General features: G+C 45.2%; 109 protein-coding genes, 3 tRNA genes, 1 pseudogene and 2 riboswitches (2 of these 115 cut by a window edge). Of the genes and pseudogenes, 89 read left to right on the top strand and 24 right to left on the bottom strand.

The genetic code is table 11. The annotated features are described in order from the left end of the window. Positions 1–124, bottom strand: partial view of a YagU family protein gene (locus tag HF966_RS04815; protein WP_168676717.1) — the beginning only. Its footprint begins 416 nt before the window's first position; only the first 124 of its 540 coding nucleotides appear in the window; it begins with the start codon at positions 122–124; the stop codon falls past the left edge of the window. Between the two features lie 48 nt (positions 125–172). Continuing rightward, positions 173–688: a DoxX family membrane protein gene (locus HF966_RS04810; protein ID WP_168676715.1), complete on the bottom strand. Its 516-nt coding sequence runs from the start codon at positions 686–688 to the stop codon at positions 173–175. A 323-nt stretch (positions 689–1,011) separates the two neighbouring features. On the opposite strand from HF966_RS04810, the gene HF966_RS04805 reads away from it, so the two are divergent. Next, positions 1,012–2,073, top strand: coding sequence for a BMP family lipoprotein (locus HF966_RS04805; RefSeq protein WP_168676713.1), 1,062 nt, complete (start codon positions 1,012–1,014; stop codon positions 2,071–2,073). 257 nt (positions 2,074–2,330) lie between these two features. Here HF966_RS04805 and HF966_RS04800 read toward each other — a convergent pair whose 3' ends face one another. Next, positions 2,331–2,891, bottom strand: coding sequence for an ECF transporter S component (locus HF966_RS04800; protein WP_168676711.1), 561 nt, complete (start codon positions 2,889–2,891; stop codon positions 2,331–2,333). A 261-nt stretch (positions 2,892–3,152) separates the two neighbouring features. On the opposite strand from HF966_RS04800, the gene HF966_RS04795 reads away from it, so the two are divergent. The 5 genes from HF966_RS04795 to HF966_RS04775 are packed head-to-tail and all read left to right on the top strand — an operon-like array spanning position 3,153 to position 6,961. Further along, complete coding sequence (locus tag HF966_RS04795; RefSeq protein WP_168676709.1) at positions 3,153–3,554, top strand: GntR family transcriptional regulator; 402 nt, start codon at positions 3,153–3,155, stop codon at positions 3,552–3,554. After that, positions 3,538–4,443, top strand: coding sequence for an ATP-binding cassette domain-containing protein (locus HF966_RS04790; protein ID WP_168676707.1), 906 nt, complete (start codon positions 3,538–3,540; stop codon positions 4,441–4,443). The genes HF966_RS04795 and HF966_RS04790 overlap by 17 nt, the downstream gene beginning before the upstream one ends. Then, positions 4,440–5,261: a hypothetical protein gene (locus HF966_RS04785; RefSeq protein ID WP_168676705.1), complete on the top strand. Its 822-nt coding sequence runs from the start codon at positions 4,440–4,442 to the stop codon at positions 5,259–5,261. The genes HF966_RS04790 and HF966_RS04785 overlap by 4 nt, the downstream gene beginning before the upstream one ends. Positions 5,262–5,287: 26 nt before the next feature. After that, positions 5,288–6,193: an ABC transporter ATP-binding protein gene (locus HF966_RS04780; RefSeq protein ID WP_168676703.1), complete on the top strand. Its 906-nt coding sequence runs from the start codon at positions 5,288–5,290 to the stop codon at positions 6,191–6,193. Between the two features lie 3 nt (positions 6,194–6,196). Continuing rightward, positions 6,197–6,961 carry an ABC transporter permease gene (locus HF966_RS04775; RefSeq protein WP_168676702.1) on the top strand — a complete coding sequence of 255 codons (765 nt, stop codon included), beginning with the start codon at positions 6,197–6,199 and terminating at the stop codon, positions 6,959–6,961. Positions 6,962–7,040: 79 nt separating this feature from the next. Here the strand turns inward: HF966_RS04775 and HF966_RS04770 are convergent, their stop codons facing one another. The 4 genes from HF966_RS04770 to zwf form a co-directional block, all read right to left on the bottom strand. Beyond that, entirely contained in the window at positions 7,041–7,901 is an 861-nt protein-coding gene (locus HF966_RS04770) for an aldo/keto reductase (protein WP_168676796.1), read from the bottom strand. Between the two features lie 137 nt (positions 7,902–8,038). Further along, a complete protein-coding gene (locus HF966_RS04765; RefSeq protein WP_168676700.1) occupies positions 8,039–8,923 on the bottom strand; it encodes a metal ABC transporter solute-binding protein, Zn/Mn family in 885 nt (294 codons plus the stop codon). Beyond that, positions 8,920–9,360, bottom strand: a complete 441-nt coding sequence (locus HF966_RS04760) for a MarR family winged helix-turn-helix transcriptional regulator (RefSeq protein WP_168676698.1) — start codon at positions 9,358–9,360, stop codon at positions 8,920–8,922. The genes HF966_RS04765 and HF966_RS04760 overlap by 4 nt, the downstream gene beginning before the upstream one ends. Before the next feature lie 185 nt (positions 9,361–9,545). Then, the gene (gene zwf / locus HF966_RS04755) at positions 9,546–11,006 is read right to left on the bottom strand and encodes a glucose-6-phosphate dehydrogenase (protein ID WP_168676696.1); all 1,461 of its coding nucleotides are present in this window, start codon (positions 11,004–11,006) and stop codon (positions 9,546–9,548) included. 107 nt (positions 11,007–11,113) lie between these two features. Here zwf and HF966_RS04750 point away from each other — a divergent pair, with 107 nt between their 5' ends. Then, the gene (locus tag HF966_RS04750; RefSeq protein WP_168676694.1) at positions 11,114–11,422 is read left to right on the top strand and encodes a hypothetical protein; all 309 of its coding nucleotides are present in this window, start codon (positions 11,114–11,116) and stop codon (positions 11,420–11,422) included. Between the two features lie 69 nt (positions 11,423–11,491). Here the strand turns inward: HF966_RS04750 and HF966_RS04745 are convergent, their stop codons facing one another. From HF966_RS04745 to HF966_RS04735, 3 genes are read right to left on the bottom strand one after another with little or no spacing between them, the layout of a single operon-like run. After that, a complete protein-coding gene (locus tag HF966_RS04745) occupies positions 11,492–12,370 on the bottom strand; it encodes an alpha/beta hydrolase (protein ID WP_168676692.1) in 879 nt (292 codons plus the stop codon). 4 nt (positions 12,371–12,374) lie between these two features. Beyond that, positions 12,375–13,160 (bottom strand): alpha/beta hydrolase, encoded by a 786-nt coding sequence (locus HF966_RS04740; RefSeq protein ID WP_168676690.1) that lies wholly within the window; start codon positions 13,158–13,160, stop codon positions 12,375–12,377. A gap of 21 nt (positions 13,161–13,181) precedes the next feature. Further along, on the bottom strand, positions 13,182–14,141 hold the full coding sequence (locus HF966_RS04735) for an alpha/beta hydrolase (RefSeq protein WP_168676688.1): 960 nt from the start codon (positions 14,139–14,141) through the stop codon (positions 13,182–13,184). Between the two features lie 247 nt (positions 14,142–14,388). On the opposite strand from HF966_RS04735, the gene HF966_RS04730 reads away from it, so the two are divergent. The 13 genes from HF966_RS04730 to HF966_RS04675 all read left to right on the top strand — a co-directional run bounded on the left by HF966_RS04730 (position 14,389) and on the right by HF966_RS04675 (position 28,153). Then, positions 14,389–15,756 (top strand): glycoside-pentoside-hexuronide (GPH):cation symporter, encoded by a 1,368-nt coding sequence (locus tag HF966_RS04730; protein ID WP_168676686.1) that lies wholly within the window; start codon positions 14,389–14,391, stop codon positions 15,754–15,756. Continuing rightward, positions 15,753–15,923 carry a hypothetical protein gene (locus tag HF966_RS08885; RefSeq protein WP_246586658.1) on the top strand — a complete coding sequence of 57 codons (171 nt, stop codon included), beginning with the start codon at positions 15,753–15,755 and terminating at the stop codon, positions 15,921–15,923. Before HF966_RS04730 ends, HF966_RS08885 begins: the two co-directional genes overlap by 4 nt. A gap of 6 nt (positions 15,924–15,929) precedes the next feature. Beyond that, positions 15,930–16,529: an alpha/beta hydrolase family protein gene (locus HF966_RS04725; RefSeq protein ID WP_308442848.1), complete on the top strand. Its 600-nt coding sequence runs from the start codon at positions 15,930–15,932 to the stop codon at positions 16,527–16,529. Positions 16,530–16,581: 52 nt separating this feature from the next. Continuing rightward, positions 16,582–17,544 carry a LacI family DNA-binding transcriptional regulator gene (locus tag HF966_RS04720; RefSeq protein WP_345719090.1) on the top strand — a complete coding sequence of 321 codons (963 nt, stop codon included), beginning with the start codon at positions 16,582–16,584 and terminating at the stop codon, positions 17,542–17,544. 693 nt (positions 17,545–18,237) lie between these two features. After that, positions 18,238–19,473 (top strand): arginine deiminase, encoded by a 1,236-nt coding sequence (gene arcA / locus HF966_RS04715; RefSeq protein ID WP_168676684.1) that lies wholly within the window; start codon positions 18,238–18,240, stop codon positions 19,471–19,473. Positions 19,474–19,492: 19 nt separating this feature from the next. Beyond that, complete coding sequence (gene argF, locus HF966_RS04710; protein WP_168676682.1) at positions 19,493–20,569, top strand: ornithine carbamoyltransferase; 1,077 nt, start codon at positions 19,493–19,495, stop codon at positions 20,567–20,569. 87 nt (positions 20,570–20,656) lie between these two features. Further along, positions 20,657–22,114 carry an amino acid permease gene (locus tag HF966_RS04705; protein ID WP_168676680.1) on the top strand — a complete coding sequence of 486 codons (1,458 nt, stop codon included), beginning with the start codon at positions 20,657–20,659 and terminating at the stop codon, positions 22,112–22,114. Between the two features lie 21 nt (positions 22,115–22,135). Beyond that, entirely contained in the window at positions 22,136–23,071 is a 936-nt protein-coding gene (gene arcC / locus HF966_RS04700; protein WP_168676679.1) for a carbamate kinase, read from the top strand. A 369-nt stretch (positions 23,072–23,440) separates the two neighbouring features. Next, entirely contained in the window at positions 23,441–24,811 is a 1,371-nt protein-coding gene (locus tag HF966_RS04695; RefSeq protein ID WP_168676677.1) for a Na+/H+ antiporter NhaC family protein, read from the top strand. Positions 24,812–24,944: 133 nt separating this feature from the next. Then, positions 24,945–25,403: a Tellurite resistance protein gene (locus HF966_RS04690; protein WP_168676676.1), complete on the top strand. Its 459-nt coding sequence runs from the start codon at positions 24,945–24,947 to the stop codon at positions 25,401–25,403. Positions 25,404–25,506: 103 nt separating this feature from the next. Then, positions 25,507–26,163: a histidine phosphatase family protein gene (locus HF966_RS04685; RefSeq protein ID WP_168676674.1), complete on the top strand. Its 657-nt coding sequence runs from the start codon at positions 25,507–25,509 to the stop codon at positions 26,161–26,163. Positions 26,164–26,200: 37 nt separating this feature from the next. Further along, entirely contained in the window at positions 26,201–28,003 is a 1,803-nt protein-coding gene (recQ, locus tag HF966_RS04680) for a DNA helicase RecQ (RefSeq protein WP_210729353.1), read from the top strand. Between the two features lie 62 nt (positions 28,004–28,065). Next, positions 28,066–28,153: transfer RNA gene (locus tag HF966_RS04675), tRNA-Ser, on the top strand. Between the two features lie 130 nt (positions 28,154–28,283). On the opposite strand, the gene HF966_RS04670 is transcribed toward HF966_RS04675, so the two are convergent. Beyond that, positions 28,284–29,165: a serine hydrolase gene (locus HF966_RS04670; protein ID WP_168676672.1), complete on the bottom strand. Its 882-nt coding sequence runs from the start codon at positions 29,163–29,165 to the stop codon at positions 28,284–28,286. A 384-nt stretch (positions 29,166–29,549) separates the two neighbouring features. On the opposite strand from HF966_RS04670, the gene HF966_RS04665 reads away from it, so the two are divergent. The 10 genes from HF966_RS04665 (at position 29,550) to HF966_RS04625 (ending at position 38,299) form a co-directional block, all read left to right on the top strand. Next, entirely contained in the window at positions 29,550–30,605 is a 1,056-nt protein-coding gene (locus tag HF966_RS04665; protein ID WP_246586660.1) for an extracellular solute-binding protein, read from the top strand. Between the two features lie 9 nt (positions 30,606–30,614). Next, complete coding sequence (locus HF966_RS04660) at positions 30,615–31,622, top strand: ABC transporter ATP-binding protein (RefSeq protein ID WP_168676671.1); 1,008 nt, start codon at positions 30,615–30,617, stop codon at positions 31,620–31,622. Beyond that, positions 31,609–33,327 (top strand): ABC transporter permease, encoded by a 1,719-nt coding sequence (locus tag HF966_RS04655; RefSeq protein WP_168676669.1) that lies wholly within the window; start codon positions 31,609–31,611, stop codon positions 33,325–33,327. Before HF966_RS04660 ends, HF966_RS04655 begins: the two co-directional genes overlap by 14 nt. 53 nt (positions 33,328–33,380) lie before the next feature. Next, positions 33,381–33,481, top strand: a riboswitch (TPP riboswitch). A gap of 87 nt (positions 33,482–33,568) precedes the next feature. After that, positions 33,569–34,204, top strand: a complete 636-nt coding sequence (gene thiE / locus HF966_RS04650) for a thiamine phosphate synthase (protein WP_168676668.1) — start codon at positions 33,569–33,571, stop codon at positions 34,202–34,204. A 50-nt stretch (positions 34,205–34,254) separates the two neighbouring features. After that, positions 34,255–34,452 (top strand): sulfur carrier protein ThiS, encoded by a 198-nt coding sequence (thiS, locus tag HF966_RS04645; protein ID WP_168676667.1) that lies wholly within the window; start codon positions 34,255–34,257, stop codon positions 34,450–34,452. Between the two features lie 12 nt (positions 34,453–34,464). Continuing rightward, positions 34,465–35,109: a sulfur carrier protein ThiS adenylyltransferase ThiF gene (gene thiF / locus HF966_RS04640; RefSeq protein ID WP_168676665.1), complete on the top strand. Its 645-nt coding sequence runs from the start codon at positions 34,465–34,467 to the stop codon at positions 35,107–35,109. Between the two features lie 14 nt (positions 35,110–35,123). Beyond that, positions 35,124–35,900, top strand: coding sequence for a thiazole synthase (locus tag HF966_RS04635; RefSeq protein WP_168676664.1), 777 nt, complete (start codon positions 35,124–35,126; stop codon positions 35,898–35,900). Beyond that, a complete protein-coding gene (locus HF966_RS08880) occupies positions 35,897–36,070 on the top strand; it encodes a hypothetical protein (RefSeq protein ID WP_246586661.1) in 174 nt (57 codons plus the stop codon). The genes HF966_RS04635 and HF966_RS08880 overlap by 4 nt, the downstream gene beginning before the upstream one ends. Beyond that, complete coding sequence (locus HF966_RS04630) at positions 36,019–37,095, top strand: MFS transporter (RefSeq protein ID WP_345719091.1); 1,077 nt, start codon at positions 36,019–36,021, stop codon at positions 37,093–37,095. The genes HF966_RS08880 and HF966_RS04630 overlap by 52 nt, the downstream gene beginning before the upstream one ends. Further along, entirely contained in the window at positions 37,076–38,299 is a 1,224-nt protein-coding gene (locus HF966_RS04625; protein WP_168676663.1) for a Zn-dependent hydrolase, read from the top strand. The genes HF966_RS04630 and HF966_RS04625 overlap by 20 nt, the downstream gene beginning before the upstream one ends. 58 nt (positions 38,300–38,357) lie before the next feature. Here HF966_RS04625 and HF966_RS04620 read toward each other — a convergent pair whose 3' ends face one another. The 6 genes from HF966_RS04620 to HF966_RS04595 all read right to left on the bottom strand — a co-directional run bounded on the left by HF966_RS04620 (position 38,358) and on the right by HF966_RS04595 (position 44,456). Next, complete coding sequence (locus HF966_RS04620; protein ID WP_168676662.1) at positions 38,358–39,236, bottom strand: PfkB family carbohydrate kinase; 879 nt, start codon at positions 39,234–39,236, stop codon at positions 38,358–38,360. A gap of 1 nt (position 39,237) precedes the next feature. Then, positions 39,238–40,596, bottom strand: a complete 1,359-nt coding sequence (locus HF966_RS04615; RefSeq protein ID WP_168676660.1) for a purine-cytosine permease family protein — start codon at positions 40,594–40,596, stop codon at positions 39,238–39,240. Then, on the bottom strand, positions 40,593–41,627 hold the full coding sequence (locus HF966_RS04610; protein ID WP_168676659.1) for an ADP-ribosylglycohydrolase family protein: 1,035 nt from the start codon (positions 41,625–41,627) through the stop codon (positions 40,593–40,595). The genes HF966_RS04615 and HF966_RS04610 overlap by 4 nt, the downstream gene beginning before the upstream one ends. Positions 41,628–41,637: 10 nt before the next feature. Continuing rightward, complete coding sequence (gene nadC, locus HF966_RS04605; RefSeq protein ID WP_168676657.1) at positions 41,638–42,486, bottom strand: carboxylating nicotinate-nucleotide diphosphorylase; 849 nt, start codon at positions 42,484–42,486, stop codon at positions 41,638–41,640. Next, positions 42,470–43,651 (bottom strand): MFS transporter, encoded by a 1,182-nt coding sequence (locus HF966_RS04600; RefSeq protein ID WP_168676656.1) that lies wholly within the window; start codon positions 43,649–43,651, stop codon positions 42,470–42,472. The genes nadC and HF966_RS04600 overlap by 17 nt, the downstream gene beginning before the upstream one ends. 70 nt (positions 43,652–43,721) lie before the next feature. Beyond that, a complete protein-coding gene (locus HF966_RS04595) occupies positions 43,722–44,456 on the bottom strand; it encodes an NrtR DNA-binding winged helix domain-containing protein (RefSeq protein WP_168676655.1) in 735 nt (244 codons plus the stop codon). A gap of 197 nt (positions 44,457–44,653) precedes the next feature. Between HF966_RS04595 and HF966_RS04590 the strand changes: the two genes are divergently transcribed. Next, positions 44,654–45,139: a DUF805 domain-containing protein gene (locus tag HF966_RS04590; protein ID WP_168676653.1), complete on the top strand. Its 486-nt coding sequence runs from the start codon at positions 44,654–44,656 to the stop codon at positions 45,137–45,139. 33 nt (positions 45,140–45,172) lie between these two features. Here the strand turns inward: HF966_RS04590 and HF966_RS04585 are convergent, their stop codons facing one another. Further along, a complete protein-coding gene (locus HF966_RS04585; RefSeq protein WP_168676652.1) occupies positions 45,173–45,856 on the bottom strand; it encodes a DUF6198 family protein in 684 nt (227 codons plus the stop codon). Between the two features lie 155 nt (positions 45,857–46,011). On the opposite strand from HF966_RS04585, the gene HF966_RS04580 reads away from it, so the two are divergent. Next, positions 46,012–46,782 carry a (S)-acetoin forming diacetyl reductase gene (locus tag HF966_RS04580; protein WP_168676789.1) on the top strand — a complete coding sequence of 257 codons (771 nt, stop codon included), beginning with the start codon at positions 46,012–46,014 and terminating at the stop codon, positions 46,780–46,782. A gap of 43 nt (positions 46,783–46,825) precedes the next feature. On the opposite strand, the gene HF966_RS04575 is transcribed toward HF966_RS04580, so the two are convergent. After that, the gene (locus HF966_RS04575; RefSeq protein WP_168676650.1) at positions 46,826–47,767 is read right to left on the bottom strand and encodes a sugar-binding transcriptional regulator; all 942 of its coding nucleotides are present in this window, start codon (positions 47,765–47,767) and stop codon (positions 46,826–46,828) included. Between the two features lie 258 nt (positions 47,768–48,025). Between HF966_RS04575 and HF966_RS04570 the strand changes: the two genes are divergently transcribed. From HF966_RS04570 to HF966_RS04490, 17 genes are all read left to right on the top strand, one after another. Further along, on the top strand, positions 48,026–49,183 hold the full coding sequence (locus HF966_RS04570) for an NAD(P)-dependent malic enzyme (protein WP_168676649.1): 1,158 nt from the start codon (positions 48,026–48,028) through the stop codon (positions 49,181–49,183). After that, positions 49,176–50,237: a [citrate (pro-3S)-lyase] ligase gene (gene citC / locus HF966_RS04565; RefSeq protein WP_168676647.1), complete on the top strand. Its 1,062-nt coding sequence runs from the start codon at positions 49,176–49,178 to the stop codon at positions 50,235–50,237. Before HF966_RS04570 ends, citC begins: the two co-directional genes overlap by 8 nt. Continuing rightward, entirely contained in the window at positions 50,227–50,520 is a 294-nt protein-coding gene (gene citD, locus HF966_RS04560; protein WP_168676645.1) for a citrate lyase acyl carrier protein, read from the top strand. The genes citC and citD overlap by 11 nt, the downstream gene beginning before the upstream one ends. Continuing rightward, positions 50,520–51,431, top strand: coding sequence for a citrate (pro-3S)-lyase subunit beta (gene citE / locus HF966_RS04555; RefSeq protein WP_168676644.1), 912 nt, complete (start codon positions 50,520–50,522; stop codon positions 51,429–51,431). Before citD ends, citE begins: the two co-directional genes overlap by 1 nt. Next, the gene (citF, locus tag HF966_RS04550) at positions 51,421–52,959 is read left to right on the top strand and encodes a citrate lyase subunit alpha (RefSeq protein WP_168676642.1); all 1,539 of its coding nucleotides are present in this window, start codon (positions 51,421–51,423) and stop codon (positions 52,957–52,959) included. Before citE ends, citF begins: the two co-directional genes overlap by 11 nt. 55 nt (positions 52,960–53,014) lie before the next feature. After that, complete coding sequence (gene citG / locus HF966_RS04545) at positions 53,015–54,418, top strand: triphosphoribosyl-dephospho-CoA synthase CitG (RefSeq protein WP_168676640.1); 1,404 nt, start codon at positions 53,015–53,017, stop codon at positions 54,416–54,418. Next, positions 54,415–55,191: an alpha/beta fold hydrolase gene (locus HF966_RS04540; protein WP_168676638.1), complete on the top strand. Its 777-nt coding sequence runs from the start codon at positions 54,415–54,417 to the stop codon at positions 55,189–55,191. The genes citG and HF966_RS04540 overlap by 4 nt, the downstream gene beginning before the upstream one ends. A gap of 109 nt (positions 55,192–55,300) precedes the next feature. Further along, positions 55,301–56,629 carry a 2-hydroxycarboxylate transporter family protein gene (locus HF966_RS04535; RefSeq protein WP_168676636.1) on the top strand — a complete coding sequence of 443 codons (1,329 nt, stop codon included), beginning with the start codon at positions 55,301–55,303 and terminating at the stop codon, positions 56,627–56,629. A 265-nt stretch (positions 56,630–56,894) separates the two neighbouring features. Further along, positions 56,895–59,597 (top strand): bifunctional acetaldehyde-CoA/alcohol dehydrogenase, encoded by a 2,703-nt coding sequence (gene adhE, locus HF966_RS04530; protein ID WP_168676633.1) that lies wholly within the window; start codon positions 56,895–56,897, stop codon positions 59,595–59,597. Between the two features lie 126 nt (positions 59,598–59,723). Beyond that, positions 59,724–62,093: a YhgE/Pip family protein gene (locus tag HF966_RS04525; protein ID WP_168676631.1), complete on the top strand. Its 2,370-nt coding sequence runs from the start codon at positions 59,724–59,726 to the stop codon at positions 62,091–62,093. Between the two features lie 47 nt (positions 62,094–62,140). Then, positions 62,141–62,635 carry an RrF2 family transcriptional regulator gene (locus HF966_RS04520; protein WP_168676629.1) on the top strand — a complete coding sequence of 165 codons (495 nt, stop codon included), beginning with the start codon at positions 62,141–62,143 and terminating at the stop codon, positions 62,633–62,635. Between the two features lie 140 nt (positions 62,636–62,775). After that, positions 62,776–63,231, top strand: coding sequence for a MarR family transcriptional regulator (locus HF966_RS04515; RefSeq protein ID WP_168676627.1), 456 nt, complete (start codon positions 62,776–62,778; stop codon positions 63,229–63,231). Beyond that, entirely contained in the window at positions 63,231–64,571 is a 1,341-nt protein-coding gene (locus HF966_RS04510) for a dihydrolipoyl dehydrogenase family protein (RefSeq protein ID WP_220729026.1), read from the top strand. Before HF966_RS04515 ends, HF966_RS04510 begins: the two co-directional genes overlap by 1 nt. A 13-nt stretch (positions 64,572–64,584) precedes the next feature. After that, entirely contained in the window at positions 64,585–65,541 is a 957-nt protein-coding gene (locus HF966_RS04505) for an NADP-dependent oxidoreductase (RefSeq protein WP_168676623.1), read from the top strand. Then, entirely contained in the window at positions 65,542–65,901 is a 360-nt protein-coding gene (locus HF966_RS04500) for a DUF1304 domain-containing protein (protein ID WP_168676621.1), read from the top strand. A gap of 129 nt (positions 65,902–66,030) precedes the next feature. Then, a complete protein-coding gene (locus HF966_RS04495; RefSeq protein WP_168676619.1) occupies positions 66,031–67,122 on the top strand; it encodes a GGDEF domain-containing protein in 1,092 nt (363 codons plus the stop codon). 292 nt (positions 67,123–67,414) lie between these two features. Beyond that, positions 67,415–68,092, top strand: a complete 678-nt coding sequence (locus tag HF966_RS04490; RefSeq protein WP_168676617.1) for an EAL domain-containing protein — start codon at positions 67,415–67,417, stop codon at positions 68,090–68,092. Between the two features lie 48 nt (positions 68,093–68,140). Here HF966_RS04490 and HF966_RS04485 read toward each other — a convergent pair whose 3' ends face one another. Then, positions 68,141–72,589 (bottom strand): glycoside hydrolase family 70 protein, encoded by a 4,449-nt coding sequence (locus tag HF966_RS04485; RefSeq protein ID WP_210729352.1) that lies wholly within the window; start codon positions 72,587–72,589, stop codon positions 68,141–68,143. A gap of 349 nt (positions 72,590–72,938) precedes the next feature. Between HF966_RS04485 and HF966_RS04480 the strand changes: the two genes are divergently transcribed. Next, positions 72,939–74,225, top strand: coding sequence for a chloride channel protein (locus HF966_RS04480; protein WP_373306377.1), 1,287 nt, complete (start codon positions 72,939–72,941; stop codon positions 74,223–74,225). Between the two features lie 18 nt (positions 74,226–74,243). Here HF966_RS04480 and HF966_RS04475 read toward each other — a convergent pair whose 3' ends face one another. Further along, positions 74,244–74,576: a VOC family protein gene (locus HF966_RS04475; RefSeq protein ID WP_168676613.1), complete on the bottom strand. Its 333-nt coding sequence runs from the start codon at positions 74,574–74,576 to the stop codon at positions 74,244–74,246. A 97-nt stretch (positions 74,577–74,673) separates the two neighbouring features. On the opposite strand from HF966_RS04475, the gene HF966_RS04470 reads away from it, so the two are divergent. The 21 genes from HF966_RS04470 (at position 74,674) to HF966_RS04370 (ending at position 97,319) form a co-directional block, all read left to right on the top strand. After that, positions 74,674–76,230, top strand: coding sequence for an ABC-F family ATP-binding cassette domain-containing protein (locus HF966_RS04470; RefSeq protein ID WP_168676611.1), 1,557 nt, complete (start codon positions 74,674–74,676; stop codon positions 76,228–76,230). Between the two features lies 1 nt (position 76,231). Continuing rightward, positions 76,232–76,975 (top strand): biotin--[acetyl-CoA-carboxylase] ligase, encoded by a 744-nt coding sequence (locus tag HF966_RS04465; protein ID WP_168676609.1) that lies wholly within the window; start codon positions 76,232–76,234, stop codon positions 76,973–76,975. 25 nt (positions 76,976–77,000) lie between these two features. Continuing rightward, positions 77,001–77,513, top strand: coding sequence for a 2'-5' RNA ligase family protein (locus HF966_RS04460; protein WP_168676607.1), 513 nt, complete (start codon positions 77,001–77,003; stop codon positions 77,511–77,513). Between the two features lie 334 nt (positions 77,514–77,847). Beyond that, positions 77,848–78,015, top strand: a riboswitch (Lysine riboswitch). 77 nt (positions 78,016–78,092) lie between these two features. Further along, positions 78,093–79,205: an alanine racemase gene (alr, locus tag HF966_RS04455; RefSeq protein WP_168676606.1), complete on the top strand. Its 1,113-nt coding sequence runs from the start codon at positions 78,093–78,095 to the stop codon at positions 79,203–79,205. A gap of 38 nt (positions 79,206–79,243) precedes the next feature. Then, positions 79,244–80,341 (top strand): aspartate-semialdehyde dehydrogenase, encoded by a 1,098-nt coding sequence (locus HF966_RS04450; RefSeq protein ID WP_168676605.1) that lies wholly within the window; start codon positions 79,244–79,246, stop codon positions 80,339–80,341. A gap of 17 nt (positions 80,342–80,358) precedes the next feature. After that, positions 80,359–81,309: a YdcF family protein gene (locus tag HF966_RS04445; RefSeq protein WP_168676603.1), complete on the top strand. Its 951-nt coding sequence runs from the start codon at positions 80,359–80,361 to the stop codon at positions 81,307–81,309. 86 nt (positions 81,310–81,395) lie between these two features. Beyond that, the gene (locus tag HF966_RS04440; protein WP_168676601.1) at positions 81,396–83,174 is read left to right on the top strand and encodes an ABC transporter ATP-binding protein; all 1,779 of its coding nucleotides are present in this window, start codon (positions 81,396–81,398) and stop codon (positions 83,172–83,174) included. After that, positions 83,167–84,972 carry an ABC transporter ATP-binding protein gene (locus HF966_RS04435; protein ID WP_168676600.1) on the top strand — a complete coding sequence of 602 codons (1,806 nt, stop codon included), beginning with the start codon at positions 83,167–83,169 and terminating at the stop codon, positions 84,970–84,972. Before HF966_RS04440 ends, HF966_RS04435 begins: the two co-directional genes overlap by 8 nt. A gap of 211 nt (positions 84,973–85,183) precedes the next feature. Beyond that, a complete protein-coding gene (locus HF966_RS04430; RefSeq protein ID WP_168676598.1) occupies positions 85,184–85,921 on the top strand; it encodes an amino acid ABC transporter ATP-binding protein in 738 nt (245 codons plus the stop codon). Positions 85,922–85,968: 47 nt separating this feature from the next. Beyond that, positions 85,969–86,835: a transporter substrate-binding domain-containing protein gene (locus HF966_RS04425; RefSeq protein ID WP_168676597.1), complete on the top strand. Its 867-nt coding sequence runs from the start codon at positions 85,969–85,971 to the stop codon at positions 86,833–86,835. Further along, positions 86,835–87,473 (top strand): amino acid ABC transporter permease, encoded by a 639-nt coding sequence (locus HF966_RS04420; protein WP_168676595.1) that lies wholly within the window; start codon positions 86,835–86,837, stop codon positions 87,471–87,473. The genes HF966_RS04425 and HF966_RS04420 overlap by 1 nt, the downstream gene beginning before the upstream one ends. A 9-nt stretch (positions 87,474–87,482) precedes the next feature. Then, positions 87,483–88,142 carry an amino acid ABC transporter permease gene (locus HF966_RS04415; protein WP_168676594.1) on the top strand — a complete coding sequence of 220 codons (660 nt, stop codon included), beginning with the start codon at positions 87,483–87,485 and terminating at the stop codon, positions 88,140–88,142. A gap of 181 nt (positions 88,143–88,323) precedes the next feature. After that, on the top strand, positions 88,324–89,958 hold the full coding sequence (locus HF966_RS04410; RefSeq protein WP_168676593.1) for a peptide ABC transporter substrate-binding protein: 1,635 nt from the start codon (positions 88,324–88,326) through the stop codon (positions 89,956–89,958). A gap of 87 nt (positions 89,959–90,045) precedes the next feature. Continuing rightward, positions 90,046–90,963, top strand: coding sequence for an ABC transporter permease (locus HF966_RS04405; RefSeq protein ID WP_168676591.1), 918 nt, complete (start codon positions 90,046–90,048; stop codon positions 90,961–90,963). 11 nt (positions 90,964–90,974) lie between these two features. Further along, positions 90,975–92,006, top strand: a complete 1,032-nt coding sequence (locus tag HF966_RS04400; RefSeq protein WP_168676786.1) for an ABC transporter permease — start codon at positions 90,975–90,977, stop codon at positions 92,004–92,006. Between the two features lie 15 nt (positions 92,007–92,021). Beyond that, complete coding sequence (locus HF966_RS04395; RefSeq protein WP_168676589.1) at positions 92,022–93,071, top strand: ABC transporter ATP-binding protein; 1,050 nt, start codon at positions 92,022–92,024, stop codon at positions 93,069–93,071. A gap of 2 nt (positions 93,072–93,073) precedes the next feature. Beyond that, positions 93,074–94,009 carry an ABC transporter ATP-binding protein gene (locus HF966_RS04390; protein WP_168676588.1) on the top strand — a complete coding sequence of 312 codons (936 nt, stop codon included), beginning with the start codon at positions 93,074–93,076 and terminating at the stop codon, positions 94,007–94,009. A 132-nt stretch (positions 94,010–94,141) separates the two neighbouring features. Continuing rightward, positions 94,142–96,034: a M13-type metalloendopeptidase gene (locus HF966_RS04385; RefSeq protein ID WP_168676586.1), complete on the top strand. Its 1,893-nt coding sequence runs from the start codon at positions 94,142–94,144 to the stop codon at positions 96,032–96,034. Positions 96,035–96,178: 144 nt separating this feature from the next. Next, entirely contained in the window at positions 96,179–97,072 is an 894-nt protein-coding gene (locus HF966_RS04380) for a sulfite exporter TauE/SafE family protein (protein ID WP_168676584.1), read from the top strand. 54 nt (positions 97,073–97,126) lie between these two features. After that, a tRNA-Tyr gene (locus HF966_RS04375) sits at positions 97,127–97,209 on the top strand. Positions 97,210–97,247: 38 nt separating this feature from the next. Then, a tRNA-Gln gene (locus HF966_RS04370) sits at positions 97,248–97,319 on the top strand. A 47-nt stretch (positions 97,320–97,366) separates the two neighbouring features. Here HF966_RS04370 and HF966_RS04365 read toward each other — a convergent pair. From HF966_RS04365 to HF966_RS04355, 3 genes are all read right to left on the bottom strand, one after another. Next, the gene (locus HF966_RS04365) at positions 97,367–98,791 is read right to left on the bottom strand and encodes an aspartate ammonia-lyase (RefSeq protein WP_168676583.1); all 1,425 of its coding nucleotides are present in this window, start codon (positions 98,789–98,791) and stop codon (positions 97,367–97,369) included. A 163-nt stretch (positions 98,792–98,954) separates the two neighbouring features. After that, positions 98,955–99,644, bottom strand: coding sequence for a ribose-5-phosphate isomerase RpiA (rpiA, locus tag HF966_RS04360; protein WP_168676582.1), 690 nt, complete (start codon positions 99,642–99,644; stop codon positions 98,955–98,957). Beyond that, complete coding sequence (locus HF966_RS04355; protein ID WP_168676580.1) at positions 99,641–99,922, bottom strand: GNAT family N-acetyltransferase; 282 nt, start codon at positions 99,920–99,922, stop codon at positions 99,641–99,643. The genes rpiA and HF966_RS04355 overlap by 4 nt, the downstream gene beginning before the upstream one ends. A gap of 224 nt (positions 99,923–100,146) precedes the next feature. Between HF966_RS04355 and HF966_RS04350 the strand changes: the two genes are divergently transcribed. From HF966_RS04350 to HF966_RS04265, 18 genes and pseudogenes are all read left to right on the top strand, one after another. After that, positions 100,147–100,686, top strand: a complete 540-nt coding sequence (locus HF966_RS04350; RefSeq protein ID WP_168676579.1) for a dCTP deaminase/dUTPase family protein — start codon at positions 100,147–100,149, stop codon at positions 100,684–100,686. An 8-nt stretch (positions 100,687–100,694) separates the two neighbouring features. Further along, positions 100,695–101,159 (top strand): NUDIX hydrolase, encoded by a 465-nt coding sequence (locus HF966_RS04345; RefSeq protein WP_168676577.1) that lies wholly within the window; start codon positions 100,695–100,697, stop codon positions 101,157–101,159. Positions 101,160–101,176: 17 nt separating this feature from the next. Beyond that, positions 101,177–102,052, top strand: coding sequence for a metallophosphoesterase family protein (locus HF966_RS04340; RefSeq protein WP_168676576.1), 876 nt, complete (start codon positions 101,177–101,179; stop codon positions 102,050–102,052). Then, on the top strand, positions 102,045–103,412 hold the full coding sequence (gene radA / locus HF966_RS04335) for a DNA repair protein RadA (protein ID WP_168676784.1): 1,368 nt from the start codon (positions 102,045–102,047) through the stop codon (positions 103,410–103,412). The genes HF966_RS04340 and radA overlap by 8 nt, the downstream gene beginning before the upstream one ends. Positions 103,413–103,523: 111 nt before the next feature. After that, a complete protein-coding gene (locus HF966_RS04330; RefSeq protein ID WP_168676575.1) occupies positions 103,524–103,745 on the top strand; it encodes a hypothetical protein in 222 nt (73 codons plus the stop codon). 181 nt (positions 103,746–103,926) lie between these two features. Then, the gene (gltX, locus tag HF966_RS04325; RefSeq protein WP_168676573.1) at positions 103,927–105,423 is read left to right on the top strand and encodes a glutamate--tRNA ligase; all 1,497 of its coding nucleotides are present in this window, start codon (positions 103,927–103,929) and stop codon (positions 105,421–105,423) included. 137 nt (positions 105,424–105,560) lie between these two features. Further along, entirely contained in the window at positions 105,561–106,463 is a 903-nt protein-coding gene (locus tag HF966_RS04320) for an NADP-dependent oxidoreductase (RefSeq protein WP_168676572.1), read from the top strand. A 172-nt stretch (positions 106,464–106,635) separates the two neighbouring features. Then, positions 106,636–107,691: an alcohol dehydrogenase AdhP gene (gene adhP / locus HF966_RS04315; RefSeq protein ID WP_168676571.1), complete on the top strand. Its 1,056-nt coding sequence runs from the start codon at positions 106,636–106,638 to the stop codon at positions 107,689–107,691. 164 nt (positions 107,692–107,855) lie between these two features. Continuing rightward, positions 107,856–108,395, top strand: coding sequence for a hypothetical protein (locus tag HF966_RS04310; RefSeq protein ID WP_168676569.1), 540 nt, complete (start codon positions 107,856–107,858; stop codon positions 108,393–108,395). A 215-nt stretch (positions 108,396–108,610) separates the two neighbouring features. Next, on the top strand, positions 108,611–109,471 hold the full coding sequence (locus tag HF966_RS04305; RefSeq protein WP_168676568.1) for an SAM hydrolase/SAM-dependent halogenase family protein: 861 nt from the start codon (positions 108,611–108,613) through the stop codon (positions 109,469–109,471). A gap of 27 nt (positions 109,472–109,498) precedes the next feature. Next, positions 109,499–110,065: an ECF-type riboflavin transporter substrate-binding protein gene (locus HF966_RS04300; protein ID WP_168676567.1), complete on the top strand. Its 567-nt coding sequence runs from the start codon at positions 109,499–109,501 to the stop codon at positions 110,063–110,065. A gap of 46 nt (positions 110,066–110,111) precedes the next feature. Then, on the top strand, positions 110,112–111,812 hold the full coding sequence (locus tag HF966_RS04295; RefSeq protein ID WP_168676566.1) for an ABC transporter ATP-binding protein: 1,701 nt from the start codon (positions 110,112–110,114) through the stop codon (positions 111,810–111,812). A gap of 9 nt (positions 111,813–111,821) precedes the next feature. Then, positions 111,822–112,655, top strand: a complete 834-nt coding sequence (locus HF966_RS04290) for an energy-coupling factor transporter transmembrane component T family protein (protein WP_168676564.1) — start codon at positions 111,822–111,824, stop codon at positions 112,653–112,655. An 87-nt stretch (positions 112,656–112,742) separates the two neighbouring features. Continuing rightward, positions 112,743–113,048 (top strand): hypothetical protein, encoded by a 306-nt coding sequence (locus HF966_RS04285; RefSeq protein ID WP_168676563.1) that lies wholly within the window; start codon positions 112,743–112,745, stop codon positions 113,046–113,048. Positions 113,049–113,214: 166 nt separating this feature from the next. Continuing rightward, on the top strand, positions 113,215–113,511 hold the full coding sequence (gene rpsF / locus HF966_RS04280) for a 30S ribosomal protein S6 (protein WP_168676562.1): 297 nt from the start codon (positions 113,215–113,217) through the stop codon (positions 113,509–113,511). Positions 113,512–113,544: 33 nt separating this feature from the next. Then, positions 113,545–114,090, top strand: a complete 546-nt coding sequence (gene ssb / locus HF966_RS04275; protein WP_168676560.1) for a single-stranded DNA-binding protein — start codon at positions 113,545–113,547, stop codon at positions 114,088–114,090. A 36-nt stretch (positions 114,091–114,126) separates the two neighbouring features. Further along, positions 114,127–114,411 carry a 30S ribosomal protein S18 gene (gene rpsR, locus HF966_RS04270; RefSeq protein ID WP_004904499.1) on the top strand — a complete coding sequence of 95 codons (285 nt, stop codon included), beginning with the start codon at positions 114,127–114,129 and terminating at the stop codon, positions 114,409–114,411. A gap of 150 nt (positions 114,412–114,561) precedes the next feature. Further along, positions 114,562–115,343: pseudogene (locus tag HF966_RS04265) on the top strand (DHH family phosphoesterase); it runs 1,246 nt beyond the window's last position.

Here is a 115,343-nt window from a genome sequence, read left to right as displayed (position 1 = left end):
GTGGTAAAATGGCTTCCCAGCCAATTTTGACCATCCCGGAAATCATGCCGGCGATCAACCCAAACCAGATGCTTTTACCAATAATTTCAGCCAAACTTGCTTGTGGTTTTTGAAGTGTTAGCATACATCGACTCCTCTTAGCTTAACCTATGCTGTTTGTCGTGTCACGGTGTTAATCAACTTGAATATCATTATTTAAGAAAGGGAACTTTGAGCGGAGGAATGGGGTAACCCATCGATCCAAGCCAATCTTACCGGAATTGAAGCCAGAAATCAACAAGATACCGCCGATTATAATGTAAGTTGGATTCACTGAAACAACACCAGCACCCAGATATGAGAAGTTCATCACGAGAGCAAAGAAGCTTGCGGCAAGGGTTAAAGTACCAAAAATTAAGCCCAAACCAACGAGCAATTCACCCCAAGATACGAGGAAGGAAAAGGCTGCCGTGGCATGCCCATGATTGGTGAAAGTATTCAAAAACCAATCATACCAAGGAAAAGCTTTCGCCCCTGTTGGATCGGTCACGGGGTGCTTGATAGCCCACATAATCAAGCCTGAAGCATCAAAAGGCTTTGGGCCGGTCAGTTTGGCAAAGCCATCTGAAGCCCATTGAAATCCTAAATAAACGCGTAACACTGTCAAAAGCCACATTGCAACCTTTGAATGACGTAACCATGTAATCATAACCGTAATCTCCTTTTTTGTGCCACGAAAAATTCGTGATGTTTATTACAAATAGTAAGTATAAACAGTTTATTGTGAAAAGTCAAACAATTAGGTATCACATTTATCATGTTGATGTGGCGCGGTTTTAAGTCAATGTCAAGATGTGATAAAGAAATGATGCCAATTGTGTCAAACCCATGATTTGTCTCGGTAATTGTTAAAAAAACAAATCCAGAGTTGCTTTGGTAAACATTTGCTGGTATGATAGTTGACAGTGTGTTTAAGCAAAACACGAATAATTTCTATATATACAGAGAGATATATAGTCGGAGGAAAATTAAATGAAGCGTTCAACATTGATTGGTGGCCTTGTCGCCGCTGTGGCAGTTATTGGTATTGGGACTTCGGTCGCAATGAATTCTGGGGCACAGAAGAAGTCGGCTTATTCAGTCGCTTTGGTGACAAGTACCGGTGGTGTCGATGATAAGTCATTCAACCAATCAGCCTGGGCTGGGATTAAGCGTTTCGGCCAAAAAAATGGCTTGAAACAAGGTGAAAATGGGTATTCATATTTCGTGTCAAACGATAATTCGGAAATTAAGTCTAACTTGCAACAAGCGGTTAAAGCGCATTATCAGTTAGTCGTTGGGATTTCGTTTATGGGTGGCCCAGCCATGAACCAAGTGGCTAAAGCGAATCCCAAGACGCATTTTGCCATGGTCGAAGCGACCGTACCTTACAAAAATGCCGTATCAATTATGTTCCACTCAGAGCAATCTTCTTATTTGGCTGGTGTCGCAGCAGCTAAGGCCTCAAAGACTGGCAAAATCGGTTTTGTTGGTGGTGTAAAGGGTGAAGTGATTGAACAATTCGAAGCTGGCTTTAAGGCTGGAGTTTTGGCAACAAATCCAAAAGCAACGTTTGTGTCACAATATGCCAATACCTTTACGGATGCAGCAAAGGGTAAGACCATTGCTGCAGCGATGTATGCAAGCGGTGTCGATGTCATCTTCCAAGCTGCGGGCGCAACAGGTAATGGGGTCTTTTCTGAAGCGAAGGCGGAAAATGAAAACACAACGGCAGACAAGAAGGTTTGGGTTGTTGGCGTTGACATGGACCAAAAGCAAGATGGGGACTATACGACAAAGGATGGTCAGAAGGCGAACTTCACATTAGCATCAGCGATCAAGCGGGTCGATAACGCCATCGAATTGGTCGCTGAACAAGGTCAAAAGGACAAGTTCCCTGGTGGCCAAACAGTGACGTATGGCTTGAAGGAAAAGGGTGTTGATATTGCCCGTGATTCTATGCCTGCGGATGCTTGGGCTGCAACACAAGCGGCAAAGCAACAAATTTTAGATGGGAAAATTACAGTCCCAACAAAGTTAAGCGAAGTTAAATAATGACAAACAGTGCTCAGGCACTGTTTTTTTGTCTGTTTAAACTGTATTTAATCTGTGGTCGTTATAATCAAGTTATTGATAAGCACAACTTAAACTTATTAATTCATAACGCCCCGTATTGGTAGTTGCGACTTTTATTCTCTCTCTCCCAATCTTCTCTTCTCACTCTCAAATATAGTTTAATTCGCATATCACAACCATGCGGGACGTTTATATCAAAGCAGCCAAACGACGGACACGTCGCTTGGCTGCTTTTTTTATGATTTTGCTGGTGAGAGCTTTGTACGTAATTGTTGCCCCAAAATTGGGTAAACCACTAAAACAACGAGCATCGTTGTGATGCAATTAATCAGTGTTGGGAAAAGTGCGGATAAAGTGGCAATCACGGCGGGTTGGAAGGTCATGCCTTTGATCAAGGCCATCACAAAGTTGTGCCCAGTTGTCGTGACCAATTTGGTAGCAATTGCGCTTAAAACAATTAATACTAATTTTGTCGTCGTTGGCTTTAAACGGTAATTTAAAGCCTGAAAAGTCAACATCGCTATACCGCCCACGACAAAAACTTCAAAGAAGTAATATGGGGCATCGAGGACATAATTATGCGTTAGGTCAAATAAGGCCAGCCCCATCCCACCAGCCAATGCCCCACGCTGATAGCCTAATAGTAAGACTGATAATAAGGCAGCGGCGTTACCAAGGTGAACAAATGGTTTACCAATTAAAGCCGGCATCGGGACCTGAATACTCGTGGCGACATAGGTAACCGCCGCAAAGAAAGCGACTAAAACAATAGTTTGTGTGATGAAATCTCTCTTCATAATTTGCCCCCAATAGCAATAACGTGAATATTAAACTCGTAACTCATAGTTTATCACATATAAAGGCGAACATTGTAGCGATATGGGGTGATATTTCGTAAGATTAGTCAATGTTGTTGCAAAAAATGCATTTGACTTCCATATCTGTACTACGTATAATAGTACACGTGGTACAGCGATAAGCTTGTATCAGGGGAAATGAAACACGAATGTCACGTCGCGTTATGGTATACGGCCAAATAAATTAAAGGGAGTACGTGAATGGTACAAATTCAGAGAAGTCAACCATTGTACGAGCAGCTCATGTGGCGAATTAAATCACAAGTTGCATCTGGCGTGCTAAACATTGGTGATAAATTACCATCAGTCAGAGAAATGGCTTTAATTGAGGGATTAAATCCAAATACTGTGGCAAAGGCTTACAAAGCATTAGAGCAGCAACAAGTGATCGCAACTGTGGCAGGCAAAGGGACCTTTATTCGGGGGAATGATGGGTTTGTGACGGATGAACGGCTATTGGCAAGCATTCGCCAGCAATTAGCCGAAGCGGTGATTGATGCGAAGCGGGCGGCTATTTCACGCGCGCAGCTTCATCAATGGCTGGATGCCAGTTACGGCGAAGATCGTGGGGAGGAGAGACACGGACATGACCTTAGTCATTGAAAATATTTCTAAAAAGATTCAACAGCAAGACGTCTTAAAAAATGTCAGTTTTGAACTCAATACAGGTGAAATTGTGGGGCTAGTCGGTCGGAATGGGTCAGGTAAGACGACGCTATTTGATACGATTGCCGGTGAATTATTGCCGGACTTTGGCCGTATTGGCTTAGATGGCCTAGATTACATCAAAACGATTCGGTTACATGAGCAATTGTTTTATGTTGACATGCCGGAAAACTGGTTGCGTTATTATTCGCCAAGAAAAATCAAAGCCATCTTAAAACTGGCGTATCCAAATTTTGATGAACAGTGGTATGACGCAGAAATCAAGCGTTTTGGTTTAAATAATAGTAAGCGGATTCGGACTTACTCCAAAGGCATGCGCGCATTATTTATGATTATTGTGAGTTTTGCGAGTCGTGCGCAGTATGTGTTCTTAGATGAGCCGCTCGATGGGTTAGACGTTTTGATTCGCGATCAAGTCAAACAGTTAATTGTGAATCAAGTGACATCACATCAAACAACCGTATTAATCGCATCGCACAATTTAGTTGATTTGGATACGTTAGTTGATCGCGTGTTGCTTTTGAAAAATCACACGATTGATCGCACATTTGCGATTGAAGAAAATAAAAATATTCGGAAATATCAATTAGCCTATTCTGGTGAAGTATTACCGACATTTTTGCGCGATAGTGGGACGATTATCGCCCAAACAGGGCATGTTGTGACAATTGTTTTCAATGATTTTACGGAAGCACTCGGCATTAAATTGGCTGGTCAAGACTTCAAATTCATCGAAGAGCTCCCCATTGGTAGCGAGGATGTTTTTCGCGCCAGCTTTGCTGAAGAAGCCCATGTTTGGCAGCAAGAATTGGAGGGAACAAAATGAAGCAAGCCATGAAACTTTATGCGCTGATAAAAAAGGATCAACTCATTTTGGCGTTTATCTTGGGTGTCGTACTCATGGGTCTTGAAGTCGGAACGTCTCTTTGGCAAAATAAGGTGTCATATATTGTCAATAGCGGGCTATTACTCATTGGTGGGTGGTTGCTTGTGGGCTTTATATCACTTCTCATGGATCAGTCACGGCGATTGGATATTTGGCTTTACACTCAAAAAATATCACGTGGCCAGTTGTTTATCATCCGTGTCCTCTTAATGGTCGTGGTCCCCATTGTGACAGGTTTTGCCGTAAATACCTTGATATTACTCGCCATTCAACCAGCAGACTTAAGAAATCTGATGCTTACGAGTGCTAATCTTGCCTTGGGTTACTTTTTTATCGCGAGTTTAACAGCAGTGATTTACACCATTATTGGGCCAAATTGGATGAAAGTTGCCGGTTTGTTTTTCACGTTAGCAGTCCTTGTGCAGCCGCTGGAAACGATTGCGTCACTTTGGCACAATGACTTGTTGCCGGATATGGTTGTCACATTGTTGACGAGTATGGTTTTGTTGAGTATTGGTTATTCATTGTCAAAGAAAATTAGTGCAGAAACAACTGATGAGGCAGTACGGGTGCGTTACCTGCGCTGGCCGGTGGTCATTTTTGTTTTTGTGGCAACGAATTTAACCTCGCTGGCCAATCATGTGGGTCAGGTAGATATTAAAGTTGTTGTGAGCACGATGATTGTCCCGATCATTTTGTCGGGATTGACGTTTTTCTTTGTCTTCAGGCCAAAGATAAAATTGACCTGGGATAAGTAGTTGTAGTGATTGGATAGGGGGAAAAGATGGCATTATTAGAAGTTAAAGATGTGAGTAAACAATATGGCCGAAAAAAAGCGATGGATCACGTCAGTTTTGAAGTCGCAGCAGGGCACATTGTGGGGCTGATCGGGCCAAACGGCGCAGGGAAGTCCACAACAATGCGTGCCATTACCGGGCTGATGAGTTACAGTTCAGGGCAAATTACATTTGATGGGCAACCCATTACGTTTAGCAACCATCAGGCCCTGGATAAGATTGGTAATTTAATTGAGTATCCGGCCATTTATCCGAATTTAACGGCGTTGGAACATTTGAAGTTGTATGCGATGGATACCAAAACACCGGCAGACTTTCAAACGCTGATGAAAAAAACACAAATTGATGGTGACAACTTCGGCAAGCGGAAAGCAAAGCAATTCTCTTTGGGGATGAAACAGCGCTTAGGCATTGCCATTGCGTTGATTCGTAATCCTAAATTAGTCATTTTAGATGAGCCGATGAATGGTTTAGATCCGCAATCAGTTCATGATTTACGGGCTTTAATTCGAGAATTGGCGGATGATGGGGTGGCATTTTTGATTTCAAGTCACCTGTTAGATGAATTACAGAAGTTGGTCGATGATGTGGTGATTATTAATCACGGTAAAATCATTGAGACGGCCACGATGACGGCGTTTTTCAGTCATGATAAGACGCGCTGGTTATTTGATACATCAGATAACCGTGCTGCGCTTGATTTAGCCAAGTCACGCGCGTGGGCTGCAACCCTAACGGATGGACACGTTGAAATTGATGGTGCAGATAATCTACAGCAAGTGATCACTGCTTTCAATGATGCAGGGCTAATCATTACAGCGATCCAGACTGTGACGGGCAACTTGGAGAAGTCGTTACTGGATATGTTAGCCAATGATGATAAGGGGGAATAAGTGATGTTAACATTGATGAAACAAGAATATTATAAAGCGGTCAAACAGAGCCGGTTATACATTTGGCTAGCCTTGAGTTTCATTTTCCCGTTGGCCATCATGGCCGTGTTTAAAACCCAACGTTCAGGGGAGAGTGTGGTGGCTTTTGGGCAAGGCACCCTCTACGTCTTTCTTGCCGGAATTATTGTGACGGCTTTAAGCATTTCACAAGAATTTGGTTTTGGGACGATTCGACCACTGCTATCACGGCGTTTTAGCCGGGGTATGATTTTTGCCAGTAAATTATTATTGAATTTGAGTGTTTACTTGGCCTTGTTTGTGGCAGCTTTTCTGGGGACCATGTTGGGTAAGTTGCTGTTTGTCTCACATTTTGATTTAAATCAATCATTTAACGCAATTGGGACGGGCTGGCAAGTGATGGGACTGACATTTATAGCAACCTTATTGCAAATGTTCTTCATTGCAGGCTTAGTTTTGCTCATTACAAATCTGGTGAAAAGTTCTGGGGCAGCCATTGGTCTTGGGGTTGTTATGATTGTGGGGACACCCATTTTGAGTAGTATTTCTGCGATGCTCATCCATGCTGCGCCAATTTTGAAATGGAACCCATTTAACATTTACTTGGGATTGGCCATGCTTGGTATGCCCGGCAGCGCGTATAAAGCTGTCGTGCATTTTTCACAAAATACGGTGCTTAGCGCTTATGTGGTGTATTTGCTGATGATGTACGGTGCAGCGTATCTTATCTTTAAAAAACGGTCAGTTTAAGGCAGATTAATAGAAAAAGGCAACCGACGTATTGGTCGGTTGCCTTTTTATTGGCTTGTTTCACGTGAAACAAATGGGATTAGAAATCGGCGGTATCGGCGTTCAAATGTGTCCCGTTGATCCCCTGTAAGGTATCTAATGTCGCAACTTCTTCGGGCGTCAAGCTGAAATCAAAGACATCAAGATTAGCTTGAATGTAGGCTTCGTGGGTTGATTTTGGTAGCGGCACAAAGCCTTTGTCCAAAGACCAACGAATCAAAATTTGTGGAACTGACTTGTGATACTTCGCGGCTAAATCGGCCACTTGGGGCAAGTCGATGAGCTTACCGGTACCTAATGGCGAATAAGCTTCATCTAGAATGTGATGTGCCTTATCATAGGCCACAAGATCAGCTTGGGCATCCGATGGATTAAGAAAATTTTGGTTCACCATTGGGGCCACTTTTTGTGTTTTAGCCAAGGCTTCCAAATGATGTATTTGGAAATTAGACACACCAATGGCTCTCACTTGACCAGCCGCATAAGCGTCTTCCATGGCACGCCATGTTGCAGCGTTCGCTTGTTCCCATGCTTCTGGCGCTTCCTGTCGCAGAGCTGCGGGATTCGGCCAATGGATGAGGTACAAATCCACGTAATCTAAACCAAGCGTTGTTAAAGATTTTGCTAAGGCGGCTTGGGCTGCTTCATAACTATGCGCATCGTTCCAAAGTTTAGTTGTGATGAATAGCTCATCACGCGCAATACCAGCATCTTTAATCGCACGTCCCACAGAGGCCTCGTTGCCATAAATTGCTGCGGTATCAATGTGACGATAGCCAGCTGCAAGTGCCCATTTAACTGCGTCGTAAGCCACATCACCATCTGCTGATTGCCAAGTGCCAAAGCCAATCACGGGTATTTGAACACCATTGGCTAAAGTGTAAGTGTCTGTTAGTACCATCATCGTTACCTCCATGTTTAACGAGCAGTAACGCACGACCAGTTTTTTGGTTGGTGGGGCGTTACTTTTTGCAAAAGATTTGTATTCACAGGTAGTATAACACTTTTTGAACAGTTGTTCGCATCACGGTTGTGATGTTATTGATCGATGGCTTGAATTTGCTTGAGTTCTGCAAGTTTCCAGCTGACGTAATGTTCACCATTTGGAATGGTTTCTGTGACGTTGATGACGGGCACATGATTGTCTTTAGCTAAGTTAATGATATTTGTGACTGTTGAACTGGTGGTCTGCTTATTATTAACAATGAAGGCAATTTTATGTGACGTGATCGCGTCCTTTAAGGCTGATAGCACAGCTGGGGAAGGATCATTTCCTTCTTCGATGGCCTCAGAAAAGTCTTGATCCATGACTTGATAACCCATTGCCGTCAACATATATTCAAATACTGGCTCGGTTTGTGCGACCACTTGGTGATTCGCCTTTGCCTTAAGTTGGGCGACTAAAGTGGTAATGGGTTGGAGGCTAGCGATATATTTTTTAGCATTGGCCTTGTAATCGGCTTGATGAGCGGGATCTTTTTTGGCCAACAAGTCTGCTAAGTAATTGGCTGTTTTGATCATTGTTTCGGGGTCATTCCACAGATGTGGATTTTGTCCCATCTTATCGTGTAAGACGTTTTCACCGACTTCAACGAGCTGTGAATTGTGGGACGACTTAGCCAATTTTGTGAGCCAAGCATCGTAGCCCAAGCCATTGGCAATCACAATATCTGTGCCATTGACTTTCTTGGCTACAGTCGTTGTCGGTTCATAGTCTTCGGGTGAAATATTGGCACTTTTAATAATTGCACTGGCTGTCCCGTGGCTACCAACCACCGTTTGCGCGAGTTCGGCATAAAAGTCAGTTGAGGTTATAATGCTAATTTTGTCCGTGTGTTTCTTGGTGGTATCGTTGCCTTTGAAGGCAGCAAAACCAACCACAGCAATGATAATAATCGCCATTAAGGCAATAAGTTTTTTCATGATGGTGTATCCTCTAATTGATTAATTTGTTTTAGAAAGTGAATAATTGTGACCTGCTGTTCGTCTGTGAACGTTGCAATAGTCGCATCAATTGCCTGATGAAGTGCTTGGTGAGACTGTTCATGCTGACGTGCCAATTTGATACCAGCTGGCGTCAGTGCATAGTTCACGCTACGTTTGTCGCTTGCATCTGGCGAAGAAAGCACATAGCCGTGTGCGACAAGGTTTTTCACGGCTTTGGTAATCGCAGGCTTAGATAAATTCATTCGATCGGCCAACGTTGCATTGGTCGCGTTTTCTTCCTGTAAGAGCATCAGCAAATGGGCTTGTGTTGCGTTGATTTTTTGCGCGGTGGTTGTTCGGATAAATTCTGAACGTGCCGCGTAAGTTTGGACGAAAGTGTTGAGTTCATTGATGATAGTATTGGATTCTGACATATGCCACCTCGATAGTTTACTAGTTAATTAACCAGTAAACTATATCAAGTAATCGTGACGCTGTCAAGTGCACAGGGGAAAAGAAATTAAACAAGGCCGGTTGCAAGAGAGAGTAGCCAAATTGGCTGTAAGCAGCAAAAAAGGATGACGCTTTAGCGTCATCCTTTTGATTACTTTAATGGGGTTTAACCCTTGAAGACCCAGGCGTCACCATTGTTTGCCAATAGCTTATCAGCCGCTTCTGGACCCATTGAACCAGACTTGTAAGTTTCAAGTGGTGCGTTGTCAGCGGCGTAAACAGCTGAAATCGCGTCAACGAACTTCCAAGCGATGGCTACGCCGTTCCAGTCAGCGAAGTTTGAGCCATCACCATTCATTGTGTCATGAATCATACGTTCGTATGGTTCTGGTGTGTTTTGCTTATCTTCATCTGAAATTGTCCAACCAAGGTCAATTGTCCGAGTGTTGAAATCATCTTCAACTGACTTAGAGTTGATCTTGAAGTCAACGCCGCCCTTAGGATCAATCAAAATTGACAATACAGCTTCTTGAGCTGCTTGTGTTGTGCCAAAGTTGAAAGTACCCGCTTTGAAGACGATATCCACGCGTGTTTGCTTTGCAGCCAAACGCTTACCTGAGCGGACATAGAATGGCACCCCTTCCCAACGAGGCAAATCAAATTGCAATTCACCAGCGATGAACGTGTTGTTCTTTGAGTCAGCAGGCACATCCATTTCTTCAAGATATGGCTTGAAGTCAGCAGTGTCACCGGCACCATATTGGGCGCGCACGAAGTACTTGTTCACTTCTTCTTCGTTGTAAATCTTCAAGGCATTGAAGGCTGCGTTTTTAGCGGCACGAATGTCTTTATCAGTAAATGAATCAGGTTTTTCCATCGCTAGCCAACCAACGATTTGCATCGTGTGGTTTTGGATCATGTCGAGCAAGGCGCCGGCTGTGTCATAGTAACCGGCACGTTCTTCAACACCCAAAACTTCTGACAAAGTCACTTGGACGTTTTTGATGTAATCTTTGTTCCAAGCGGCATCAAAGATTGGGTTACCAAAACGCAAAGCGGCAATATTTTGGACCATTTCTTTACCGAGGTAGTGATCGATACGGAACAATTGGTCGTCGTCAAAGGCGTTTTCCAAGTCACTTTGCAATTCTTCAGCTGTAGCATATGATGTGCCAAAAGGCTTTTCAATCATCAGACGGTTATAACCAGTTGTGGCCAACAAGCCTTCTGACTTCAAATACTTAGCAATTGTGCCAAAGAAGCGGGGGGCAACAGACATATAGAAGATACGGTTGCCATCAATGGCAAACTTTTCAGAAGCTTCTTCAATCGCTGACTTTAAGATGTCATATGATGCGGCATCTGTAACGTCATGGGCACGGTATGAAAAATGTGTAATAAATGCTTCGGCTTGCGTCTTGTCTTCTGTAAAGTCAGCGATTGATTCGCGCACAAGTTGCTTGAATTCATCGTCAGTTAACTCTTGACGTGCTGTCCCAACAATGGCAAAGTGTTCTTGTAGGTAACCTTTCTTGAAGAGGTTAAAAACTGATGGGTAAAGCTTACGCTTTGCCAAATCACCAGTAGCACCGAAAAATGTTACTAACGTCTTGATTTCTGAAACCATGATGTTCCCCTTAATATTATAATTAAATTCATCTACCATTATAACGCAAAATGGGGCGAAAAGTACCAATTTCACAAACAGATTCACTGACACGGGAGGCAGAAAACATGCTCATCAACGAATTCACGCCCAAACAACAACGTATTTTACGGCAATTGGATGTGGGCCAATATGCTGGACACACGCGGATTGCGCATGCGTCAGCACGGGACCCGCATAAAAATTATTATGTGATCCATATTGACGTGAAGTCTAAAACCTGGAAATATCAAAAGGATGAGCCGATTCGGCCATCGGAGGTCGCCGACTTGTTAAAAGCTGGGGGCTTGTTGACAACAAAAATTCGGCATCAATACGTTTTGAATCCGGCTGTGTTTAACCAACCAGTGCGACGGTTCTTGAAACGATGGCAATAGGTCGTTACGTCAAGTCATAAAAAGCATCAGGGGTAACCTGATGCTTTTTATGTGCCTAGTAGATGTGATTTAAGCCAATAAATCATGCACAAAGTCGGCAAAGGATTTTTCGCCAATTGGCGTTTTCACCACAGTAAAACCATGATAAGACTCAGGATAACGGGCAACGGTGACACGCACATAGGCAGCGACAAGATGTTGGGCAAAGGTTTCAGCTTCGTCACGCAAACTATCAAATTCAGCCGTATGGATAATCGTTGGCGGAAAGCCCATCAGCTCTTCTGTTGTCGCCACAATTGGTGATACCAGCGGATTATGGCGGGTTTTAGCTGTGTCATCTTGTAAATAGAACTGATTCATGAGACGTGATTCATCAATGGCAATCCCTTGGCCATTGGGATAGTTTTTGTCTTCTGGATCCGTGTCTAAATCAAGCACAGGGAAATCAAGCATCAGCTTATCTGCTAGTTTGATCCCTTGGGCTTTAGCTTGGAGTTGGGTCGTCACGGCCAAATTGCCGCCTGCACTATGACCCATTACAATGAAAGGCCGTCCTAGCGGGGCAAAATTACTGAAATGTTCTAGCACATAACCATAGGCGCTAAAGGCTGCATTAACCGCTGCTGGGAAGGGGTGTTCTGGAGCCACGGGATAGTCGACATCAATGACCGTATAGTTCGTGGCAAATACCAACGACTTTGCAAAGGCGAAGTCACCTTGTGTCCAGGGATACATAAAACCAGAGCCGCGGAAATTTAAAATGACGCCTTGACTGGGTAAGTAAGCTGGCGCATAAATATACAATTTAACCGGCGCTTGGTCAGCGATGTTGATGGTTTCTGTTGATTGTATGAGACCAGTTTGGCGTGATTCGGGCAAAGGCACGTCGTAAGCTTCACTGCGTTTGCGTAAAACTTGGGCTTGGGCAAGTAAATCTTCTTGTGTCATCGTATTATCCTTCCGTTATGGTGAGCCAAGTAAAGGCGGTTGCAAGTTGTTGATCCCAGAAATCCCAATCGTGATCACCGGGTAAACTGGTCCACGTATAGCGATCGCCAAAGGTTGTGCGTAGTTGCTGACTGAACGCTAAGTTAGGGGCATACAGTGGGTCTTGTTCACCACAAGCGGTGTAGAGTGCTAGGGGCCATTGCGCCGCATTAAATTGGGCGAGGGCTGCAGACAACGACAAGGGCTTGGCGTGAATATCTTGCCCTTCAAAGACCAAATCAAAATCAGGCATGGCAAAGATATCGCGTTTGTCATAGAAATCTGCCAAATCGACCACCGCAGATAAGGCCACAATCCGGCTGAAATGTTGTGGTTGGTTCAACCCCCATTTTAAGGCGCCATAACCACCCATCGAATTTCCCATGACCACATTGTCTTCGCGAGCAGTGCTAAGTGGGAGCAAAGCGCGTAAACGCTGGGGTAATTCTTGGGTGATAAAGTCCCAATAGCGCCGACCGTGTGCCATATTATTGTAAAAACTGCGATCGACATCCGGCATGATGACCGCGTAACCACTCACTGTGGCATAACGTTCTAAGCCAGTCATACGATACCAATCGGTGGCATCCCCCGATAAGCCATGTAGGAGCCAGACCGTTTTTAATGGTTGGGCATGCAATTTTTCATAGGCGACCGTGCCATCAGATTCGCGCTTTTCCGGCACGATGACGTTAACTTCGGTCATTTTATTGAGCATATTTGAAAAGTAGTGCAAGGTCATAAAAGCCATAATGTTCTCCAGAAGGTGTGATTAAACCGAGACGGGAAGTGTCGGTGCTTTATGTGTGTGATCAGCCAGAAATGCCAGGACAATTGTCTTGGCTGCAGGTGACCAAAAGGCATCCGTGCCATGGTTGCTGCCCTGCATCGTGACAAACTGGTTGGGAATGTTGGCGGCATCGAGTGCATTTTTGAGGATGACACTCTGCTGGAAAGGCACAATCATATCTAATGTGCCATGAAAAATCAAAAACGGTGGCAGCCCAGCGTGCAGATGCGTGACGGGGTCGGCTTGGTGCATTATCTCAGCGGTGGGATCGATGGTTTGGTGGCCGAAATAAGCGCCCACCCAACTGTCAGCGGAGCGATGTTCTTGAATGGAAGGCGCTAAATCTAGGTCTTGTAAGCGGGTTGGCCCGTAAAAATCAATCACCGCTTTAAACGTGCGGTTTTTAGGCGTGGTTCTGAAGAAGGCGGTATCATTTTGGGTCGCGGCCGTCATGACGGCGGTGTAAGCCCCTGATGATTCGCCCCAAAGGATGATTTGGTCGGGATCAATATGATAGTCTTTGGCGTGTGCGACGAGAAAATCAATGGCGGCGTTGACGTCCTGAATCGTGGACGGGAAAGTGCCGCCTTTGTCACTCCCTTGATACGCCACGGCGGCCACAACATAACCTTGTTGGGCAATATCAACGAGGTGGGGTAAATGCAGGCCGATTTCTTGGGTGGCAAAGGCCGAGCCTTGAATCCAAACAATTAAGGGAAATTGCCGCTGATCATTGATGCCAGTTTCTGGGATGTAGACGGGTGGGACTAAAATATCCAGTAGCAAGTCAGGTTGCTGCTCGTCATAGGCAATATTAGTGAAACACATGGGGATTTTGGGTGTGTCGTCACCGGCTAAAACGGTGGCCCCAGGGACAAGTGTCTGGTCTTCAGGGAAATCAGTGACTGAAAACGGGTCAAGATACTGTGGGTGTGTGGACAATGGACTAACCTCCTAATCATTGTTAAGTTTATCGCATTCATAATACGACTTCATAGTAAACGCGTTAGGATAATATGTCAAGCGCAAACCATACAATTATGAGTTCAATTGTTTTATATCATAGTGTATTAAAATAATTTGTGTCATGTTTATGACGTACGCTTGACACAACAAAATAACGCGATTATAATAAAGGCGGTTAAAAATGTAAGCGCTTTCTCAACCCGTTATTGAGGAGGATACTCAAATGGAAAAGAAGTTAACCATTGCAAACAAAGTCGCCTATGGATTCAGTGACTTTGGTAATAATTTGGTGTTTGTCGCCGCGACAAACTATCTGATGTTTTACTATACGGATGTGGCTGGCTTAAGTTTAGCGGCAACCGGTATTTTATTCTTAGTTGTCCGGATTTTTGATGCCTTTGCCGGCCCAATATTTGGCATCTTAGTCGATAAGACGCAGACGCGTTTTGGTAAAGTACGGCCTTGGTTCTTATGGATGGCTGTGCCTTACGCCATTTCAGCCGTGTTACTATTCTCAATTGCATTTTTCCCAGCGAGCACACGGTTGCCGCTGGCTTATGGCACATACGCCATTTTCACGATCTGCTTTGCTGGTTTAGGTACGGCGATCAATGCGATTTTGCCTAGCTTGTCAGCTGATGCCAATGAGCGTGCCTCAGCCAACATGTTCCGTAACGTGTTGGGGCAAACGGGTGGTTTGATTTCAGGTTTGGCGATTCTACCGTTGGTTTCATTGTTTGGTGGCTTAAGTAGTTCTAAGGGCTTTGCGATTGCGATGGGTATTTTCGCGGTGATTCTTGTCATCGCCGAAGTCTTCACATTTACCAATGTCCGAGAAAATGTCACACCAGCACAAGAAAAGCCAGTGCCTTTGCACGACAGTATTAAAGCGTTGCTCCCTAATGGCCCATGGTGGACGATCATTATCACCAACATCATTATCTTCATTGGGGTTGTGGTTAAGAACTCGTCAACGGTTTACTTCTTCAAGTATGTGTTGCACAATGAGGGTATGTCAGCGATTGCCAATTCACTCAGTGCGTTGGCAATGATTATCGGCGCAATTACCATTCCGTTTTTGATTAAGCGCTTCCAAATGCGCACCGTTGTGATTGGTAATCTAGGTATTGCGATTATTGGACAAGGTATCTTGCTCCTTGCGGCGCAACAAGCAACAATTGGCGTGGCCCTTGTTGGGGTGGCTGTCTCGGCCTTTGGTCTTGGCGCTGCCCAGAGTTTAATGTTTGTGATGACTGCAGAAACGGTCGATTTTGGCGAATGGCGCTTTGGCGTCCGGGCCCAAGGGTTGTTGACGTCTGTTTCGGCCATCGAGGCGAGTATCGGTGCCGGACTAGCCGGTGTCATTAACAGTGAAATTTTGGCGCGTTTCCACTTTGTCCCTAATGTGACCCAAACGGCTTCAGGGATTATGGGCATTAACGTCTGCTTTATCTATGGCCCAGCCATCATTGACGCCATTTGTATTATCAGTATTATGTTTTATGGTTTGGATAAAGTCAGTGCTAGGATGCACGCCGATTTGCAGGCAAAGCGCCAAGCTGAATTGAATGAAGGAGTCTTGAATTCATGATTAAATATGTCAACACCACCATTAATGGGTTAACTTTGCGGGGGACAGCGTACGTGCCCGAAGGCATTACTAGTCCAGTGCCGACAGTATTGCTATTTCACGGTTTCGGGGCAGTGCGAGACGAATATTTTTGTTCGTTTGTCCAGATCAGTCGCCAATTGGCGTAGCGGGGGATTGCCGCGATTGCCTTTGATTTTTCTGGTCATGGTGAAAGTGATGGCGATTTTATCGACTTCACGTTTAGTAATGAAGTCTATGAAGGCACACAATTAGTGGCGTTTGTGAAGACATTGGATTTTGTGGATAAGACACGCGTGGGATTGCTAGGCATGAGTCTGGGGAGTGTGGCCGCCAGTATGGTAGCGGGTCGCGTCGGGGATGCGGTGAGTGGCTTATGCCTGTGGTCACCAGCCGCCGTTTTCCAAGATGAAATCGTGAACAATCACACCCTGCAGGGCAAGCCGATTGCCACGGTTGCAGAACAAGGTTATTTTGATTTTAATTCGATGAAGTTAGGGCCAGGATTTTTTGAGGACGTCAAAACTATTGCCATTTACCCAACAGCAGCGCAGTATCTGGGGCCGGTTAAAATTATTCATGGTGCCGCTGATACGATTGCACCCGTGGCTTATGCGCAAAAATATGTGACCGCTTATCAACAGCCCGTTGATTTGACGGTTGTGCCGGGTGCAGATCATAGTTGGGGGGATGTGCCAACTCGGGCATTATTATTTGACGCAACGTTGGCGTTTTTTGATAAACTATATAAATAGAAAAGAGTCAACGGAACCGAGGGTCGATAAATTGGGTTATACGTTAAAAGATGTGGCTGAACGCGCCGGCGTTTCGCTGACAACAGTGTCACGTGTGATTAACAAGCGTGGTTATTTCTCTGAGCAAACAGAATCACGCATTTATGCGGCGATGCAGGCATTAAATTATCAGCCCAATTCAGTCGCGCGGTCGCTGTCAGGGAAAAAAACCAAGTTAATTGGGGTCATTTTAACGAATACGCAAAATCCATTTAATGCCGAATTACTTGAAAAAATTGAGGCCGAGTTATTTGAACGGTCTTATAAAGTCATTATTGCCAATAGTTTAGATAATCCGGAAAAAGAGCGCGCCTATATTAGTATGCTCCAATCAAATCAAGTGGATGGCTTGATTACGGCGTCTCACAATATGATTATTGATGCCTATCACGACTTGAATTTACCGGTGGTATCACTTGACCGCTACTTTGGGCCACATATTCCAACCGTTAGTTCTGATAATTTCTCGGGCGGACAACTGGCCGCCCAAAACCTGATTGCGGGTGGCGCTAAGCGTTTATTGGTGTTCTCTGGCGAAATTCACGATACCAACCCGACGGTTGATCGCACCAATGGTTTCATGGCGGCGAGCCAAAAAAATGGCCTCACGCCAATCGTTCAAGTGATGCCGAGTGATGCCACAGTGAATTTCCGTAAAATGTTAATCCATCAAGCCATTACCGAACAACAACCCGATGGCATTATGGCCACCGATGATACCACCGCGCTCTTGGTACTGGAAGCCTTGCGCACAATGAATTTACCTGTACCACAAGATGTCCAAGTAGTTGGTTATGATGGGAGTGCGTTTATCTTACAGAGTTTCCCAGAATTATCGACGGTGGTGCAACCGATTGCCGATTTGGCCAAGACATTAGTCGAAGCACTACTCACTAAAATCGATCAGCCAGAACGCTTACAAGAGCGACAGTATATGTTCCCAGTCACATTTCACCGCGGGACGACCACGAAATGATGCAGAAAAAAAAAGCCACGATTCATTGAATCGTGGCTTTTTTGTGTTTGAACAGGTGCTTGGCGTGTCGCCAAAAAGATTGCTTTTTCACAATGAAAATTTTTGTCAACGTAACAGTGAGTATTTTTGGGGACGTTTCACATGTTTCTTCTATATTATGTGTTAAACAGAAATCTGCCCGAAAATGTTTGGCGCTATAAAGCTAAATGAGTAGCCGGGTTGGCGCTAGGAAAAATGCGCTTTTATTGTAAAAAAACGCCTTTATTTGGCGATTTTGGTTGAGATTAATAAAATTTTTAAGCACCTGATGATTTCTCATATGTGGTTTCGAATGAACTATTCGTCAGTAAATCACACTGCTTTTGAAATAATATTTATGTAATAAAAAGGTTATAAAACGTGCATGTGACACTGGATTAAAGATGAATATAAAAATCATTTTAACCAAATAAGCAAATATTTATTTAAATTTTTTAAATATTGCTATTTATTTCACAAAAAAATATACGACGATGCTGCGCTTGTTTTGCGATGTTTAGGTTTATGATAGTTTTCTATTAAAAACACGATGAATTGTAATCAGCGCGACACATATATTTTACAATTCTGTAACGAAGTAGTAGTCTGGAGTCGAAAAAGCAAGCGCTTCCTTTTTCATTTATTTAAAAAATACGTGAATAGGAGCTTTATATTATGATTACTGAACCGGCAATCCAAGTTAATTCTGAAATTGGTACTTTGAAAACAGTATTGTTACATCGACCTGGTGCCGAAATTGAAAATATTACGCCAGATACTATGGGCCGATTGCTATTTGACGATATTCCATTCTTGCAAAATGCACAAAAGGAACATGACTATTTTGCTGAAGTATTGCGACAGCGAGGGGTTGAAACTGTATATATTGAACAATTACTAGAAGAAATTCTTGTGAGCCAAAAGGTTAAGGATGAGTTCTTGACCCGTTACTTAACAGAACATCATTATATTAACGATGCAATGCGTGATATTAAAGAATATCTGAATGGCTTATCAAACCATGATCTAGTCGCGACAATTTATGCAGGATTACGTCGAGATTTAGTTGATTTTAAACATCCTAACCTACACGATGTTGCTGGGTCAGATGCTGAGAGCCCATTCTTGATGGATCCATTGCCAAACGCCTATTTCACACGTGATCCGCAGGCTATGATGGGCAATGGGTTAACAATTAATCATATGACCTTTGAAGCACGTCGCCCAGAATCTTTGATCACGGAATTTGTGATGAAATATCATCCACGTTTTGCTGGTAAGGTTGATGTCTGGTTGAATCGTAACTCGGATGCGCGAATGGAGGGTGGCGACGAGTTGGTGTTAAATGCGCATACATTAGCAATTGGTGTGTCACAACGCACATCAAGTCGTGCAATTCAAGCTTTAGCAGAAGAACTCTTTACCAATACAGATAGTCATTTTGATACAATTATTGCCGTCGAAATTCCGCATAATCATGCAATGATGCACTTAGACACTGTCTTTACCATGGTTAATTATGATCAATTTACTGTTTTCCCTGGCATCATGGATGATGAAGGGAAGATGAATATCAATATTTTGCGTGCGACTAGCAATGGGAAAATTTCGATGGCGCATCGCGACAATTTGAAAAAAACGTTGAAAGAAGTGTTGAATTTAGACGATATCGATTTGATTGAAACAGGGGATGCTGATCCAATCATATCTCCGCGGGAACAATGGAATGACGGGTCAAATAATTTGACAATTACACCTGGTGAAGTGGTGACCTACGATCGTAACTATGTTTCGATTAAGTTGATGCGAGAACATGGCATTAAGGTTGATGAAATTAAGTCGAGTGAGTTAGCACGTGGTCGTGGTGGTGGTCGTTGCATGTCACAACCAATCTGGCGTGAAAATATTTAACTAAAAGAAGGATAAATAAATGACAAATTATAATGTATTGCGTGGCATGAATGGCCGCTCTTTCTTAAAGGAGATTGACTTTAAACCTGAAGAATTACATGAGTTAATCAATTTAAGTATTGATTTACGAGATGAGCTTGAATTGCAAAAAAAGGGCGGTGCGCCGGTGACTAAGTATTTGCATGATAAAAATATTATTTTGTTATTTGCAAAAACATCGACTCGGACACGTTTATCCTTTGAATTTGGTGGGGACGAATTAGGTGCGCATACAGTCTATATTGATCCAACTTCGAGTCAGTTTGGGAAAAAAGAGTCTGTTGCTGATTCTGCACGTGTATTCGCTGGCATGGCTGATGGGATTGAATATCGCGGATTTGCGCAATCGGATATGGAATTAATGTCCAAAAATGCCGTTGACACAAAGGGGCGTCATAAACCTGTATGGAACGGGCTTACAGACGAATGGCATCCTACGCAAATGATTGCCGATTTTATGACGGTAAAGGAAGAATTTGGGCACCTTGGAAATGATATTACGTTAACGTTTGTTGGTGACGGACGCAATAATGTCGCGCACTCATTGCTTGTTGCAGGGACGATGTTGGGTGTGAATGTACACATCGTTTCACCAAAAGCGCTGCAACCAGCAAGTGATGTGGTAAAAATAGCGACAGACTACGCTAAAGAAACTGGGGCAAAACCACTCATTACAAGTGATATTGCGGAAGGTGTTAAAAATTCGAATGTGATTTATGGTGATGTTTGGGTTTCAATGGGCGAGGATAATTGGGCGGAGCGGCTCGACCTGTTAAAAGCGTATCAAATTAATTCTGATTTGATGGCTATGACTGGTCGCGATGATACCATTTTGATGCATTGCTTACCTGCTTATCACGATATGAACACAACGATGGCTGAAAATGCACATTCTAAATTCCCAAATGTCGTTGGCGAACAAGGCATTGAAGTAACTAATGAAGTATTTGAAGGGCCACAAGGTCGTCAATTTGAAGAAGCAGAAAATAGGAAACATTCGATCAAGGCTATTATGGTCGCGACGTTAGGCGACGTGACAATGTACCCAAAACCATAAATTTTAATAATATAAAAATAAGTAATCAAAAGAAGGTGAGTCCCCATGACATGGGTCACTTTCTTTTGATGATTAGGAGTAATAACAATGAGTGAGAATAGCACTGTAGCGCTAAAAAAATTAGGCCTACCGGCCTTAATTAGTGGGGTTGTCACGAGCTGCTTGGGATCCGGAATTTTTAATGTTTCTTCAACCCTTGCACAAGGAAGTACGGTTGGTGTCAGTATTGTTTCGTGGGTTTTCGTTATGGTGGGCATTGGTTCACTTTCGTGGGTGTTTACCAATCTATCACGATCATATCCAGAACTCACAGGGGTTACTGATTATGCGTATCAGGGTAGTGGTAAATTAGCGGCAGCTAGTTCCGGAATTTCATATTTTGTCAGTGGTTTTTGTGGTAATTTGGCTTTCTTAATTATGCTAGCGCAATCTTTTAGTATCTTTTCGAGATATGTGCCCTATTTACATCATTTTGAACAAGGCAATAGCCCACAAACATTAATTTTCATTTCTTTATTTTCTTGGATACTCACTTTTTCGGTTATCAAATTTGGTGCAGAAAAAGTTGCGGGCTTTAATACAATTGTCACGATATTTAAAGTCGGCGCGTTAGCGGTATTTATCATCTTTGGTGTGATTTTATTTCAATCTGGTATCTTTACCGCACACTTTTGGCAGCGTATTAGTGATAATTCTGGCACGCTAACGTTTAGTAAAATGACGTTCAATAGTTTTATGGGGCAGTTTGGGTCAGGCTTATTTTCGATGATTTTCTTATTTGTTGGTATTGAGTCGGCTTCAATGCTTGGCAATCGTGCTGAGAAAAAATCGGATGTCGGTAAAGCGACTATGCTTGGCACAATTGTTTTGTTCTTTCTTTATTTTGTGATTTCGATGTTACCCTTTGGTATGTTGAGCCAACAGCAACTAGCGACATTAAAACAGCCAGGGTTAGTTTATGTTGTTGAGACGACAGTTGGTCCAATTGGTGGTGCTTTGATGAGTATTGCTTTGATTATTACCTTGCTGGGTGCATTGTTAAGTTGGTTTTTGCTACCAGTTGAACCGCTACAAAGGCTAGCCGAACAAGGTATATTCCCAAAGTGGATGGGAAACACGAACAAGGTGGGGTCACCTGTAGGGAGTTTGATTTTTACTCAAATTCTGTTGCAAGCTTTGATTGCTAGTTTAATCTTCACGAACTCAGCTTATGAATTTTCATTAAGCTTGTGTACTGTGACAATTGTCATTAGTTATTTTTTCGTTGGTGTTTTTCAATTTAAAGTGGGGCTTTCAAAACGAGATTCTAAAATTATAATTCCTGGGTTAATCGTCATTTTGTTTGAGATAATTGCGGTGGCCGTATCGGGATTACACTATTTAGCCTTAAGTACACTAGTATTAGTGCTTGGGTTTATCTTTTATACGTATACAGTCGGTTTGAAAAATATTAAAAAAAGTGAATGGCTCATGATTGCGATCACGACTATTATTGCTGTCGGCACAATCATCGCTTTGCTAACTGGCATGATGTCAATTCAATAGGAAATAAAAGGAGGTATGACGATGTCATCAAGAGTTATTTTTGCTTTGGGAGGCAATGCGATTTTAACCAAAGACGCCTCAGCTCAAGCGCAACAAAATGCAATAAAAACAACGGCGGAAAAACTAGCAAATTACATCAAAGTAAATCCTGAAACTCAGGTAGTTATTACACATGGCAATGGGCCACAAGTTGGCAACTTATTATTGCAAGAAGCTTTGGGGTCATCTGAAGATAATCCAGCAATGCCATTAGATGCTGTTGGGGCAATGACTCAGGGGCAAATCGGTCTTTGGATGGATAACGCATTAAATGCGGCCCTACCGGATAAAAAAATTGCGACGATTATTACACGCACCATCGTCGATAAAAAAGATCAAGCATTTAAAAATCCAACCAAACCAATTGGCATGTTCTACACAAAAGAAGAGTTGGGAAACTTAAGGAAAGAACATCCAAACTGGATAATTAAAGAAGACGCAGGCCGTGGCTACCGGCGTGTGGTGCCTTCTCCAAAGCCTATTAGTATTTTAGAAACTGAATCAATTAAGTCCTTAGTTGATTCAGGGACCGTACTTGTTGCAGGTGGGGGAGGCGGTATTCCTGTTGTTCAAAATGGGGAACAATACTCGGGTGTTGAAGCTGTAATTGATAAAGACTTTACTGCTGCGAAATTAGCAGAGGTGATAGACGCTGATGAACTAGTCATTTTGACAGCTGTTGATATGGCCTATATTAATTACGGGACCCCCGCAGAACAACCGTTGCATGAATTGACCGTTGAAACAGCGCAAAAATATGTCGATGAGAATGAATTCGCAGAAGGCTCAATGAAACCTAAGATTCTAGCATTGATGTCGTTTGTTGAAAAAACAGGCAAAAAAGCTATTATGACGAGCTTAGATAATATTTCAGACTATAAGAAAAATGGCCGAGCTACCATTATTTGTCCTAATTGATACGCAACATAAAGTATGTTAATTGAAGAATCAGGTATGGCTCGCTGGCGCATCTATTGACACGTCAGAGGATGCATAGTACACTAGGACTACTTGAAATTAGCACTTATTTGAGTAGGATAAACATTCGGCGTGAAGAGAAGCAGTGGTTGGTGAAAACTGCACAGGTGTTGCTATCCGAAATACAGCTATCGATTTAAGCGTGGCAGCACCATGTTATCAAATGCCAAAGTGATGCGTTTTTTAACGCGTAAGCTGGGTGGTACCACGGATTTTTAATTGTCGATTCGTCCCTTCTGTCAAAGTGACAGCAGGGACTTTTTTTATTGAAAAAAACATCAGAAAACTGATGGCGACAGGAGAAAAAATATGGCAAAACAACTGGGTACCAAGTTGTCAGCGTTTTTATTATTGGGAACCGTGATGATTTTGGCGGTGGGCGTGATAGGCTTTGACTTGATGCCGATTGCCCCAATTTTGGCGGTGATTGGCTTAATCATGGTGGTGGCACGCTTGCGCGGCGTGTCATGGCAAACAAGCCAACGGGAACTGGTGAAGGGGATTGAATCAGGGCTGACACCATTATTCCTTTTCCTATTGATTGGGGCATTAATTGCACTGTGGCTGGCGACTGGCGTGATTCCCACGATGATTTGGGCGGGCTTTAAAATTTTAACCCCGGCGTTTTTCTTGCCCACAGCGTTTGTTACGACATCGCTGGTGGGGGCTTTGATTGGTAGTGCCTTTACGACGTTGTCCACAGTTGGCGTCTCGCTGATGGGTGTGGGGACATTGATGGGGATGAATCCAGCGATTGTGGCCGGTATTGTCTTATCAGGGGCTATTTTTGGCGATAAAAGTTCGCCCTTATCAGAATCAACGAATTTGGCCAGTGCCATTTCGGAAACAGATCTTTTTGCGCACATTAAAAATTTGATGTGGACGACTTTACCAGCATGGGGTGTGACATTTATCGTGAGCGTGGTTTTAAGTGCTGGGCATCAATCGGATGCACAGGCAACACAAAAGATTGCCGCGTTATTACCTTTGCTGCAACCAACCTGGTGGGCGCTCGTGCCTCTGGCTTTGCTTGTGGTGACGGCTTGGTACAAAATACCAGCTATTCCAGCATTAACATTGAATATTTTATTGTCGAGTGCTGCTTTTTTACTGCATCATAGTGTGCCAGCTTGGGCGACATTGGTGGTGGCTGGTTTTAAAACAACACAAACCAACCCAACACTGATGGCCCTGCTTAATCGTGGCGGCATGGCGGCCATGATGGAGACCATCATGATGATTATGTTGGCCTTGGGTCTGGGCGGCTTGCTCAGTGGCCTGGGTATTTTACAGGCTGTTATGCAACCGATTGTGTCGCATTTAAACACGCAACGTGCCATTGTTTTGGCAACTTTGCTGACGGGCATTGGGGCGAACTTTTTAGTGGGGGAACAATACTTGGCGACAATCCTGCCAGGGCAGTTATTTAAACGCAGTTTTCAAACTGTCAATCTTTCGCCATTGGCGCTGGGGCGGACGATTGAAGACTCGGGTACGGTGATGAATTATTTGGTGCCATGGGGTGTTGCCGGTGGTTTTGCCGCGCAAACGTTAGGTGTGCCAGTGCTGGCATTTGCGCCCTTTACTTTGTTTGCCTTGCTCTCGCCGGTGATGTCCATTTTATCAGCTGTGACGGGTATTGGGTTAAAACAAGCCGAGGACTCATCTGACAACGCGTGACATAGATTGTGTGTGATACGCATTTTGTTTTGGCCCGTGTGCAAAGGAGGACGTGGTATAATCGAATAAACAAGGCATAACCGATGCGATTTCACCTGGATCAGGGGTCGTATGGGTGATATGGGGGCAAGATATGATTCGTGATATGGTACGTGCAAAACCATTGAGTTGGCTATTGTTTATTTTGGGATCAGACATTTTAACCGCCTATTTACTCAATGTTTTTCACCACCAACATTTCAGTGTGCCACGTGATTATTGGGCAATTTTAAAATTAGTTGGCATGGATCTCATCAGTTTTATTTTTATTATGCTGTTTTTGGATTGGTTACATGTGAAATTCTTTGCTGGACAACCAGAGAACTGGTTTGACAAAACAACTCGGATTGGTGGTAATATTTTAGCCGCCTATTTTGGTTGGTTTAGCGTGTTGTACATCGGGTTTCAGATTGGTGCACGATTTTTGAGTCGTGCTCACCAATTTCAAAGTCCACAGCTGGTTAGTCTCGTCATATTGGCAGGGGTTGCAGCTGGTCTACACTACATGTTCCGACAATATATTCCTTGGTCATTTCAATTAAATCCGTTTTAAACTGACGACAAGACACAAATCACATGTGTCTTTTTTTGTGGAAAAACGGGTAGAATAGAGGGGGAAAGATACGATGTTGTGATCACATGAAGGAGGCGTTAAGATGAAAATATATGCAGTGCGACATGGCCAAACCATTTTTAACTGGTTGGATAAGGTTCAAGGTTGGGCGGATACGCCGCTCACACCAAAAGGGGAAGCGGATGGCCGAGCGGCCGGTGAGCGCTTAAAAAATGTCCATTTTGATGCGGCTTTGTCATCTGATACCTCGCGGGCGATTCACACGGCCGAATTTGTGCTGGCTGAAAACCTACAAACGCCACCCGCGCTCGTCAGCACACCCGAATGGCGGGAATATTTCTTTGGCAGTTTTGAAGGCGGGGGGAACCATGACATGTGGGGTGCTGTGGGGGCAGCGCTTGGCTTGGAAACGGATGATCCCAGCGACATTGCTGAACATGCGGATATGACCACAATTATGGATACCATTTATCAATTGGATCCAAAACACCTTGGTGAAAATGCGGCTGCCTTTTGGCAGCGCATCGACCAAGCGTTAGCGAGTTTACAGGCCAATTATCCCGCTGATGCGACGATTTTGCTCGTTACGCACGGGCAACTGATTGGTAATTTGGCCCAACATTACGGACAATTGATGACCGCACAACGGCCGGAAAACGGCTCGGTGGCTATTTTTGATCTCAACGCTCAGGGCGAGCTGCAGGTCCAAACGTTTAATGACGTGACCACGGTTTTTTAACTGTCCATCACTTGACGCAATAGCTTATAATGGAATTATGCAAAAACCGCGTGAAATTTTAAAAGAAGTCTTTGGTTATGATGATTTTCGTACCGGACAATTAGATATTATTGAAAAAGTCTTAGCGCATAAACATGCGCTCGCTATTATGCCAACTGGTGGTGGGAAATCCATCACCTACCAGCTGCCGGCGGTGATGTTTGAAGGGATTACGTTGGTCGTTTCGCCGTTAATTTCGCTGATGAAAGACCAGGTGGATAGTCTAAATGCAATGGGGATTGACGCGACTTTTTTGAACTCAACTTTGACAGGTCAAGAACAAGCCCAACGGATGTCAGACATTCGGGCTGGTTTTTATAAAATGTTGTATGTGTCACCTGAACGCTTGGAAATTCCGAGTTTTTTTAATTTTGTCCAACAACTCCCAATTGACTTAATTGCCATTGATGAAGCCCATGTCATGTCACAATGGGGGCATGACTTTAGGCCGAGTTATCTCAATATTTTGCCACTCCTGGCCCAAATTCCAGGGCAACCGGCAGTGCTTGGTTTGACGGCGACTGCCACAGATCGTGTGCGTCAAAACTTGCAGCAATTACTGGCTGTGAGTGATGAAGATACGGTGTTAACTGGGTTTGCTCGGGATAATTTGGCCCTTAAAATTGCTCATCAAGTGGATAAGCGCCAGTATGTCCAAGACTACTTGCGCGCTAATACTGGGAAAAGTGGGATTATTTATGCGGCAACGCGTAAGCAAGTTGACGAATTGTATGATGCATTGGCCAAAAAAGGCGTGAAAGTTGGCCGTTATCATGCTGGGTTACCAGAAAAAGAACGGCAAGCGATGCAAGAAGCCTTTTTATATGACGACGTGCAAGTGATTGTTGCCACCAATGCGTTTGGTATGGGGATTAACAAACCAGATGTCCGATTTGTTATCCATTATGCTGTGCCAGGCAACATTGAGGCGTATTACCAAGAAATCGGTCGTGCTGGTCGTGACGGTCTGCCGTCGGAAGCCATCTTATTATATGCGCCACAAGATATTCATTTACAAGAATTTTTTGTACAAAAATCTGAAGGCACCGAGGCGCATAAACAAAACGAATACAATAAAATCCGGGAAATGAATGCGTATGCTAACACAGAGACGTGCCTGCCACGTTATCTCCTGGGTTATTTTGGTGAGCTGGTGACCCAAGATTGTGGGCAGTGCTCGAACTGTTTGGATGCGCGCGAGCGGGTGGATGTGACAACCGATGCTCAGCGCGTCTTGGCCAATGTCGTGCGGATGAACCAAAGCTTTGGGAAAACGTTAGTGGCTAAAGTGCTCAAAGGCTCACGGGATGCCAGTGTGCAAAAGTATGCCCATTTGCTGACGTTACCCACATTTGGCTTGATGAAAGAGCGGACCATTAAAGATATTAGCCGCTTTATTGATTATTTGACGGCGGATGGGTATTTGCGGATTGACGGCGGTGAATTTCCTGTCTTAAAGCTAACTGATCGTGGGCTACAGGTCTTGAAGGGGCAAATAAAAGTGACCAAGCGTGTTAATCAGCAAGTCATTGCCCAACGACAAATCAACGTGGCGACGGCTGGTTTAAAGTTATCCGATGCGGACAATCAGTTATTTGCCCGACTAAAAACAAAACGTTTAGCGCTTGCACGTGAAGCGGGTTTGCCGCCGTTTATGATTTTCTCGGATAAAACGTTGATGAACATGGCTGTCTTACGGCCAAAAACTGCGACAGAATTTTTAGCGATCTCTGGTGTGGGCGAGAAAAAATTTGAAATTTACCACGAGGAATTTGCGGCTGTGTTAGCGGGCCGCGACTGAGTGGGGACATGCTGAAAACATTTGCTATTGTCTCATTTATCTGATATGATAGTATCTGTTATGGAGAAGTACTCAAGCGGCTGAAGAGGCGCCCTTGCTAAGGGTGTAGACGTGTTAAAGCGTGCGAGGGTTCGAATCCCTTCTTCTCCACTATAACGCATGAAAGTGTTGCATTAAGACTTGAAGTCTTGATGCAACACTTTTTTTGTGCAAAAAAAGCGTACGTATGTGACAATACGTACACTGTTTATGATGGGGTATTTTGCCCATGCCGACTAGGTTAATCGGCTTTTAATTCTTGTGCTGTCGCTGAAGATAGGCTTTCAATCAAATCGATACCATCTGCTTCGGTTGCATTACCATTAGTGAGGACAGCAATGGTGTAGTTACTATCTTTTGTTTGGATATGACCGATAGAATTCACAATCCAACTCGAACCATCGTCTGATTCCAACCAGCCGTTTTTGAGCTGTATGGTGGCGTTGTCAGCGATGCCTTTGCTGATACCCCAAGCTTGATCCGGGCTGACATTAGCCATGAGTTTTAACACATAATGGCGATCTGACTGATTGAGTGGCGATTTTTGACCGTAGGCTAGCGCATTGAGCAATTTGAGTTGGTCCAGTGCCGTTGTCGTGGTGAGCCCCCAAGCATCGGGATCCATTTTGCTTTGCGTCATGTGCAGTGCGCTAAAAAGACTGTCTGGGCTAGTGTAGCCATCTTGATAGGTATTTAACAGTGTTGTGGTAGCGTCATTGTCTGAATCAACGATCATATTCTCAGCAAGCGATTTTTCAGTTGGTGAGAGTGAGGTATCATCTGACTGGGTCATGCGCAACAAATTAGCCAACACACTGACTTTGACAATACTTGCGGTAGGATAAGTCACTGATGCGTTATTCGTGTATGTTGTGGTTTGCTTCGTTTTCTCATTATAAACAGCAATGTTCACATCGGAGTCTTGGTGATGTAAAATCGTTTGCCATTGCTGTTTTAGCGCTGAGTCAGGTTGATGTTGTAATCTTTCGGATAACGAGACAATCGGTGACGTAGCAGGATGCTCGGTGTCCATGCTCACCAAGCGATAAACAATTAAAATCCCGAATAAAAGGATGACGGGGACAAGCAATAGGGGGAGTTGATTTTTCTTGGCGTGTTTCATATTTTTCTTAGGGTTTATATCATGTTACAAGGGGGGATTAGTAGGCCTAAATGGCGGCAAGTGACAGTATTTAATGGGACCGCTATTGGTTGTGGTCGCAGTTTTGGGGGTATACTGTTTTATTGTTTGTACTATCTTACCACATTTTGGCACAGTCAACCGATAAGCTTAAATAGTTGGCAAATGATATGGCGACAAGTAGGGCAGATAAATGATAATATCACGCATTGTGACGTCGTGTTTTTTTATGCGACTAAAAGATAGATGATTAACCCCATACCTCTTATTGACACGATGTTTACGTGACCACCCTAATAATTTACAATAGCCAGTTATACTTAGCAATGTGACATGTTGCATTATGATTGTAATGATTGAGGAAAAATGATGAACACAAAAACATGGCTTGGTGCCGTTGCAGCAGTTGTTGTCGTTGGTGGTGGCGCTGTTGCCGTGACGGCCGTGAATGGCAGTCAATCAAAGGACAAAAGTATTGTTGTCTATTCTAACTCGTTTAGTAATGGCCGAGGTGAGTGGATTCAACAACAAGCCGCCAAGGCTGGCTTTAAAATTAAGGAAGTTCAGTTAGGCAGTGGGGATCTGGTCAACCGAGTAGTCGCCGAGAAGAATAAGCCAGTTGCTGATGTGATTTACGGCTCTAATCAGTTTGGTTTTGATGAGTTAGCCAACCAAAAATTGCTTAAACCCTACACGGCCAGTTGGGCAAAAGAGGTGCCAACCAGCCAAATTACCGGTAAAGGTTACTATTATCCGACTGACCAAGAAAAGATTGTGTTAGTTGCGAAACCAAACGTAGCAAAATCAGCACTGCCAACGTCTTGGCAAGCGTTGACGACACCAGCATTTGCTGGCCAATATACGGTGCCAGGCAAGGGCACTTTGGGCAGTGGGACGAATCTGATTGTGATTGCGCAAATCTTATCGCCTTATCGTGATGATCATGGCGACCTGGGCGTCAGTGAAGCTGGCTGGACCGCTTTGGCCAATTATTTCAAAAATGGGGTGCAGTTGAAGCCAAATGAACTTTTTGCCCAGCCAGTCAATGATGACCGGGCTAAAATTGGTTACACCTTTTCGTCTGACTTAGCTAATATTCCAAACACGTTTAAATGGCAACCACAGGTGATCACACCAACAGACGGTGTCCCGGTGGCCACGGAGCAGATTGGCTTGGTGAATAAATCTGGCAACACAAAGACGGCCGAAGCGTTTGCTAACTGGTTTGGTAGTGCCAAAGTGCAGGCAGCTTGGGCGAAAAAGTTCCACATTAATACGCTCAACCAGCAAGCACAAACTTCAGTGCCAGCGTTCCAAAAGCAATTAGCCCAACAAGTTAAAATTCATAATATTGATGTCAACTGGTACAACAAATATATTGATCAGTGGGTTGAGAAAATTAACTTGAATGATTTGAAGTAAGGATAGCCAATGAAATTAGCGTTAAATGATGTCACCATTACGTACGGGACGCACGCAGCAGTGCAACATGTGACGATGGCCATCCCAGAAAAGTCTTTTTTTACCTTGCTCGGCCCATCAGGGAGTGGCAAGTCAACCATTATGCGGGCAATTACTGGCTTTAACACCGTGAGCCAAGGCGAAGTCCAATTAGATGGGCAAAATATCACGCACTTTCCGCCGGAAAAACGGGCGATTGGGATGGTGTTTCAAAATTATGCGTTATTTCCCACGATGCGCGTCTATGACAATATTGCGTATGGGTTACGACTCCAAAAGTTGACGAAACAGGCCATTGATGCGCGTGTTAAAGAAGTGGCCGAGATCGTGCAGTTACCTAGTGATAGTTTGGAAAAGGAGATTTCGGCATTATCTGGTGGGCAACAACAGCGTGTTGCCATCGCCCGTTCATTAGCACCAAACCCTAGTTTATTACTACTTGATGAACCGCTCTCTAACTTAGATGCGCGGTTACGAGTGGCGTTGCGCCGTGAACTCAAACGATTACAGAATTTGCTGCAAATGACGATTATTTACGTCACTCACGATCAAAGTGAAGCATTAACGTTGTCTGATCAGATTGCGGTGGTCAATGAAGGGCGTATTGAACAAATTGGGACACCGCAAGCGATTTACCAAACGCCCGCGACAGCGTTTGTCGCGAACTTTATTGGGGATATTAACCGCTTAGGACCGCAACTTGTGACGAATTTAGCCTTAACACTGGCGCCCCAAGCGCAGGCTTATATTCGGCCAGAACACCTCACCTTAGACTCAGGCGATTTTACAATTTCAGGGGTGGTGCGTGAAGTAGAGTATTTTGGTTCGGGGTATCGTTACACGTTGTTAGCGTTAGATACTGAACTCACACTCATCACAGCACCACAAACGTTGTATGCGATCGGGGCAGCGGTGACGGTTTATTTTAATCGCGGTGATGTGGTGGTTGTAGCAGGAGATGAAAATGCGTCAGAATAAATCGTTTCGCGGGCTACTACCACAAATTGTCGTGGGTTGGTTTTTAGTCACATTTGTGTTGTTACCTAATTTTGGCTTGTTACAGCATGTTTTTTGGTCGGGCACCCAGATCACCTGGGCACCCTTTCACAAAATATTCACCTCAGCGATTGCCATGCACGCGCTAGGCAATTCGCTAATTTTAGGGCTGAGTTTAGCAGTTACTGCTAATCTTATTGGGATTTTTATGGCTTTGGTGGTGAGCTATTTTGACATCAAAGGCGCGCGATGGTTACAAGCCGGCTATTTGACGACGATCATTTACAGTGGGATTGTGGTGGCAACGGGTTATCTTTTTGTTTATGGGCGTACGGGCTTTGTCACCCGATGGCTACAGCAAGTTTGGCCGCATTTGTCGCCTGATTGGTTTACAGGTTTTCCCGCGGTGTTGTTTTTGATGACGTTTGCTGCAACGGCTAATCACATGATGTTTTTAACAACGCGTATTCAACAATTGGATTTTCAAACGATTGAAGCGGCGCGCAGTTTGGGTGCTAATCAATGGCAAATTTTAACCCAAATCGTCTTACCGGCGTTAGTGCCGACTTTGACGACGCTCACCATTATGTTATTTAACACGGGATTGGGGGCGATGTCGGCGCCACTGATTTTGGGTGGGGATCATTTTTCGACGATCACACCGACAATTTTGACCTTTACTGGTAATACGGGTACCTATAATTTGGCTGCGGCATTGTCTTTGTTACTGGGTCTGATGCAGGTGGTCTTACTCTTACTTGGTCGCTGGTTAGATCGTCGCAAAAGATATGCTTTTAAGACGAAAGTGCCGGCCCCGATGCGCAAACAAAAGATTCACCAGCCGTTTGTGAATGGTTTGGTGCATGTTGTGGCATACTTAATCTGGTTGATCTTACTCTTGCCGGTTGGGGCGACAATTATTTTTTCATTGACAAGTGCTACGGCGGTAGCAACCGAGAAACTGGGTCAGTTCACTTGGCAAAACTACGTGACGATATTAACGACGCCGGCGACGTTAAATCCAATCATTACCAGTTTAGTCTATGCTACCCTGAGTGCATTGGCTGCGATTTTGATTGGGTTAGTCGTGGCGCGCGCAGTGACGAGACGCCAGTCAGCTGGCCTGGTTAATCAGACACTGGCAGGTGTGATGTATCTCCCTTGGCTATTGCCAGCACCGCTCATTGCGATTGGGTTAATTACGACTTTTGGTTCAGCGCAACTGCTCGTGGGGAATCAAATTTTAACCGGTGGCCTGAGCTTGTTATTGATTGGTTATACCATTACGCGGTTGCCATTTTCGCTACGGTTTTTAGAAAGTCTATTTTATAGCGTCGATGCTAACACTGAAGAAGCGGCGCAAAGCATGGGCGCACCAGCGTTATATCGATTTGGCACGGTGGTGTTACCGCAAATGAAAGCAGGTGTGTTAGCCATTATGGCCATGAATATTTTGGCGCATCTCTCTGACTATGACTTAAGTGTCTTTTTATTTAGCCCATTAGTGCAACCGTTGGGGGTGGCCATCCGGGCCAATACCGATCCGGCCAACGCGGTATCAGGGGATGGAGCAGTCAACGGCTTAGTGGCCAATTTGATTTACAGCGTCATTTTGATGGTCATTGGGGCAATCTTACTGTTGGTCCTGCGGCGTCAGTCTCATCAGATGACATCAAACACATTTTAAATAATCGTTTGACAAATAAAAATATTATGTTAGTATTAACCTGTAATTAAATATATAAATATCTGGGGTGCCAACAGGAAACATCGTTGGCTGAGAAATACCCATTGGACCTGATCAGATTAGAATCTGCGTAGGAAGATATGATTAATAATCGTTTGTATTATTAAGCTGTTTTTTCGCGTGCATTTTAACGTGGGGAACAGCTTTTTTTGTTGCCTAGTGAGGGTGGAAAGGGCACATTATGGTGCAGCGAAACATTGATTACCGACTTTATTTAGTCACGGATCGCTATGATTATTCAGACGATAAGTTTTTGGCTATTATAGCGACCGCTTGTGCCAATGGCGTGACCTTGGTGGAATTGCGCGAAAAATCTGTGAGTTCGCGACGATATTTTGAGTTAGCCGTTGCTGTTAAACAAGTGACGGACCGTTATGATGTGCCACTTATTATCGATGACCGTGTGGACATTTGTCTTGCGGTTGGCGCAGATGGCGTGCATGTCGGCGATAGTGATTTACCTGTTGATGTTGTTCGGCAACTGATCGGACCGGATCGGATATTAGGTGTTTCTGTCAAGGACACCACTCGGGCCAAAGAAGCCCTGGCTCAGGGGGCAGATTATTTTGGCACAGGAGCGATCTATCCCACGAAAACAAAAGTCATCACGAAGCATACGAGTCTGGCAACCCTTCAAGCAATTGCCCAAGCAGTTCCGATTCCAGTGAATGCTATTGGTGGCATCAAAACCCACAATATCACCAATTTAGCAGGCACGGGCATTGCTGGCGTTTGTGTGGTGAGTGAAATTATGCAGGCAGCCGATGTTGCAAGTAAAGTGAGACAGCTACGACGGGCGGTCGAAATGCTTGTGTGATATGAAGCATGGCTGACAAGATAGTATGTCATCAAGAAAGTAGGAGAAATATGATAACGGTCAATGGTAAACAGACAGACAATCTCGTGGGGCGTACGATTCGTGCGTTATTAGGTGAGTTATCACTTGAAGACACGCGAGTTGTCGTTGAACGCAATGGGCAAATTGTTGCGCGTGACGCCTATGAGACAACGCTACTTGTCGATCAAGATGAAATCGAAGTGATTTCATTTGTCGGTGGGGGTTGAGAGGAAGAAAACATGACAGAGATAAAAATTGACAATGTCGCCGTGACAACGGCAGTCGCAGAAATGAAGCATCGTAATGTCGCCGGTACAGCGCGCTTAGCATCGGCTCATGTGGTGATTGCAGGGGCCGGTGGTTTGGGGTCAAACATTGCGATTGCATTAGCGCGGTCAGGGGTTGGGCATTTGACACTCATTGACTTTGACGTGGTGGATTATACGAATTTGAATCGCCAACAATATAAGGTGAGTCAAGTGGAGATGCCAAAAGTCTTAGCGCTCAAGCAAAACATCTTAGAATTTAATCCGTTTATCACGATTGATACTTTGCAAACGCGGGTGACTTATGACAATGTGGTCACGTTATGCCAATCAGCGGATGTGATGTGTGAGGCATTTGATAATCCTGAGAGTAAAGCGATTCTGCTACAAGCTGCCAGTGATCTACTGCCCGATAAACCACTCGTCATGGGTAATGGCATGGCTGGGTTACATAGTGCGAATACGATTCGCACCAAGCAGATCAGAAATAACGTGTATATTTGCGGGGATGGTGAGAGCCAAGGTGTTGAAGGGCTGATGGCACCACGTGTGATTATTTGTGCGGGGCATCAGGCCAATCTTATTTTACAATTACTAGTTGATCAGGTTCGGATTTAAAAAAGAGGATAAAAATGACAAACGATGATAATTTAATGATTGCCGGACATACGTTTAGTTCGCGGTTCATACTGGGTTCGGGCAAGTATTCTTACGACTTAATCGATGCGGCGATCCATGATGCGGGTGCCCAAATTATTACAATGGCCTTGCGGCGTACCGCAGAAGCAGCCGAAAATATTTTGGATTATATTCCAGCGGGTGTGACCATTTTGCCAAATACTTCCGGGTGTGTTGACGCTAAAGAAGCGGTACGAATGGCTCGGCTTGCTCGGGAATTGAGTGGTAGTTCGTTTATTAAACTCGAAGTCATCCCCGATAAAAAATACTTGATGCCAGATAACTATGAAACGTTAAAAGCCACAGAAATCCTAGCAAACAAAGGTTTTATTGTGATGCCATACATGTTGCCTGATTTAAATGTGGCCCGCCAGTTGGTTGATGCGGGGGCAGCAACGGTCATGCCATTGGGCTCACCCATTGGCACTAATAGAGGGTTAGCCAATAAGGATTTGATTCAAATCTTAATTGATGAAATCTCGGTGCCCGTCATTATTGATGCCGGCATTGGGCGTCCCAGTCAGGCAGCTGAAGCAATGGAAATGGGTGCAGACGCTATTATGGCCAATACTGCAATGGCCACAGCGGGTGATATCCCATTGATGTCAGAAGCCTTTAAGCTCGCCATTGCGGCTGGCCGCAAAGCATATTTGGCAAAACCAGGCCGCGTGTTGTCTGGGGCAGCTGAGCCTTCATCGCCACTGACGGGCATTAGTCGGGTGACGTCATGATGGCAACGCAAAAAGTTGCCAGTTGGCCGAAGGTACTCGCGCTTAATTTTCTCGGTTGGGTCTTTATTTATGCCGATCGGACGGTACTTAATCCTGCGATGCCAAGCATTCAGAAAGTATTTCAGTTAGACAACGTGGCGTTGGGCGCCATTTCCTCGGTTTTTTTTTAACCTACACGCTCACCCAAATTCCATTTTCGCGGTTAGCAGATCGTGTCGCGGCTAAGTGGGTCATTGGCTGGGGGTGTATCTTCTTTGGTGTGGCGACCATATTTTCGGGTTTAGCGAGCACTTTTGGCTACTTTCTGATCTTACGGGCATTGGTTGGGATTGGAGAAGGGACGTTTTATGGGGCGTCATTTGGTTTGTCGTCGCAAGCCATTCCAGAAAAGTATCTCACGCTCGGTCTTGCTGTGATTAATGTGGGGCAAGCGGTAGGGCAAATATTAGGGACGACCTTAGCCAGTATGCTGGTGTTACAATACCACCATGCTTGGGGAGAACCATTTGTCATTGTCGGGATACCGACCGTGCTGGTGGGCTGCTGGTATCTTATCACGCGTTTCAAAACGGCCACGCCTCGCGATGCCACGGCAATTTTTGGCAAAATTGACCGACAAACGTTGTTTCAACCCCGACTGGTTGGTGTGTATGTGATGTTGTTTGCGTCGATTTATGGCCAGATAACGTTGTTGACTTGGCTACCATTATTTTTGACGAATCAGCGCCATTTAACAGGACAAGCGGTGAGCTTGTTGACGATGATAGTCCCGTTGTTGGCTTTGCCGAGTGCTTTAATATTTGCACGACTGAACGACCGCTATCGGCAAACACAACGCCTACTAGGGAGCTTAGTGTGCATTGCTGCGCTGAGTTTAGTTGGGATTGTGTTGGTCAAAGATGCACGTTGGTTAATGGTCACATTAATCATTTATGGCGTAACTGGGAAAATGGCAATTGACCCGTTGTTACTTTATACCGTTAAAAAATATGCCAACCAGCAGCAGTTAGCCACGACATTTGGGGTGTACAATTTTTTTGGCATGTTGGGGTCAATCTTAGCGCCAGTCATCACAGGTTGGTTTATGGATATGACCGGGGATATGTGGCCAGGGTTTTTAGTGGCTGCGTTGCTCCTGATGGTTGGCCTGGGGTGTTTGACAATAGGAATTTTAAATGAGCAGAGACAATCATGACAATGTTATCGCCCTACTTGCCACATTCAAACACTATGGGGAGACTGCGACAGGTGGCCTGACACGATTAGTGTATGATGCCCACTGGTTACAGGCACAGCAAGCATTTATTGTACAGGCAAAAGCCTATGGACTCACCTGTTTTATTGATCCAATGGGTACGGTGTATGCCACGACACCCACACGGAATGCAGATGAACCAGTCATTCTAACAGGGTCACACATGGACACCGTGATTAACGGTGGTGGCCTAGATGGTCAGTATGGTGTTTTAGCTAGCTTGGTGGCTGTCGGTGAATTGTTGGCGCAATACGGCCCACCGCAAAAGCCGCTTGGCGTAGTCGCCTTTTCTGAAGAGGAAGGTTCCCGATTTCCGACAACCTTTTCAGGATCGCGCTGGTTAACGCAGCAATTTAATGGGCAGGACAACAAGCTACGGGATACACAGGGGGTCACTTTTGATGCGGCACGTCAGCAGGCCGTGGCACAGCTTGCCACGCTTGTCCCGATGAGAACTACGCCAATAGCGTTAGCGGCTTATCTTGAGTTGCACATTGAACAGGGCAACATCCTCAATGCGCGGGGGGATGAATTAGGCCTGGTGACGGCGATTGTCGGGCAACGACGGTTGGCAATTACGCTTACTGGTGTCAGCAATCACGCCGGTACAACGCCGATGATTGGTCGTGTTGATGCGGTCGCCCAAGCCGTTGCCTTAATGCATGAGTTGTACCAGCAATTGCCGAAGTTTGACGGGCTACGTTACACCATCGGGCAAATCATGGTTTCGCCGAACACGGCGAACGTGATTGCTGATGCTGTCCAATTTTCGCTTGATATACGGCACGAACAACAAGCGCTTCTTGATGAAGTCACGCGATTTGTCATGGCGCAAGTAGCGGCCGGCGGTGGTAAGGCGTGTCTGACAACTGATATTTCAGCAACACCACTGTCATCGGTCTTACTGGAAAAGGCAGCGCAGACCGCAGCGCAACAGCACGTCCGAGTGCACAAAATGATTTCTGGCGCGGGGCATGATGCGCAAGTGATTGCCCAAAGTGGGGTACCAGTCGCGTTGTTATTTGTACCCAGTGATCAAGGCATTAGTCATGCGCCAGCAGAAGCGACGGCGGACCAACAGTTAATCCAAGGGCAGGCCATTTTACAAGCGTTGTTGTATCAGCTGGGCTACCAGTCGTCGTGAGATTTAGCACCAAAAAAGACACCAAGTGATAGACTTGGTGTCTTTTTAATTGATCTAACTATGATAGATGGCCACTTGTTTGTTGGACCACTTGTGCCGCTAGCTGATTGCCGAGTACCACCGCTGCATCAATGGACCAGCCGCGTTGCAGTCCGGTGAGAACACCGGCACAATGCGTATCTCCAGCACCAATCGTATTGACTACTGGAACAACGGCGCTTGGGAGATGACGTTTGCCAGTCTGATCAAAAATATAGGTGCCATTGGCGCCATCAGTCACCACCACCGGGGTTTGGGTACGTTGGAAAATATCGACCAGTTGGGCATCAAACTGGGTAGCGCTGCTTAAATAGGCCAGTTCATCGCGATTACAATGAATTAATGTGTGTGGTTGTAATAAGCGTGCGAGGATGCTGGGCTGTAAGTACTGAACGCGTGGTGAAGCGTCAAAAAGTAGCACGTGATCGGCAGGTAGCTGTCTTAATGCAGTTAAGATGACATCAGCTGCTGCTGCATTTTCGAGTTCATAGCCACTGAGATAACAGTAGCGATAGTGTGCCATTGTCAATTCTTGGAACCACTCGGCTTGCCAGTGTTGTTCAATGCCTGTCATGGTGACGAAAGCCCGTTCACCGTCTGGTTGTACCAAACACAAGTCCCAACCATTATCTGCGGTGGTTGGTTGACAAAGCAGTGGGATTTGCCGTTGCTTAAAATCTTGCCGAATCTTATCGGCATAAGGGCCTTGCCCGATAGGCGCTAACAAGGTGATGGGAGCGTGTTGGGTCACACCAGCCAGATAGACATTATACGCACAGCCCCCCATGCTGGTGGTGGCTAAATGCCCACTGACATCAGCACCAGCCAGTGGCAGTTGGGGGACATCGATGATGACATCGACAAAGATTGCACCAATCACCAAGATGTTATTTAACACGTCAATTGCGCTCCTTTTTTTGAAAAAGTGAAGCTACGAGGAGCACCACGATAGCGGCCAAACCAGAAACAAAGACCGCCAGACTACTATTATGGGTAAAGATACTATGGGCAAAGGGCCCGCGATAAACACTGTTACTCGTAAATAAGAACCCAAAAATCGTGGCAATCACCCAGGCAGCAATGCCGGCCCAATTATAATGTACTGGGGATGTTGGCTTGAGTAGATTCAAATCATAACCATCTCGTCGGTTTAAAACAGCGTCCGTCAAGAAAATAGCGACCCAGGATGCCAGGCAAATCCCAAGAAAATTCAAGAAAAGTTCAAAGTTTGTCAGAAAGTTGCCGGAAATAAATAAGATATAAACGGCAATCGTCAAAATCACGATACTATGTCCAATGAGGGACCGCTTTTGTGTGAGTTGAATCCCCATAGTTGCTAAATTGATGCGTGCTGACCGAAATGAAACCAGACATTGTGGCACCAATCCACCAGCAGCCACTAAGAAATAAATGGGACCCAACCAGGTGGGCAACGACCCATACATGGCTTGATAGGGGTCATTGGCAGTGGCTAAATGAGGTGAAACTGTACTTAGAAAAATACCGCCAACCATTAAAATAAACAAGGGAATGCCAGCACCAAGGGTTGTTTGCCAAAAAGTCGCAGCCGGCTTGGTTTCGGGTCGGACATAAGCCCCCCAATCAGCAGCAGCCATTGACCAAGAGATACTAGAACCAGCGGCAATAAAAGCCACGGCCGGCAAGAAACCAGCAAGCCAACTCCCGGCAGGCATAGCAAAGACTTTCTGCCAGTCAGAATGCATGAAAAAGAGCGCTAAAATGACCAGGGTAAGTAAACCAAACACCCAACTAATCAGGGTCTGCACGGTGGCTAGCGTGGCTTCTTTTAATGTGCCAGATAGAATCACAAAGCTCGCAAAGATGATGAGACTGATGAGGACAATCAACGGGCTTTTTTTAATCGCTAAGGTCTGAAACATCGTTGTCAGTAGTAAGGTGCCTGTAATCACATTAATGGCTAACCAGCCAATCATATTAAACCAAGCCATCACGTTAGGGATACGATTGCCAAAAACACCAAAGGCTGCACGGCTTAACTTAAAGGTGGTCACGCCTTCGCGCTGCCCCACCACAGCCACCCAACCTGGAATGGCAAAAGTGAGCGCGCCGACGAGTGCAGCTAAAATGAGTTGTACAAAGGATAAGTGGTAGCCGACAATAATGGCCCCGTAGACCACCCCCATGATGCCAATATTGGCTGCGAACCAGTTATAAAATAATTTGCCAGAAGTCAGCGTCTTGTCAGATGTTGGGATTTTGATATCTGCTGTTGTCATGATTTTGTTGCGTCTCCTTGTGATGGTTTGGTTGATGCCTGAAAGTGGCCGATGTGTGCCGCAAGGGCATGAATATCATATTCAAAATTATGTGCATCGATGACGACTGGCCATTCAGGTGGGATACTGGTGTAACCATATTTGGCGCCACAAATGGCCGTTGCCATCGCCCCAATCGTATCTGTATCACCACCCAAATTCGCACAGAGGTAGGCACATTTTTTAACATCTTGGGCATAATAAGCGATGGCAACGGCAGCTGGAATACTCTCAGAAGCCATTGTCCCGGTGCCAATAATGGTGTAGATGGCTGTACTAAAGCGCTGGTCATCATTGGCATATTGCCGGGCGAAGCGCAGACCGAGTTGTAAACGCGCATTATTGTCGGCGGCCCAAGTTGGCGCACCCAATAATTTACCTTGCGCGCTGGCTTGCATGGCAAATTGCATGATATCGTCCCATGCATAATCCGCCATCGCCGCGGTGACGGCACCAGCAATCATGGCTGCGCCGCTGATGGCAACGTCACTCGCATGTGTCACTCGAGTAATTTGTGCCACCATGGCCACCAATTGGTCTAAGTCATTTGGTGTATAGCAGGCCCCAATGGGGGCAATTCGCATCCCACAGCCGTTCGTGATCGCTTGTTGGGTCACGGTATCGGGAGATTGCTTAGCCTGAATTAAGCGTAGCGCTGCTTTAGAACTAGGGCCTAGAATGTTACGTTGCCAAGCATCGGCGCGGTCGGCCCAGTTTAGCAGGTGGTCGGCGATGACTTGTTGATCCGGTTGCCAGTCGGTTGCAATTAAAGCCTCGAGAATGGCAAAAGCTTGCGCAGTGTCATCTGTGTATTCGCCTGCTTGATAATAACGTGCCACGATATTATCCTGTGGCCCATCGAGAAAAGTGGTAATGGGTTGTTTAAAAGTTTGGCGAATACGTTCAATTGGCCATAGTTCACTGGGCATTCCCATCGCATCCCCAATAGCTTGACCGTATAAGGTGCCCAATATTTTATCTTGATTGCTCATTTTTACGCCCCTAGTTGTCTGCTGAATGAATGAGATTAAAACTGATGTCCATGTTGACAACAGTATTTGTGAGGTAGCCCAGAGAAATGGCAGTCACGTTAGACCCACGAAACTGAGGGAGGTTGGATAAGGTGATGCCGCCAGAAGCTTCTGTCTGGATGTTACTTGGGGTTAATGTTGCCCAGTAAGCCGCCGTTTCAGGGGTTTGGTTATCAAACATAATGATGTCAACGTTGGCCGCAATCGCTGCTTGCAATTCGTTTAAGGTGCGGACTTCGACTTCAATACGTTTTGATGGGCCAATGGCAGTTCTCAGTATTTGAACTGCTTCTGGCAGGTCGGTAATGGTGGCCAGATGGTTATCTTTGAGCATGGCCAGATCAAAAAGGCCCATGCGATGATTGACCCCACCGCCACAACGAACGGCATACTTATCAAATAGCCGTAATCCGGGTGCTGTCTTACGTGTATCTAAAATTTGAATTGTGGGGTCGTTCAGTGCGGCCACTGCTTGCTGCGTTGCGGTGGCAATCCCACTCATGCGCTGCATTAAGTTGAGTGCCGTGCGCTCAATTTTTAATAAGTGCGCCACGTCACCAGTGATTGTGGCAAGGGTGGTGCCAGCGGCAACCATTTCACCATCAGCGACTGCTGGCTGGTATACCAAGTCGTCTGTTTCAAGGATTCGGCAAAGGAATGCCGGTAGCGCGATCCCAGCGACAACACCAGCTGTTTTTGCCGTGAACGTGCCGACAACGCGGCGCGGCGTCAAAATACTGTCGGTGAGATCACCGGTACCGACATCTTCTGTTAGAAAGGTGGCTAATTGCTCACGAACAATATCATAGGTCAATGGCATGAGCGTCACCTGAATCAGGGTTGGGAACACCGATAATGAGCACCACAATGGCGATTAAGAGTAGGCCAACAAAAAGACCAAAAACACCACTGATGCCGAATTTCAAATCGAGTAACCATCCCACCATAAAGGGACCAATGGTCGCACCGAGCCGACCAACGGACTGGGCAGCACCCATGGCTGTACCACGAATGGCTTGGGGGAATAAACTGGGGGTGATGGCAATTAAAATACCCCAAGCGCCTAAATCAAAAAATGATAGGCCCGCCCCAGAGATAAGAATCACAGTGGTTTGATTTGCTAAACCAAAGACAAGGCTGGTCACAATGGTGCCAAGAATATAAACCGTGAGCAGCTTTTTCAGGCTGACTTTGGCGATGAGATAAGCAGCTAAGTAGTAGCCAGGTAATTGCGCAATACTCATGGCTAACGTATAGCCTAGTGAATGGACAATTGAGAAACCGCGTAGCACCAACACACTAGGTAACCATAAGAAAATGCCGTAGTAGGTCAGCATGACAATGAACCAAATGAGGCTAACCATCATAAAACGCTTTTTATAATTTGGTGACATTAACGTGCTAAAAGTCGGGGTCACGGTTGGTGTTTTCGCGCTATCATCTGGGAGATGTTGCCGCAAGACGAAGGCGTAGGCCGCTAAGAAAGCTGTCAATATGGCTGCAACACGCCAACCAAAATGCGGAATGACGAGAAAAGCTAGCAGCGAGGCAATAATCCAGCCGTATGCCCAAAAGCTGTCAGCTAGGACCAACATTTTTGAGCGACGTTGTCCAACATTTCGGTCAGCAATGAGCGCTGCTGCTACAGGCAATTCACCCCCTAAACCAATGCCTGTGATGAACCGAATTAGCATAAACCAAGTGATGTTGGGGGCAAAGGCTAAGGCAAAGTTACTGAGCGAGAAGAGGACCAAAGTCCAAGTGAGTACGCGCTTACGGCCAAAGCGGTCTGAAAATTTACCGCACAACAAAGCGCCGATCATCATACCAATCGACGTCACTGCGCCAACAAAGCCGAGTTGGGTTTCGTTAAGCGACCATTGGGTCTTGAGTAGTGGCATCATAAACGACAATAAAGCGACATCCAATGCGTCAATCATCCAGGCGGTGCCGACGATGAGTAACAGACGTTTAGATTTGTCCATGACAAAATCTCCTTCCGTTTAATAAAAGTATTTTTTACTTTTATTAATTAAGGAGAATTGTACACCAGAGTTATGAAAGAAGCAACTGATATTTTTTGGCGGGTCGGCCCGGTTTGTTTTGACTACTTGAGCCAAGTGGTCGGAGCAGCTGTTGGTGGTTCCGTAAAAAATTAGAATTATCTGGTTCTTTTTTACCAAAGCTTTCAAACACATGCCGCGCTAACTTCAGTGTGAATGATGGGCCCAAAATAAGCAAAATTGTCGGCTGATAGTCTAACTTATTAACAATTCGCTGCGTTGCAACGGTGAGAATCCAATTGTGGTCAAATGCGAGGCGTTTAGCCGGATCTTGGTGGGTAATATAGTCGTCAGCAACGAGTGTTTGGAAGGAAAACTCTTGGTAATTAAAGTGAAAAAGCCCCGATTTGTGCTTTTTGAGTGTAAACCATTGGGCATCCAAGGCACCTGGTCCGGGGTGGAGGACAGGTTGCGTGGGCAGAAAGGTCATGTAGCTTAATGAGAGCGCGCGTTCGCCAGGTGAGCGGTTCGGCTCGGTAAAGGTTGCAAGTTGCTCGGCATGAATATTGGGTAAATCAAGGCCTAGTTTTTCTTTGACTAAGCGCAACGTGGCATCGTGGGCACTTTCGTCAACGCGCAACCAAGTTTCGGGTAAAGCCCAAAATTCTTGAAACGGGGTGTCAGCGCGTTTGACGAGCAGTAACTTGATGTCTAAGGTGTCAGGGTCAAAACTCCAAATTACGTTGGTGATGGTAATGCGTGGTTTTTCCAGAGGAATTGTCGTCATAATGGCCGCCTTTTATTTTGAATTTCAAACGAGTGGGTATCTTATTATTTTAACATTTAATCTGGCAGATGATAAACGTCACGCGATCATGCGGTGCATAGATTGTGTGAGTGCCGTGAGAAAACAGCAAGCATGAAACGAGGATTATGCCGATTGATATGGTAAAATTGTAGCAAACCAATGAAGGGGGCATGTTGATGACGCCAGGGGGGGCCTTAGCTGATTTTTTTAAGCAATATACAAATTTTCGAGGGACGAGTTCCCGCAGTGCATTTAATTGGGTTGTCTGGTTTTGGGGGATGATGTATCTGACCATGGCCATTGTGATTGTCGCAGTGGCTGGTTTGGGTGCTTTTTTTGGGAAACAAGCCGCAATCCATACGGAAACCAAAGCCGTGGAAATGGCTACGATGTTGGTTGTGATGATTTCATTTTTCTTGTCGGCGATGGTGATTATCCCAACATTTGCTTTAAATACGCGGCGGATGCACGATATGGGGTATTCTGGTTGGTGGCAAATCGGCCCGTTTAGTGTGAACTTGTTATTTTCTAACTTGCCGATGCTATATCATATGCGCTTGAAAACTTTGGCTTGGACATGGTGGGTGCCGATTGCTGTGAGCTTTTTGTTCGCCTTTTGGCTTTCGGTGACGAAATCCAGTCATAGTAATCGTTATCGATAAGATAAAAAGCAGACAGTCGCGACTGTCTGCTTTTTATTGTTCACCACGGACATCACCGTGGACTAAATGTTTAAATAAATGGCGATCCGCCCAAGCAATGTTGCGTCCTTGAAAGAAGAAAGAGACAAGGGTGCCTAAGCCAAGTGCGACAATTTGATGACTGATGAGAAACGCCACGGCAGAAATGCCAATGGCGACAATGAAATTGCTCATTTGCGCTTTAGATGCGTTACCGTGAAAATAATCAAAACGTAAAATATTCGTTAAGTCATCTAATGGGTGCAAAATCCAGTTGACGCGTTGGTAGATCGAAATGGCCACACCAATATTCCAAATGGCAAAGAAGTCTAACGGTAGGCGCGCCCACCAAGGGAGTGTTTGGACGCCAATTTGAATAAAAAAGTTAGAAAAAACACCAACGAGTAAACTAAAAGATAACCCAAAAAGCACGTTACCAAGGAGTCGCGGCCAATTAAAATTCATTGCCAGTAACATATTTAAAAAAGCAATGACCGTGGCAAACAATGCGAGAAATAACCCAATTTGCCAACCGGTTAAGTGGGCCAAGTTGGCAGCGCCGGCGGTCCAAGGTGCTGAACCCATGGCGGTTGCAACACTTAATCCATTACCAAATGAATTAATGATCAGTGAAATCGCGAAAAAACTGATTTTTTGTTTCAATCCAAGTTGGAAAAATTGGCCATCAATATAGTACATCGCGTTCTCCTAAATGTTGTCATGAATTCATTATAGCAGTAACTACAGGGCTTGAAAGTATTAAGATTTAAAAAAGTGATAATCTTTGTTTACAAATTCACATAAAGGGTGTATATTAACTTGTGAAAAAGATATCAAAAGAAAGGCATCTCATGATGACAAAAGTAGCATTAGTAACAGGGGCAGGACAAGGCATTGGGCAAGCCATTGCTGAACGTTTAGTGAAAGATGGGTTCAAAGTAGCTTTGGTGGGTCGTCACTTGGATAAAGTGCAAAAGGTGGCCGATGCGATTCAAGCGCGCGGTGGTGAAGCCATCGCAATTCAAGCGGACGTGGCCAAGCGTGATGAAGTGTTTGCGGCGGTTGCGGCTGCAAAAGCTAAGTTCGGTGACTTCAATGTGATTGTGAACAATGCCGGTGTGGCACCAACAACACCGATTATGGCCGTCACAGAAGAAGATATGAACTGGACGTGGGGCATTAACGTCAACGGTGTGGTTTGGGGAACACAAGCCGCCGCTGAAGCCTTCAAAGAACTCGGGCATGGTGGCAAAATCATTAACGCCACCTCACAAGCCGGTGTGCAAGGGAACCCAAATTTGACAGCTTATGGTTCAACGAAGTTTGCGATTCGCGGCATTACCCAAACAACAGCGAAAGAATTAGCAACGTTTGGCATTACTGTGAATGCTTTTGCACCAGGGATTGTTAAGACACCGATGATGTGGGATATTGCACACGAAGTTGGCCAAAATGCCGGTCAAGATGATGATTGGGGCATGGCCCAATTCTCAGAAGGCATTGCTTTAGGTCGTTTGAGTGAACCAGAAGATGTCGCCAATGTGGTGAGCTTCTTGGCGGGTGAGGACTCAAATTATGTGACTGGGCAAACATTAATTGTTGATGGTGGGATGGTCTTCCATTAAAAAACAATAAAAAAACGCGGCACCTGAAAAGGGTCGCGTTTTTTTATTGTGCAATTTCGTGAAGCACACGATATGCCATGGCTTCGGTTAAAACCATATCCGTGACCAAGTGACCACGTAAAGCCCCGATGACCGGGCGCGACTTTGATTTACCACGGACCAAACAAATTCGCTTAGGGACTTGCATAATTTGTGCCACAGACAAGCCAACAATTTTATCATCGGCTTGATTTAAAAAGTGGCCATGAATATCGTAAGGGCGGCCGTAAATCACCCCAGCAATATCACGGAAATTAACTGTTGGGAAAATACCATTGAGGCTATTTTGCCAAATGGGAATAGACTCTAAAGAACGAATTGTGCCTAACCCAGTCACCAGTGCATCCATATTATTAGCCACCGCCAGGGTGTTTTGCAAAGACGGCTCGGCGTACAAGCCTTGGCGCACCAAGTCATTTAAAATATACAACGGTGCGGGCAGGGTTAAAAATTCGCCTGAAACCTTTTTTGCCGCACGTTCGACCATCCGAACAGAGCCGGCAGTAGAATTGTATTTCATATTTTCGCCAAGAAATTGGGTGAATTTTACCCGGTCTAACGGGGTACTTTTCAGACAATCAATCATGCTATAAATGGTTTCACCCCACGTTAAGCCAATGACTTTGTTATTATCGTGCAGTAATTCATCCACCAATTCGGCGGCATAATTGGATAGGTGTTCATACGTGGTGATATTGTTAATGTCATCTTGGACCACGTAGAAATTAGTATGTGGATACTTGTCTTGTAAAATATGCTCAAGTTGCGCATTACGATGTGAGTTCGCCGTAATTTCAATTTTAACAATGCCGGTTTTAACGGCTTCGTTGAGATATTTATTGACTAAGTAGCGACTGATGCCATATTTTTTAGCAATTTCTCCAAAAGGGAGCTTATTGAGATAGTAATCTTCAGATACCTGAGAAATGAGCTCGCGATCAACCATGTGGGATACCTCCATGATTTTATTTTACTCGCATTTTAAAATTCAGACAATCAGCGCAATAATTTCAATTGTTTTTAAAAAATTAAATTCAAAAATATTAAACCATTTTAAATATTTAAAAAACATAACAAAAAAAGATATTTATTTTAAAAATTACTATAAAAAACGTTGACATTGCGGGCGGCAATTACTAGAATAGGGTTTGTTCATAAATGTACATACGTACACAAGTCAAAAAAATAAAGAGGTTTGCTCGCTATGGTAGATATGGCAGAAGTTTTATCGATTCATGAGGCCCATACCGGTGTCTTAGACATTGAATCGAAATTTGATATTACAACACCTTCCGAATTAAGTGAAGCCTACACGCCGGGTGTAGCGGGATTGGCGAAGTTGATTGCTGACGATGCGTCGCAAAAAAATGCCTATACCATGAGTGGTAAGCTCATTCCGGTCATTACCGATGGTTCGGCAGTTTTGGGACTAGGCAATATTGGACCAGCTGCCGGGCTACCCATTGTGGAAGGCAAAGCATTAATTTATAAAAATTTTGCTGACGTCAACGCGTTGCCAATGGCGTTAAACCAAATTAGCGTGACGGATTTTGTTAACACCGTCAAAGCCATGGCGCCGTCATTTGCAGGGATTCATTTAGAAGATATTGCGGCCCCACGTGTCTTTGAAATCGAACGACGCTTGAGTCAAGAACTGGACATTCCGGTCTATCATGATGATCAGACGGGGACAGCCATCGTGGTATTGGCTGGTTTGATCAATGCTGCGCAGGTTGTTCACAAGCCATTGACTGCGTTGAAAGTGGTCATTAATGGCGTTGGTGCCGCGGGGGTTGCTACCGCCAAATTATTGATTGAAGCTGGGATGACGCAAGTGACGTTGGTCGATATTCATGGGGTGGTGAGAGCAGATGATCCGCAATATAACACGTACCAACGTGAATTAACGCAACACATCCAGCAAGCTAATGGGCAAACGTTGTCAGACGTGATTGCCAACCAGGACGTCTTTATCGGTTTGTCCGATGCACACGTCTTAACCGCAAATCATGTGGCAAAAATGGCGGATCAACCCATTATCTTTGCTCTGGCCAACCCAGTGCCAGAAATCTTACCGGAAGAAGCCTTGGCTGCTGGTGCAGCCATTGTTGCAACCGGCTCATCACAGTGGGCCAATCAGGTCAACAATGTGCTCGTGTTCCCTGGCCTATTTAAAGGGCTGTTGGCAAGTGGCTTAAAGCATGTTGATATGCAGCTACAAGTGAAAGTGGCGCAAGCCATTTCGGAGATGATTACCACGCCAGATGCGACGCATATTGTGCCGGGTGTCTTTGGCCAAGGGACAGTAGCAGCGGTTGAACAAGCCATCATTGCTTATGCGGAGGCTCATACCAATGACTGAGGTCATACGCGACATTTACCTCACCAATGCCCAGCAGAAAAAAGAATGGGCGGCTTTCTTAGCTGATTTGGGGCTGGCTAACTTTAGTGAGCAAGAATTGGGTGGCATTGAAGCCATTATTGGTTTATACGATGATGACCGGTTGGTCGGGACTGGTGCCATTGCGGGGCAAATCATTAAATATGTGGCCGTCTGTGATCGCGGTGCTGAGACAAAAGGCGCGCGTTTTAACCGCGTGATAACCGCGTTAGAAAATCGTTTGGCAACACTTGGTCGGTTTCATCACTTTGTGTTTACCAAGCCGCGGTATATCGCGAGTTTTGAGCATATTGGCTTCCGTCTACTGGCAGAGTCGGACTTAGGCGCCATTTTGGAAAAGGGTTCGCCGGATGTGACGCAATACTTGGCGGATCTGCCCAAACCAACCTCTGAAATGCAACGTGTTGCGGCGGTGGTGATCAATGCCAACCCATTTACAAACGGGCATCGGTATTTAGTCACGCAAGCTGCTCGTGAAAATGAACGCGTCTATGTCTTTGTTGTGACGCAAGATGCGTCGCTATTTCACACATCAGAGCGGTTGGATTTGGTGAAAGCCGGCTTAGCTGATTTACCTAATGTCGTGGTGGTCGGTGGGGGGGATTATATGGTGAGTTACCTGACTTTTCCAGCCTACTTTATGCCAGCAGATGCCTCAGTGATTGATTATCAGACGACGCTTGATGCGCGCCTGTTCAAAAATCTGATTGCACCTGCTTGCCATATCACGACCCGATATGTTGGGGATGAACCGCAATCGCGCACGACTGCCATATATAACGCCACCTTGGCGCGTGAATTAGCACCAGAAATCAAACTCGTTGTGGTGCCGCGCTTACAGACAGCAGATCACACAGGTGTCATTTCGGCGCGCACGGTGCGCCAAGCAATTGCGGCTGGGAAACGCCATGATTGGGTTGATTTGGTACCTGCAACAACGGATCAGTGGCTACAGGACCATTTAGCAAGTTTACAAGAACGGATTAGAAAGGGACAAGAAATTCATGGAAATTAAGCAAACGGCGATTGCCGGTACGTTAGAATCATCTGATGTACAAATCATGCTCAGTCAAAGTCATGACGGCGTGACCTTTGATTTGGTATCAGATGTTGCCAAGCAGTTTGACGATGCAATCAAGGCCACAATTACACAAGTGTTAGCCGCTTACGACGTGCACAACGTCTTGGTGAAAGTTGTTGATAAAGGCGCTTTGGACATGGTCATTCGAGCACGCGCGATTACGGCTGTGCAACGCGCATTAGATTTGGCCGATGAACCGAACTGGGAGGTGTTGTAATGGCTGCAGAAGAAAGATTACGTCGCACCATGATGTTTGTGCCGGGGAATAATCCGGCCATGATTAAAGATGCCGGCATTTTTGGGGCTGATTCTATCATGTTTGATTTAGAAGATGCCGTCTCATTGGCGGAAAAAGATGCCGCGCGCTATCTCATCTATGAAGCTTTGCAAACGGTTGATTATGGGGATGCTGAATTAGTGGTTCGGATCAATGGATTGGACACACCGTTCTATCAAAATGATATCAAGGCCATGGTGAAAGCCGGTATTGATGTGATTCGTTTGCCGAAAGTTGAATCTGCTGAAATGATTCATACATTGGAAACGTTGGTGGCTGAAGCAGAACAAACCTTTGGTCGTGAAATTGGGACCACGCATTTAATGGCCGCTATCGAATCAGCCCGCGGTGTCGTTAATGCCAACGAAATTGCGCAAGCTTCTGATCGTATGATTGGGATTGCATTGTCGGCTGAAGATTACACGACTGACATGAAAACACACCGCTATCCTGACGGTCAAGAATTGCTCTATGCCCGGAACGTGATTTTACATGCGGCGCGCGCCGCTGGCATTGCCGCCTTTGATACCGTCTTTACTGATTTGAATGATGAAGCTGGTTTCTATCGTGAAACTGAACTCATTCACCAGTTGGGATTTGACGGGAAGTCCTTAATTAACCCACGTCAAATTGACATGGTAAACCAAGTTTATCAACCAACCCAAAAAGAAATTTTGACGGCGCAAAATGTGATTGCGGCCATCGAAGCGGCCCGACAAAAAGGTTCAGGTGTGATTGCCATGAACGGTCAAATGGTGGATCGGCCAGTTGTTTTGCGCGCTGAACGTGTGATGCGTTTAGCCAAGGCGAATCATTTAGTAGATTCGGAGGGAAATTACATTGAAAAATAAAGTAGCACGTGACATTCCAGATGACATTTTAGCCGCAACGCAGCGCCAAGTTTTTAATGGTGTGGATTACGGCCATCCTGTCACGCAACGAGTTGCCCCCAAGGTACGGGCGACAACAGGTGGTGATAAAATCGTAGCTTCCATTGATGAGGTCGTGACCAAGACGGTTGCTGATGGCATGACAATCTCATTCCACCATCATTTTCGTGAAGGCGATTATGTCTTTAACCAAGTCATGCGTAGCATTATTGACCATGGCTATCAGAATCTAACGTTGGCCCCTTCATCATTGACCAATGTCATGAATGATATTGTGGTTGAAGCCATTCAAAAAGGTGTCGTGACCAACATTACATCATCTGGTATGCGTGGCACACTTGGGGATGCAGTGTCCCATGGCTTACTAGCCCAACCTGTCATTTTCCGATCACATGGTAACCGTGCGCGCGCCATTGAACATGGGGAAATTAAAATTGACGTGGCCTTTTTAGGGGTACCAAATGCTGATGATATGGGTAATGCCAACGGCATGGATGGCGATGCGGCCTTTGGCTCATTGGGATATGCCTTAATTGATGCCCAATATGCTGATACGTTAGTTTTGATTACCGATACTATGAAGCCTTATCCAAATACACCGGCTTCAATTAAGCAAACACAAGTCGATTATATTGTTAAAGTCGATGCGGTCGGCGACCCAGAAAAGATCGGGTCTGGTGCGACCCGCTTTACTAAGGATCCCAAAGAATTAAAAATTGCCAAGACAGTCAATGATGTGATTGTGAATTCTGCCTACTTCAAAGATGGCTTTTCATTCCAGACTGGTTCAGGTGGGGCCGCTTTAGCCGTGACGCGTTTCTTGCGTCAAGCCATGCTAGATCACCAAATCAAAGCGTCATTTGCACTTGGTGGGATTACGAAACCAACCATTGATTTGCTCAATGAAGGGCTTGTTGCCCGAGTGATGGATGTCCAAGACTTCGATAAAGGGGCTGCGGCCTCAATGAAGGGTAATCGTGACCAACAAGAAATTGATGCGTCATGGTATGCCGACCCTGCCAATAAAGGCGCCATGGTTGATAAGCTGGATGTGGCAATCTTGTCGGCGCTTGAAGTGGATACGCATTTTAACGTGAACGTGATGTCTGGTTCTGATGGCATTATTCGTGGGGCGATTGGTGGGCACCAAGATGCTGCCATGGCCAAGTTGACGATTATTTCTGCGCCCCTTGTTCGTGGGCGCATTGCGACGATTGTCCCTGACGTGACGACAGTCATTACGCCAGGAGATGCCATTGATGTGGTGGTTACCGAAGTTGGGATTGCAATTAACCCTAAGCGCCATGATTTGATTGACCAGCTAAGCAACGTGCCTGGTTTGCCAGTTTACACGATTGAGGCATTGCAACAAAAAGCTGAAGCGATTGTTGGTAAGCCAAAACCTTTGGCCTTCACCGATCGGGTGGTAGCTCTAGCGGAATATCGTGATGGGACATTAATTGATGTTATCAAGGCGGTTAAAGATTAAAACACAAGCGAATCGTACGGTTCGCGTACATAATAATTCAGAAAGCAGCGGCAAAATGATACGTGTCATTCAAGATGGGCCAACCATCACCTTAAATCAAGCCCTCGATAACCGCGAGTGGCGGAGTCACCGGCAAACACAGTTAGCAAAACGTTACCCAACGGCAGTTGTCGTGAGCGTGAAACTAAATATTCCTGGGCCAATTAAAACCAGCAGGCCCCTGCAAGATTTGTTCCGTCGGGGGTTAGGTTGTTTGCGTCAATATGTAGCTGACTTTCCTTTAATCGATGACCAGATTTTGCTCACACGACCCACGGGGCCAGAAGCCTTCTTGGTGATACAAGGCACATTAACGGCGGTCAAGCGACAAGCCATAGCCTTTGAATCAGCCACCGTCATGGGACGGTTGTTTGATATTGATACGTTACAAGCAGGGGTGGCCACACAGTTATCCCGGCAAGACTTGGGCTATGCCCCCCGGCAATGTTTGATTTGTGATCAGCCCGCTAAAGTCTGCATTAAAACATCAGCACATCAGTTACAGGCTGGTTATCAAGCCATCCAAGCCATTTATGATGCCACCATGCAAGATGCCATGGTCATTGCCAAACCAACGCAAGCCGCTGTCGTGCATGCTGCTATGGCGGGGTTATTGTATGAAGTGAGTTTGCAGCCAAAGCCTGGGTTAGTGGATCCAATTAGTCCAGGGGCACATGATGACATGACGGTGATGACGTTTATTGATAGTAGTTTAGCTTTAATGGGGTATTTTAATACAGCCTTTACGATTGGTCATGATTTTTCCGGGGATGATTTAACGGCCATGTTTCAAACGCTGCGGGTCGCTGGGCGAGAAGCAGAGCAGGCGATGTTTGCTGCAACGCATGGGGTCAACACGCATAAAGGGGCGATTTTTTCACTTGGCATTATGGTGACGGCCGTGGCTTATGCCACACGGTTGACGGGCACCACAACCGCCCATCTCCAAGAAATTATGACGCACATGTTAACAGGCTTGGTGGCACAAGACCTCACGGCGTTAGCGGCCAATCAAAAACCGTTGACGGCTGGTGAACAACAATACCAGCAATACCGCCTAACCGGTGTTCGTGGCGAAGCGGCGGCAGGCTTTCCGGTGGTGTTACACACGGCCCTACCATTCTTACAAAGCACCACTGGGCAGACAACACAGCGTTTACTCGATACTTTAATGCAGATTGCTGGTGCCATTGAAGACACGAACTTGATTAAGCGGGCAGGGACGCCGGCAATCACGGCTGAAATGCAACAATGGGTGCGCGACTATTTCGCACGCGGCGGCAGCAAAACGCCAGCTGGGTTAGCTTATTTGACCGCATTGGATGACCAATTTATTGCGCGTCATCTCAGCATTGGTGGTGCGGCAGATAACCTGATTTTAACCATCTTCTTGGCCAAATTAGGGGGTGTCTTAGTATGAGAATGATAACCTCAGATGGGATTCAATTGGCTTACACGGATCAAGGTGACGGGCCGGTCATCTTATTGTTGGCGGGCTATTCAGGAATTAAAGAAGAATGGCAATACCAAGTGACGTTTTTATTACAACACGGTTATCGGGTGATCACACTCGACTGGCGTAGCCATGGGGCCTCAACGCGCACGGCCAAACACTTACGCATCATGCGTTTGGCCGCAGATGTTCAGGAATTACTTTCGGTGTGCCAAGTGACAACAGCTACGTTGGTGGGGCATTCGATGGGGGCGAGTGTAATCTGGGCGTATCTCACCATTTTTGGTGAACAGCGTGTCTCACGTATTGTAACAATTGATGAATCGCCCAAACCGCTAAACGATACCTATTGGCAAGCGGGCCTCAACGGGCTGACTTGGGAAAATTTTTGGGTACGGCTACCTTATATCTTAAGGCAACCCATGACCGTGGCTGGGATATCTGAGCCATTACGGCAAGAATTAAAGACAACACGTGCGGTGCATCCGTTTGATGAGGCGCTGTGTAGGCCATTATTAGGGGATCATTTGCAACAGGATTGGCGTGAAACGTGCCAATCGCTCACGATCCCGCAACTGATGATTGTGGGAGCAGCTTCTACCATGTGGCAGGGTGATTACACAATTATTTGTGAAAATAATAACAACGATGTGGTGCGCATGCCAAATGCAGGACATATGCCGCACATGGAACAGCCCGATGCAGTCAATGCTTACCTGCACACATTTATATCAGCGTAAAGGGAAACAGCAATAAAGGCGGTGATTTTTATAAAAAGTAGACGAACTTTTTTTTACGCATTAATGTGAAATTTGTAACGAACAATAAAGTTAACGGAGATAAGTAACAATGGGAAACAACAAGCAAGACAACACGCAACCAACGCCTGGAGGCCAACCTTGGTTGAAAAAATTAGACGCCATCAAGATTAGTGGCATTGGCTTAGTGGCCTACATTATTATGGCCATTTTGCTCATTATTGCGATTCGCTCGCATACCTTACCTGACAACATGATTGGGGCGATTTTGACCCTGGTTATCATGGGACACCTCTTTTATTTTATTGGCGCAAAGCTACCAATTTTCCGCACCTATTTAGGTGGGGGATCCGTCTTTACGATTATTATGGCCGCAATTTTGGCCACGACAGGTGTGATTCCGCATGAAGTGGTGAAAACAGCCTCAGGCTTTATTAACACAGCAGATTTTCTGGATCTATACATCGTGTCCTTGATTGGTTCATCCATCTTTCGGATGGATCGTAGCCTCATTTTGAAAGCGGCGGTTCGTTTCTTGCCGGTTGCCTTTCTCTCAATGGCCATCACTTTCTTTGGTGTCGGCCTTGTGGGGATGCTGATTGGGGTTGGCTTTAATCACGCGGTTTTGTATATTGGTATGCCAATTATGGCGGGTGGTGTTGGCGCCGGCATTGTGCCGCTATCAGGCATTTATGCCCATGCCTTTGGTCAGCCGGCCAAAATGATTTTGTCGCAACTCTTCCCAGCAGTTATTTTTGGGAATTTGTTAGCTATTATTAGTGCTGGATTGGTTTCTCGGATTTTCATGAATAGTAAGGGCAATGGGCATGGCCAATTGCTGAAAACAAACACCACAACAGCGGCCGAAACCACGGACGTACCGCTTGATTACATGCAAATCGGGGTGGGGATGACGATGTCTGTTGCCTTCTTTGTCTTTGGCACGATGCTAAACAAGTTAGTGCCACAAGTCAACGCCTATGCCTTTGTGATTTTGACCATTGTCCTATTGAAATCTATGGGGCTATTACCTAAATACTATGAAGATTCAGTCATTATGTTCGGGCAACTCGTGGTTAAAAATATGACCCACGCGCTACTTGCTGGGGTTGGGCTATCTTTGTTGAATATGAAACTATTGATGGCTGCCCTTTCTTGGCAATTTGTCGTTTTGTGTGTCTCAAGTATTATCATTATTTCGTTGGCCAGTGCTGCGTTAGGGAAGTTGTTTGGCCTTTACCCAGTAGAATCAGTGATTACCGCTGGTCTTGCTAATAACAGTATGGGTGGCACGGGGAACGTTGCCGTGTTGGCCGCTTCAGATCGTATGAACTTAATTGCCTTTGCGCAAATGGGGAATCGAATTGGTGGCGCCTTGATGTTAGTTGTGGCTGGTATTTTGGTTAGCTTCATGCATTAAGCCAAACGTTAGACAACATTTATTAAGAAGATTGCACGATAATCACCGTGTTATCTTCTTTTTTTCGTTGAAAATACCGTTAAATCCATTAAAATTCGTTACATTGTAAACAATTACACAATAAACTAAATATAAAGAAAGCGCTTACAAATGTGATTATATCAACTGTTTTAAAAATAATTTTAAAAAGCTTGCATTTTAAAAACACCTGTTATATACTTAGATTGTTAAGAAATGAGCAAACGATAAAAGGAGCACAGTCATTATGGTAGAAGCAACTGAAAAGAAGCCCGTAAAAAAGGTTTTGACACCGGAAGAAAAAGCAGAATTGCAAGCACAAGCTGAAAAAATGACCGCAGCATTAGTTGAAAAGTCACAAAAGGCCTTGGCTGAATTCTCAACATTTACACAAGAACAAGTAGATAAGATTGTCGCAGCCATGGCTTTGGCTGGGTCAGAAAATTCATTGTTATTGGCCCACGAAGCGCATGACGAGACGGGTCGTGGCGTTGTGGAAGATAAAGACACGAAGAATCGTTTTGCCTCGGAATCAGTTTATAACGCCATCAAGTTTGATAAGACAGTTGGTGTGATTAGTGAAGATAAAATCCAAGGAAAGGTTGAATTGGCGGCCCCACTTGGTGTGTTAGCCGGTATTGTCCCAACGACAAATCCAACATCAACAACGATCTTTAAGTCAATGTTGACTGCAAAGACACGTAATACGATTATCTTTGCTTTCCACCCACAAGCGCAAAAGGCCTCAGCTCATGCGGCACAAATCGTTTACGAAGCCGCTTTGAAGGCAGGCGCCCCTGAAAACTTTATTCAATGGATTGACAAGCCATCAATTTATGGCACAACGGCCTTGATTCAAAACCCAGGCATCGCCTCAATTTTGGCAACAGGTGGCCCATCAATGGTTAACGCAGCGTTGAAGTCAGGGAACCCTTCAATGGGTGTTGGTGCAGGTAACGGGGCAGTCTATATTGATGCCACCGTTGACACGGATCGTGCCGTATCAGATCTGTTGTTGTCAAAGCGTTTTGATAACGGTATGATTTGTGCCACTGAAAACTCAGCTGTCATCCAAGCACCAATTTATGATGAAGTCTTGCAAAAGTTGCAAGATCAAGGGGCTTACTTGGTGCCTAAAAAAGACTACAAGAAGATTGCGGACTATGTCTTCAAGCCAAATGCAGAAGGGTTCGGTGTAGCTGGTCCAGTTGCCGGTATGTCAGGCCGCTGGATTGCGGAACAGGCTGGTGTGAAAGTACCCGAAGGCAAGGATGTCTTGTTGTTTGAACTTGACCAAAAGAACATTGGTGAAGCCTTGTCATCAGAAAAGTTGTCACCATTGTTGTCTATTTATAAGGTAGAAAAGCGCGAAGAAGCCATTGAAACAGTGCAAGCTTTGTTGAACTATCAAGGGGCTGGCCACAACGCAGCAATTCAAATTGGGGCCCAAGATGACCCATTTATTAAAGACTACGCAGATGCCATCGGGGCATCACGTATCTTGGTTAACCAACCAGACTCAATCGGTGGGGTTGGCGATATCTATACAGATGCTATGCGCCCATCATTGACGCTTGGTACCGGATCATGGGGGAAGAATTCATTGTCTCACAACTTGTCAACATACGATTTGCTTAACATTAAGACTGTTGCGCGTCGTCGTAACCGCCCACAATGGATTCGTTTGCCAAAGGAAGTTTACTACGAAGCTAACGCAATCACTTACTTGCAAGATTTGCCATCAGTCAAGCGCGCCTTTATCGTGGCTGACCCTGGCATGGTGCAATTCGGCTTTGTTGGCAAGGTCTTGAGCCAATTAGAATTGCGCCAAGAGCAAGTCGAAACAACCATTTATGGTTCAGTTAAGCCAGATCCAACGTTGTCACAAGCCGTTGATATTGCACGCCAAATGGCCGACTTTAAGCCTGATACAGTGATCTTACTTGGTGGTGGTTCCGCGCTCGATGCTGGTAAGATTGGTCGCTTCTTGTACGAATACTCAACACGTCATGAAGGTATTTTGTCAGACGAAGAGGGTATTAAGGAACTATTCATGGAATTGCAACAAAAGTTCATGGATATTCGTAAGCGTATCGTGAAGTTCTATCATGCGCGTTTGACCCAAATGGTGGCGATTCCAACAACATCAGGTACAGGTTCAGAAGTCACACCATTTGCCGTTATTACCGATGACCAGACCCACGTGAAGTACCCATTGGCCGATTACGAATTGACACCTGAAGTTGCTATTGTCGACCCAGAATTCGTGATGACTGTGCCAAAGCGGACGGTTGCCTTCTCTGGTTTGGATGCTTTGTCTCATGCCTTTGAATCTTATGTATCAGTGATGGCTTCAGAATTTACGCGACCATGGGCTTTGCAAGCCATCAAGTTGATTTTTGAAAACTTGGCCACATCATACAACTACGATCCAAAGCACCCAACCAAGGAAGGTCAAAATGCGCGGACCAAGATGCATTATGCTTCAACGTTGGCTGGGATGTCATTTGCCAACGCCTTCCTAGGCATTAATCATTCACTTGCCCACAAGACTGGTGGTGAATTTGGTTTGCCACACGGCTTGGCCATTGCGATCGCTATGCCACATGTGATTAAGTTTAACGCCGTGACTGGTAACGTTAAGCGGACACCATACCCACGCTACGAAACTTATACAGCCCAAAAAGATTATGCCGATATCGCGCGCTACCTTGGGTTGAAGGGAAATACCGATGTTGAATTGGTGGATGCTTTGATTGCTGCCATTAAGGATTTGGCACAGTCCGTTGAAGTGGATCAAACCCTTTCAGGAAACGGCGTGACCAAGGCTGCCTTGGTGAAGAGCATTGATGAATTGACAGACCTTGTCTACAACGACCAGTGCACACCTGGTAACCCACGCCAACCAAGTTTGGCAGAAATTAAAGACCTTTTGATGGCACAACTTTAAAAGTACAATCGGTGCAAGTATTGCACAAAAAGCAAAAGAAATTTTGCTTTTTTTGTTTGCAATTTTTACTATCCGTGTATATAATATATCCATAGATAAAAAGAGTACACGAAAAAGAGGCAACGTATGAAATTTTGGCAAAGTGCGGAATGGCAGCGAATCAGCCACTTACGCGGATTAAAACTATTACTCGTAGGTATTGCGGTCATTCCTAGTATTTATGCGGTGATTTTCTTATCATCCTTATGGGATACCTATGGCAAATTAGATCAATTGCCGGTCGCGATTGTCAACAATGATCAACCCGACACCATTAATGGCAAAACCCAACATTTAGGGCAGGACTTGACGGATAAGCTACTCCGGCAAAAACCGTTAAAAATGACGGCAGTGTCGTCCAAGCAAGCCCACGATGGGCTGAAAGCTGGACATTATTATATGACAATCACGATTCCAAAAGATTTTACGCATAATGCCGGGACGTTATTGACAGCACAACCAAAATACGCCAAGATTGCGATTGCACAAAATGCTGGGCAAAGTTTTATTGCTGAAAAAATGACGAGTTCAGCAGCAGTCAAAATTCAAGATAGCGTAAACCGTTCATTGCAAAGCGTCTACAACAGTGCTATTCTTTCGGCAGCCTCGGCGTCTCAAAAAGGTTTCTTAGCAGGTTCTGATGGTGCCCGCCGGCTTAACAATGGGCTAGGACAGTTAGCTGATGGTAGCCGTCAATTGAATACAGGTGCTCAAGCCCTATCACAAGGAACCTCAACTTTGGCGAGTGGCTTGTCACAATACACGCAAGGGGTGGCGCAAGCTCATGGTGGTGCTGGGCAATTGGCGAGTGGCGCGTCAGTCGCTGCCAACGGCGCCAATCAATTGGCGGCTGGGACGTCACAGTTAGCACAAAATGCCCCCCAGTTATCAGCCGGGAGCCAACAAGTTGCTGTGGGTGCGCAACAGTTAGCCACTAAGTTGCAAGAATTGAGTGATGGGATTGTCCAAGGGCAAACTGCGAGTGCGCCTAAGTTAGCTGAATTAGAAAAAGGTTTGGATGATTTGACTAATTCCGTCAATGCGATCACATTACCGGAAACGCCTGATACTCAAGCGATGGCACAAGCCGGTCAAGACTTGAAAACTGGCTTAACGGGTGCGGGTCAAGATACGCAACAGTTAGGCAAAATAGCAAGCGATCCCAAGTTTGAGGCATTTCTAGCAGCCAATCCTGATATTGCGCAACAATTTGGCGCAACGACCAATAGCCTGAAAGGCCATTTAGCACAGAGTGGTCAAGCTGCAACAAATATAGGCAGGAGCTTCACACAACTCCAGGCGTTGCTGCCACAGCTTGAAGCCTTTAAAACTGAATTGCCAAAGTTACAAGCAGGGGTAGCGCAGGCGCAATCAGGCAATAAAACTGCCATTGATGGCTTAAATGGTAGTTTAACGCAGCTCAGCCAATTATTATCTCAACAAGTTGTCCCAGCAGCGCAACAATTAGCGGCTGGTGCTGGCCAAGTCAATGCCGGTCAACAGCAAGTCACGACGGCTGCTTCGCAATTGCAAGCAGGTGCCGGTCAACTGGCACAAGGGAACGGGCAACTAGCCATGGGCGCAACACAATTGACTGGTGGTTTGGGACAATTGACTGCTCAAAATAGCCCATTAACTAGCGGGGCAAGCCAATTGAATCAAGGTGCGCAGCAGTTAACGACGGGCACCCAACAAGCTGTTTCAGCTTTAGGGCAAGCCCAAGATGGTTCGAATACGTTAGCGGCAAAATTGGCAGATGGTGCCATTGCTTTGGAGCAAATTCATGGCAAGCCAGCCAATGTTAAGGCGTTAACACAACCGGTGAAACAGACGCAAAAGAACTTGTCTGAAGTGGAAAATAACGGTACAGGGATGACGCCATATATGATGTCGGTGGGTCTCTTTGTCGGCATGATTACTTTAAGTGCAATTTATGACTTTGTGACAGTTGCCAAGAAACCACGTAGTGGCTTTGCTTGGTGGGCGGACAAACAAACGGTTAATATGCCAGTTTGGATTGCCCAAGGGATTATCATTACCAGCTTATTGTTATTGGTCGACGGACTACATCCAAAAAATGTGTTCTTATTATACATTGTGGCGTTAGTTGTCGCCTTTGCCTTCAACCAACTTGTCTTGCTCTTTAGCATTATGTTTGGTAAATTAGGTTCTGGACTGATGATTATTGCCTTGGTCTTGCAACTCAGTGCCAGTGCGGGTTCATATCCAATTGAATTGTCCAATGGCTTCTTCCAAGCAATTCATCCTTGGGTACCTATGACGTATTCGGTGCACGCCTTCCGCGAAGTGATTTCGATTGGTGGCAGTGTGGTTGGTGATTTGGCCGTCTTATTAGCAATTGGTATCGTCTCAATGGTACTTACTTGGGGCGTCTATCATTGGAAATTACAACATAATGACCTCGTTTGGTCAGGTAAGGCAGAAACTGCCAGCTAACGCTGGTAACGTCTTCGCGATCAATGCTTGGGGAGATGGAGAAAACGATGAAAATGTCACAAGCTGTTGAGCAAAGTCTAGTCGTATTGGTCATGCTAGCTTTGCAAAAGGACGACTTACCGGTGAAAAGTTACTTATTAAGTGACCGCTTGGAGGTGTCAGAGTCTTATTTGAAGAAAACGATGCGTAAGTTGGTTGTTGCTGGGATTGTTGAAGCAATTGCCAGTAAAGAAGGGGGCTTTAAACTAGCCCGATCAATTGCTGATATTACGCTGCTCGATGTTTACGAAGCCATTGAAGGGGATGGTAGTTTCATCCATGCCACACAATTGGCTGATCGTATTTTCTTAAATCAAGAATCCAACAAGCCAGTGGAAGATGTCCAAGAAGCATTGGATGTAGCAGTGGATGACGTCTTAAGCGTGTTTAACGATGCTGAACAAGATTTTAAGCAGCGATTACAGCGCTACACGATTGCTAAATTATTGCGTCACGTCAGTGCCGCAGATTTTGAAAAAATTGATTGGCGTCAAGTCAACTGAGAAAATAACGACGAAAGTCGTTATTTTTTTGTTGTAAAATGGCGAATTATCTTGATTGAAACGCACATTTTATAACGTGTGACTTGCAATTTATATCGTGTGCGATATAATTATGGTTGAGGAAAGGATTGGTAGCAGATATGACCCCAGCGGACCATCTTTATGATGAACTTTGTTTATCGGTGTATAACACGAACCGATATTTTCACCGACTATACAGTCGCGTCTTAGACCCTTACGATTTGTCATATTTACAATATATGAGCCTCTTGATTATTCATCAACAAGGGCCATTGAAATTAATGGCGATTGGCGCTGCATTGGATTTATCGAGTAATACACTCACACCGGTGATTGATAAGTTGGTCAAGAAGTCATGGTTGCAAAAAACGCCTAGCCCAACTGATAAACGGGCCAAAGTTTTGACGATGCCAGCTGACAAACAACCTTTATTTGCACAAATACTGACTGAAGTTGATGCCATCCGCGATAATTTGCTCGCGCGTAGTGGTCGCCCACTGGAAGACGTCCTCCGTGAGAATCAAGCGTTGAATGACATTTTACAAACGATGTTAACAGAAGAGAAAGAAGGATAATCATGTACGATATTATTTTCATTGGTAGTGGCCATGCGGCCTGGCACGGTGCGCAAACATTGGCGCGCGCTGGTAAGAAAGTGGCCTTGGTCGAAGCCAATAAAGTGGCTGGGACTTGCACGAACTTTGGCTGCAATGCCAAAATCTTGTTAGATGGGCCTGCAGAAATGATGCACCATTTACACCACTATCACGGGATTGGCATTAACGATACGCCTGATATTATTTGGCCAGAATTGATGGCTTACAAGCATCAAGTGATTGATCCATTATCTGATGGCTTGGCCAAGATGTTGTCGGTTGATGGGATTGATATTATTGCTGGGCATGCACAATTCATCAATGCGCAAACGATTACGGTTGGGGATGTCCACTACACGGCCGACCAATTTGTCATCGCCACTGGGCAACGCCCAGCTAAGCTACCAATTACAGGCGCTGAACTCACGCACGACAGTACGGATTTCTTAGATTTGCCAGAAATGCCAAAGTCAATGGTCTTTATTGGTGCAGGTTACATTGCGATGGAATTTGCGTCAATTGCTCATGCAGCGGGTAGTCAAGTGACGTTGATTGAATATGGTGACCGGGCGTTAAATGGCTTTGACGCTGACTATGCCCAACAAGTTGTCGCCGATATGTCCGCTAAGGGCATTGCGTTTGCGTTTGGCCAAGCGGTGACGCGTGTCACGGCATTAGATAACGGCCAGTACGCCGTTGAAACAGCGCAAGGGCAACGTATTGAAGCCGATTATGTGATGGACACTACGGGGCGCGTGGCCAATATTGATGGCCTCGGCTTAGATACGATTGGGGTGGCCTATGACCGCCAAGGGGTCTTGGTCAACGATCACTTGCAAACGAACGTGCCAAACATTTATGCTAGTGGAGATGTGATTTCAAAGCCAATCGCACGTTTGACGCCAACCGCAACGTTTGAATCGCATTACATCGCCCGCGTGCTCTTGGGTGATTCGGCGCCGATTGCCTATCCTGTTGTGCCAACCGTGGCCTTTACGTTGCCCCGTGTCGCGCAAGTCGGCGTGACGACTGAGGCAGCAGCGCAACGCGACGACTTGCAGGTCATCGAGATACCTTATGGGCAAGTGATGCGTTTCCAGACGTTAAACGATGTCCACGCCGCCATTAAAATTGTGTTGAATCAAGAAAAGCAATTGGTCGGAGCGGCCTTAATTGGTGACTTTGCCCCCGAAGTGGTGAACGCTTTGGTGCCAGTGATTAACAAACACTACACGAGTGCCGATATTAAAGACCAAATTTTTGCTTTCCCAACACATACTGGGGTTGTTTTGCCAATGATTGCCAACTATTTAGCCTAACAGGAGATTAGCGATGAAAGCAGCAGTAATTAACCAATATGGTGACCGAGAGAACTTAACGGTAGTTGACACCGCAGTTCCTGCCATTCAAGCAGATGAAGTCTTGGTCGAAAATATCGCCACCAGCATTAATCCGATTGACTATAAGGCTCGCGAAGGGCTCTTGCAGCGCATGTTCCAATGGGAATTTCCCGTGGTACTCGGTTGGGATGTCGCTGGGAAAATTGTTGCCGTAGGCGATGCGGTGACAGGCTTTAAAGTCGGGGATGCGGTTTTTGCCCGACCAGACATTGATCCAATTGGTCGTAATGGGTCATACGCCGAATATACCGCAGTGAAAGCGGATAAGTTGGCCTTAAAGCCAAAAAATGTGAGCTTTGCTGAAGCGGCGGCAGTGCCTTTGGCAGGCCTCACCGCGCTGCAAATGTTACAACAATTGCAAGTCAGTGCTGGGAAAAAAGTGCTCATTCAAGCCGGTGCCGGTGGCGTTGGCATTTACGCCATCCAACTGGCAAAAAAGATGGGGGCTTATGTTGCAACAACGGCGAGTCAAGCCAACCATGACTTTGTGGTGGGTCTTGGTGCTGATGAAGTGATTGATTACCACACGACCAACATTCAAGACGTGTTAGCCGATTATGATGCGGTGTTTGACATGGTCGGGGATGTCGATAATGGGTTAGCGATTTTGAAGCCAGGGGGCCATTTTGTGACGATTTCAGCCACATTGACCCCGGAACAAAAGGCCACCCCGGACAAAACGGTGCGTGAAGGTTGGCTGCAACCAAATGGCCAAGATTTGGCTGTGTTAGGGGCCGATATTGCATCAGGTGACTTAAAAATTGTCGTGGATTCTGTGTATCCATTGACGACTGCAGGTATTCAAGCAGCGCATGAACGAAGCGAAACGCACCATGCGCGTGGTAAAATTGTGGTACAAATTAAACCAGAAGAAAATGAGGGAGAATAAATGATAGCTTTAGTGATAACAGCATTGGTCGCGATTGAAGCGATTGGGATTATGTTTGTCGAAGTTTTTGGCTCAACGCCACAACAAGTGAAGGCGTTTGAATTAGAACCAGAAATCGTCGATATTCCCGAAGTCAAAACGTTGCTTGGTAACCAAGGGGTTTATAATGGGTTGCTCGGTGTGTTGATTTTTGCCACGATGTTCTTATTGTCAGGCCATGCACAAGTCGTGATGTTGGCCTTAGAGATGGGCTTCATCCTGATTGCCGCCATTTATGGTAGTTTGACGGCGGCACGCAAGATTATTTTGGTACAAGGTTTGCCAGCAGCGATTGCTTTGTTGGCATTGTTTATGAAATAAAGAGATGCCTCACGGTTTGTGGGGCGTCTTTTTATTTCATAGGTTAAAAACATCTGTGTTAGATCACAATAATATGTTAAAATGTGGAGTATTAGTGTGTCTTTTTTAAAAAAGTTTTCGGGGGTATTTATGGGGAGTTTATTCTTTGATATTTCGGTATTAAGCACCATGTTGATCGGTTTAGGTATTGCAATTCTGACCATCCTTAATTTTCATGAAATGCGTGAATCGTTTGGATGGTATGCCGAAACGGTTGTTGTTTTCTTACCTTTAATCTATAGTTTGTTATCGGTATCTATGCTGGTCATTGGTAACATTTATCTATATTATTTATTAGCCATAATCGTTTATTTTTATGTTAGCCATGATATTGGTGCGGGGTATTTTTTACTCACAGCTTTGATCATTATTACTTACTTATCAATGTTGAATCCAGCGTTACCACAAGGTACGGTCTTATTGGTGTTAATGACCGGGTTGTTAACTTATATCGGCACTGTGATAGTTAATTTATTAAAAGTGCCAATATTAGCTAAAATCAGTGCGGCCTCGTTTATCATGCTTTGTGCTGAACGATTGTTTGGTACGTTCGTACCGATTTATGGGGTACATACTTTGCGAGGCAGTGTGATTAGTGTGTCTGCGTTATTAATTACTATGATCATGATGCATTATTTTAACCGGTATATCACGCAGCGGGTTGCTGAAATTGATGCGATTACGTTGCGGGCGAATAAAGATGAACTGACACAATTTTACAATTTGTATTATTTATACAAAGATTTTGGGTCACAACAATTCAACGAAGAAACCTTAGCAATTGCGATTTTGGATTTAGATTACTTTAAAAAAGTGAATGATCAATATGGCCATAATATAGGCAATCAGACATTGATTACTTTTTCTAAACATATTCACCAAAATTTGATTGAACAGCTGGGGACTAATAATTTCGAATTGTATCGTTATGGTGGTGAAGAATTCGTTGTGACCATCAAAGCGGTTGCAGGCAAAACGATGAAAGAAGTATTTGACCAACTGCAAGATACTATTCAGTGTGTGACGATGGAACAATTACCAGAACGAATGAGTTTTTCAGCTGGTGTAGCCTATCTTAAAAATCATGCTTTTGATCCGATGACGACATTGGAAGCTGCCGACCAACTACTTTATCAATCAAAACATGCTGGCCGTAAACAAACAATGATTGAAGTTTTATAAATGCCTACTGGCAAACAGCAAGTATCATAAGTTAATAAGGGGGTTAACTGTGGTAGCTGTTTTGCCAGAAAAATGTAAAATAACCTGATATACCACGAAAAAACTTTTTCTAATTATACGAAAAGCGTTGCTAAATATCATAAAATATATTAATATTAATAAGTTACGATATTATGATTTTTATTAACAAAGGGTCGTTAGAGCGATTAAATCAATGACAATATTGGACAAACGTCAAACATAGACATGATCCGCAGTAACACCTTCCAAAAAATGAAAGGCGATTTGTTGTATGGAAAAAAAGTTTTACTTTAACGCGCAGCCCATCGTAGCTTTGAATAATTATCGTGAATATGAAGTTCAGTTTTATGAATTATTGTTACGGGAAATGCGAACGAATTGTTTTCCGGGACAAAAATTCTTTGATCTGATTGCTGATGAAGCTGGGAATGCACGGTTTTTGCTGTTCTTTGAACAACAAATTCGTCTGATGTTGCAATCAGAAAAAATCAATACAATATCTATTAATATTGAAATCAGTCAACTGGAATATGCTGCAACACATACTTTCTTGGAAAATTTAAGTGACCTTTCGACGTCAATTATCCTAGAAATTACTGAACGCGAATATGTTGCTAAGAAAACTGTTATTACAGATTTTATTTTATATGCTAAAAGCCAAGGGTATCGTGTTGTTTTAGATGATATTAATGTCCATTCACATCTGGATGCCGCAGAGGCTGATGAACTAGGCATTATTGGCGTCAAAATTTCTTATGAGGCGATGAAACAGCTGCCAATGCCATCATTCCAACGACGTTTAACCCGTTTTGATGCCAAAATGGCAGCGATTAATGTCGATGTTATTATGGAAGGCGTCTCTGAAGAAGCGCAAGTGGTCCGGTTATTTGACTTAGGCATTAAGCACCAACAGGGTTACTATTTCAGTAATCAAGAAACAACACCGTAAGGCACACAACAAAAAGCCGACTCAGTTTAACTGAGTCGGCTTTTTAAATTACATATTAACGAGATCACCGTTGTGATCGAAAATATATTGTTTTTGTGCTTTTGTCAAATGCGTTGACTTCGTTTGCACACCAGTTGTTTCATCAAAATGTTGGACTTTGTTGTTGACGACTTTAAAGCCTTTGACAAGGCGTGCGTCACTGTCTGTCAAATACCAATCGCCCTTAATATGGAAGTATTGGTTGGCAATGGCATCGCCAGTTGTCGCGTTAAAGTAGTAAGTGGCTTGTGTGGCTGGATCAGTCACAAAGGCACCCTTCACTTGGACGCCATCAGTACCAAAGTATTGCAAGTGGTCGCCAACGGTTGTCAAACCAGTATCAGCTTGACCTTGCGCACTTAAGTGCAGCCATTGATCAGCAGCAAGTTCGTAATATTGGTTTGTGAGCATCGCACCATCTGTGGCGAAGACGTAAGTCTTACCAGCCAAGTGTTGCACACCAACGACTAGGTTACCCGTTGTAGCATTCGTGTAGATGGTCTTGTCAGTTAAGACGACGAATTCACCCTTACTTTGGTGGCCATCGGCGTAGAAGTATTGGTTGGCGCCGTTAATGTTTTGCAAACCTGTCAACGCAATGCCGTCACCACCAAGGTAGAACCATTGGCCTTGGGCGTTTTGCGCGTAGCGATAGGTTGCCATGTTCCCATTACCAGCTTCAAAGTAATATACGTGACCATTTTCATCAGTCATGAATTGATCCTTGAGTTGATGACCGCTTTGATCGAAGTATTGGCGGTGACCATCGACATCCGTGAAGCCGTTGATAGCCATACGACCATCAGTGCCAAAGTAGTAAGCTGCCCCAGTTTGGTCAACGATGTATTGGTTGAAGACTTGTTGGCCGCGCTTATCGAAGTAAATGGTTGAACCATCAGAATTTTGGAAGAAGGCTTGCATCAATGCAATACCGTTTGGCAAGAAGTAGTAGTGATGGGTGTTGATGGTTTGGAAACCAGTCACCAAATGACCAGTGTTGTCAAAGTAGTAATAGTTCCCTGAATTGTCTTGGACAAAGCTGTTTTGCGCACGCGTACCGCTTAATGTGTAGTAAATGATACCTTGGTTGTCGTGCGTGAAACCAGTTTCTGATAGGTCATTGGTCAATTGCTTTGGCAAGTATGTGGCGTCGTTGTTGTTAGAGACCACGTGATAGTAAGTGCTTGAACCAGCATCTTTCAAGACATAGCCGGCACCCTTACCTTGAATGTTTGAGCCGTTGAAGTATTTACCAGACCATTCCGTGATACGAGTTGATGGATCCATTGGTAAGTTCGTTGAAATTTGCTTTGTTTCAAACAATGACGGATACATCGCTTGCAAGTCACCGAGGAAGGCACCACCGTATTGGGCTTGGTATTGTCCGCCACCACGACTTTGAATCACGTAAAGTGAATTTTCAATGTCTGAGTTGGGATCTTTGTCACCGTATGAGTTCGTCCGTGTCACTGTGGCAAGTTCTTGACCAGGGAGGTTGTAAATTTGGTCAGGGACCCAGTCGGCAATGGCTTGAATGCCACTAGCATGCAAGGCTTTGATCGCATCACGTAGTTGATCTACTGTGCCGTACTTAGTTGGTGTGCCGAAACCAAGATCATAACGATCAGTGAAAGCATAACCGTTTTGAATGATTGAATCCAAGAAACTGGTGTCTGTACTTGAACGGTATTGTGGGGCCAATTGGAAGCTTGTTACACCCCAGTCCTTAAACAATGACCCATTCTTGGCAATCACAGCGTTTGTGTATTCATCTGGTGTTGTGGCGAAGGCTTGGAAGTTTGAGAAACCTTCGTAAATCACTTGTGAATCCAATGCAGCGTTGGAATGGAAAGTCTTACCATCATTGTGACTAGTCGTATCAGATGCGGTGCGGGCATCTTGGGTGTCCGTGGCACCAACGGGTACCCAAACGGCTAAGAAGCCAGAAACTTGTGGGTTTTGGACGCCGTAGACATCTTGATTATTGAAGATTAAATCACCGTTGTTATCGGTATAACGAATAGGTGCATCATCGGTGTTGTAATAGTCCAAGCCATCTTGCGTTGTGCCTAACAACAAGCGGAAGGCTTGCTTTTTGTGGGCAGCCCCCATGTGCAACGTCACCGTTTCACCAGCTTGCAAAGTCAAATCTTTGTTATTGCTGATGATGACCCCAATCCCTTGGGTCCGTGTGTCAGCATCGCCCTTATCAGTGGCGGTCATGGCACCTTTACCGTAACGCACAGAAGTCAAAATGTCGTGATTGTCTACAGCCATGGCTTGACCACCAGCGACATATTGAATGCGGGCCTTGAGCAAAGCATCAATCGCATTGAAATAAGGGGATTTTGTGGCCATATATTGACCGTCATCCGTGTAAAGATCACCATAGTAAACCCGTGGGACCGTGTCTTTGTTGGTCAACAACATGGCATAAGCACTTGGCATGTTGAATTGCGTGTACTTTTTGTCGGCTAACTTTTGGTCTTCATTATAGACTTTGAAGGCTTCCGCCAGCTGTTCCGGTGTTGGTGCCAAGCTGTTTTCAACGTCAGGGTGCAAATCGGAAACGATTTGGGCAATAACTGTTTGCACTTCACTATCGTGGGCACGCACGAAACTATAGTTTGGTGTGGCCGTGTTTTCCGTGCTATCTTGGCTACGGTTCACCAAGTAGAAATCCATGAAACGTTGCATCGTACCACGAATGTCGGAGTTCTTAGTTAATGACCAAATGAGTTGCGTGTGGGCATAGTCATCCATCGTCAATTGGTTATCCCCAAAGTCGTTGACGTAAAGAGGATCGTTGTGACTCCAGTCTTCCAAAATTGAGAGGTGTTGGTTGGCTGTGGCGTCGTTTTTGTCGACACCATAAGCGGCCTTAAAGTAATCGGCGGCAATTTGCAACAAATCAGCATCAACGTTGTCGACAGCGTCGACACGAATACCGTCAAAGTTTGCGTCAGCATCGTTTGCGGTAATTGAACCAAAGTTCATCAAGTAGTGTAACCAGTTTAATTGTTCGGCTTGCACGACGGGGTTTGAGTTGTCTACATCGTTGGCCAACAATAATTCGTAGCCACCCTTTGAATTATCCACCGTATAATTTTGCGTATCTGTTTGGTTCGTTGGGGTGCGGTTGAGCAAACGGAATGCAGAGTTTGTATCTGGGGTGAGGGGGCTGTTCACAAATGTCAAAGCCCCCTTTTGCAAATGATCACTGTTAGGATCTTCACTCGTTTGGTTCCATTGTGGCTGTGTGGTGATAAAGTTCGCCATCGCTGTCTTCAGCCAGTCGGTGCTGTTTGTCAACCCAATCTTGGTTTCAATGGCTTGTTGCAACGTTTCGCTGGCCTTGTTCAAGGCAGCTTGATCGTCTTTAAGCGTATAAGGGGTTGGGTTTTCAACGAGCCCCAGTTGCGCCATGTAGTTTAAGTAGTTGACTTGGGTTTGTTTGTCAGGCCACCAGACGGACAAAATAGGCCGCTTGTCATTGGCGGTTGACGGTTCCCAGTTTTTACCATCGCGTAAAATGTCGGTTGGACGATACCAAGATGATGCCGTCAAATAGCCATCAAAGTTATCAAAATCCGCACTATCAGTGCTGTGAACAGCATTGTGCGCCGTGTAGTCATCGTTTTGTGCTGTCAAACCTTCGGTGATCTGGCTGTCAGTTGCAGAAACTTCTTGACCAGTCGTGGCATCAAATGTCCGCACTTGGCCGTCAATGTCGCCAGCATAACCTTTCTTTAGTTGACCGGCAGCATCAAAGTAGTAATTGTGGCCAGCGATACTCGTTACGCCGACTGCAGCTTGACCATTGGCACCAAAGTAATACGTTTGGCCATCAGTGGTTGTGTAAAAGTCGCTGAAAATTTGTTCGCCTTGCGCATTAAAGGCTACGGTTTGGCCAGCAACGTGTTGTAAGCCAGTGAGGGCGTTCCCCGTATTGGCGTCAAAATAGTAAGTCTTACCATTTTCTGTGACATAGGCACCCTTTGTTTGACGCCCTGTAGCATCAAAGTATTGCAAGTGGCCCGCAATAGTTGTGAGTCCCTTGGCATAAGATTGATCAGCGTTGACATAGTACCAAGCGCCGTCTTTTTCGACGTAGCCTGTTTGTGGGGCTGCTGGGGTAGTGTCGGTTGCTGGTTGCGCCGTTTGCGCAGGTGCTGGCGTGGCCGGTTCTGACGTTGAGGCCGTGGCGGGGTCCGCAACGGGTGTCTGTGTCGTGGTGTTTGTGGCCGCTGGCGTGGCAACTTGTATTATGGTGTCAGGCGTTGTTGTTGGTTGTGGTGCCACCACACTAGAACCTGAGTACGTCGTTGTCGTATCGGCAGCAGCCGTCGTTGTGCCAGTGACAAGTGCCAGGGCGGCGATGGTGGTCATGATACCACCAACAACCCAATTCTTACCTGCTTTATAGAGTTTTTTTCTTACTTGTGTGTCGTTTCCCAAAATCTTTTTCTCCCGTAAACTATTTGTTTGATGAAACAATAAAAAATTATATAGGAGTAAATGTTAAACGTATATCATTTGCTGAATGATTAAGAAATGCTTAAATAACATCAATATTGTAATGACAAAAAATAAACTTCGTGTGCTTGTATGCTAAAAGACGGTCTGATCAGCGTGCTAAGTGCTTGACATGTCAAATAATAACCCATTATACAATTAACGTCATGAATTTATGAAAAATTATCTATCTCAATATGTTATAATTTAAACCAATTGTGCCTTTTTTATCAAAAGGCTAAAATAGTTTTAAAGCATAGAAATTGTAGGTCAAAATGACATGAATGTTAAAATGATACAAAAAAAGCGCCAACCATCTCCTTGGTATCAACAGCCAAGTTGTTTGCTTGTCTTGTCTACCTTGGTTTTAGGGGTCATTGTTGGCTTGAGTTCGATGCTATTAGCCTTGTTTTTGGAAGTCATTGAGCAATGTTTTTTACATTTTGGTGAAACTGCTCAAGTACCCGCACCGACCGGCACCCCAGCACTGATTAGATTACTGTCAGTTTTTGCAGGTGGTGTGATTGCTGCGGTTATCTGGTGGTTTTTGCGTACAAAAACGACCCCAACTGTGAGCATTAAAAGTGCTTTAGCGGGGGAGAAGATGCCTTTTTGGCAAACGATGGTTCACGTGCTGACACAAATTTTTTATGTTGGAACGGGTGGCTCGATTGGCCGTGAATTGGCCCCACGTGAAGCCGGTGCGGTCTTGGCGCAACAATGGTCGGCGCTTTTAGAACGCCTGCATTGGACAAGTTTATCAACTGAAGATAAACGTTTGTTAATGACAGCGGCGGCTGGTGCGGGCTTTGCGGGAATTTACATTGCCCCATTAACGGGTATGTTTTTCTCAGTGGAAGTTTTATATAAGAAGTTTAGTTTAAAAACCGTTGGTGTGAGCTTGACGATGGCCACCATCGCGATGCTAATGGGCGCACTAGTGAAAGGTTTTCAACCGTATTATCTACTCAATGATGTCCGTTTTTCGATGAGCAGCGTGGTTTTTGTACTAGTCTTGGCGCCTTTGAGCGGGTTAGCTGGTGGTTGGTTTAGAAAATGTTTTCAATGGGCTGAACAGCACCAAACAAAAAACAGGCAGATACTTTGGCAACTGCCGCTGGCTGCCTTATTGACTGGGATTGTGGCGTATTTTTTCCCAGAAATCATGGGCAATGGGCGTGCGTTAGCACAATTTGCGATGAATAGTTCACATTGGGACATCATCGGCGTACTTGTGCTTGGCGCTTTGCTCAAAGTCATTGTGACCGTTTTGACCATTCGTTCTGGGGCTTCGGGTGGCACTTTGACACCATCGATTGCCATAGGAAGTGCTTTGGGCGCGGTGTTAGGATTCTTCTTGTCCGGTTGGGTACCGGGTATGACGATTGGCCAGGGGGCAGTTTTAGGCGCTGGCACGTTACTGGCAGCGTCACAACAGGCGCCGTTGATGGCGATGTTTATGTTGATTGAAATTACACATCTGGATGGCTCGGCCATCTTACCGCTTGCCATTGGCATTTTGATTGCCAGTACTGTGTCGCGGCGCGTGCTACAAACAAAGACTAGTAAAAAAGACTGACACGTTGTGTCAGTCTTTTTATACGTTGGCTTCAATGGTAATCAGGTTACCTTCTGAATCATTGATTTTAATCGCAATTTTGTCACCAAAACGTGGTTCAGGCTCACCAACTACCGTCACAAAATTGTTTTTTAAATGTTTTTGTAGGTCAGCTTGGTGATCGCGGACCAGCAATTCAAGTTGATCGGTTGGCTCACCGGGGACAAAGACAATGTCTTCGTTATCTAGGGTCAAATGGCGCCCAGATTGATGCCCGGATTGGGGCAAATCAAATACATCGCGCCAAAAACGGTAGGCGCGGTTCGTATCGGTTGCTGGAATTGTTTTAATGTTTAATTTACGTGGTTTCATAATATATAAGTATAGCTGAATCGTGTTATTTTTCAACTCAGCACAATGAGAACGTTTACAATCCCGCATACGCGCTTTTTATGGTAAACTTAAACTTATGGCATTATTAGAAGTCAGTAGCCTTACAATGGCCTACGCAGAAAAAACTTTATATGAAGACGCCGCCTTTGAATTACAACAAGGCGAACACATGGGCATTGTTGGGCAAAACGGTGCGGGCAAATCAACCCTAATTAAGATTATTACGGGACAAGAATTACCCTTGTCTGGGAAAATCGATTGGCAAAAAGGCCTAAAAATTGGCTATTTGGACCAGTATGCCGAAATTCCGGATGGCATGAATTTGGTTGATTTTTTGCATACGGCTTATCAAGACTTATATGATAAGCAAGACCGCATCACCGCACTCTACAATGAGTACGCGGAAACCATGAACGATAAATTGCTAGACCGTGCTGGCCGCATGCAAGAAGAACTAGATGCGGCTGGTTTTTATGACGTCGATACGCAAATCGAACGTGTCATTTCCGGTCTTGGGTTAGAAGCCATCGGGCGTGATCGGGAATTGGAACAAATGTCTGGTGGTCAACGTGCCAAAGTCATTTTGGCGAAGTTACTATTGGAAAATGATGACGTCATCATTTTGGATGAGCCGACAAACTATCTGGACGTCGCCCACATTGCGTGGTTGCAGGATTTCTTGCAAACTTATGACGGCGCAGCTTTGATCATTTCCCATGACTTTGACTTTTTGGACAAGGTGACGAACGCGATCATTGATGTCTCATTTGGTAAGATTACCAAGTATCGTGGCTCATTCACCAAAGCTATGCGGCAAAAAGAAGAACGGGCAGAGCAACAGTTACGTCAATATGAGAAGCAACAGGGTGAAATTGAAAAGGCCCAAAAGTTTATTGCCAAGAACAAGGCCCGAGCTTCAACCTCAAAGCAAGCCAAATCACGTGAAAAGATGCTGGCTCGGATGGATAAGATTGATCCACCATCAGATACCTTGCAAGCTAAGTTTAACTTTCCTTACGTGAACTCACAATCAGCCAACGCCTTGACAGTGAGTGATTTATCGGTGGGTTACGTGACACCGGTTTTGGAACCAGTGACGTTCTCAGTGACTACGGGGCAAAAAATTGTCTTCAAAGGTTTCAACGGGGCGGGTAAATCAACGTTGATCAAGTCAATTCTTGGCGTGATCCCCGCCTTACATGGGACAGCTGAATTTTCACCATCTGCCGTCGTCAACTATTTCGACCAAGATTTAGAGTGGGACAACGATGCTAAAACACCGTTGCAAGAAATGCAAGACCGTTTCCCAACGCTTGAACCTAAGGCGTTACGGACACGACTCGCTGCTGCGGGAATTAACGCTGAAAACGCGCAAAAGCCTTTGCAACAACTTTCAGGTGGTGAGCAAACGAAAGTCAAGTTGGCCATTATGGAAATGAAGCCAAGTAATTTCTTGATTTTAGATGAGCCGACAAACCATCTCGATGAAGGCACAAAAAATGCCTTGCGAGCAGCGATTGATAAGTTCCCTGGCAATGTCATTATCGTGTCTCACGAAGTGAGCTTTACTAAGGGCTTTGGCGACCGTGAACTCAACGTCGCGGCGCTATCTTATAAGAAAGAAACAGATTAATATGGTGCAACTACTGACACAAAACAACATGCCGGACAACATGACAGTTTTTGATGTGGTTGATTCAACAATGATTAAAGGTCGAGAGATGCTGCATGCAGGCATGGCTCGACCTTTTGCTGTTGTTGCCAATCAACAGACGGCTGGTTATGGTAAATTTGGTCGCCAATTTTTCTCACCGCGCGGTAGCGGTGTGTATATGACTTTTGTTTTTGATGTCCCAGCGGGTGAATTTGATGCGGGGCTGTTGACCACCGGTGTGGCAGCAACGATTGCGCGTGTCATTTTTGAAGTGACTGGGATTCAAGTGGCTTTGAAGTGGGTCAATGATTTATATTATCACGATCGCAAAATTGCAGGCATTCTTGCCGAAGGGGTGATGACCGCAGGTCAGCTCACACAAGTGAGTATCGGGGTCGGCCTCAACATTTTAGCTACAGTTGTACCATCCGAATTACGCCATAAAATTGGCGCACTTGATGTCGATGTGGATAAAAATGCGTTTGTCCGTCAGATTTTCACAGCTTTGCAAGCCGACTTTGCGGGTTATCAACAGGGCGCACACCTCGACTATTTTCAAGCGCATGCCTATTTAACTGATCGTCACGTGTCGGCGCATGTGGGCAAAACAGTTATTCAGGGTAAAGTCGCTGGGGTAGGATCCCATGGTGAGTTATTGTTGGTGGATGATGCCGGCGTGTCACATGCCTTGTTTAGTGGTGAAGTGGCAAAGATCAATTTGTAGGGTGTAGAAAAGGATAGCCAAGCGTATGGGATTACGGTCAGTTTTATTGTTTCCACAAGTAAACATGCCACTTATTCATGATGTGAGACGTCAATATGATGCACTTGCTGAGCATATTCCGCCGCATATTTCACTAGTTTTTCCTTTTGAAAGTGATACCTCGGATGAAACAGTGTGTCAGGTTGTGACTGATGCATTTCAGCACGTATCATCGTTTGATATCACCTTGAACCAAGTTGCTGGTGACCCTGATAATGGTTATGTTTGGTTGGTGGTGGACCAAGGAAGTGATGAAATGACGGCGTTGCATGACAAGTTATATCAATCACCCATTTTTATGAACCATTTGCGACAGGATATTCCCTATAAACCCCACATGACCATTGCACAAGGTATTTCTGCCGAGAAGGCGTATCGGTTAATGGCTGAATTGCCTCAAAAATCTTTAACTTATACCACTAGAATTGAAGTGGTCAGTGTAGAGCATATTTTAAACAATGACGATTCCGAGGTTTTCTTTAACTTAGCATTGCGGTGAAACTATGAAAATTAGAATTATTGGGCCAGTGTTCAGTGGTAAAATCACTTTGGCTCATCAAATCAGCGCTCGCACCGGACTGACGGTCACATCTTTAGATGGACTTACCATGTTGGCAAGTATACTGTGCGATCGCTAAACGTTGGTTGCAGAGTAGGGCACATCAGGCGCCGGCGCAATATCGCGAGTTACGCCCCTATTTGTATTGGTATGGGCAATGGGTAACGTCAGAGCGTCAAGCTGTCATGGCCATGCTCACGCCATATGCTGAAAAAACAATAATTTTAAAATCATTTGACAAAATAAATAGATTAGAATAAAATAAAAACAATGAGAAAATCATAGAGGTTGCCATAGACAAGAGTCGCTTGTGGAGTATTGATAGATACGCTGAAACAAGTAAAAGGGGATATGGCCGAAGCACTGACACTATCAGGTTAGTTAGCTGGGCCATTGGTTAAGAGCCAATGGACTGTCGCGGATGCGGGGTGCTATGACGGAGATAAGCGTTTTTTATTGCGATCCGTGACTGCCCCCTAGCAGCCACGGATTTTTATTTTATGAGAAAAAGGTGTGACTATGGTAGAGGCAATTACAAGGCCCACACAAATTGAAATATCACAACGGGCTTTAAAAAATAATGTCGCTGTCGTGAAAAAAACCTCTGGCGCCGACAAAATCTTTTTGGCGGTTAAATCTAATGCTTACGGCTTGGGGTTAATCCCAACATCGAAAGCAGCCGTGGCAGGTGGCGTTTACGGACTGGCTGTAGCGATTATTGATGAGGCATTGGCCTTGCGTCATGAGCGGCTAACAGCGCCGATTTTAATTTTAGGCATTTCCCCAGCAGAATATGCGGAATTAATGGCCGTCCAACATATTATGGCCACCGTTGTGTCGCTTGATTGGTTGAAGGAAGCGGCAACGTATTTGTCCGGAGAACAGCGTTTGCATGTCTCATTAGGCGTTGATACGGGGATGGGGCGCATCGGCTTCCGTGATCGCGCGGCATTAGCTGAAGCGATTGCTTACGTCCAAGCACATCACGACCTGTTTGATTATGTGGGCTTAGCGACCCATTTTGCCGAGTCAGATTCGGCTAATACGGCTTATTTTGAGATGCAACTGGCGCGTTGGCATAATTTGACGGATGGGTTGCCCGAACCAGAATACTATCATGTGGCCAATTCTGGCGCTGCGATGTATCATGCTGATGAAGTGCCGCACGAGGTGGTCCGTGTCGGCACCGTGTTGTATGGCGTAGAACCGTCTCGTGGTGAACTGGCTGATGGGCATGACTTACAACCAGTCATGGCTTTGCGCAGTGAAATGAACTTTGTGAAGCAATTGCCGGCGGGTGAAGGGATTAGTTATTCTCATAAATATACCACCACGGGAGATGAATGGATTGGCACAGTACCGATTGGGTATGGCGATGGGTGGTTGCGCAAATTGACCGGCTTTAACGTGATTGTTGATGGCCAATACGCACCGATAGTTGGCCAAATCGCCATGGATCAGATGATGATTCGCTTACCACGGGCGTACCCAGTCGGCACCAAAGTCACTTTGATCGGGCGTGACGGCGACTTAGAAAACACTTTGGAAGATGTCGCCCAACATGCGGGCTTGGCCCCTTGGGAAATTATGACGGGGATGCAAGATCGGTTGCACCGAGTGTTAGTTGATTAGGACACTGCATAACAAACTGAAATATTGAGGAGCATAAAATGACAGAAAAAACTTATCATGTGGCAATTTTGGGGGCAACTGGCGCGGTTGGGACGCGCTTACTATCACAGCTAGAACAATCAACGATTCCGGTTGGTCAACTGAAGTTATTGGCTTCCGCACGTTCAGCTGGCACGACTTTAATGTTTAAAGGCGCACCAGTGACGGTTGAAGAAGCCACGCCAGAAAGTTTTGATGGGGTGGATTTGGTCTTGGCATCAGGTGGTGGTTCAGTTTCAAAGCGCTTTGCCCCTGAGGCAGTGAAGCGCGGTGCTGTCGTCGTGGATAATTCGAGTTATTGGCGGATGCATGATGACGTACCACTTGTCGTACCCGAAGTGAATGAAGCAGCCTTACAAGCGCATCAAGGCATTATTGCCAATCCAAACTGCTCAACGATTCAAATGGTGGTGGCTTTGGAACCCATTCGTCAGGCGTATGGCCTAGAACGGGTGATTGTGTCAACGTATCAAGCCGCTTCTGGCGCAGGTCAGCTTGGTTGGGACGAATTGGTGGCGCAAACGACGGCTTATAATGCGGGAGAGCCAGTCATAGCAGCTGTTTTACCGGTGCGTGGCGCTGACAAGCACTATCCTTTAGCGTACAATTTGCTGCCACAAATTGATGTGTTTGAAGAGGATGGGTACACGCATGAGGAATGGAAAATGATTCATGAGACCAAGAAAATTATGTTTGGTGACAAGGATTCCCGTGACGTGAAAGTCACCGGTACGGCAGTGCGGGTGCCGGTGCCAATTGGCCATGGGGAAACGGTTTACTTTGAAACAACGACTGGTACTGGGGCCACGGCGGAAGGGATTCAACAAGTCTTGAGTCAAGCGCCAGGGGTGGTCCTAGAAGACAACCCAGCTGAGCAACTTTACCCACAACCAGTCAATGCGGCGGGCAAGCGCGAAACCTTTGTTGGTCGGGTGCGGCCGGATTTGGAAGTGGACGATGCTTTTCATATGTGGGTGGTCTCAGATAACTTGCTCAAAGGTGCCGCATGGAACACGGTGCAAATCGCTGAACGACTCGTGGCTCTGGACTTAGTGCGCGTGCCAGATATAGCAACAAACCCATTTGTTGGTGAGTAACGTGATACAATAAGGCTATGGGAACCGTCATTTATCTTGTAACAATTGGATTATTATTGGTGGCATTTGGCTGCCAATTACACAAAAACCCCGCGACGATGGCAATCGGTACGTATGGGGTTTTTATTGTATTGAGCGTGATTTTATTGTGTCAGCACTGGTGGCCAACGGCTGCGCCAATCATGGCACATGTATTGCTGATGAGCTATGTGGTGGCAAGTTTGTTAGGCGCCATTTTATTGTTAAGTATGGCGTGGTATAGCTGGAAAAAATCACGGCAATTAATTGTACCGATAGTGATTGGGAGCTATTTATTGAGCTTAGTTGTTTTATCACCATGGCACTGGTGGCGCTTATCTGCGCCTTGGTTGTTGCTGTATTTTGTTTGGCAATTTTGTCGATTTTTGATCAGTAGTATTTGCTATGGTTTGGTGATTCAAGCGCCTCAGTCGGGGCCTTTAGTGGTACTGGGTGGTGGCTTGGCGGATGGCTATCATGTCGGTAAGATTGTCGATGCGCGTATTCGGGCAGCCGTACAAGATGCACGGCAAATGGCAACATTTCCAATCATCGTTTTTTCTGGTGGACAAGGTGAGGATCAGCAACGAAGTGAAGCTGAAGCGATGCGTGATCGGGCTGTATCACACTATGGCGTACCAGAATCACAGACACGGTTGGAAGATCAATCACGTAATACGCAGCAAAACTTGCGCTATAGCTCAGATCTGCTTGCTGGGGCACCAATGACTTTTTACACCAGTGATTACCACGTTTTTCGGGGTGCTTTGCTCGCCCAAATCCAGGGGATTTCAGCCGTTGGTCGCGGTGGCGTATCGGTTTGGCGACATCGCTTGCCAGCGTTTTTGCGTGAATTTGCTGGTGTGATGAGCTTACACAAGCGGCGCCAAGTGTTATTTGGCCTACTTTGGGTGATCTTGGCCGGGGTAAAAGTGATTTTTTTTCCATAAAATAGTATGCTATAATGCTTTTTATGATGTGGCGATGTGAAAAGTGATGATTAAATGACATAAAAATGGTTAAAAGGGAGGTGTATATGAGTATATTTGGTAAACTCATGTGGTTTTTTAAGACGCATCAACGGCTTTATATTCTAGGGCTGTCTTTTTTATTCTTAACGGAAGTTTCTCAAATGGTCTCGCCAGCACTTATCGGTCAATTTACAGACCAAGTGGTGCGCCGAGAATTGACGCTGGGGAGTCTTGTGTTTTATGCTGGCGGTATTTTACTTTTTTCACTGCTGATGTATGGTTTTCGCTATGCTTGGATTACCCATATCTTTCAGGGTTCAGCGTTACTAGAAAAAACATTGCGACAACAGTTGTTTGACCACTACATGGCGATGGATACAACGTTTTATCAGCGGCATCGGACGGGTGATTTAATGGCACATGCGTCCAATGACTTGTCAGCCATCCAACGTGTGGCATCGGGTGGTATTTTAATGCTTGTTGATTCTGTCGTGGTTATTATTTTCACGGTGGCTTCGATGATTCTGGTCGTGGATTGGCGTTTGACGCTAATTGGCATCTTACCTTTACCGTTGTTGATTCTTGGCGTACGGTATTTATCGCCTAAAATTCGCGCGGCGTTCACGGCGTCTCAAGAAGCCTTTTCACGCTTATCGAACAAATCCCAAGAGTCAATTGCTGGGATTAAAGCCATCAAGACTTTGGGTCAAGAACAGCAAGATGCTGCTGCTTTTGAAGCGCAAGTGCAAGAAACGATTCAAATCAATAAGCGGGTAGCTAAAATTGATGCGATGTTTGGCCCAATGGCGACACTGATTATGACCATTAGCTATGTCATTATGATGACGTACGGTGGATCGCTGGTCGTTGACCGGCAAATTACAATTGGACAATTGGTCTCATTTTCGACCTATCTTGGCTTACTCGTTTGGCCGATGTTTGGGTTAGGTCAGTTATTTAACGTGTTAGAGCGTGGCAATGCGTCCTATATTCGTGTCCAAAATATTTTGGCAGAAAAATCGGCCGTGGTTGAAAAGCCAGATGCCATCACGACACGAGCGACGGGTGATTTGGAGATTGACGTGGCGGCCTTTCGTTATCCAGATGATGATACCCTTAGCCCAGCGCTAAAAAATATCAAATTATCAGTTAAGGCAGGTGAAACGTTAGGGATTGTCGGTCGCGTTGGCTCGGGGAAAACAACACTGTTGAAGCTTTTATTGCGTCAATTTGACGGCTACACGGGCACGATTAAAGTGGGCGGTACGGACATTAAAGATTACACTTTTGCCGCGTACTTACAGGCCATTGGTTATGTGGCGCAAGAAAACTTCCTGTTTTCCACAACGGTACGCGATAATATTCGGTTTGCTAATATCAATGCATCGCAGGCGGTTGTCGTAGCTGCGGCAAAAAATGCGGCCTTTCATGCCGATGTTTTAGCATTACCGGCCGGCTATGATACGGAAGTTGGTGAACACGGCGTCAGTTTATCTGGTGGGCAAAAGCAGCGCTTGGCGATTGCGCGTGCGTTAATGATTGATCCAGAAATTTTAATTTTAGATGATGCTTTGTCAGCGGTTGATGCACGGACGGAAAAGCAGATCCTACAAGCTTTGAAATCCGAACGCCAAGGGAAGACCACCATCATTGCCGCGCATCGGATGAGTTCGGTAATGAACGCCGATGAGATCATTGTGTTTGATCAAGGTCGGATTAAGGAACGGGGCACGCACGCTGAATTAATGGCGCAAAACGGCTGGTATGCCGAGATGTCTCGTCAACAACAATTAGCAACAGCGATTGAAGAAAAGTTAGATGGAAAGGTGGGCACGGATGTCTGAAAATAATGAATCAGTTTGGGCTAAGAGTATCCCACTAAAAGAACAGTTTCGTGTCGTGACGACGTTGATGAAAACGGCAAAGCCTTTTCGTAACATGTTTTTCGTCGCCATTGCAATTGGGGGTGTCTTTGCGTTACTCCAAGCAGCTGCGCCACGTGTGATTGCGTATTATATGACAACTTACCTACATCAAGGCAACCATGTCACCATTCAGATTATGTGGTGTTTTGCCTTGTTAGTCGCGGCGATTCGGATTTGTCAGGCCATTACTGATGGTCTGAATGCCTACTATTTCACGGTGGCCGCTGAATATGCGTTAGAGGATATTCGGGTGAAGGTTTTTGGGAAGTTACACACACTTGGGATGCGCTTCTTTGACCAAGTGCCAGCCGGCTCTTTGGTGACACGAGTGAACAATGATACCGCGTCACTCGCTGATTTTTGGCGGTTTTTCATGGAACTGACCTTTGTGGTCATGAGTATGATTGGTGCCTATATTGGGATGCTGACGGTGAGTGTGAAAGCGACGCTACTCATGTTAGTGGTGGTCCCTTTTATTGTCACATCGGTCGTGGTCTATCAGCGGTTTTCATCAAGTCTGTTCCGTCATATGCGCGAACGTTTGTCGCATTTAAATGCTAAAATTGCTGAAAGTATTACCGGTATTGATGTGATTCAAGAATTTTATCAAGAAGATCGGTTTAAAACGGCCTTTGCTAAGGTCAATGGCGAATATTTCAATGCACGCTTTAAAATGATTAAAGCTGATGCTTTGTTACTCGAACCCATGATTGACTTAATGCTGGGCGGTGCTATGGTGTTAGTACTTTGGTATTTTGGCGTGCTATCGATGACCACGGCCGTATCAGCTGGGGTAATTTATGCGTTTACCACCTATTTAAATAACATTTTTAGTCCGCTAGAAAATGTGATGAACTTGTTTAGTCCGTTCCAAGAAGGGTTGGTTTCTGGTTATCGCGTTTTGGGTATTTTGGATGATGATACTTATGCACCAGCGCAAAATCCAGGCGCAGATAAGCAAATTACGCAAGGGAAAATCGAGTTCAAGCATGTCAACTTTAGTTATGATGGGCAACATCCCATCTTAAAGGATTTAACCTTTACGGCAAACCCCGGTGATACCGTGGCCTTGGTTGGGCATACGGGTTCGGGTAAGTCGTCGACGATTAACACGTTGATGCGCTTTTATGATTTTCAAAGTGGCGAAATTTTGCTCGATGGGCAGGATATTCGCGATATTGATCCGGTGGATTTGCGCCAGAAAATGGGGTTAGTCTTGCAAGAACCGTTTATGTTTTACGGGGATGTCGCCTCAAATATCCGGATGTATGATGACACGATTACCGATGACCAAATTATTAAGGCGGCGGCATTTGTTGGGGCAGATACCTTTATTGATGAGCTGGACGGTCAATACCATGCCAAAGTACAAGAAGGTGGTTCAGGCTTCTCAGCTGGGGAAAAGCAGCTGATTAGTTTTGCCCGAACGATTGTCAAAGATCCAAAAATTTTGATTTTAGATGAAGCCACCGCCAATGTTGATACGGAGACGGAAGTCTTGATTCAACACTCGCTTCGGAAAATGCGTCAGAATCGGACAACGATTGCGATTGCGCACCGCTTATCAACCATCAAAGATGCGAATTTAATTCTCGTGTTAGATCATGGCGAAGTTGTGGAGCACGGCACACATGATACCTTACTGGCACAACGTGGCCGCTACTATGATTTGTACCGTTTACAGGGGATGTCAGGCGATGACATGGCGTTTGATTGACCGGGTGAAATGTTAAGAAACTCACATTATTATGTCATGTTTTCTGTCATAGAATGTATTAAAGTGTCGGTTACCAGCTACAATTGAAGATAGAGCAGAATGAGGCAAACAACGAACAATACGCTGCCGTATTGATTTGTGGGCGTCTTTTTTTTGTATCGAGACCGTGTGCCGTGTGAAAGCACTTGCGAGAAGAAGGAGAAATTTACTCATGTCAATGATTGAATTCACAAATGTTGAAAAGTATTATGGCAACTTTCATGCATTAAAAAACATCAATTTAAAGATTGATGAAGGCGAGACTGTCGTGTTGATTGGGCCTTCTGGGTCAGGAAAATCAACATTGATTCGTACCGTCAACGGCTTGGAAGAGATTCAAGAAGGCCAGTTGCTTGTCAATGGCTTTGATTTGCACGATCCAAAAACGGATATGAATCGTATCCGGAAGAATGTTGGGATGGTTTTCCAGCACTTTAATCTATACGACAATAAATCAACGCTAGAAAACATCATGCTGGCACCGCGTTTGGTGTTGAAGCGTGACGAAGCGGAAAATAAGAAGATTGCGATGGAATTGCTGGAAAAAGTTGGCTTGGCCGACAAAGCAGCGAACATGCCTTCGGAATTATCTGGTGGACAAAAGCAACGTGTCGCGATTGCGCGGTCACTGGCGATGAAGCCAAAAGCCTTGTTGTTTGATGAACCAACTTCAGCGCTAGATCCAGAAATGATTGGTGATGTGTTGGATGTGATGCGAGATATTGCCAAGGATTCATCCATGACGATGTTAGTTGTGACACATGAAATGAGTTTTGCCAAGGCGGTGGCCGACCGCGTTATTTTCATGGCGGATGGTGAAATCCTTGAAGATAGCACCACTAAGGCGTTCTTTGACAATCCAAAGGAAGCACGGGCGAAGAAATTCTTAAGTCAAGTTGAACATCACTAAAAAATAGAGGAGGGGCGTTTTGGGGTCACCCAAACGCACAAAACATTATGGAAAAAGCTAGAAAAAGACAATTTGGTATTATTGCAACCATTGTCTTGGCTGCCGTTATTGTCCTCGGTTTATTGTGGGCAACAGCCACAGCTAAGAAAAATACCGCACACCAAGACACGTTGGCGCGGGTTGAAAAATTAGGGCGGATTGTTTGGGGTGTGAAAGCCGATACCAAATTATTTGGCTTGATGAATACCAAGACGGGTGTTCCCGAAGGATTTGACGTCGATATTGCCAAAGCGCTCACGGTACAAATTTCAAAGCAAACGGGTGTCCCTTTGTCAGCACAATTTGTGCCTGTATCTGCCTCATCAAAGATGCAGTTGATTAAAAATACGAACATTGACGGGTCGGTCTCAACGATGACGATTACGCCAGAGCGTGAAAAGATTATTGATTTTACCAAGCCTTACTTTGATGCGGGGCAATCCATTTTGGTTAAAAAAGACTCTGGTATTCAGTCAGTTAAAGATATGAATGATGCCAAGTATACGATTATTGTTGTCGTTGGGACAACGGCAGCAACAGAGATTGCCAAGTTTGCCCCTAAGGCCAAAGTTTTGGCCGTTCAGGATTATGCTACGGGGATGCAAGCGTTGAAGAGTGGGCAAGGGCAGGCCATGTCAACGGATAACGCCATTTTATATGGATTTGCCACGGAAAACCCAGCCTATCACATTGCAGGAGGCACGTTTACCCATGGCCCATATGGGATTGCCTTTGATAATCACCAAGGCCCAATGGTTCGCCAAGCCAACCAAGCCTTGGCGACAATCAAAAAGAATGGTGTGTATAATCAGTTAATTAAAAAGTGGTTCAGTGACGTTCCTGGTCTTGACTGGCACAGTTTGGAGGCAAAGTAATGGCATTACTACAAGATAATTTTCCCACTTTTTTGCAGGGCTTTGGTTACACGTTGTTGTCGAGCTTGATTGCATTGGTGGGTTCAATGATTTTAGGCACGGGTTTTGCGATTATGCAAATTATGCCGCAAAAATGGGTGCGCAAGTTAGGCAATATTTATGTGCAAATCTTTCGTAATATTCCCTTACTTGTCATTACCTTCTTTTTCTTCTTGGTCGTCTCAAAATACGTCAAGATGAGTGGTTTCACATCAGGTACCATTGCTTTGATGTTGTATACCTCGGCGTTTATTGCGGAAACCGTCCGCGCAGGAATTTTGTCGATTGAAGGTGGGCAGATGGAAGGCGCACGGGCGAACGGCTTAACCTTTGGGCAAGCCATGCAGCACATTATTCTGCCGCAGGCCTTTCGAGTGGCTTTGCCGTCACTTGGCAACCAATTTATCAACTTGGTGAAAAATTCCTCAATTTTAGCCTTTGTTGGTGGGTTGGACTTGATGTATCAAGGTAATATGATTGCAGCCAATACTTTTGAAACGTTTGGCACTTACATGATTGTGGGTGTGATGTACCTCATCATTACATTACCGTTGAGTTATTACATACAGCACCTTGAGCGTAAGCTCAAGCAAGCGTAAGGAGGAATTATGGTAACAATCGGAATTTTTAGTGCCTTTACACCACAAAATGTGATGTACCTCTTGGGTGGTTTGGGTGTCACGGTTGGTGTATCGCTTATCTCGGTGGTATTGAGTCTCATTTTCGGCTCAGTTGTTGGCATCATTCAGTTTGAACGCTTGCCTTATTTTTCAAAGTTTGTGGGAACGATTAATAACGTCATTCGTAATTTACCACTTTTGTTAATTATTTTCTTTGTGTATTTTGCCTTGCCAAAGATTGGGATTCATTTACCAATCTTTTGGGCCACAGTAGTTGCCATGAGCACGTTTGAATCTGCAATGCTGGCAGAAATTGTGCGAGGGGGCTTGGAGTCCATTGATATTGGGCAGTTTGAAGGGGCGCGTGCCAATGGTTTAAGCAATGTACAGACAATGATTTACATTGTATTGCCGCAAGCCTATAAAAAGATGATTCCGCCAATCATTTCGCAGCTGATTTCATTGGTAAAGGATACGAGCTTGGCGATGGGGATTGTGCTGTCAGAAATGACGTATCGCGGTCAAATTGTATATGCCCAAAATTCAACGTACATTATCCCGGTTCTGGCCGTGATCACCTTAGTGTACTTTATTTTAAACTATGGGTTGTCTTTGGTAGCACGATGGGCTGATCGGAAGTTGGCTTAAACCATTTTCTTTAATTAAGGATAATAGATTATGGACATAATCTCATAAAAATGTTTTAAAACCTATTATTTCAAAAAAATAACAAATAATTAGTTGTGAATGAGAAAAACACATGGTATACTAATATCTGTTAATCAAGAATAAAAAACAAACACATTTATATCTCGGGAGGATATATGCTATGGAAACATGGAAAAAGGTAGCCCTCGGCGCGGCCGCAGTTGTTGTCGTTGGCGGTGGGACACGTGCCGCTGGTCTCTGGGGTGGTTCAACAAATAACGGAAAGACTTTGTCATTCCAATTACCAACACCAATCCAAACATTGGATATTTCTAAGAATACGGATACCTATTCAGGTACAATCATTGGTAACTCTGGTTCAAACTTGATGCGTGTGGATGCTAAGGGTAAGCCACAACTTGAATTGGCCAAGTCAGTAAAGCATTCCGATGATGGTTTGACTTACACGGTTGTCTTGAAGGATGGCTTGAAGTGGTCTGATGGTTCAAAGTTGACAGCCCAAGACTTCGTGTATACATGGCAACGTATTGTGAACCCAAAGACAGCATCACAGTATGCTTACTTGGCTTCTGGTGTTGAAAACGCTGATAAGATTGCGGCTGGTAAGGCCCCTGTTGATTCACTTGGTGTAACAGCTAAGGGCAACACCTTGACATTCAAGTTGGAACGTCCAATGCCACAATTTGAATATTTGTTGACGTTTGCGAACTTTATGCCACAAAAGGAAAGCTTTGTGAACAAGGAAGGCAAGAAGTACGCCACAACGTCTGACACGGCATTGTACTCAGGGCCATATAAGGTGCAAGGCTGGAACGGAACGAATAACACGTTCAAGCTTGTGAAGAACGACAATTACTGGGATGCTAAGAACGTTAAGACAAAGGAAATTGACATTCAAGTCGTTCAAAAGGCCGAAACAGCCGTACAATTGTACAAGCAAGGTAAGATTGACCGTGTGTCAATTTCAAACACACCTGAATTATACAAGGCCAACAAGAACAACAAGGACGTTGTCAAGGCACCTGAAGCGACAACATCATACTTGGAATATAACCAAACAGGTAAGAATAAGTTCTTGGCTAATGCCAAGATCCGTGAAGCTTTGAACTTGGCAACTAACCGTAAAGAATTGACAGATCAAGTGACTTCAGGTGTGTCAACACCAGCGACTGGTTTGGCACCACAATCATTGGCTAAGACAGCTTCAGGGGAAGACTTGGCCAAGTATGTGGCCCCTGGTTACACATTTGACGCCGCTAAGGCTGCCGAATTGTTCAAGGAAGGTTTGAAGGAAGTCGGCGAAACAAGTGCCACTTTGACAGTTACTTCGGATGCGGACTCAGCACCTGCAAAGGCAACGTTGGACTACCTACAAGGTTCATGGGAAAAGGCATTGCCTGGTCTTAAGATTAACGAAAAGTTTGTGCCATTCCAACAACGCTTGAAGGATTCACAGACACAAAACTTTGACATCGTTGTCTCACTTTGGGGTGGTGACTATCCTGAAGGGTCAACTTTCTATGATTTGTTCAAGGATGGCGCTTCATACAACAACGGCCAATTCAAGAATGATGCGTATACACAAGCGGTTAACAAGGCTGAAACAACAGATGCTTTGAACCAATCAGCACGTGATACAGATTACAAGAATGCTGAAGCAGACTTATTCAAGGACAGCAACATTAACCCACTTTACTTCCGTTCAGGTTACTCACTACAAAATCCTAAGGTAACAGGTATTGTGATCAACACGACTGGATTGAACCAAGACTGGAAACTCGCAGTTAAGAAGTAAACACTGGTATAATTAAATTATATTCAATGGCAAATAAGGATTGACGAGAGTTAATTCTTATTTTGTTAATTATAGGAAGTCATAATTATGTGGAAATACATTCTAAAAAGACTAGGTTGGCTTGTTTTTACGCTATTCTTGGTCATCACGGCGACGTTCTTCTTGATGCAAATCATGCCAGGGACGCCGTTTAACAACCCCAAGTTGACGCCAGATGCTTTGGCGCAATTAAAGGCAACCTATGGGTTGGACTTACCACTTTGGCAGCAATATTTAAACTATCTTATTGGTGCTGCACATGGTGATTTTGGGATTTCGTTCCAATATCAAAACCAACCAGTTAGCATGCTAATTGGCCAACGTTTGCCTGTTTCTGCTGCACTTGGCGCACAGGCCTTAGTGGTTGGTGTTGTGGCCGGTCTGATCATGGGTGCGGTATCTGCTCGTAACAAAAACAATAAGATTGACGGTGTTTTGGGCATCTTGTCAACGCTTGGTATCTCAGTACCCAGCTTTATTTTGGGGATTGTGTTGGTTTATCTCTTTGGTTTCCAATGGCCAATCTTCCCAGTGTCTGGTTGGGGGGATTCGTTCTCGGAAACTATTCTGCCAACTATTGCTTTGGCAGTTAGCCCCGCAGCCATTACCACACGTTTTGTCCGTTCAGAAATGATTGAATCATTGAGCTCGGATTACGTGCAATTAGCCAAGGCGAAAGGGCTTAGTGACAAGGAAATTGTCAATAAGCATGCGTATCGTAATTCAATGATTCCAGTCTTGACTTTGATTGGCCCAATGGCAGCTGGTTTGTTAACGGGTTCAACGTTGATTGAACAAATTTTCTCAATTCCAGGGATTGGGCAACAATTCGTCTTGTCCATTCCATCTAAGGATTTCCCAGTGATTATGGGGACTACGATTGTTTATGCGGCAATGTTAATGTTCATGATTTTGATTACAGATATACTCACGGCGATCGTTGATCCACGTGTTCGTTTGCAATAAGGAGGCTTATGATGGCAGCAAATACTGAAGATTTTGTCATCGTTGGCGCACAAAGCTCTGATGCCAACGAACATATTTCAAAGCCAGCCTTGTCATTTTGGCAAGATGCTTGGCGTCGCCTCAAGCTTAACAAGCTTGCGGTTATCTCGATGTGGTTTTTAATTTTTATTCTAGCTTTTGCCGTGGTGTCTAATATTTTTGTCCCACAAAAGGCAGCGAATGCATTTAATTCCGATAAAGTCGGTGTGTATAAGAACTTACCGCCCAATTCTGGTTTACCTATTCCAGGTTGGGACGGTAAAATCAAAGCACCAGGTGATACAACTGTGACAGATGTCTATGCCTCACAAGGTGTACCTGATGGGGAAAGATTTATTTTAGGGACTGACAATATTGGTCGATCAGTGGCCAAGCGTGTGATTGTCGGGCTACGGATTTCATTGTTGGTAGCCATTGTGGCAACGTTGATTGATTTGGTAATCGGTGTGGCCTATGGCGTCTTTTCTGGTTGGAAAGGCGGCTGGGTTGATAACGTGATGCAGCGTATCATTGAAATTTTGTCATCCATTCCTAACTTGATTATCGTGACGATGCTTGGTTTGTTACTTGGTAGTGGTATTTTGTCAATTATTTTGGCGATTGCGATGACGGGTTGGCTCAGCATGGCACGTCAAGTGCGTAACATGACCCTTTCATTGAAAGAACGTGACTATGTATTGGCTGCTAAAACTTTGGGTGAAAGTTCATCTAAAATTGCGGTTAAGCATTTGATTCCGAATATGGCGGGGACCATCATTGTGCAGATTATGATGACTGTACCAAGTGCCATCATGTTTGAAGCTGTTTTGTCAGCCATTAATTTGGGTGTGAAGCCACCAACAGCGTCATTGGGATCATTGATTTCTGATGCGCAAGCGATGTTGCAGTTCTACCCATATCAAGTATTAATTCCCTCAGCTATGTTGGTATTGATTTCGTTGGCCTTCATCCTGTTGGGTGACGGATTACGTGATGCATTTGACCCACGTGCGAGTGAAGATTAAGAGGTGTGCAAGATAATGAGTAATCCGATTTTAAAAGTTGAAAATTTGCACGTGAACTTCAACACGTATGCTGGGACAGTGCAAGCGATTCGTGATGTTTCGTTTGATTTAAATAAAGGTGAAACGTTAGCGATTGTTGGTGAATCAGGTTCAGGTAAGTCAGTGACGACTAAGACATTGATGGGGCTAAATGCCAAAAATGCTAGCATTCCTGATAATTCACGTCTGTTGTTTAAAGACCGTAATTTGCTTGATTTGACAGAAGAAGAATGGCAATCAGTTCGTGGAAATGAAATTGCCATGATTTTCCAAGATCCAATGACAAGTTTGGATCCCACGATGAAGATTGGGATGCAGATTGCAGAACCGCTCATGAAGCATCGTGAGATGAAAAAAGAAGATGCGTTAGCCCGCGCATTGGAGTTGATGCAGGGGGTTGGGATTCCTAACGCCGAAGAACACATCAACGATTATCCACATCAATGGTCTGGTGGGATGCGGCAACGTGCCGTGGTCGCCATTGCGTTGGCTGCTGATCCGGAAATATTGATTGCTGATGAACCAACGACAGCGCTGGATGTGACGATTCAAGCTCAAATTTTGACATTGATGAAGAAGCTACAACGTGAAACATCAAGTTCAATTATCTTCATCACCCATGATTTGGGTGTTGTGGCGGGTATGGCGGACCGCGTTGCCGTGATGTATGCCGGTAAAATTGTGGAATACGGGACAGTGGATGAAATCTTCTTTAATCCACAACACCCTTACACATGGGGCTTGCTTAACTCAATGCCAACCACTGATACAGCTGTGGGTACATTGGAAGCCATTCCAGGAACGCCACCTGATTTGTTAGAACCACCAAAGGGGGATGCGTTTGCCCCACGTAATGCTTTCGCATTGGCGATTGATTCAAAAGAAGAACCACCGTTCTTTAAAGTGAGCGACACCCACTATGCTGCAACTTGGCTATTAGATGAACGCGCACCAAAAGTAACACCACCGGCACAAATTCAAAAACGTTGGGCCCGTTGGCAAGAAATACAAGGACAGGAGGCTTAATCATGACTGAAGAAGCACCAAAGAAGTTAGTTGAGCTCAGAGACCTACAGTTGTATTTCAACCAAGGTAAAGCCAATGAAGTACGTGCAATTGATCACGTCAGTTTTGATATTTATGAAGGCGAAATCTTTGGTCTGGTGGGTGAATCAGGCTCAGGAAAGACCACAATTGGTCGGACAATCCTAAAGATTTACGAACAAACTGCTGGGGATATTTTATTCCAAGGCAAAGATGTGACGCATTTAAAAGGCAAACAACTCGCTGAGTTCCGAAAAGATGCGCAAATGATTTTCCAAGACCCACAGGCCAGTTTGAATGGGCGTATGAAAGTGCGCGACATTATTGCCGAAGGGATTGACGTCAACAAACTTGCCAGTTCTAAGGCGGAACGTGACCAAAAGGTGCAGGAGTTGTTGGATCTGGTTGGTTTGAACAAAGATCACGCCACCCGTTACCCCCACGAATTTTCGGGTGGGCAACGTCAACGTATCGGGATTGCCCGCGCGTTAGCGGTTGATCCAAAGTTCATCATTGCCGATGAACCAATCTCTGCGCTGGACGTCTCAATTCAAGCGCAAGTTGTGAATTTGATGAAAGAATTGCAAAAGAAGCACTCGTTAACTTATCTTTTCATCGCGCATGACTTGTCCATGGTGAAGTATATTTCTGATCGTATCGGGGTCATGCACTGGGGTAAATTGCTTGAAATCGGGTCTGCGGATGCGGTGTATAACCACCCCTTGCATCCGTATACGAAGAGTTTGCTCTCAGCGATTCCAGTCCCTGATCCAGAAGTGGAAAAGGCACGTCAACATTTGGAATACGATACCAGTATCGAAACTGACGGTAAAACGCGTGAAATGATTGAAGTCAACCCAGGTCACTTTGTTTTGGCCACACCTGAAGAAGCGGCGCAATATCAAGCGCAACAGGTTTAAGGGATTAAAAAGCTATAACAACTGTTTACCAGTTGTTATAGCTTTTTTATGATAGAAAAATGATAATAACGTGTGTTTGTTCAATAACTAGTGTATGATTGTAACTAATTACTAATAAAAAGGTGGGGAAACATGGTACGACAACAAGATGATTTTTATGACGCAGTGAATGGCGCTTGGGAAAAAACAGCGGTAATTCCTGACGATAAGCCACGAACAGGTGGTTTTAGCGATTTGTCTGATGAGATTGAAAAATGGTTACTGACGGTTACAGCAGACTGGCAAGCGGGGAAAAACTTGCCGGACTCACCGATTTTGTCACAATTTATTGCGTATCATCGTTTAGCCACTGATTTTGCGACTCGTGACCAACAAGGCACCCAACCCGTGCAAGCGTTATTGAAACAATATCAAAGTTACACTTCGTTTGCTGATTTTGCGCAACATATTGCCGAATTGGAAAAGCAAGGCTTACCCAATGCGCTGCCACTTGGTGTGGGACCTGATTTTAAAGATGCTCGGACCAATGTCTTATGGGCCAGCGCGATTAGTTTGGTCCTACCAGATACGACGTACTATGCACCTGGTCACGAACAAGGACAAGCTTTGTTAGCAAAGTTTCGGGCTGCGCAAACGGCCTTGCTGCCAAAATTTGGCTTTTCTGAGGCAGAAACGGCTGATTTAATTGACCGTTATCTGGCCTTTGATGCCCGTGCGGCTGCGGTCGTTTTGAGCCAAGAAGAAGGGCACGAGTATGCGAAGTTGTATCATCCGTATGCCTGGGCAGACTTTACGAAACTAGCCCCAGAATTGCCGTTAGACGCGATTTTAACGGCTTTGATTGGTCAGACACCCGATCAAGTAATTGTGCCTGAAGAACGCTTCTGGGCGGCGGCTAACCAATTCTTCTCAGAAGAGGCATGGCCACGCTTACAGGCGTACCTGATCCTGTCTGTTATCAATGATTTTACCAGCTATTTGTCGGATGATGTGCGTGTGCTTGGTGGACAATATCAGCGTGATTTGACGGGTACCCCGGAGGCGATGTCAGCGGATAAAGCTGCTTTTTATTTGGCAGCGCGGCCATTCAACCAAGCCATCGGCTACTATTATGCGCAAGAAAAGTTCTCACCAGCCGCCAAGGCCGATGTTGAAGCCAAAGTGGCCAAGATGATTGAGGTGTTCAAGCAACGCCTTCAAGCCAATGACTGGTTGCAAGCCGCAACCCGCGACAAAGCCATCACGAAATTAAATACCATCGTGCCACATATTGGCTATCCAGAACAACTCCCGGCGCGCTTGGCCAAAAAGGTGGTCCAACCAGGGGCGACGTTGCTCGAAACAGCGTTGCAATTCCGACAAGTGGAAATCGCGCATGAATGGGCCCAATGGCAACAGCCAGTCGATCGCAGCGAATGGCATATGCCAGCACACCTGGTGAATGCTTACTATGATCCTCAGCAAAACCAGATTGTCTTCCCAGCAGCAATCCTGCAAGCCCCATTTTATAGTTTGGCACAGTCGTCATCAGCGAACTATGGTGGGATTGGCGCAGTCATCGCCCATGAAATTTCGCATGCGTTTGATACGAATGGGGCGTCATTTGATGAGTTTGGGAGCTTGAAAAATTGGTGGACGGACGAAGACTTTGCTGCCTTTAAAGTGCGCACAGATCGGGTTGTCGCGCAGTTTGATGGTTTGGATTCCTATGGGGCGACAGTCAATGGCAAACTCACCGTGTCTGAAAATGTCGCTGATTTGGGTGGCTTGGCTGCGGCTTTAGCGGCTGCGGCTCAGGAGCCAGATTTCTCTGCCACCGACTTCTTTGAAAGTTGGGCAACGATTTGGCGGATGAAGGCGCGACCAGAATATATGCAGCTCCTCGCGGCCTCAGATCCACATGGGCCAGCAAAATTGCGTGTGAACGTTCAAGTGAAGAATTTTGACACGTTCTTTGACACCTTTAACGTTCAACCAAAAGATGAGATGTGGTTAGACCCAGCAAAACGGGTGCAGATTTGGTGATTGTTAATCATGAGATGCTATACATAAACAGGCCCTTGTCATAGCTGGCAAAGGCCTGTTTATGTATAGCCAGAGAAAAAGAGAAATCAAGTAGGAATTCTGATACAATAATATGTATTGATTTTTTGAAATGAGTAAGACGACATGTATGAAAAGATAATCCTACTAATTATTCAATTGTTGCTCGTCATTGTGATGGGGATCATGATTGTGTTAGCAACCCGAGCTTATTTGGGCCAGAAAAAGCCACTCTTTGAGCGGTTTGGTTTAGGGATGCTGATTGGCTTTTTCACGGACTTTGGCGATACCTTAGGGATTGGGTCTTTTGCGACCACCACAGCGGCTTTTCGCGCAACACATTATGTTGAAGATGATCGACAATTGCCTGGGACACTCAATGCGATGCATGCAATTCCGGTGATGGTCGAGGCGCTATTTTTCATCACGGCAGTGAAGGTTGAATTGAGCACATTACTACCAATGACCACCGCTGCTGTCGTAGGGGCGTATGTTGGGACACATGTGACGAAAAATTGGCATGCACCAACCGTGCAACGCGTCATGTCAGGGGCCTTGTTTATTGCAGTGGTGATTATGATTATTCGTATGATAACCAATCCCGGTGCTGACAATGCCCTAACGGTTCATGGGCTACATGGTTGGTGGCTCGTATTAGGCATCGCGTTTAATCTTGGTGTTGGGATTTTGATGACCATGGGATTGGGCAATTATGCCCCTGAATTGATCTTTTTCTCGCTGATGGGTGTGAACCCAGCAATCGCATTTCCAGTAATGATGTTAGATGCGGCGTTGATTATGCCAACAACAGCTTGGAATGTGATTAAGATGGACCGGATTTCATGGCGAGGATTTGCCGGTGTGACGATTGGTGGGGTACTTGGGGTCATTGTTGCGGCCAAGTTTTTCACCAGTATGGACATCAATTTATTAAAAAAATTGATTGTGGTTGTCTCACTATGGACGGCAGTTGGCTTACTACGTGACTCATTTAAAACGAATTGGAAAAAAGTTCACTAAAAGGGTTGTCAAAGAGGCAAATATTTGATATTATTATATAGTTGTTTGAGACATGGGAGTGTAGCGAAGTCTGGCTAAACGCGACGGACTGTAACTCCGTTCCTTCGGGTTCGTAGGTTCGAATCCTACCGCTCCCATAGCCGATTAATAGTTAACGGCGAAATAAATTAACTATTGCCCCTTCGCCAAGCGGTAAGGCAGCGGTTTTTGGTACCGCCATGCGCTGGTTCGAATCCAGCAGGGGCAATTTAAAAAGGCCGGCATACATCATCATGTATGCCGGATTTTTATTGTTTATGATTTAGGGGCGTGCAGGACAAGGCCGTGTTCTGGGGTGCGGGCATTAATCACAATGTCTTCCACGCGGAAAATGCGCGTTAATTGGTCTGGTGTGAAGAAGTTTTTCTTCTCGGCAATTTGACGCAGCGATTTACCAGTACGCAAGGATTCTTTGGCGATCTTGGCAGCCTCTTGGTAACCGATAATCGGGGCCATCGCTGTTGCAAAACTAGCCGACAAATCAATATCTTGGGCCAGGCGGGCTTTATTGCTTGTAATGCCATCAATGGCGTTAACTCGTAAGGTATGCATGGCAGCCGTTAAGTGTTCGATGCCGGCAAATAATGAGCGAAAAACAATGGGCTCAAACGCATTGAGTTCGAGCTGCCCAGCTTCAGCCGCTGCGGTAATGGTGGCATCAAAACCAAACATTTCAAAGGCCACTTGGTTAACCACTTCAGGAATCACAGGATTAATTTTACCGGGCATAATAGATGATCCGGCTTGCTGGGCAGGGAGATTAATTTCTGATAGACCCGAACGCGGACCCGAACTCAGTAAGCGCAAATCGTTGGCAATCTTTGACAGACTCATCGCAAGTGTCTTTAACGTGCCAGACAAAGCGACAAAACTGTCTAAGTTCTGTGTGGCGTCAAAGAGGTCATGCGCTTGTTGTAAAGGCAGCCCGGTGATGCCGGCTAAGTTAGGCACGATATGCACTTGGTAATGATAACTGACATTAATGCCTGACCCAATGGCAGAGCCGCCCATGTTGAGCAAATATAAACCATCACGTGCTGTTGAAATACGTACAGTGTCGCGCCGGAGTGGTTTGAGCCAAGCGTGAAAACTATTACCTAACGTCATCGGTACCGCATCTTGGAGTTGGGTGCGTCCCATCTTATAAGTCGCTGAAAACTCATCGGCTTTATTACCCAAGGCATCGATTAACGCTTGTAATTCGCTCAATAGTGGCGCCAATAAGCGTAAAAGTGCGATTTTTCCGGCACTAGGGTATGTGTCGTTGGTACTTTGGCCCATATTGACATGGTCATTTGGATTGATATAGCTGTAGTCGCCGCGTGCGCGACCAGTCTGTTCCAAAGCGACGTTGGCGATCACCTCGTTGACATTCATATTCGTCGAGGTGCCGGCACCGCCTTGAATATCGCTAATCGGGAAGTAGTCAGGGGTGATGGGTTGGGTGAGTAACTGTTTTGTAGCGCGGACAATGTGTTTTGCCACTGAACGGTCAAGGTTACCAGACGTTGCATTGGTTTGCGCTGCTGCTTGCTTGATTTCCAAAAATGCGCGAATTAACTCTGGGTGGGTGACTTGGGCTGCGATGGGAAAATTGTGCAAGGCCCGCTGTGTGTGAATGCCATAATAGGCAGTTTGAGGAATGTTAAGTGGACCCAAAGAGTCGGTTTCGGTACGCATGATAGTCTCCTTCGTGAATTGCTATGGTTATATTCTATATCGATGACACGCGCTGCCCGTCAAACATGTTACCTATTATGACATCATAATGGACTTGGTGGTGGCGTGATGTCATGTTAGTGGGTCCGCAGCCCAATCAAAAAAGCGTGTGGGAACACGCTTTTTAAGGGTGGGGCACTTCTAATATTTGAACGGTATTGTCAGCTTGACCAATGACCACACGATCCACCACGTCAGTGAAGAGTCCATGTTCGACCACACCGACCATTTTGATCAGTTCATCGCCCAAAGCACGCGGTTGCTCAATTTCTGGTAAGTGTAAATCAATCAGGAAGTTAGCCGAGTCCGTGCGCACAGGATTACCGTTTTGGTCTAATCGCCAAGTTGGCTGGAAGCCTTCGGCGGCAAAACGTTTAAACAATTGATTAGCGCCATAAGGAATGACTTCCACGGGTAAATACTGGTTGAGTTTATCAACACGCTTGCTGGCATCAACGACCCAGATGTTTTCTAACGAGTTGAATGCCACAATTTTTTCCCACAAGAGTGCTGCGCCCCCGCCTTTAATGGCAGAGAAATCATCAGCGATTTGATCCGCGCCATCAATTGTTAAATCAATTTTTTCTACGTCGTCAACGTTGTACATAGGAATGCCGAGTTGGGCAGCATTGCGGCGTGTTTTTTCAGAAGTGGCCACTCCGACAATTTTTAGATTTTCTTGCGCGACACGTTCACCCAGTGCCTGAATGACATGCGCAATAGTTGAGCCAGACCCAATGCCAACGACCATGCCATCTTGGACGAATTGCGCGGCATGGTGGCCAGCCAGCATCTTTTGTTGTTCTTGGGTCATGGTTTGTACTGAATCTCCTCGTATTTTGCTGGGTTATAGAAAAAAGCTTTCCGGGCATATGAACAGATAGGATGAACGGTCATCCCCTTGGCCCGAGCTTCGTCTACAACGGCATCAAGCAGTGCTGCCGCAACCCCTTGACCACGTAATGAGGGGTCGACGTTGGTGGTATTCACGGCAAAAGTTTGACCATCATTAATGGTTGAATAGGTAATTTGAGCAAGTGTTTTGTCGCCTGCTTGCAAAAAATATCGGCCAGGTTCGTGTTGAAAGTCCATGATGCTGCTCCTTTTCGTTGATATTTGGTGGACAACCGATGATCGACAGTCCAATACTTATCTTATTATACCCCAGGAGCTCAGGATTAGGTGTGCCGCGCGCCGAAAAATTGCCGGCAATGGGTAGTTTTTTACCGTATAATACAGAGTAAGTAAAAATACAATTATTGGAGGAAAGATACTAACGGGCAGTCTCGGTGGCTGGTCTTGGTATTAAATGAATCATGCGTGGATTTGAAATTGTCTCAACAAAGGCTAACGACGGGCTTAATTTACCAAAGCGGAGTACGCAAGCAGCGGCTGGTTATGATTTTGAAGCATCGGCAGACATTGTGATTCCTAGTGTATTGAGCAATCCTTTTTTTCGTGGCTTAAACATCTTATCACTCGGCAAATTAAAAAATGTGCATGACAATGAGGACTTGCAAGGCCTACTCAAGCCGGTCCTGGTGCCAACAGGGATTAAGGCTTATATGGGCGAAGGCGAGTATCTGCAATTGGTATCACGTTCAAGCGGACCGATTAAAAAGCGTATCATGATGCCGAATGCGGTGGGGATTGTTGATGCTGATTATTATAACAACCCAAGTAACGAAGGTGAAATTTTCTTCCAATTCATTAATTTTGGCGTGAAAGATGTCGTGATTAAAAAAGGTGAACGGATTGGTCAAGGGATTTTCTTGCCATATCTCTTAGCTGATGGGGATGATCAGGTTGAAAAGGCGCAACGTCAAGGTGGCTTTGGCTCAACAGGTCAGAATTAAGTGATTAAATGGCTGATGAACAAAATGATATCGTGATACGTCAAGCAACTCGAGATTTTAAGTTACGGGTGACAGGTGTCTTGCTGGATGCGGCTGGCAATATTGCCGTTAATACAGCACCACAGCAAGATTGTGTGTTTTTACCGGGTGGGAAAGTGAAGTTTGGCGAAACAAGCCAAGCAGCCATTGTCCGCGAATTTATCGAGGAATTGGGCATCATTGTCCGTGCTGAACGCTTGCTAGCAGTGACTGAAAATTTATTTTCTATTGCCGAGAAGCAAGTTACCGAAATTGGCATGACTTGGTTAGTCACGCGGGTTAATCAAACGCAGTGGGGTGCAAGAGACGGCTGGGAACAGGCGGTGATATGGCGTTCGCCAACCGCGCTTGACGATTTGAAACCTGTTGTTTTACAGCCGGTGTTACGTGACTTGCCATTGCAACCAGTACATTTGATGTATCATCAGAAATAGTTGGTAAGGGGCCGTATATGCAACATAAAATAGGTGTTTTAGCAGATGTACATGGTAATTTAACCGCCTTAGAGGCGGTTATTGCTGATGCAAAAAATCAAGGTGTCACTGAATTCTGGTCGCTAGGAGACATCGCCACCTATGGCCCCAATACGGTTGCGAGTTATCGTCTATTGCATCAAGAAAATACGACAGTGTTTTTACAAGGTAATTGGGAATCGAGTTACCAAGAATACGAGCGCGCAACGGCGGTTGATTTGGACGATGCCGCTGAAGTTGCATTTTTAAATTGGATGGCACGTGATTATGCGCAATTTACAGTCGCTGAGATCGCACAAATTCAGCAATTACCAATTGCGACAACGATTGAACGTTTTGGCCGCCATTTTCACTTATCACATCACACCCCCACACAAAATTATGGGGATGCACTACTGGCTGATGCGCCACAAGAAAATTTCAATCAGATGTTAACAGGGCGCGATGCGGACATGGCGATTTACGCCCACATTCATGCGCAAATCATGCGCACAGATGCAGTGACGCAAGTGGACAATCATTTTCAAATGCATCGCATTCTAAATACTGGGACTGTCGGTCAGTCTTATCAACTTACCCCCCAAGGGATGGTCGCGCAATACTTAGTGCTCACATTAGATGATGTTGTTGGTGTCGTGAGTACGGACTTTAGGCGTGTGAATTTTGATACGCAATTAGAAATATCACGCGCACAGTCTGTTGACTGGCCGTTCGCGGCGGAATACGTGTGCATGTTACAAACAGGTCGTTTCACACGTGATCGTGATAGTTTGCGTGAGAATGACAAATTTTTGATGTATCAAACCCAAGCCAAACACTTTTTAACACAACTAAAGGAGAGACATAATCGCTAAAGTTAAAACACAATTTATTTGTTCAAACTGTGGGTTTACTTCGGCCCGATACCTAGGACGTTGTTCCAACTGTGGTGAATGGGGGACGTTTGTCGAAGAGAAGATACTCCCAGACATCAATGATCGGAAAAGTCGCGTCAGTTTAGATGGGCAACAAGCTAAAGTTGAAAAAATCAATGAAGTGACCTCTGAAATGACGCCGCGCGTGGCGACCAATCTTCAAGAATTAAATCGCGTGTTAGGCGGTGGGGTGGTTCCAGGTTCAATGGTGCTGATTGGTGGTGATCCAGGCATTGGGAAATCCACCCTTTTGCTCCAAGTTTCTGGCCAACTGGCGCATGAAGGTCGCGTGTTATATGTGACCGGGGAAGAGTCTGCCACGCAAGTCAAGCTACGAGCCGACCGTCTGGGCGTGGGCAATGATGAATTTTACCTCTATCCAGAAACGGATATGACGGCAATTAAAAAGCAAATTGAGTCGTTGCAGCCAGATTTTGTCGTGATTGATTCGGTGCAAACCATGCAGGAACCGGATGTGACCTCAGCGATTGGGTCTGTGTCACAAATTCGTGAAGTCACGGCGGATTTATTACAAATTGCTAAAACGAATAACATTTCCGTGTTCATCGTTGGCCACGTGACCAAGGATGGTGCGATTGCTGGGCCAAAGATTTTGGAGCACATGGTGGACACCGTGCTGTATTTTGAAGGTGATAGTAATTATAAATACCGCATTTTACGGGCGGTAAAAAACCGGTTTGGTGCTACTAATGAATTGGGGATTTTTGAAATGCGTGACGGTGGTTTGATTGAAGTCGCCAACCCATCAGAAATATTTTTGGAAGAACGATTAGCTGGGGCAACAGGCTCGGCTATCGTGGTCGCCTTAGAAGGTTCACGCCCAATTTTAGTGGAGTTACAAGCTTTGGTGACGCCAACAGTCTTTGGCAACGCGCAACGGACGGCCTCCGGATTAGATCGTAACCGTGTGTCGTTAATCATGGCTGTTTTGGAAAAGCGCGCCAACCTCTTGTTGCAAAATCAAGATGCTTATCTGAAAGCTGCCGGTGGGGTCAAGCTAGATGAACCAGCCATTGATTTGGCGATTGCCGTGGCGCTGGCTAGTTCTTATCATGATAAAGAGTCGCGGCCAAGTGATGTTTTCGTCGGTGAAATCGGATTGACTGGGGAAATTCGGAGTGTGGCTGATATTGAAAGCCGTTTGAAGGAAGCCCGCAAGCTCGGCTTCAAACGGGCGATTGTGCCAAAGAACAACTTGAATGGCGTTGCTTTACCTGACGGCATTCAAGTGATTGGTGTGGCGACGTTGCGTGAAGCCTTGCAATTGGCGTTAGATTAAAGGGGATAACATGTGGGATCTGATTCCTGGTGACTGATTTATTGCGGTGCATAATGGGTTATATCGTTATGTTTCACGTGAAACAGGGTATCGGGGGCGCTGGTGGTTAGGGTGTATGATGGCCACTATTCTGCTGGTGTTCAAATTGGGACAGGTTGGCTGCTGTTACTAGTTGGTTTTAGCGATGCGTTGATCTGGTGGGGAAAAGTCGCCGTTATGGCAATCCTGCTCATGATCATGGCAGGATTGGGATGGGTCATATATCACTGGTTAACGATGGTGAGGCATTTAACACGACCACAAGATGAGCTGACCCAATCTCATCGTCACTAGACAAATTAATAACGTTTAAAGGGCAGGTTAACCACCTGGCCTTTTGTTTTGTGAAAATGAGGCCCATTGGAATTTTGCCAAGGGAATGTTGTACAATAGAGTAGATAAATAACGGGATAAACCGTGTAACTGAGGAGGAAATGTGTGTCGCCTGATTGATTGGCTGCACACTTTATATCACATGACAGAAGACATTCGTGTTCGCTATGCCCCATCACCAACAGGACATTTACATATTGGTAACGCGCGTACCGCAATCTTTAACTGGCTTTTTGCGCGCCATTACAACGGACAATTTATTATCCGTATTGAAGATACTGATTTGGCGCGTAATATCGCTGACGGGGAAAAGTCACAATTAGAGAATTTGGCTTGGCTTGGTTTAGACTGGGATGAATCACCAGAAAAGCCTGGCGCTTACGGCCCATACCGCCAATCAGAACGTAACGCCCAAGGCATTTACCAACCATTTATTGATGAATTGTTGGCAAAGGGCTTGGCGTATAAGTCTTATAAGACATCTGAACAACTGGCTGCTGAACGTGAAGCGCAACAAGCCGCTAAGCAAGCCCCACATTATGTCTATGAATATGAAGGTTTGACGGACGCAGAACGTGAAGCCAAGTATGCTGAATTTGAAGCACAGGGCCTAAAGCCAGTCATTCGTTTCCGTGTCCCCGAAGAAAAGGTTTATGCTTGGGATGACATCGTGAAGGGGCATATCGAAATCGGTGCCAAGGAAATTGGTGGTGACTGGGTCATTCAAAAAGCCGATGGGATGCCAACGTATAACTTTGCGGTGGTTGTCGATGATCATTTGATGAAGATTTCTCACGTGTTGCGTGGGGATGATCACGTCTCAAACACACCCAAGCAAATGATGATTTTTGAAGCGTTGGGTTGGGATGTCCCAAAGTTTGGGCACATGGCTTTGATTATCAACGGTGAGACAGGTAAAAAGTTGTCAAAGCGTGATGAAAACGTGTTGCAATTCGTGGAACAATACAAGGCATTGGGTTATCAACCACAAGCCATGGTGAACTTTATTGGTTTGTTAGGTTGGTCACCAAAGGGTGAAGATGAAATCTTCTCACTTGAAGAATTCACGCAAATGTTTGACGAAAAGCGTCTGTCAAAGGCCAACGCTAAGTTTGACCAAAAGAAGTTGGAATGGATTAACAACCAATGGATGCGTCGTGATTTGGATCAAGTGATGCCACAATTGATTCAAGAATTGGTGAATGCCGACTTAATTAGTGCAGAAGATGCGGAAACGAAGCGCGATTGGTTAACACAAGTCATTAAAGTTGCCGGTGTGGAAGGTATTTCATACACACGCGAAATTGTTGACTTAGTACGTCGCCCCTTCTTTGAACTCAGTGACGTAACAGATGAAATGGTCGATTATCTCACCTCTGATGACGGTCGTCAGGTCTTTGCAGCTTGGGAAAAAGCGTATACAGCTTTGCCAGAATCAGCGACCGCAGAAGACTATATGACGGTGATTCGTGAGATTCAAAGCACACTTGAAATCAAGGGTCGCAACTTGTGGAATCCAATTCGTATCGCGACAACCCATGAAGTGCAAGGACCAAACTTGCCAGAAATGTTAGTCGTATTGGAAAAAGACAAGGTCCTAGCAACCATGGCCGATGTCAAAGCAAAATACTTAGCCTGAAAATAAAAACGTCTGCTGTTGTTTGGTGATGACCAAGCAATTGCAGACGTTTTTGTCCTTAATGACGCGACTTTTGTCATCGCTTGCTCTACAATAGGGATAAACAGCGCACAGATATGAAAGCAAAGGTGATTGAGATGAAGGCAGTTGAAATGTTAGATTATGGTGCACCAGAGGTGTTAGTAGACACGAATACCGCACCCCAGCCAGTGTTGAAGCCTAAACAGGTACTGGTCAAGCAACATGCGACCGCTATTGACCCATACGATGTCAAGTTTCGTCAAGGGTTAATGGGCACAGACAAGCCAACGCCGCTCATTCCGGGGTCATCGGTGGCGGGTGTTGTCGTGGCTATTGGCTCGGAAGTGACTGAATTTGCAATTGGGGACCGTGTTGCTGCATCGACGCATTTAAAAAGTTATGCGGCACTAGTGGCCGTTGGGCAGTCTTTGCTGGCCAAGATTCCCGCTCAAGTGAGTGATGTACAAGCCGCGGCGTCAGTACTCGGGGCCCAAACGGGTTATCAAATGATCATGACAGATTTAGCCATCCAGCCAGGGGAAACCGTGTTAATTCATGGCGGGGCAGGTGCCGTTGGTATGATGGCGATTCAATTGGCTAAGCGGCAAGGTGCCGGACAGATCTACACGACGGCACATGGTGCGGGCGCAGCAGCCATTCGAGCCATTGATCCGACCATACAGGTCATTGATTATCAGACCACAACGTTAACCGAAGCCATGCCAGACGGTGTAGATGCTGTTTTAGATACGATTGGTGGGGAAACGTTGCGCGCATCGTGCCAGGTGTTGAAACCAGATGGCCGGTTGGTGTCGCTTGTTGACAGTGTTGATGACCCACGAGTGACGCAAAGTTATTTGCAAGCCAGTGGGGCACAATTGGCGGCGCTATTAGCCTTGATTGCTGATGGACAGGTCACGCTGTTAATTGCAGACGAGCGCCCGTTTAACGCGGCCAACGTGAGATATTTTCAAACATTACACCATGTGGTTGGGAAGTTGGTCTTAACCTTTGATTAGATGAAAAAGTATATCTTTTTGAGATATACTTTTATTTTGTAAGTTAAAGTGATTTTTTTCACTTAAGTGGTAAAAAAAGTGCCAATTCGTCAAGATAAAAGTTTACAAATCCAAAAAAAACAGTTACAATTTACTTGTAAAATAATTCACATGAAAAAGGAGCATAGTTAAAATGAAAGCTGCAGTAGTACGTGAAAATCCCGATGGATATGTTGATTTGATTGACGATTGGACACCAAAGCCTTTGGCCTTTGGTGAGGCTTTAGTAGATATGGAATACGTTGGCTTGTGTCACACTGATTTGCACGTGGCCGGTGCGGACTTTGGTAACCCGAATGAATTAGGCCAACGCAATGGTAACTTCCGTCGCGTGATTGGGCATGAAGGTGTGGGGCGTGTGTCAAAGTTGGCCGAAGGGGCTGAAGATTATTTGAAGATTGGTGATCGCGTTTCGATTGCTTGGTTCTATGATGCTTGTGGTGTGTGTGACTTTTGTGTCAGTGGCAACGAAACATTCTGCCGTAAGGTTCGCAACTCAGGTTATACGGTGGATGGTGCCATGTCACAACAAGCAGTGGTTAACGCCAAGTATGCGGTTAAAGTGCCAGAAGGTTTGGACCCTGTTGAAGCCACTTCAATTACTTGTGCCGGTGTGACAATGTACAAGTCATTGAAGGTCGGTGAGACGAAGCCTGGGCAATGGGTATCAGTGCATGGTGCCGGTGGTTTAGGTAATTTGGCGGTTCAATATGCCCACAATGTCTTCGGCGCACACGTTGCCGTCATTGACGGCAACGAAGACAAGTTGGCAGCTGCGCGCGAAAATGGTGCGGAAGTCTTGATTAACCGTAAGCAAGTGGCTGATGTAGCGGCTGAAGTGCAAAAAGCAACCGGCGGCGTGCACAACGCGCAGGTGACAGCGGTGAATGCTGCGGCCTTTGATCAAGCTGTTGATTCACTACGCCCAATGGGGAAGTTGGTTGCGGTGGCTTTGCCACAAGGTAACATGGCCTTGAATATTGCTAAAACGGTCTTGGATGGCATTGAAGTCCGCGGTTCATTGGTGGGAACACGTGCCGACCTGAAGGAAGCCTTCCAATTTGGCGCAGAAGGTAAGGTAAAGCCAATTGTTGAAAAGGTTGCCTTTTCAGAGATGAATGCCGTGATTGATGAAATGAAGGCAGGTAAAATCACTGGACGTAAAGTCTTTGACTTTACGACGTTGTAAAAATAGACAAAATCGTCACGTGTGTGGCGATTTTTTGTTCGGCATAGCCACGCGCACAATGGTTTCAGTCATAGCAGTTTTGGTGTGCCTGTGTTAGAATTGGGTAACAAATGTATTGGAGGAAATGTGCTGTTTTCCGAGTGGAAGCAGGACAGTGATAAGGCATGCCGTACTTTACTCAACAACTTTTTAATGGTCAACGTGATCGTATTTTGCGTGTTGTCGATACTGCCAGTGAAGATCAAGCAACAGCTGGCTTTATTCATCTTTTCGATGAACGGCGCGTTTATGATTTTGACTATGCGACAGAATTAACAGAAGGTCGCATCACCCAAGCTGAATTTGATGAAGAGGGCGAAGCCAACAACACATTCAGTGTGAATTTCATGCCAATCGCTAACGATGATGACGACATTCCTAGTGAGGTCTTTGAAGAATGGGCTGCGTTAATTGGCCGTGAGTATGCCCTCATGCCACATGTGCACATCAATATGTATCAACAGGCCTTGAAGCCTGAAATTGAACAAATTGACAAACCAACGTTTGAAGAACGCTTATTGGAATTAGTGACGCGTATTTTGGGGTCATCAGTTGTGGGATTTGCTGAGAAATCACTCACTTTATTCCCAAGTTATTTAGTGCAAGAACAACAAGAAACGCAGCCGACACAAGGCCCTACAACACAGATTATCTTGCCCGACTAAATAATAAGAAAATTGACAAAAAATAAGAATTATCTTAAAATTTAGGTAAGTTAATAAAGCGATGACAAGTCAATTCTGGCTGACATAACGTCAAACGGGACGCGAATCTCTGTTTGTCGCACCCTGCTAATCACAGTGATTAACAGGGCTTTTTATTGGCAAAGACTTGAAAAGGATAGCTACAGCGTGCTGATGACTGTAGACAGACGTATGATATGACGAATAAACAGCTCGTTTTACAAACAGATTTTGGCTTGCAGGACGGGGCCGTGAGCTCAATGCGTGGTGTCGCCTATTCCGTGGCGGATAACATCACCATTAGTGATTTAACCCATGGGATTACGCCGTTTAATATTTTTGAGGGCTCATTTCGCCTCTTTCAAACGGTAAATTACTGGCCAGCGGGGACGGTCTTTGTGTCGGTGGTGGATCCAGGCGTGGGATCAAAACGGTTGTCTATTATTGCTAAAACGACAGCGGGACATTACATTGTGACCCCAGATAACGGCACACTTTCTCACTTAATTGCTCATGGTTTGATTGAAAGTGCACGAGTGATTAACGAAACAACGCAACGTTTGCCTGGGTCAGAAAAATCAGCCACATTTCACGGCCGAGATATCTATGCGTATAACGGCGCGCAACTGGCCAGTGGTCAAGTACGCTATGAGTCTTATCAGCAAGTCGTACCGGTCGAACAATTAGTGCAGCTGCCGATTCACCCAGGGCAATATCAAGCCACGCCAGCTGATGAACCACAAGTCGTGGGCAATATCGATATTACTGATGTCAATTTTGGTTCATTGTGGTCAAATATTCCAGTGCGTGAATTTGAAAAACTCAGCTTGACGTATGGTGACACATTGGCCGTTCAGATTAAGCATCAAGGGCGTGTGATGTTTGAAGCAGCGTTACCTTATGTGCACACCTTTACGGATGTGGCACCAGGTGAACCTTTGATTTACATTAATTCGGTGTACACTGTGGCGCTGGGGGTTCATACCGGCAGTTTTGAACAAATGTATCATGTGGGTGCGGGTCCGGATTGGGCGGTAACCCTCACTAAAAAAATGTGACATCAGGTAGAAAGAGAGGAAAAAATAATGGTAAAGCAAAAAAAGTCAGATGGCCTGTCAGTGCGATCAGTTGTGGCAACTGGTATTGGCGCAGCGGTCTTCTTCGTACTCATGAAGTTTATCGCTATTCCAACAGGTGTTCCCAATACGACCATTAACGTTGCGGAAGGTTGGTTAGCCTTAATTGCGGGTCTGTTCGGCCCAGTTGTTGGTTTGTTGGTTGGTTTGATTGGGCACACGTTAAATGATGCCGTGACCTATGGTGCGCCTTGGTGGTCTTGGGTGCTGGCTGATGGGATCTTTGGCTTACTTTTGGGTCTTAGCAAAAGAAGCCTCGCGTTGGCATATGGTGAGCTAACCACGAAGAAAATTGTGCAATTCAACCTTTGGCAGGCAGTATCAAACCTTGTTGTATGGGTGATCATTGCACCAATCGGCGATATATTAATTTATAAGGAAGCTGCCCAAAAGGTTTTTCTTCAAGGTGCAGTAGCGGCTGTCGTGAATACATTATCCGTGGCAATTATTGGGACGTTGTTATTAGTGGCTTATGTGAAGTCACGCCCCAAAAAGAGTAGTCTACGTCGCGAATAAATCAAGCAAGCTGAGCTTGCGTACATAAGATTATTAAGGCAGAATCATGACAACCCCAATCATCGACTTACAACATGTGACATTTAAATATCATGCCCAAGCAGAACCGACGTTACATGACGTGAGTTTGCAAATTTTCCCTGGCGAAAAAGTCTTAATTGCTGGTGCTTCTGGTTCGGGAAAGACGACCTTATTACGGTTACTCAATGGTTTAATCCCGCATGCTTATACGGGCGATCTAACCGGAGAACTCACGCTTAATGGGCGTGCCATTTTAGACCAGACGTTATCTGAGCTCTCATTACAAGCAGGCACCGTCTTGCAAGATTCAGATGCCCAGTTTGTTGGGTTGACGGTGGCGGAAGATATCGCGTTTGCGTTAGAAAACGACCATCGCCCAGTTGCCGAGATTAAACAAGCTGTGGCTACTTGGGCGCGCCGATTCGGGTTAGGTGCGCGGTTAGATTTAACACCACAAATGCTTTCTGGTGGGCAAAAACAACGGACTGCCATGGCGGGTGTGTTAGTCGATGACGGGAAGTTACTGTTATTTGATGAACCTTTAGCAAGTCTTGATCCAGCAGCGGGTTGGGAAGCAATGACCATGATCGATGGGTTACAGGCCGCACGTGATTTAACGGTGGTGATTATTGAACATCGCATTGAGGAAGTTTTGCGAGCCAACGTAGATCGTATGATTGTGATGTCGGCAGGGCGCATCGTTGCCAATGATACGCCAACGGCTATCTTACAGGCCGGTATTTTACCACAATATGGATTAGATGAACCGCTGTATATTCAACTGCTACGCCAAGCACAGGTAGATGTTAGACAGTTACCGGACGTGGCGGATGTCCAACGCGTAGATGTGGCGGCACACGCCACAGCGATTGCCCAATTACGGGTCCCGATTCAGCCATCAGTGCACACACAACCGCAACTCCAAATTGCTCACTTGGATTTTCAATATGACAAAAACCAACCGCTCTTTGAGCAATTTAACACCACAATTCATCAAGGCGAAATATTAGGTATTGTTGGGAAAAATGGTTCAGGGAAGACAACGTTATCGCACTTATTAACAGGGTTTTTAATGCCGGATGCCGGTGATATTCAACTTGATGGCCAGTCGGTCTTGTCCCAATCCATTAAAACACGTGCCGAAAACATTGGTTATGTGTTGCAAAATCCGAACCACATGCTCACGAAAAGCACGGTGTATGACGAAGTGGCCAGTGGGCTGGTGTTGCGTGAAGTGACCACTGACGAAATTGAGACGCGCGTGCGCGCGGTGTTGCGGTTGTTGGATCTTGATGAGATGCGCAACTGGCCGATCGCTGCGTTAAGTTTTGGCCAAAAAAAACGGGTCACCATCGCAGCAGTCTTGGTACTGTCACCAAAAATTTTGATTTTAGATGAACCGACAGCTGGGCAAGATGCAACGCATACGCAAGAATTGTTGACATTTTTAACCAAAATTAATCAACAAGAACAAGTGACGATTGTTATCATTACCCATGATATGCATTTGCTGGCGAATTTTGTCCAACGCGCCTTAGTGGTAGTTGACGGCCAGCTTTTGGCGGATACGACACCGGCTGAATTATTAGCTGATGAGGCATTAGTCAAAGCAGCAAGCTTGCGGACCACAAGTATCTATCAATTAGCAGCACGGTTACAGATTGCGCGTCCCGAGGAGTTAAATGCCGCCATTCAGCAGCAGACACATGGATACAACAAAGTGTAAGAGATCACGATGAACAATACTTTATTTGGCTACAAACAGCGTCATACCTGGTTAAACCAAACAACTGGCACGGCTAAGTTGGTTGGTTTTTTGGCGTTAACGAGCATTGGCATGCTGTCGTATGATACGCGCTTTTTACTTGGGTTAGGCGTGCTTGCCATTGCTTTAATGAGAAGTGCGCAAATTAAATACCGCGAGTATGCATTCATGTTGAAACTGGTGTTAATTTTTGCCGTCATCAATTTAATCATGGTTGCTGTGTTGGCGCCGCAATACGGTGTACAACTTTATGGCACGCGACACGTTTTAATCGGGCGAGGTTATTGGGCGTTGACCCAAGAACAGGTTTTCTACGAGTGTAATTTATTATTGAAGTACCTCTTTTCTTTGCCACTAGCTATTATTTTATTATTTACCACGAATCCAAGTGAATTCGCAGCTGGACTCAATAAGATTGGCGTGTCCTATAAAATTGCCTATGCTTTTGCTATTACGTTACGTTATATACCTGATGTGCAGCGTGACTATCAGACAATTAGCTTAGCGCAGCAAGCCCGCGGCTATGAAATCTCAAAACAAGCCACCCTATGGGCAAGGTCAAAAGGGGCAGTGCAGATTATTCTACCGCTTGTCTTTACGAGCTTAAATCGGATTGACACGATTAGTCAGGCAATGGCGTTACGCCGTTTTGGTCGAGAAAAACAACGTTCTTGGTATCAAGAACAAGCTTTTAAAAACCGTGATGTGATTGTGATTTTGGGTGCGCTAGTCGTGGTTGGTGTAGGTATCGGCTTATTATTCAGTAACCATGGGCGCTTGTATAATCCGTTTCATACAAGCTGAATGTCTTGGCAAGTTACTTGTTGACAAAGCGAACATTTGTTCTTATAATGGAAAGCACAGTATGAGTTCGCAATGGAGAAAATGAGTATGCAACATCAAGCTTTTCGACAGGCGCTAGAGGCGTCGCTGTCAGCACAAAGTGTCCAGACTGTGGTCGATAAGGCGTATGCTTTTCAAGCCGCAGAAAATGCGCAACGTGTTCCACGTGCACGTTATGGCACCGTGAAATTGGCACGTGAAGCTGATGCCATGTGGGATCAAGTCGTGGCCAACATTTTTTCGGGGCTGGCTGGTCGTTCAGATGCTCAGATCTTAGCCCAGTTACAAGATGATGATTTTATTGACAGCATGACAGCGGCCTTGTTAGAAATTGAATTTACCCAGGAAAGTTAAGTTGTGGGTGAGGGTTTGACGTATCATGTCAATGACCAGTTGGAAAATTCCGTGAAACACTTGAAATCACATGGTACTTTGTAGTATCATTAATAATTGTGAATGCACAAAAGTGCAAGCACTCCTTGCAGCCAAGGCTGCCAGAGACCAAAAGGAGGAAATAAACATGGCTACATCATACGAATTGACTTACATCGTTCGCCCTGATATGGAAGCAGATGCAAAGAAGGCGCTCGTAGAACGCTTTGACGGTATCTTGACTGAAAACGGTGCAACAATTGCTAAGTCTGCTGATTGGGCAACACGTCGTTTTGCTTATGAAGTTGCTGGTTACCGCGAAGGCGTGTACCACATCATCAACTTCACTGCAGAAGACGATGCGGCAATCAACGAATTTGATCGTTTGGCAAAGATCTCTCGCGATATCTTGCGTCACATGATCATCAAGCGCGACGCAGAATAATTCTGATATTCCACTGGTGAAGGAGCTTTTAATATGATTAATCGAGTAGTATTGATTGGGCGATTGACCCGCGATGTGGAATTACGTTTTACCCAATCGGGTACAGCCGTCGGTACATTTAGTTTGGCAGTTAACCGCCAGTTCACCAACCAAGCTGGTGAACGTGAAGCTGACTTTATTAACGCCGTGATTTGGCGTAAAGCAGCTGAAAACTTTGCAAACTTTACTGGAAAAGGCGCACTTGTTGCCATTGAAGGGCGTTTGCAAACACGGAATTATGAAAATAACCAAGGGCAACGTGTTTACGTGACCGAGGTTGTGGTTGATAATTTCTCATTACTTGAATCACGCGCTGAAAGCGATAAGCGACGTGCCCAAAATGGGTCGTCAGAACCATCTCATCAAGGTGGGCAATTCGGTGCGCCAAGTGATAATACATTTGGTGGTGTTGATCCGTTTGCTACGGCGAGCCAAGGGGCTAACCCGCAAGCAACCACACCAACAAATGATGCCCCTAACCCATTTGCGGCAAGTGGCAAAACAGAAATTGATATATCAGATGATGATTTACCATTTTAAAATATAACTTACAACATTACGAAAGGAGCTTTAATCATGTCAGAACAAAACTCACGTCCACAAAATTCAGAACGTCCACAACGTTCACGTCGTCCACAAGGCGGCCCACGTCGTCGTCGTAAGGTTGACTACATTGCAGCCAACCACATCGAATTCATCGACTACAAGAACACAGAATTGTTGGAACGCTTTATCTCAGAACGCGGTAAGATCTTGCCACGTCGTGTGACTGGTACTTCAGCCAAGAACCAACGTAAAGTGACAACTGCTATCAAGCGTGCACGTATCATGGCTTTGTTGCCATTCGTGACCGAAGACTAATGTCTTCCTTGTCTATTAAAAGACTCAGATCTCATTCTGGGTCTTTTTTTGTTTAATTTGGGCATCGGCAACTGTGGTAAAATAGTATAAGGGACTTTTTGCCTTACCGATAAGGTGAGTAAATGGTATAGGAAGATATTGAGGTTACTTGTGAAAAAACGATTTGATTTTAAAACGTTACCTATATTTTTTCAAAGTACAAAATTAGGCACGGTCGCGTTATTATTGTTGTCCGTTAGTGTCATGAGCGTCTTTTTTGCACTGCTGGTGAATTGGGTATTTGGCTTAATCTGGCTGGTGGTTGTGTTGGTTGGTTTAATTTATTCGGCTCGTGCACTGCAAGAAGTGAACGAAAATGCGCAAGAGTATCTCACGGGTCTGGGATACCGGATTTCTCGGAGTGAACAAGAAGCGTTAATTCGCATGCCGATTGGGCTTATTTTACTGAATCCAACAGGGAAGATTGATTGGATCAATCCCTACATGCAAGCTTATTTAGAGAAACGCGATGTCTTAGGCTTAACTTTGGCACAACTAGACGAACAGTTGGCCGCTGATGTCAAAAAATATTCGGATGCGCGGGCAACCAATACGATTACGTGGCAGGGCAAACAATTTTCGTTGTATGTTCAGCAAAACTTGCGGGTTATCTATATGATGGACATTAGCGAGTATGCCGCAATTGCAACAGAATACGAAAACCATCAATTATTCAGTGGTTTGATTTCCGTTGATAATTATGAAGAAGTCACTGAAGGCATGAGTGAATCAGAGACTTCGACGTTGCGCACCTATGTTACCGGTGCGTTGTCCGATTGGGCAGCGGAACGGCATATTTATTTGCGTCGCTTAAATACGGTGCATTATGTGATGTTTGGGTATCAAACGGCGCTCCAAGAGGCTGAAAATGATAAGTTCTCCGTATTGAAAGC

It is taken from the genome of Leuconostoc holzapfelii (assembly GCF_012396485.1).
Classification (GTDB): domain Bacteria; phylum Bacillota; class Bacilli; order Lactobacillales; family Lactobacillaceae; genus Leuconostoc; species Leuconostoc holzapfelii.
Note: the sequence above shows the minus strand (reverse complement) of the source record. Positions and strands in the feature narration are given on the sequence as shown.

What these genes read in the sequence shown, in the direction of transcription:
- rpsF (WP_168676562.1), top strand. Translation starts at nt 113,215, where the DNA reads ATGGCTACATCATACGAATTGACTTACATCGTTCGCCCTGATATGGAA.
- thiF (WP_168676665.1), top strand. Translation starts at nt 34,465, where the DNA reads ATGACAGAGATAAAAATTGACAATGTCGCCGTGACAACGGCAGTCGCA.
- HF966_RS04490 (WP_168676617.1), top strand. Translation starts at nt 67,415, where the DNA reads ATGGAAAAAAAGTTTTACTTTAACGCGCAGCCCATCGTAGCTTTGAAT.
- HF966_RS04590 (WP_168676653.1), top strand. Translation starts at nt 44,654, where the DNA reads ATGACGCCAGGGGGGGCCTTAGCTGATTTTTTTAAGCAATATACAAAT.
- HF966_RS04520 (WP_168676629.1), top strand. Translation starts at nt 62,141, where the DNA reads ATGAAAATGTCACAAGCTGTTGAGCAAAGTCTAGTCGTATTGGTCATG.
- HF966_RS04430 (WP_168676598.1), top strand. Translation starts at nt 85,184, where the DNA reads ATGTCAATGATTGAATTCACAAATGTTGAAAAGTATTATGGCAACTTT.
- HF966_RS04540 (WP_168676638.1), top strand. Translation starts at nt 54,415, where the DNA reads ATGAGAATGATAACCTCAGATGGGATTCAATTGGCTTACACGGATCAA.
- HF966_RS04390 (WP_168676588.1), top strand. Translation starts at nt 93,074, where the DNA reads ATGACTGAAGAAGCACCAAAGAAGTTAGTTGAGCTCAGAGACCTACAG.
- HF966_RS04420 (WP_168676595.1), top strand. Translation starts at nt 86,835, where the DNA reads ATGGCATTACTACAAGATAATTTTCCCACTTTTTTGCAGGGCTTTGGT.
- HF966_RS04625 (WP_168676663.1), top strand. Translation starts at nt 37,076, where the DNA reads ATGAGCAGAGACAATCATGACAATGTTATCGCCCTACTTGCCACATTC.
- thiE (WP_168676668.1), top strand. Translation starts at nt 33,569, where the DNA reads ATGGTGCAGCGAAACATTGATTACCGACTTTATTTAGTCACGGATCGC.
- alr (WP_168676606.1), top strand. Translation starts at nt 78,093, where the DNA reads ATGGTAGAGGCAATTACAAGGCCCACACAAATTGAAATATCACAACGG.
- HF966_RS04295 (WP_168676566.1), top strand. Translation starts at nt 110,112, where the DNA reads ATGACAACCCCAATCATCGACTTACAACATGTGACATTTAAATATCAT.
- HF966_RS04790 (WP_168676707.1), top strand. Translation starts at nt 3,538, where the DNA reads ATGACCTTAGTCATTGAAAATATTTCTAAAAAGATTCAACAGCAAGAC.
- HF966_RS04800 (WP_168676711.1), bottom strand. Translation starts at nt 2,891, where the DNA reads ATGAAGAGAGATTTCATCACACAAACTATTGTTTTAGTCGCTTTCTTT.
- HF966_RS04310 (WP_168676569.1), top strand. Translation starts at nt 107,856, where the DNA reads ATGCCGTACTTTACTCAACAACTTTTTAATGGTCAACGTGATCGTATT.
- arcA (WP_168676684.1), top strand. Translation starts at nt 18,238, where the DNA reads ATGATTACTGAACCGGCAATCCAAGTTAATTCTGAAATTGGTACTTTG.
- rpsR (WP_004904499.1), top strand. Translation starts at nt 114,127, where the DNA reads ATGTCAGAACAAAACTCACGTCCACAAAATTCAGAACGTCCACAACGT.
- gltX (WP_168676573.1), top strand. Translation starts at nt 103,927, where the DNA reads ATGACAGAAGACATTCGTGTTCGCTATGCCCCATCACCAACAGGACAT.
- HF966_RS04570 (WP_168676649.1), top strand. Translation starts at nt 48,026, where the DNA reads ATGGTAGATATGGCAGAAGTTTTATCGATTCATGAGGCCCATACCGGT.
- ssb (WP_168676560.1), top strand. Translation starts at nt 113,545, where the DNA reads ATGATTAATCGAGTAGTATTGATTGGGCGATTGACCCGCGATGTGGAA.
- HF966_RS04635 (WP_168676664.1), top strand. Translation starts at nt 35,124, where the DNA reads ATGACAAACGATGATAATTTAATGATTGCCGGACATACGTTTAGTTCG.
- citE (WP_168676644.1), top strand. Translation starts at nt 50,520, where the DNA reads ATGGCTGCAGAAGAAAGATTACGTCGCACCATGATGTTTGTGCCGGGG.
- HF966_RS04440 (WP_168676601.1), top strand. Translation starts at nt 81,396, where the DNA reads ATGAGTATATTTGGTAAACTCATGTGGTTTTTTAAGACGCATCAACGG.
- HF966_RS04450 (WP_168676605.1), top strand. Translation starts at nt 79,244, where the DNA reads ATGACAGAAAAAACTTATCATGTGGCAATTTTGGGGGCAACTGGCGCG.
- HF966_RS04380 (WP_168676584.1), top strand. Translation starts at nt 96,179, where the DNA reads ATGTATGAAAAGATAATCCTACTAATTATTCAATTGTTGCTCGTCATT.
- HF966_RS04740 (WP_168676690.1), bottom strand. Translation starts at nt 13,160, where the DNA reads ATGGCTTTTATGACCTTGCACTACTTTTCAAATATGCTCAATAAAATG.
- HF966_RS04320 (WP_168676572.1), top strand. Translation starts at nt 105,561, where the DNA reads ATGAAGGCAGTTGAAATGTTAGATTATGGTGCACCAGAGGTGTTAGTA.
- citC (WP_168676647.1), top strand. Translation starts at nt 49,176, where the DNA reads ATGACTGAGGTCATACGCGACATTTACCTCACCAATGCCCAGCAGAAA.
- adhE (WP_168676633.1), top strand. Translation starts at nt 56,895, where the DNA reads ATGGTAGAAGCAACTGAAAAGAAGCCCGTAAAAAAGGTTTTGACACCG.
- zwf (WP_168676696.1), bottom strand. Translation starts at nt 11,006, where the DNA reads ATGGTTTCAGAAATCAAGACGTTAGTAACATTTTTCGGTGCTACTGGT.
- HF966_RS04415 (WP_168676594.1), top strand. Translation starts at nt 87,483, where the DNA reads ATGGTAACAATCGGAATTTTTAGTGCCTTTACACCACAAAATGTGATG.
- HF966_RS04445 (WP_168676603.1), top strand. Translation starts at nt 80,359, where the DNA reads ATGGGAACCGTCATTTATCTTGTAACAATTGGATTATTATTGGTGGCA.
- HF966_RS04365 (WP_168676583.1), bottom strand. Translation starts at nt 98,791, where the DNA reads ATGCGTACCGAAACCGACTCTTTGGGTCCACTTAACATTCCTCAAACT.
- rpiA (WP_168676582.1), bottom strand. Translation starts at nt 99,644, where the DNA reads ATGACCCAAGAACAACAAAAGATGCTGGCTGGCCACCATGCCGCGCAA.
- HF966_RS04460 (WP_168676607.1), top strand. Translation starts at nt 77,001, where the DNA reads ATGGGATTACGGTCAGTTTTATTGTTTCCACAAGTAAACATGCCACTT.
- HF966_RS04600 (WP_168676656.1), bottom strand. Translation starts at nt 43,651, where the DNA reads ATGGACAAATCTAAACGTCTGTTACTCATCGTCGGCACCGCCTGGATG.
- HF966_RS04350 (WP_168676579.1), top strand. Translation starts at nt 100,147, where the DNA reads ATGCGTGGATTTGAAATTGTCTCAACAAAGGCTAACGACGGGCTTAAT.
- HF966_RS04575 (WP_168676650.1), bottom strand. Translation starts at nt 47,767, where the DNA reads ATGGTTGATCGCGAGCTCATTTCTCAGGTATCTGAAGATTACTATCTC.
- HF966_RS04660 (WP_168676671.1), top strand. Translation starts at nt 30,615, where the DNA reads ATGAAATTAGCGTTAAATGATGTCACCATTACGTACGGGACGCACGCA.
- HF966_RS04705 (WP_168676680.1), top strand. Translation starts at nt 20,657, where the DNA reads ATGAGTGAGAATAGCACTGTAGCGCTAAAAAAATTAGGCCTACCGGCC.
- HF966_RS04745 (WP_168676692.1), bottom strand. Translation starts at nt 12,370, where the DNA reads ATGACACAAGAAGATTTACTTGCCCAAGCCCAAGTTTTACGCAAACGC.
- HF966_RS04525 (WP_168676631.1), top strand. Translation starts at nt 59,724, where the DNA reads ATGAAATTTTGGCAAAGTGCGGAATGGCAGCGAATCAGCCACTTACGC.
- HF966_RS08880 (WP_246586661.1), top strand. Translation starts at nt 35,897, where the DNA reads ATGATGGCAACGCAAAAAGTTGCCAGTTGGCCGAAGGTACTCGCGCTT.
- HF966_RS04580 (WP_168676789.1), top strand. Translation starts at nt 46,012, where the DNA reads ATGACAAAAGTAGCATTAGTAACAGGGGCAGGACAAGGCATTGGGCAA.
- HF966_RS04500 (WP_168676621.1), top strand. Translation starts at nt 65,542, where the DNA reads ATGATAGCTTTAGTGATAACAGCATTGGTCGCGATTGAAGCGATTGGG.
- HF966_RS04695 (WP_168676677.1), top strand. Translation starts at nt 23,441, where the DNA reads ATGGCAAAACAACTGGGTACCAAGTTGTCAGCGTTTTTATTATTGGGA.
- HF966_RS04805 (WP_168676713.1), top strand. Translation starts at nt 1,012, where the DNA reads ATGAAGCGTTCAACATTGATTGGTGGCCTTGTCGCCGCTGTGGCAGTT.
- HF966_RS04775 (WP_168676702.1), top strand. Translation starts at nt 6,197, where the DNA reads ATGTTAACATTGATGAAACAAGAATATTATAAAGCGGTCAAACAGAGC.
- HF966_RS04410 (WP_168676593.1), top strand. Translation starts at nt 88,324, where the DNA reads ATGGAAACATGGAAAAAGGTAGCCCTCGGCGCGGCCGCAGTTGTTGTC.
- HF966_RS04615 (WP_168676660.1), bottom strand. Translation starts at nt 40,596, where the DNA reads ATGACAACAGCAGATATCAAAATCCCAACATCTGACAAGACGCTGACT.
- HF966_RS04760 (WP_168676698.1), bottom strand. Translation starts at nt 9,360, where the DNA reads ATGTCAGAATCCAATACTATCATCAATGAACTCAACACTTTCGTCCAA.
- HF966_RS04670 (WP_168676672.1), bottom strand. Translation starts at nt 29,165, where the DNA reads ATGAAACACGCCAAGAAAAATCAACTCCCCCTATTGCTTGTCCCCGTC.
- HF966_RS04585 (WP_168676652.1), bottom strand. Translation starts at nt 45,856, where the DNA reads ATGTACTATATTGATGGCCAATTTTTCCAACTTGGATTGAAACAAAAA.
- HF966_RS04730 (WP_168676686.1), top strand. Translation starts at nt 14,389, where the DNA reads ATGGAAAAGAAGTTAACCATTGCAAACAAAGTCGCCTATGGATTCAGT.
- HF966_RS04290 (WP_168676564.1), top strand. Translation starts at nt 111,822, where the DNA reads ATGAACAATACTTTATTTGGCTACAAACAGCGTCATACCTGGTTAAAC.
- HF966_RS04475 (WP_168676613.1), bottom strand. Translation starts at nt 74,576, where the DNA reads ATGAAACCACGTAAATTAAACATTAAAACAATTCCAGCAACCGATACG.
- HF966_RS04690 (WP_168676676.1), top strand. Translation starts at nt 24,945, where the DNA reads ATGATTCGTGATATGGTACGTGCAAAACCATTGAGTTGGCTATTGTTT.
- HF966_RS04470 (WP_168676611.1), top strand. Translation starts at nt 74,674, where the DNA reads ATGGCATTATTAGAAGTCAGTAGCCTTACAATGGCCTACGCAGAAAAA.
- HF966_RS04355 (WP_168676580.1), bottom strand. Translation starts at nt 99,922, where the DNA reads ATGGACTTTCAACACGAACCTGGCCGATATTTTTTGCAAGCAGGCGAC.
- thiS (WP_168676667.1), top strand. Translation starts at nt 34,255, where the DNA reads ATGATAACGGTCAATGGTAAACAGACAGACAATCTCGTGGGGCGTACG.
- HF966_RS04780 (WP_168676703.1), top strand. Translation starts at nt 5,288, where the DNA reads ATGGCATTATTAGAAGTTAAAGATGTGAGTAAACAATATGGCCGAAAA.
- HF966_RS04395 (WP_168676589.1), top strand. Translation starts at nt 92,022, where the DNA reads ATGAGTAATCCGATTTTAAAAGTTGAAAATTTGCACGTGAACTTCAAC.
- HF966_RS04495 (WP_168676619.1), top strand. Translation starts at nt 66,031, where the DNA reads ATGGGGAGTTTATTCTTTGATATTTCGGTATTAAGCACCATGTTGATC.
- argF (WP_168676682.1), top strand. Translation starts at nt 19,493, where the DNA reads ATGACAAATTATAATGTATTGCGTGGCATGAATGGCCGCTCTTTCTTA.
- HF966_RS04515 (WP_168676627.1), top strand. Translation starts at nt 62,776, where the DNA reads ATGACCCCAGCGGACCATCTTTATGATGAACTTTGTTTATCGGTGTAT.
- HF966_RS04785 (WP_168676705.1), top strand. Translation starts at nt 4,440, where the DNA reads ATGAAGCAAGCCATGAAACTTTATGCGCTGATAAAAAAGGATCAACTC.
- citD (WP_168676645.1), top strand. Translation starts at nt 50,227, where the DNA reads ATGGAAATTAAGCAAACGGCGATTGCCGGTACGTTAGAATCATCTGAT.
- HF966_RS04610 (WP_168676659.1), bottom strand. Translation starts at nt 41,627, where the DNA reads ATGAGCAATCAAGATAAAATATTGGGCACCTTATACGGTCAAGCTATT.
- HF966_RS04535 (WP_168676636.1), top strand. Translation starts at nt 55,301, where the DNA reads ATGGGAAACAACAAGCAAGACAACACGCAACCAACGCCTGGAGGCCAA.
- HF966_RS04400 (WP_168676786.1), top strand. Translation starts at nt 90,975, where the DNA reads ATGGCAGCAAATACTGAAGATTTTGTCATCGTTGGCGCACAAAGCTCT.
- HF966_RS04465 (WP_168676609.1), top strand. Translation starts at nt 76,232, where the DNA reads ATGGTGCAACTACTGACACAAAACAACATGCCGGACAACATGACAGTT.
- HF966_RS04285 (WP_168676563.1), top strand. Translation starts at nt 112,743, where the DNA reads ATGCAACATCAAGCTTTTCGACAGGCGCTAGAGGCGTCGCTGTCAGCA.
- HF966_RS04505 (WP_168676623.1), top strand. Translation starts at nt 64,585, where the DNA reads ATGAAAGCAGCAGTAATTAACCAATATGGTGACCGAGAGAACTTAACG.
- HF966_RS04480 (WP_373306377.1), top strand. Translation starts at nt 72,939, where the DNA reads ATGATACAAAAAAAGCGCCAACCATCTCCTTGGTATCAACAGCCAAGT.
- HF966_RS04340 (WP_168676576.1), top strand. Translation starts at nt 101,177, where the DNA reads ATGCAACATAAAATAGGTGTTTTAGCAGATGTACATGGTAATTTAACC.
- HF966_RS04345 (WP_168676577.1), top strand. Translation starts at nt 100,695, where the DNA reads ATGGCTGATGAACAAAATGATATCGTGATACGTCAAGCAACTCGAGAT.
- nadC (WP_168676657.1), bottom strand. Translation starts at nt 42,486, where the DNA reads ATGCCATTGACCTATGATATTGTTCGTGAGCAATTAGCCACCTTTCTA.
- HF966_RS04300 (WP_168676567.1), top strand. Translation starts at nt 109,499, where the DNA reads ATGGTAAAGCAAAAAAAGTCAGATGGCCTGTCAGTGCGATCAGTTGTG.
- HF966_RS04685 (WP_168676674.1), top strand. Translation starts at nt 25,507, where the DNA reads ATGAAAATATATGCAGTGCGACATGGCCAAACCATTTTTAACTGGTTG.
- arcC (WP_168676679.1), top strand. Translation starts at nt 22,136, where the DNA reads ATGTCATCAAGAGTTATTTTTGCTTTGGGAGGCAATGCGATTTTAACC.
- HF966_RS04750 (WP_168676694.1), top strand. Translation starts at nt 11,114, where the DNA reads ATGCTCATCAACGAATTCACGCCCAAACAACAACGTATTTTACGGCAA.
- HF966_RS04765 (WP_168676700.1), bottom strand. Translation starts at nt 8,923, where the DNA reads ATGAAAAAACTTATTGCCTTAATGGCGATTATTATCATTGCTGTGGTT.
- HF966_RS04385 (WP_168676586.1), top strand. Translation starts at nt 94,142, where the DNA reads ATGGTACGACAACAAGATGATTTTTATGACGCAGTGAATGGCGCTTGG.
- HF966_RS04770 (WP_168676796.1), bottom strand. Translation starts at nt 7,901, where the DNA reads ATGGTACTAACAGACACTTACACTTTAGCCAATGGTGTTCAAATACCC.
- HF966_RS04665 (WP_246586660.1), top strand. Translation starts at nt 29,550, where the DNA reads ATGATGAACACAAAAACATGGCTTGGTGCCGTTGCAGCAGTTGTTGTC.
- HF966_RS04595 (WP_168676655.1), bottom strand. Translation starts at nt 44,456, where the DNA reads ATGACGACAATTCCTCTGGAAAAACCACGCATTACCATCACCAACGTA.
- HF966_RS04305 (WP_168676568.1), top strand. Translation starts at nt 108,611, where the DNA reads ATGACGAATAAACAGCTCGTTTTACAAACAGATTTTGGCTTGCAGGAC.
- citG (WP_168676640.1), top strand. Translation starts at nt 53,015, where the DNA reads ATGATACGTGTCATTCAAGATGGGCCAACCATCACCTTAAATCAAGCC.
- adhP (WP_168676571.1), top strand. Translation starts at nt 106,636, where the DNA reads ATGAAAGCTGCAGTAGTACGTGAAAATCCCGATGGATATGTTGATTTG.
- HF966_RS04405 (WP_168676591.1), top strand. Translation starts at nt 90,046, where the DNA reads ATGTGGAAATACATTCTAAAAAGACTAGGTTGGCTTGTTTTTACGCTA.
- HF966_RS04655 (WP_168676669.1), top strand. Translation starts at nt 31,609, where the DNA reads ATGCGTCAGAATAAATCGTTTCGCGGGCTACTACCACAAATTGTCGTG.
- HF966_RS04435 (WP_168676600.1), top strand. Translation starts at nt 83,167, where the DNA reads ATGTCTGAAAATAATGAATCAGTTTGGGCTAAGAGTATCCCACTAAAA.
- HF966_RS04795 (WP_168676709.1), top strand. Translation starts at nt 3,153, where the DNA reads ATGGTACAAATTCAGAGAAGTCAACCATTGTACGAGCAGCTCATGTGG.
- recQ (WP_210729353.1), top strand. Translation starts at nt 26,201, where the DNA reads ATGCAAAAACCGCGTGAAATTTTAAAAGAAGTCTTTGGTTATGATGAT.
- HF966_RS04425 (WP_168676597.1), top strand. Translation starts at nt 85,969, where the DNA reads ATGGAAAAAGCTAGAAAAAGACAATTTGGTATTATTGCAACCATTGTC.
- HF966_RS08885 (WP_246586658.1), top strand. Translation starts at nt 15,753, where the DNA reads ATGATTAAATATGTCAACACCACCATTAATGGGTTAACTTTGCGGGGG.
- HF966_RS04810 (WP_168676715.1), bottom strand. Translation starts at nt 688, where the DNA reads ATGATTACATGGTTACGTCATTCAAAGGTTGCAATGTGGCTTTTGACA.